The following is a 111826-nucleotide window of genomic DNA, read 5'->3' on the forward strand; positions in this document are numbered from 1 at the left end:
TTGCCGCTTGGGCCGCTGCCTATAATCAGTTGGCCGATATCCTGATTGGCGCCGAAACTGGCATGTATGAACAGAAAGCCGCAGCGCCGGGCGGTTGGCGGGGCGAGCGCGAGTTCATCCTGGTGGCCAAGGAACAGGAAAGCTCGGAGATCACCTCGTTCTATTTCGAACCTGCGGACAAAGGTCCGATTCTGGTGGCCGAGCCGGGCCAGTACATCGGCATGAAGTTGCTGCTCGATGGCGAGGAAGTGCGCCGCAACTATTCGCTGTCGGCCCTGGCGGATAACGGTCAATACCGCATCAGCGTCAAGCGCGAGGCCGGTGGGCGGGTGTCCAACTACCTGCATCATCATTTCCAGATCGGCAGTAGCATCCAGTTGTTCCCGCCGAGCGGGGATTTCTACCTGACGGCCAGCGACAAGCCGTTGGTGTTGATCAGTGGCGGTGTCGGCATCACCCCGACCCTGGCGATGTTGCAGGCGGCGCTGCAAACCGAGCGGCCGGTGCATTTCATCCACTGCGCGCGCAACGGCCGCGCCCATGCCTTCCGTGGCTGGATCGACGAGTTGGCCGAGCGGCATCCACAGCTCAAGCGTTTCTACTGCTACGACGAAGACGACGGCCTGAGCCCGGCGGCTGACAAGGTGGGGTTGTTGAGCCAAGAGCAACTGGCGCAATGGCTGCCGGAACAGCGCGACCTGGACGCCTATTTCCTCGGGCCGAAAGGCTTCATGGGGGCCGTCAAGCGTCACCTCAAGGCCCTGGGCGTACCGGACCAGCAGAGTCGTTACGAGTTCTTCGGGCCAGCGGCGGCGCTGGAATAAAAGCAGCGGTGAGCCTGGGAAACCGGGTCGCCTTCATCGCGAGCAAGCTCGCTCCCACAAGGGATTTGTGCGGGACGCCAATCTTCCAAGCGCCCCGGGACGAATGTGGGCGCGAGCTGCAGGCTCGATACCCCTCCAACTGCCTCCTCCCCTTGCGCGCAAAATTAATCCGCACTTAACCCTCCTGCGGTTTATTTCCAGCCAATGTTGCCGACCTCCGCTCGTTCACTGTCATGGTCAGCGTGTAGACTTCGGCTATCCGATAGCGCGCCGGGTGTCGCCAGGCTGCGCGTCAATCCATGCCTACAAAGGGAAACGCAATGAGTGAGGAAATGCTGCGCTTGGGCCGTGAGCGGCGCTATCTGGTGCTGCTGGGGCTGATCTGCCTGGCGCTGATCGGCGGCGCGCTGTACATGCAGGTGGTCCTCGGTGAGGCGCCGTGCCCGCTGTGCATCCTGCAGCGCTATGCGCTGTTGCTGATCGCGATTTTTGCCTTCATCGGCGCGGCCATGCGCACCCGCACCAGTCTGACGATTTTCGAGGGCCTTGTGGTGCTTTGCGCCCTGGCCGGCGCCGCCGTGGCGGGGCATCACGTGTACACCCAGTTCGTCCCGGCGGTCAGCTGCGGTGTCGACGTGTTGCAACCGATTGTCGACGGTCTGCCGCTGGCGAAGATCTTCCCGCTGGGTTTCCAGGTCGATGGCTTCTGCTCCACGCCGTATCCGCCGATCCTCGGTCTGTCCCTGGCGCAATGGGCACTGGTGGCTTTCGTACTGACCGTGGTGCTGGTGCCGTTGCTGGTGTCCCGTAACCGCAAACACCTTCGCTGAAACACCACAGGCAAGCGCCCCGGTTCTCTTCTGGAGAGCCGGGGCGTTTTGCGTTCAGTCCCGGGATCGATCGGCCTTGATCCGGAGCAAGAATGGCCTGCGACAATGTGCGACATGTTGTCACATATCTTGCGCCCCACGCCCATCCCAAGTGCGGATAAACGCCTCATCCTGTAACAAAAAAACAGCCGGGATCGTCCCGATTATCGAAAGCCGCTCCTCGTGGAACAGGCATTTTTAACAGCGAAGCGCCAGACGGCTCAGCCCCCGAAAAATGGGCCTTTGGCGGGAAAAAAAACCTCATCCTAATCCCCTCGGGCTGTCTAAAACGGGCGTAGTAGGCTTATATTTTTTGGGGTTCTTGTTGAGAATGAATTTCGATAAGATGCCGTCCGGTTGCACTAACGGCCAGGGATTGTTGCCGGATCGGATAAAAATTATTTCGGGATGAGTCATGGTCTACAGCGCCTCAGCTCACTACAATCGCCCGCACCGAATTTCCGACCCGGCTCAGGCTTGAGCACGAGGTGGTCGAAGGGCGCCAGCGCCCCATGCGACCCCAGGTGTCGGTGCCTCCAACTACCCGCACCAAATGGAATTGGGCTTGAACTAGGCCTTTGACCAACGAATAAGAACTCACTGCTGGCCCAGGATGTGTCGAGCGGCGTCTGACTGACGTTCGATGGGCAGCCCTTATTCAATCCAAGAAAATGCCAACCCTTGGCAGGGTGAAGTGTTGGCGATCAAAACCCAACTGCATTGCGCAAGCTGCTTTAGAGGTCGTGAGATGAGTAAAAACAGGTACCCCCGATTACTAGGCTTGTTGCCGCTGCTCGGCACGTTGCTGCTGGGAGGCTGCAACATGACCCTGCTCGATCCCAAGGGCCAGGTCGGCCTGGATGAACGAAACCTGATCATCACCGCCACGCTGCTGATGTTGCTGGTCGTTGTGCCGGTTATCGTCATGACCTTCCTGTTCGCCTGGAAGTACCGCGCGACCAACACCAATGCCCCGTACACGCCGAAGTGGTCGCACTCGACCAAGATCGAAGTCGCGGTGTGGACGATTCCGGTGCTGATCATCATTGCCCTGGGTTACATCACCTACAAGTCGACCCACGCCCTGGACCCGTATCGTCCGCTGGATTCCGACGTCAAGCCGATCACCATTGAAGTGGTTTCGATGGACTGGAAGTGGCTGTTCATCTATCCGGAACAAGGCATCGCCACCGTCAACAAGATCGTGTTCCCGGCCCACACGCCGATCAACTTCAAGGTCACCTCCGACACCGTGATGAACTCGTTCTTCATCCCGGGCCTGGGCGGCCAGATCTACGCGATGGCGGGCATGCAGACCAAGCTGCACCTGATCGCCAACCAGAACGCCGAACTCGACGGTATCTCCGCCAACTACAGTGGCGCGGGCTTTACCGGCATGAAGTTCAAAGCAATCGCCACGACCCAGGAAGATTTCGACGCCTGGGTCAACGATGTCAAGAAGGCACCTAAACAGCTTGAAAAAGCTGAATACGAAGCCCTTTCCAAACCGAGCCAGAACAACCCAGTCGAACTCTACTCGTCGGTCACGCCGAACCTGTTCCAGACCATCATCGACAAATATGAAGGGATGAATCCGGGCAAGCCGATGCACCACGAGGAGAAAGAGAAGGAAGTGGCCCACAACATGGAAGGGATGGACATGAGTTCGCATTCAGCTGCCGGGGCAGAGGAGTAAACGATGTTTGGTAAATTAAGTTGGGAAGCGATCCCGTTCCACGAGCCGATTGTCATGGTGACCCTCGCCATCATCGCGCTCGGTGGTCTGGCGTTGTTCGCGGGGATTACCTACTTCAAGAAGTGGACCTACCTGTGGACCGAGTGGCTGACTTCGGTCGACCACAAGAAGATTGGCGTGATGTACATCATCGTCGCCATGGTCATGCTGCTGCGTGGTTTTGCCGACGCCATCATGATGCGCACCCAGTTGGCCATGGCCACCGAGGGTTCGCCGGGCTACCTGCCGCCTGAACACTATGACCAGATCTTCACCGCCCACGGTGTGATCATGATCATCTTCATGGCGATGCCATTCTTCACCGGCCTGATGAACCTTGCAGTGCCGCTGCAGATCGGCGCGCGTGACGTTGCCTATCCGTTCCTGAACTCCCTGAGCTTCTGGCTGCTGGTTTCCGGCGTCGTGCTGATCAACCTGTCCCTGGGCGTTGGCGAATTCGCCAAGACCGGTTGGGTTGCCTATCCGCCGCTGTCGGGCCTGCAATACAGTCCGGGCGTGGGGATGGATTACTACATATGGGCGCTACAGCTCTCCGGGTTGGGTACGACGCTGACGGGGGTCAACTTCCTGGCCACCGTGCTGAAAATGCGTACCCCGGGCATGAAGCTGATGGACATGCCGATCTTCACCTGGACCTGCACCTGGGCCAACGTACTGATCGTCGCTTCCTTCCCGATCCTGACCGCTACCCTGGCGCTGCTGACGCTTGACCGTTACATGGATTTCCACATTTTCACCAATGAACTGGGTGGAAATCCGATGATGTACGTCAACCTGTTCTGGGCCTGGGGTCACCCCGAGGTGTACATCCTGATTCTGCCGGCGTTCGGGATTTTCTCCGAAGTCATCTCGACCTTCTCCGGCAAGAAACTGTTTGGCCACCACTCGATGATCTACGCTTCGGGCGCGATCTCGGTACTGGGCTTCATGGTCTGGCTGCACCACTTCTTCACCATGGGTTCGGGGGCCAGCGTCAACGCCTTCTTCGGCCTGGCGACAATGCTGATTTCGATCCCGACGGGGGTGAAGCTGTTCAACTGGCTGTTCACCATCTACCAGGGCCGTCTGCGTTTCACCAGCCATGTGCTGTGGACCCTGGGCTTCATGGTGACCTTCGCCATCGGCGGCATGACCGGCGTACTGCTGGCCATTCCGGGTGCTGACTTCGTGCTGCACAACAGCCTGTTCGTGATCGCGCACTTCCATAACGTGATCATCGGCGGCGCGGTGTTTGGCTACATCGCCGGTTTCGCCTTCTACTTCCCGAAAGCGTTCGGCTTCAAGCTGCACGAAGGTTGGGGCAAGGCAGCGTTCTGGTTCTGGATCTCGGGCTTCTTCGTCGCGTTCATGCCGCTCTATGCGCTGGGCTTCATGGGCATGACCCGTCGTCTGAACGCCACCACCAACCCTGAGTGGGTGCCGTACCTGTACGTCGCCATGTTCGGTGCGGTGATGATCGCCGTCGGTATCGCCTGCCAGTTGATCCAGCTGTACGTCAGCGTGCGTGACCGCAAGAAGCCAGAGAACATGTGCGAACACGGCGACCCGTGGAATGCCCATACCCTGGAATGGTCGACCTCGTCGCCTCCACCGTTCTACAACTTTGCCGTGCTGCCAAAAGCCGACGTCATCGACCCGTTCACCGAAGCCAAGGAAAACGGTACCGCGTACCAGGCTCCGGCCAAGTACGCGCCGATCCACATGCCCAACAACACCGCCACCGGTGTGGTCATGGGCGCTCTGCTGACTGTGTTCGGTTTCGCGATGATCTGGCACATCTGGTGGCTGGCCATCGCCAGCCTCGTCGGCACCGTGGTGTATTTCACCATCCATGCCGCCCGTGACGATCAGGGCTACATGGTGCCGGTGGATGTCATCGAGCGCATCGAAGCCGAGCAGCACAAACGTCTGGTCGCGGCCGGGAAAGTCCCCGCCAACGCCACCCGTGTTGAAACCTCGTTGGAACAGGCTTAAACCATGTCGAACTTAGTGACCACTGTTGGACACGCCCATGGTCATGACCATGGGCACGATGACCATCACCACGACTCGGGCGAGATGACCGTATTCGGTTTCTGGCTCTACCTGATGACCGACTGCATTCTGTTTGCGTCGATCTTCGCGGTGTACGCGGTGCTGGTAAACAACGTCGCCGGTGGCCCGTCGGGCCACGACATCTTCGAGCTGCCGTACGTGCTGGGCGAAACCGCCCTGCTGCTGTTCAGCTCGATCACCTACGGCTTCGCCATGCTGGCGTTGTTCAAAGGCAAGAAGAGCCAGGTGCTGGGCTGGTTGGGCATGACCTTCCTGCTGGGTGCCGGCTTTATCGGCATGGAGATCAACGAGTTCCACATCCTGATCGCCGAAGGCTACGGCCCTAGCCGCAGCGGCTTCCTGTCCGGGTTCTTCACCCTGGTCGGCACCCACGGTCTGCACGTGACCAGCGGTCTGATCTGGATGGCGATCATGATGTACCAGGTCCACAAAAACGGCCTGACCGCTACCAACAAGACGCGCCTGAGCTGCCTGAGCCTGTTCTGGCACTTCCTGGACGTGGTGTGGATCTGCGTATTCACCGTTGTTTATCTGATGGGGACCCTGTAAATGGCTAACGCTCATTCCCATGATGGTCACGACGCCGGCCACGGCAGCGTCAAGTCCTACGCCATCGGTTTCATCCTGTCGGTGATCCTGACCGTCATTCCGTTCGGCCTGGTGATGTACCCGACGCTGCCCAAAAGCCTGACCCTGTGGATCATCCTGATCTTCGCCGTGGTCCAGGTTCTGGTGCATCTGGTGTACTTCCTGCACCTGGACCGCTCCGCCGCCCAGCGTAACAACGTGGTCGCGTTTGTCTTTGCCGCGATCGTGATTGTCCTGCTGGTTGGCCTGTCGTTGTGGATCATGTTCAGCATCCACACCAACATGATGGCGCACTGAGGAAAGTCCGGATGTCCTTAAAGCACTTTATCCAAATCACCAAGCCGGGGATCATTTTCGGTAACGTGCTTTCTGTGGCGGGCGGATTTTTCCTGGCCTCGAAAGGGCATGTCGATCTGGCCATCTTCCTGGCGGCGATGATCGGCACTTCCCTGGTGGTAGCGTCCGGTTGCGTGTTCAACAACTGCATCGACCGCGACATTGACATCAAGATGGAGCGCACCAAGAACCGCGCGCTGGTCCAGGGCCTGATCCCGGTGCAACTGGCCCTGGCGTTCGCCACGGTGCTGGGCGTGGCCGGCGTGGCGCTGTTGTACCTGGTGGCCAACCCGTTGGCGGCGCTGTTCGCGGTGATTGGCTTTGTGATCTATGTCGGTCTCTACAGCCTGTACCTCAAGCGCAAGTCGGTTCACGGCACGCTGGTGGGCAGCTTGTCGGGGGCGATGCCGCCGGTGATCGGTTATGTCGCGGTGAGCAACAGTTTCGACATGGCTGCGCTGACGCTGCTGGTGATGTTCAGCCTGTGGCAGATGCCGCATTCCTATGCCATCGCGATCTTCCGCTTCAACGACTACCTGGCGGCCTCGATTCCGGTGCTGCCGGTCAAGCGTGGCATCCAGGTAGCCAAGAAGCACATCCTGCTCTACATCCTGGCCTTCCTGGTGGCGACCTTGATGCTGACCTTCAGCGGCTACGCCGGGATGAGCTACCTCGCCGTCGCCGCCGCCATGGGCATGTACTGGCTGTACATGGCCTGGACCGGCTACAAGGCGGTGGATGACACGGTCTGGGCGCGCAAGCTGTTCGTGTTCTCGATCTTCACCATCACCGCTCTTAGCGTCATGATGTCCCTGGACTTCAAAGTGCCGGGTGAGCTGCTGCTGACCTACGCACCTTAAGCTTCAGACGCTGCACAAAAAGCCCCGCCTTCGTGAGAAGAGCGGGGCTTTTTTTCTAGATGGGCATGGATGGACGGTCATTCGTCGCAATAGATTATGGTTTGTTGAACTATGCGCAATTTGCCTATAGTTTCTGCCATGCGTACCCTGTTTTTTGAAACGACTACGTTCACCGCCACGGTTGGCCATTACCTGACTGACGATGAATATCGCCTGCTTCAGTCCTATATGCTGCAGCATCCAGAGGTCGGTGACGTCATGCCACGTACTGGCGGCTTTCGTAAGCTGCGCTGGTTCGATGAACGTCGTGGTAAAGGGAAGCGCGGTGGGTTGCGAGTCATTTACTATTGGCTCATGAACGATCGTCAGTTTTGGATGTTCGCGATTTATGACAAGGACGAGTTGGAAAACCTGACCTCCGAGCAAGAGAAGACGCTCAAGCGCGCCATAGAAGCTGAGTTGAAAGTACGAGGTACCTTATGAAAAAGCGCGATCTGTTTGCCGAGATGATGCAAGGCGTCGAGGAGATGGCCGCTCACCGCGAGGGCAAGATTACCCTTCGCCAGACATCGATCGAAGACAAACCGGCTCCCGAGGTATCGGCCCAGGAAATCGTGGCTTTGCGCGACAAGCTCCACATGTCTCAAGCCGTTTTCGCCAAGAGCATCAGGACCAGTCCAGGTACCCTGAGAAATTGGGAACAGGAAAAATCCAAGCCTAACGCCCAGGCGGCTTTGTTGATCAAACTGGTCGAGAAGTTTCCAGACATGGTTGAACGGCTTGGTGCTGTTTGAACAGCTGACACCCATGAAAAAGCCCCGCCTTCGAGAGAAGCGCGGGGCTTTTTCATGGGCATCCGAAGATGTTGGATTTCTGTGGGCTCAACCTCCTGAAAAGAAGGCTTATTGCTGGGCGATGCTGTAGCCGTCGAAAGCTTTTTGCTGTTGCAGGGCGGTGACGATGCTTTTGCGGGTGACCTGTTGTTCGGTGCCGTCGTTGTCCAGGAAGGTTTCGTTTTCCAGCTCGGCCTCTTCGCCTTCGCCGACAAAATTGAAACCGAGGAACTCGAAGGCCTCGCGGTCGACGTTCGGCTTGGAGCGTGGCGTGCGCAATGGCAGCGTGACGCTGATGCCGTCCTTGCTGATGACAAACACTTCGGCTTCCTTCTTGGCCCGCGACGCCTTGCCCTTGCTGCCGCTTGGGTTGCTGATGGCCTGGTGGGTCTGGTTCAGCACTTTCAGGGCCAGGCCATACACCAGCTCCTGGAAGGCCGGGTCGTCCTTATAGCTGGAGAGGATGCGGTTGATGGAGAAGCGGCTGCTCAGGTCTTCCAGCGCGGCGAAATCGGCGGCTTCGGCGTCCTTGAGCTGCTTGAGCTGGCCCATCAGTTCGTAGGCCTTGTCATCGTCGAAGGCATCGTGAGCCTGGCGGATGGCGTTGCGCAGTTCGCGGATCTGGTCGCTTTCGCGGTTCGACTGGAACGCATCAAGAACCATCTCGCTGATGGTTTTGGCCTGGGGCAGATGCTGTGAAAGATTGATGGAGTTTTCGTATTCCGCTTTGGACGACAGGGTGACTACGGATTCAGCGGTGTTGGAATCGGACATTGAAATTTCACTACTTCTGTTAGCGGGATGAGGCGAGAAAGGCATTGAGCTTTTTTCCGGTCGCCTAATCTATTGGACGCGGGCGGTGTTGTCACGGTCGGACTCAAGCCAGGCGTCTTCGCAGGGGCAATAGTCGATCTGCGGTGAGCCGCGTCGGGCTCATTGGCAGATCACATTCTTGCCTGCTGTCTTGGAGCGATACAGCGCCTGGTCGGCACGGTCCAACAGCGCCGCCTGCTGTTCATCGTCGAAGCGTTGCACCACGCCAAAACTCATGGTGATCTGAAAGTCGCCCACCGGCAGCAAGTCAGACAATCCACGGCGAATGGTTTCGGCCATCAGGCAGGCGTCGGCCAGGTCGGTGTTGGGCAAGACCATGATGAATTCATCGCCGCCCCAGCGCACCAGTAAATCGCCGTCGCGTTCACAGCATTTGACCGACTGCACCACTTGCACCAGCGCCGCGTCGCCGAAAGCATGGCCGTAACGATCGTTGATGTCCTTGAAGTCGTCGACGTCCATGGCGATCAACGACAACGGCTCGCGAAAGCGCTGGGAGCGTTCGCAGGCCAGTGGCAGGGCCTGTTCCAGTCGATAGCGATTGGCGACCAGCGTCAGCGCATCGGTTTCGGCGAGCCGACGGTTTTCGTCAAGCTGGATCTGGAGTTGTCGGTTGACCCGGGACAGTTCACGGGTGCGTTCTTCGATGATGGCTTCCAGGGACTTGTTGCGCTGTTCCAGTTGTTCGAACAGGCGCTTCTTGTCATCAATGCTGCGATGGGCCCCGATCATGCGGGCCACCGTGCCGTCAGGATTGCGGGCGATCACGTAACCGCGATCTTCGATCCAGACATAGGAACCGTCGCGCGTGCGGCAGCGGTATTCGGCCTGGTAGGCGGGGGATCGGTGTTCCAGGTAGTCATCGAACAAGGCCATGACCCGTGGGTAATCATCGGGGTGGATCACGCTTTCCCAAGTCAGCACGGTGTTGCTCAATGAATGGGGCAAGTAGCCAAGCATCGTGTACCAGCCGGGGTTGCGGTAGACGAACCCGGTGTTGGCATTCCAGTCCCAGATGCCGTCGCTGACCAGTTCCAGAATGGTGTGTAGTACGTCTTCGTCCAGATCGGACAGGTCGAACCGCAGCATATCGATGTTTGAGGCGTCGCCCATCTTCGTTTCCCCAATCAACCTTGATATCAAAATGCTCGTCCAAGGCTCAAGAGTAGCCGATGGCGCGCGGGGTCACTAGCGGGCGGGCGTCCTACATCATCATTGGGCTTGGGTTTGGGGTTTGCCCCATCTCTGCAGTGCAAACTCGACGAAACTGCGCAACTTCGGCAAACGGTAGCGATCCTGGGCGTACATCAGGCTCATCGGACGATGAGGCAATTGATAGTCCTGCAGCAGTGCTACCAGTTGGCCGTCCTTTAGGTCCTGTTCCACCAGTGCATCGGGCAGCATCACCACGCCCATGCCGGCCAGGGCGGCGCGGTGCAGGCCCGAGGAACTGTTGATCAACATCGGTCCGTTCACCGGGATCTTGATTTCGCCGTCCGGGCCATTGATCGGCCAATGGTCCTGGGCGAAGCGCCACTCGTCGCCTGCGGAATAGGCGAACGACAGGCAATCATGTTGCTGCAGGTCGGCGGGTTTTTCCGGTGCGCCGCGCCGGGCCAGGTAAGCGGGGGAGGCGCAAATGGTCAGGGTGTAGTCCATCAACGGACGGGCGATCATTTTCGGGTCGGGATGACCGAGACGGATGGCGACATCGAAGCCGTGGTCGAGCAGGTCCAGGCGTTGGTTGGTCAGCACCACGTCGAGCTTGACCTGAGGGTGGCGCTGGCTGAACTCGGCCAGGGCCGGCGCCAGGCGTTCGGTGCCGAAGGTCAGCGGTGCGGTGATGCGCAAGGTGCCGGTGGGCTCGCCCTGGGTCTGTTCGGCCAGGCGTTCGGAGTCGGCCACCAACCCCAGGACTTCCAGGCAGCGCTGGTAGTAGGCCGAGCCGAACTCCGTCAGGCGCTGGCGCCGGGTCGTACGGTTGATCAGGCGCACGCCGAGGCGTTGCTCCAGGGCGCGAAGATGATTGCCCACCATGGTCGTGGACATTTCGCACGCCTGGGCGGCCGCCGTCAGGCTGCCGGTTTCCACCACCTTCACGTAAACGGTCATTGCCTGGAACAGGTCCATTATCAAGCTCAGCTTTTAAATGATTGAAGTAAAGCGGCGTTTATCCAGCAAGGGTGGCTAACCATACTGGAAAAAACCACCCGATGGAGCTTGATGCCATGACTGCTGCCTGCCTGATGTCCACTTACCAACCCCTGGCGCTGAATTTCACCCATGGCTTGGGGACGCGCCTGTGGGACCAGGACGGCCGCGAATACCTCGATGCGGTGGCGGGCGTGGCGGTGACCAATGTCGGCCACTCCCACCCCAAGCTGGTGGCAGCGATCAGTGAACAGGCTGGCTTGTTGCTGCACACCTCCAACCTGTACAGCATCGACTGGCAGCAACGGCTGGCGCAGAAACTCACACAGCTCTCAGGACTGGAGCGAGTGTTTTTCAACAACTCTGGTGCCGAAGCCAACGAAACCGCGCTGAAACTGGCGCGTCTTTATGGCTGGCACAAGGGTATCGAACAGCCTTTGGTGGTGGTCATGGAGAATGCGTTTCATGGGCGCACCTTGGGCACGTTGTCTGCCAGTGACGGTCCGGCGGTACGCTTGGGTTTCAATCGGTTGCCGGGGGATTTCATCAAGGTGCCGTTCGGTAATCTCGCGGCATTGGAAGATATCCAGCAGGCCCATGGTGAACGCATCGTCGCAGTGCTGGTGGAACCGATCCAGGGCGAAAGCGGTGTGCAACTCGCACCACCGGGCTATCTCAAGGCCTTGCGTGAACTGTGCAGCCGGCGCGCCTGGCTGCTGATGCTCGACGAGATCCAGACCGGTATCGGCCGCACCGGCCAATGGTTTGCGTTCCAGCACGAAGGCATCGTGCCGGACGTCATGACCCTCGCCAAAGGCCTGGGCAACGGTGTGCCCATCGGTGCCTGCCTGGCCCGGGGCAAGGCCGCCGAGCTGTTTACGCCCGGCAGTCATGGCAGCACCTTCGGCGGTAATCCGCTGGCCTGTCGCGTCGGTTGCACGGTGCTGGAGATCATCCAGGAGCAAGGCCTGGTGGACAACGCCAGGCAGCAGGGCGAACAGTTGCTCAGGCGGTTGCGGGCCGAACTGGCGGACAACCCGAACGTGCTGGCGATTCGCGGCCAGGGGTTGATGATCGGCATCGAGCTCAAACAACCGGTCCGCGACCTGACCCTTTGCGCCGCCCGGGACCACGCCTTGCTGATCAACGTCACCCGGGGCAATACCATCCGCCTGCTGCCGCCACTGACGATTGATGGGCGGGAAGTGGAGATGATCGTCAGGGGCGTGAGCCGGAGTCTGGCGCAGGGATGAAATCGGTCCAGGCCCAATACGCCAAGGCGCTCGCACTGATCAACGCACCCAGCAGGCACACCGCGCCCCAACCCCACTGTGCATAAACCTGGGTCGCGGCGGCGGCTCCCAAGGCGCTGCCGATGGAATAAAAGCACATATAGGCGCCCACTAGACGGCTTTGGGCATCGGGGCGAGCGGCGAAAATCAGGCTCTGGCTGGTGACATGGATGGCCTGTACCGCGAAATCCAGGACAATGACGCCGACCACCAGCGCCACTAACGAGGTTTGGGTGAACGCCGTGGGCAGCCATGACAGTGTCAACAACGTCAGGGCCACGCCCGTGGTGCGTCGGCCCAGGCCTCGGTCGGCCCAGCGCCCAGCCTTCGAGGCGGCCAGGGCGCCGGCTAGGCCCGCCAGGCCAAACAGGCCGATCTGGGTATGGGACAGCGAGAGGGGCGGTGCGCTCAGAGGCAGCACCATGGCGGTCCATAACACGCTAAACGCGGCGAAGATCAGCAAGGCCAGGACACCCCTGATCCTCAAGGTACGCTCCGTGGCGAACAATGTGAGCATGGACCATAGCAGCGCAGGGTATGAATGGTTGAACCGGGGTTGACGGGTCGAAGGGACTGTCCGGGCCAGCACCATAGCCAACGCCAGCATCAGCCCCGCTGATACAAAGTACACCGCCCTCCACCCGGCCAGATCTGCAATGAGCCCCGATGTGAACCGGGCCAGCAGGATGCCCAGCACCACGCCGCTGGTCACCGTGCCGACCGCTTGCCCGCGCTGCTGCGGCGAGGCAAGGGCGGCGGCGTAGGCCACAATGACCTGGACCAGCACGGCCATCAAACCCACCATGACCATTGCTCCCAGCAACATCGACCAGTGTGTGGCAAACCCCACGGCGGTGAGCGCCAGGGCCGACAGTAGCGTCTGGGTGATCATCAGGCCCTTGCGATTGATCAAGTCCCCCAGGGGAACGATGAACACCAGGCCCAGGGCATAACCGATCTGGGTCGCCGTCACTGCGATGCCGATGAGCCGCGGCGCAACGTGCAGGCTGTGGGCAATCGAATCGAGCAGTGGCTGGACGAAGTAGACATTCGCCACCGCCAATGCGCAGGTCAGGGAGAACAACAACGTCAGCGGCCGAGACAGCCTGGGTGGGTGGGCGGCTGACGCTTGCCGGACAGCTTTGTCGGATGGCGTCGCAATCGCTTGCGCTTCGCAGGTCATAGGGTATTTCCCTTGTTAAATCAGGTTTTGATTTGAAACCAGTAAATTGTTTTTTAGCCACTCTGGTTTTAATATGCAACCTGTTTTTCATCGCAAAGAGGGTGACACATGACTGAAAAAGCATCCCCGGTCAGTCACGAGTGCCCCGTGGCCCGGGCCGTTGAGGTGATCGGCGATCGCTGGTCGCTGTTGATCATTCGAGACGCGTTCGACGATGTGCGGCGGTTCAGCGAATTCCAGAAGAACCTCGGGTTGGCGAAGAACATCCTGGCTTCGCGCCTCAAGGCCCTGGTGGAGGTCGGTGTGCTTGAGACAAGACCTGCCTCCGATGGCAGCGCCTACAAGGAATACGCCTTGACGCAGAAGGGGCGCGAGGTATTCCCGATCGTGGTTTCCCTGCGTCAGTGGGGCGAGCGACACCTGTTCAGCGCGGGCGAAGCTCACTCGGTACTGCTGGACAATGAGCGTGATGAGCCGGTGGCGATGCTTGAGGTTCGTTCGGTAACGGGGAAAAAACTGGAGCCGGGGGACTGCCATCGTCGTACAGTGTTCAAACCCTGAACGCTGCGGGTTTTTGCTTTGTAAAGGTTGGGTAAACGCAGCGCAGCGGTACGGAATTTTTGCCCCTGGCCGCGTTCCAACGCCTGCCAGGGTCCATTGTCAGAAGGCCTTGCACCCAGAATTGAAAAACCAGGAGCATTCCATGTTCACCTCGCGTCGCTTGATCGTTGTTGCTACTGCAGTAGCCCTGTTGTCCGGCTGTGCGTCGCCTAACCCTTATGACAACCAGGGCCAGGCTTCCACGGAGTCTTCAGGCATGAGCAAGACCGCCAAGTACGGCGGCCTCGGTGCCCTGGCTGGTGCATTGGCCGGTGCGGCCATCGGTCATGATAATCGCGGCAAAGGCGCGTTGATCGGCGCCGCCGTAGTGGGGGCTTCCGCAGCCGGTTATGGCTATTACGCTGACCAACAGGAAAAGAAACTGCGGGCGAGCATGGCCAATACCGGCGTTGAAGTGCAGCGCCAGGGCGACCAGATCAAGCTGATCATGCCGGGCAACATCACCTTTGCCACCGATTCGGCGAACATCGCGTCCAGCTTCTACCAGCCGCTGAATAACCTGGCCAACTCCCTCAAGGAGTTCAACCAGAACCAGATCGAAATCGTCGGCTACACCGACAGCACCGGCAGCCGCCAGCACAACATGGACCTGTCCCAGCGTCGTGCCCAGAGCGTGGCGACCTACCTGACATCCCAAGGCGTGAGCGGCGCGAACCTGTCGGCCCGCGGCGCCGGCCCGGACAATCCGGTGGCCAGCAACGCCGACGTCAATGGCCGTGCGCAAAACCGTCGCGTCGAGGTCAACCTCAAGGCCATCCCCGGCCAGCAATACCAGGCCCCACAGCAGCAGGGCCAGACTTACCAGCAATACCCATAACGGCTGGGCGGCAAATGAAACGGGGGTCCTGGAAACAGGGCCCCCGTTTTTTTGTGGCTGCCAGTTCCAGTCACAACCAACAGTGTGGGAGCGGGCTTGCTCGCGATAGCGGTCTCAGGCCGGGGGCGATTTCGGTGGCAGCATGCGGGTCGGTGGTTTGCCGTCGGCGTTGTGCTGGTAGATCTTCGCGGGCTGCCCCTGCTCATTGAAGAACACTTGGCCAATCCCTGCTGAGTTCCACAGGCGCTCCCCGGCCTCGGCGTGTTCCGGGGTGTGGGGGACGATGCGCATGCTCCGGCGCTTGGTGAACCAGTTCAGGGGCGAGCGCGGCGAGTAGAGCCAGCGGTTCAGGCGGTCGAACCATTCCAGCAGCGCCGGTGGGAATTCATTCTTGATGCCACTGCTGGTGATCTGCCAGATGCGCGGACCGCCCTTGCGGTGTGGGATCAATACCTCGTAGACGAAGGAATAATGCACATCGCCTGACAGCACCACGTAATTACCCGGTGTACGCGAGTGTCGGAAAATGTTCAGGATCACCTGGGCCGAGCCGCGATGGGCCATCCAGTTTTCCGCGTCCACCAGCAGCGGATAACCGCACCAACTGAACACCCGCTGCACCGTCTCGATCAGCTTCACGCCGAAGATCGGCGCCGGCGAGACGATGATGGCCGAAGGATGATCCAGCAGTTCCTGTTGCAGTTCGCTCAAGGCTTCCCAATCCAGCAGGCCGGAAGGTTGCTTGAGGTTGTTTTCGCCGCGCCAACGGCGGGTACGTGTATCGAGCACCACCAGGGCTGGAGAGCTGGGCAGCACGTAATGCCATTGCTGGAAGCTCAACAGCGTGTCGATCAACTTGTCCTGGGGAGCGCTGTCGAGGTAGCGGTTCCGGGCGGTGTCGCTCAGGGCCACGGTTTGCCGGAGCACGTCATCGAACGCGTCCGGGTTGTTACCCCAGCCCTGGCAGAGCATGTAGGCGATCAACGCGTTGCCGATGATGCGTTTGGAAAACGGATGGCTGTAGGCCGTTTCCTCCCACTGCGCGGATAAATTCCAGTCATCGGTAATATCGTGATCGTCGAAAATCATCAGGCACGACAAGTGCGCAAACACCCGCGCCACACCGCCAAGCCCTGCCTTGAAAGCCTCGATACGTTGCAGTTCCAGGTCATAACGTTGACGTCGCTCGGCGGTCAGCTCGGGTGGTTGCGGGGCGATCAGCGTCCACGGGACCGGCGACCATACCAGCAGGTACATCGCCATGACCTCGGCGAACGTCACCAGGTGATTGTCAGCGCTGCTGCTGGTGAAAATCGGCTTACGCGCCCCGCCGAAAAATCGCTCGCGCAGGGTTTCGTTGCTCTCAAGCGCTGGTAACAAATCGGCGCGATGGTAATAGCTGGCCGGATGCTGATAGAGCTTGGCGCTGTCCTCCACTACGGCGCCGTCCAGGCATTCCTCGTACAACCCCAGGCGCTCGATCAACCCGTGAATCGCCCGCAACATCGGCCCGGCGACGTCATCGGCGTAGACCTGATCGCCGCTCATCATCAAGAGCGCGGGTCGTTGTTCCGGGTTTCCTGCCAGCAGCCGGTCGACGCAGAGTAGGCCGTCGTTGGCCGGGTAATGGGGTTTGCGGCAGGAGCCGTGGACCAACTGCTCGATGCGCGAGTGCAGCACGAAGTTCGGACACCGCGCTTGGCCGTACAACAGATGCGGCGCCCATTCAGCGATCGGGACGCCGTCCACCAGCAGGTCGTAGTCAATCACAACGTCCTGGGGCAGGGGAGTGTCCAGCTTTACATCGATCAGGTGTACGAAAGCCTGCTGCCCCACCGGCACCACGGTGCATTGCGTGGCATCCAGCGTCAGATCGCCCATGCCGTCCACCCGCAGCGTCAATCCCAACGGTCGCGTGCCCACCAGCCACATCACCAACCGCGTGGGCTCCAGCCGCCGCAACAGCGGACCGACCAGGACAGGGGGCAGGGTATGGGTGATGTCAGGGGTGGACGACAGCATCAGCGGATAAAGCTCTGTTCAGGGAGAGGCGGGGATCATAGCGCAATGTGCTTTGCAACTGGGCTTGGGAAGGCGCCGCGGCGAACTCGTTTTTATGGCGAGGGAGCAAGCCCCCTCTCCACTGGGTATTCCCTCACTGGACCTGGTTGGCCGCCTGCGCCGCCTGGATCAAATCCGGCCCAATCTCCTTTTCAAACTTCGCCCACACCGGCTTCATCTTGTCTCGCCATGCGCTGCGTTCCTCGGGTGTGAGGGCAATGATTTCGGTGGTCTTGGCATCGAGCACATGTTGCTTGTCCTGCTGGTTAAACCGCTCCGCTTCTTTGTTGGCATGGGCCGTGGACTCGACCACGATCTTGTCCAGTTCAGTGCGGATATCCGGCGGCAGGCCGTTCCAGAAGTCCGAGGTGGTGATCAGCATGTAGTCGAGGATGCCGTGGTTGGTCTCGGTGACGTACTTCTGCACTTCATGCAGTTTCTGGTTGTAGAAGTTGGAGTAGGTGTTTTCTGTGCCATTGACCAAACCGGTGCGTAAACCTTGGTACACCACCGAGAAAATCATCGGTTTCGGCTTGGCGCCCACCGCCTTGAACTGTTCTTCCAGCACCGTGGAGGTCTGTATCCGGAACGCCAGGTCGAGGGCATCTTCAGGCTTGCGCAGTGGCTTGTCGGCCGACAACTGCTTCATGCCGTTGTGCCAATAGGCCAAACCTGTAACGTTCTTGCTCTCCATGGACTTGAGCAGTTTCTGGCCGGCGGGGCTCTGCTGGAAGCGATCCACGGCGGCGATGTCGTCAAACAAAAACGGCAAGTCGAATAGCTGCACCGACTTGGTGTACTGGTCGAACTTGGCCAGCGACCGCGCAATGATTTGCACGTCCCCCAGCAGCAGCGCCTCCATCTCCTTGTCATCGCCATACAGTGTGGAGTTGGGATACACCTCGACCTTCACCTTGCCCGGCAGTCGTTCCTCTGCCAGTTGCTTGAACATCAATGCGCCCTGGCCCTTGGGCGTTTGCTCGCCTACCACGTGGGAGAACTTGATCACGATCGGTTCGGCCGCCATGGCCGTGCCCAACGCACCGAAAACCAGGGTGCAGGCGAGCGCTTTCCATATAGGTTTGAGCATTGCGAGTTTCCCTTTATTTGTCTTTATCCTGCGACCTCATTCAAAACCCGGCGCACAGCGGGCAACTGCTACTCCAGAAGACACCGCTGTGGCCACGGTACTCAACTCATTCCCAGCCAATTCGGTAGCGCCAGTGAAATCCACGGTACATAGGTAATCAGCACCAGGAACGCCAGCAAAATCATCAACCACGGCATGGCCGCGCGGATGGTGGCGGGCAGGGACATGCCGGTCACCGCCGAGGTGACGAACAGGTTCAGGCCCACCGGTGGCGTAATCAAACCGATCTCCAGGTTCACCACCATGATGATGCCCAGGTGGATTGGGTCGATGCCCAGTTTCATGGCGATAGGGAACAGGATCGGCGCCAGGATCAGGATGATCGCCGAGGGTTCCATGAACGCGCCGGCAATCAGCAGCACGATGTTCACCACCAGCAGGAACGTCACTGGCGTCAGTCCGGCATCGATCACCCATGCGGTGATTTGCTGCGGCAGTTGCTCGGTGGTCAGCACGTGAGCGAAAAGCATGGCGTTGGCGATGATGAACATCAGCATGATGCTCAGCTTCGCCGACTCCAGCAGCACCTTCGGCGTCTCGCGAAACGTGAGGTCCTTGTAGACGAACAGCGCGATGAAAGCCGAATACACAGCGGCCACCGCTGCGGCTTCGGTCGGGGTAAACATCCCGGAGTAAATCCCGCCGAGGATGATGACCATCAGCAGCAGACCCCAGAGGGCCTGGCGCGCCGTGGACAGCCATTCGCGGAACGTCGCCCGGGGCAGGGCTGGCAGGTTCTTCTTCACGGCTACGATGTAGATCGCCACCATCAAGGCAAACCCCAGCAGCAGGCCCGGGATAACCCCGGCCATGAATAACTTGCCCACCGACGTTTCTGTCGCCGCGGCGTACACCACCATTACGATCGAGGGCGGAATCAGGATCCCCAAGGTGCCGGCATTGCACACGATGCCCGCGCCAAACGCCTGTGGATAACCCGAGCGCACCATCCCGGCAATGGCAATGGAACCCACTGCCGCCACGGTCGCCGGGCTGGAGCCGGACAGCGCCGCAAACAACATGCAGGCCAGCACCGCCGCAATCGCCAGGCCGCCACGGATATGCCCGACACAGGCGTTGGCAAAGTCGATCAGCCGTCGTGCCACGCCGCCGGTGGTCATGAACGCACCGGCCAGCAGGAAGAACGGAATCGCCAGTAACGTGTAGTGCTCGGAAGTTTCGAACAGCTTGATCGCCAGCGAACGCACCGAGTCCGGGCTGAAGAAAATAATGGTCAGCGAACCGGCCAGCCCCAACGAAATAGCAATGGGCACGCCGATAAACATCAGCGCGAACAGCGCCACGAACAGGAAGGCAATGGTCATGGCTTGTCTTCCTCATGTTCGGTCAGCTTGATGGCTTCCGCCGCTTCATCAGCCAGGCCCAGGCCGGTCTGACGATTCATCAGGATGCGTACGAGAATTTCCGCGAAGCGGATAAACACCAAGGTAAAACCCACCGGCACGATCAACCCGATGTGCCATTGCATGATGCCGAAATGGCCAAGGTCTTCGGCGCCGATCTCGGCGATCATCAAGGTATTGATCCACTCGAAACTCGCCACCGCCAGCAGCCCGGCGTACGCCAGGCAACACAGGCAGGCGATCACGCCGATGAAGCGTTGCACCGGTTTGCTTGCCAGTTTCACCAGCGCATCGACACCGATATGCCCGGCCGTGCGCACGCCATACGCCAGTCCGAAAAAGATCAACCAGCCAAACAAGGCTTTGGTCAGTGACGTGCTCCAGGTCATGGCCTGGGCCATGCCCATGACGCTGTCGCCAATGGCAAACATTGGCTCGCTGGCGGCCGGCCAGCTGTCACCGAGGCTGTAGAAAACGGTATAGAGGTTGTTGAGCACGACATAGACGAATGTAACCAGCGTCATGGCGGCCAGGAGAAAGGCAATGAAACCTTCCTCGAAGTGTTCCCAAATGCGCCGAAGGGCGTTCATGGATGACATCTCCTGCTGGAGGGACGACAGGCCGGCGCCGTCATGGCGGCACCGGCCAACCCATTACTGAGCCTTGTTGGAGGCTTCGGCGGCTTTGATCAGGTCGGCGCCGATGTCACCTTCGAACTTCTTCCACACCGGTTTCATCTTGTCGCGCCATTCACTGCGTTCTTCAGGCGTGAGGGTAATGATTTCGGTGGTCTTGGCATCGAGGATGCGTTGCTTGTCGTGCTGGTTCAGCTGCGCCGCTTCCTTGTTCACATGCGCGGTCACTTCAACCAGGATCTTGTCCAGCTCGGTGCGGATGTCTGGAGACAGACCATTCCAGAACTTGGTATTGGTGATCAGCATGTAGTCGAGCACACCGTGATTGGATTCGGTGATGTACTTCTGCACTTCATGCATTTTCTGGCTGTAGATGTTCGAGTACGGGTTTTCCGCACCGTTGACCACGCCAGTCTGCAAGCCTTGATACACCTCGGCGAAACTCATCTTGCGTGGGTTGGCGTTCACCGCTTTGAATTGTTCTTCCAACACTGCCGATGCCTGCACCCGGAACTTCAAGCCACGGGCGTCCTTGGGTTCACGCAGTGGTTTGTTGGCTGACAACTGCTTCATGCCGTTGTGCCAATAAGCCAGGCCGGTGATGTTCTTGCTTTCCATGGACTTGAGCAGTTTCTGGCCTTCAGGGCTCAACTGGAAACGGTCCACCGCGGAAATGTCATCGAACAAAAACGGCAGGTCGAACAACTGCACGGTCTTGGTGTACTGCTCGAACTTGGCCAGCGACGGCGCAATCATCTGCACGTCACCCAACAGCAGGGCTTCCATCTCCTTGCCATCGCCGAACAGCGAGGAGTTAGGGTAGACCTCGACTCTCACCTTGCCTGGCAGCCGTTCTTCCACCAGTTTCTTGAACAGCAGTGCGCCTTGGCCTTTGGGCGTTTGTTCGGCGACCACATGGGAGAACTTGATGACCACCGGGTCCGCAGCCATGGCCGTACCCAATGCACTGAGGGCCAGGGTACAGGCGAGCGCTTTCAAAATAGGTTTGAACATTGCGGGGATTCCTCTTGTTTTTGTATTTATCGTGCGGGCTCATTCAAAACCCGGTGTACAGCGGACAACTGCAAGTCTAGGAGAAAAATTGATGGCTGCATGCTGGCGAAGTCAAACAGTGGCGTCGGTAGCCGGTGTTGTCTGGAACTGGCGACCCGCGCCACCGTGCGTGGTGGCTGTTTGTTATTTGCGCTTCCAGCACTCCGCAAACCGCGCGCACACCCCATAACGCTCATCCATCTGCGCCATCCGCTCCAGGTGATGATCCACGGCTTCGAGCGTAACGCCGTTCCCGATCCGGAAGTACTCCACCATCATCGCCACGTTCAGATCGGTTTCAGCCTTCTCCGGCTTGGCATTGGCCGCTTTTGGCAACGCCCACTGTTCCAGCTGCTCGTCCTTCAACTGCCGCAGGCGCGTCTGGTATTGCTCCTTGAAACGTTCCATTGAGCGCGCTTTGCTCTGCGCCATGTCATCGCCAAAGGTCTTCAGGTTTGCCCGGTACAGCGTCCAGTAGTCAGCCGGCAGCTCGAAGCCGAGCTTGGCCTTGCGTTCGCTGATCAAAGTGTCGAGTTTCTCTGGCGAATAACTCTCGATTTTTTCCTTGGCAGGATCAGTCTTTACGGTGACGACCAGGCTTTTATCGATAACCCGGTTCATCAGCTCCAGGCGATGTGGGGTATCTGCGTAGATCTTGGGAAACAGCGGACTGCGACCAGCGCAGGCGGGGAAGTCGTTTTTCAAGACTGGAATCGGTGTGCGCACATCCTTGCCGTCGACCCGTTGCAGGCGCTGCAACTGCGTCTGGCAAAAATTTCTCTCGGATTTGAACGTCACTTCATATTCGGTATTGGCCTCGGGCGTAAAGTTGAAGCCCTTGCCGCACACGGCATAACCGGTGTTCATGTTGGTGCGCAGGTAAATCTGCTCGCCGGGCTTGAGCTTGACCTCCAGGTAGCCCTTGGCGTCCTTGGGCGCGGGAACGCTCATTCCCACCCGCCGCGCGGTATCGCTCAACAGCAGGTTGTTGAGAATACCCGTGGTCTGCCCGTCGCAATGGGCTGCATCGAAATAATCCAGCGTGGCGTTGCTGGTATTGGCGACGAACCGCAACTTGGCGGCATCCGGTTCGGTGGCGTCGGGGTAACTGCCGTTGACGCTGCATCCGCCGAGCAATACAAACAACGCGGACAGTGCCAACAACGGGGAAGGGCGGCGGGGCAGGGTGAGCATGGGTCATCCTTGAGGGATAGAAAGTGGATGAATGCTACTGAAGTGCCACTACTGCGTCCATCATGTCCCGCTGAGCCGTAAGCAAACCCATCAGTTTTTTAACAAGGACTTACCGATGATCGATTTCAACAACAAAGGCTTCTTCAAACTCAAGCAAAACGACGAATACGCCGAACGCGTCACGGCCCTCCTGCTGGAGGGCGAACAGGTCATCGACGCCTATAAATCCATGCGCGACGGCGTGGTCTTCACCAACAAACGCATTATCGCGGTGAACGTGCAAGGCATCACCGGCAGCAAAAAAGACTTCACCTCCCTGCCGTACAAAAACATCGTCGCCTACTCGGTTGAAACCTCTGGCACCTTCGACCTGGACTCAGAGCTGGAGATCTACTTCTCATCCCTGGGCAAAGTGAAATTCGAATTCACCGGCAAGACAGGCATTGTTGAAATCTCCAAGCTGATCTCCAGACATCTTCTGGCCTGACCCGCTCCCTGGCGGGGCATCCACAAACTCCAAGTCCATCGCCAATCCCCTGTGGGAGCGGGCTTGCTCGCGAAGGCGGTGGCCCATCCCACATCACCGGCCCAGACCCACCGCTATCGCGAGCAAGCTCGCTCCCACAGTTCCTGCATTCAATGACTGCTCCCGTCCGGGGTAAGTGGTATCGCTTTTATGTCGCGTGGTATGACGACATTGTTGGTTGTCCTTCGAGAAAATAATAGCCTTTCCTCAGATGCACCCAAGATTACGCAAGTTTTATTGCGTATCCGGGGTTGACAGCTCGCCGCAAACGTCAGAATAATCCGGCACGTTGTATGACGACATACAAATTAATAACAAGATATGGTGCTCCTTCCTATGAGAATCACAGGCGTTCACGTCGAAGTTTTTGCCACCCCTTCGCGCCGTGCCCAGGACAGCGCCGGCCATGCTCATCCAGGCGATGAGGTCATGATCAAGATGGCTTTGCTGCGAATCGGTTGCGACGATGGCTCCGAGGGTTATGCCTTTGGCCCGCCTGAGTTGATTCGTCCGCACATCATTGAATCGTTCGTGCGCAAAGTGCTGATCGGTCGCGATCCGATGGACCGCGAAAGCATCTGGCAAGACCTGGCGCACTGGCAGCGCGGCAGTGCCGGGCAGTTCACCGACCGGGCGCTGGCGCTGGTGGAGCAGGCGTTGTGGGACTTGGCCGGACGCACGCTAAAATTGCCGGTGCACAAGTTGATTGGCGGTTATCGCGACAAGGTTCCGGCGTACGGCTCGACGATGTGCGGCGATGACCTGCCAGGCGGCTTGTCCACGCCGGACGAGTACGCTCAGTTCGCCGAGAAGCTGGTCCAGCGCGGTTACAAGGCCATCAAGCTGCACACCTGGATGCCGCCGATTTCCTTCGCGCCGAATCCGCAAATGGACATCCAGGCCTGCGCCGCCGTACGTGAGGCGGTCGGTCCCAACATCGCGTTGATGCTCGACGGCTACCACTGGTACAGCCGCATGGACGCGCTGACCATCGGCAAGGCCCTGGAGAAGCTGGATTTTGCTTGGTTCGAAGAGCCGATGATGGAAGACTCCGCAGAGTCCTATGCCTGGCTCGCGGCCAACCTGGACATCCCGGTGCTGGGCCCGGAAAGCATCGCCGGCAAGTTTCACAGCCGCGCCAGTTGGGTGACACAAAAATCCTGTGACATCCTGCGCGCGGGCGTGGCCGGGGTCGGCGGTATCGGGCCGTGCCTGAAGGTGGCGCACCTGGCCGAGTCGTTCGGCATGGATTGCGAAGTCCACGGTAATGGCGCGGCGAACCTGGCGGTGGTCGGGGCGATCAGCAACTGCCGCTGGTACGAGCGAGGCCTGCTGCACCCGTTCCTTGACTACGAAGAAGTCCCGGCGCACCTCAATAGCATCGTCGACCCGATGGACGCCGACGGTTTTGTGCACCTCTCGGATCGGCCAGGGTTGGGCGAGGACATCAACTTCGCGTATATCGAGGCCAATACCTTGTCTCGACATTGATCGCGCATCACGTCCGAGGCGGATAACTGCCCGGACGACCAAGTCTTTATAAATATAAGAAAGGACTGAACCATGAAACTCTGGCCCAAGCGCCTGACCAGGCTGCTGTGTGTCGCCGTGGCCCTGTGCACAGTGCAAGTGCCCATCAGCCTGGCTCGAGGCGAAACGCCCGCCGACCAATTGGTGGTGGGCATGAGCATGATCAACCTGCTGTCCCTGGACCCCGCTGCGGCGACGGGTCTGGAGGTCGCCGAAGTCAACGCCAACGTCTATGACATGCTCCTGGAGCAGGACGCGGCGCAGCCGGACAGGCTGATCCCCGCCCTGGCGAAAACCTGGGAAATCAGCCCCGACCGCATGCGCCTGACCTTCCAGTTGCGCGACGACGTGCGTTTTCACTCCGGCGCAGCGCTCACCGCCCAAGACGTCGCCTGGTCGCTGCAGCGGGTGGTCACCCTCAACCGCGCCCTGGCTTCGACCTGGAAAGCCTACGGTTTCACCGCCGACAACGTCGTCCAGCTGATGCGCGCCGAAGGGCCGCACACCTTTGTCATGGAGCTGCCGCGCAGCACCGATCCGATGCTGGTGCTCAACACCCTGGCGACCTCTCCCAGTGCCTTCATCATTGATCGCAGCGTCGCCTTGCAACATCAGGTCGGCGACGATCAGGGCGCGGCGTGGCTGGCGACCCACACGGCGGGCTCCGGCGCCTTCAAGCTCGACATCTGGCGGGCCAACGACGTGATTCTGATGAGTCGTCATGACGACTATTGGCGCGGTCCTGCGAAGTTGCGCCGGGTGATCATGCGCAACATGACCGAGTCCCAGGCGCTGCGTCTGATGGTCGAGCGCGGTGACCTGGACGTCGCCCGGGGCATGGCCGCCACCGACATCAAGGCTCTGGGCAAGGTCGATGAGGTGCGCATCCAGAGCATCGCCCGCGGCACGCTGTACTACGTGGCGATGAGCATGCAGCAACCGTTGTTCCAGGACATCCGCGTACGCCAGGCCATCCGCCTGCTGATCGACTACCAGGGCATCAATGATGTGGTGATGCCGCACTACGGCGTGATCAATCAGCGGCCCTTGCAACTGGGGCTGCCGGCGCGCCTGGACGATCCGGGTTATCGCCTGGACGTGGCCGAGGCCAAACGGCTGCTGGCAGCGGCGGGGCACGCCGAGGGCTTCAAGGTGAGCATCCGTTCGCTGACCGATCCGCCGTTCATCAACATCGCCACCAGCCTGCAAGCGACACTGGCCCAGGCGGGTATCGAGGCGACGATCATCACCGGCACCGGCAACCAGATCTACGGGGCGATGCGCGACCGCCAGTTCGACATCCTCGTCGGTCGTGGCGGTGGCGGGGCGGAGCGTCATCCGCATTCGAGCCTGCGGGCCCTGGTCTACAACCCGGACAACCGCACCGAAGCCAAGCTGAGCAACTTCCAGGGCTGGCGCACCTCGTTCTTCAACCCGCAGCTCAATCAACTGATCGAGCAGGCCGAGCGCGAGCGTGACCCTGAGCGCCAGCGCGAAATCTACGCGCAGATCCAGACCCTCTACGACCAACAGGCCGGGGCGATCATGCCGGTCTCACAGATGGTCGACGAAGTGGTGATCCATGCGGATGTGCGCAACTACATCGGCCACACCGCCGCCACCACGCGTCTTCGGGACGTCTATAAGCAGCGCTGAAATCGACGGCCCCAGGGCCAAGGCAGGAAAGAACATGTCGACTGCATCCTTTTCAATCTGGACCACCCGGGCCGCTTCGGCGACCCGGCGCGGCGGCTCGGTGGCGGTGACGCTGCTGGGGTTGCTGCTGCTGACCTTTTTCATCGGTCGCGTCATGCCCCTGGACCCGGTGCTGGCCATCGTCGGCCCGGACGCCGACGCCTCGGCCTATGCCCAGGTGTACAAAGAACTGGGCCTGGATAAACCGTTGTGGACCCAGTTCGCGATCTACTTAGGCGACCTGCTGCACGGTGACTTCGGCATGGCCCTGCTGACCGGCAACCCGGTCATCACCGACATCGCCCGGGTTTTCCCGGCCACTTTGGAACTGGCCACCCTGGCCATTCTGTTCGGTGTGCTGGCGGGCCTGCCGCTGGGTGTCTACGCCGCGACCCACCAAGGCCGCGCCGGGGACCATATCGCCCGACTGATCACCCTGTTCGGTTATTCCACGCCGATTTTCTGGATCGGCATGATGGCTTTCCTGGTGTTCTACGCCTGGCTGGGTTGGGCCGGTGGCGTCGGGCGCATCGGCCTGGCCTATGACGGGCTGATCCCGAAACACACCGGGCTGTTGTTGATCGACACCGCCTGGTCCGGCGACTGGGAGGCCTTTCGCAGTGCGTTGCGCCACATCCTGCTGCCGGCGGTGATCCTCAGTTTCAATTCGGTGGCCTACATCAGCCGCATGACCCGCAGCTTCATGCTCGAGCAACTGTCCCAGGAATACATCATCACCGCCCGGGTCAAGGGTTTGTCCCAGCGGCGCATTGTCTGGGGCCACGCCTTCGGCAACATCCGCGTGCAGCTGTTGACCATCGTCGCGCTGGCTTACGGCGGCCTGCTGGAGGGCGCGGTGTTGATCGAAACCGTGTTTGCCTGGCCGGGCTTCGGCCAATACCTGACCAGCAGTTTGCTGCTCGGTGACATGAACGCGGTGATGGCTTGCGTGCTGTTGATCGGCCTCATCTTCGTGACGCTGAACCTGATCAGCGACGCGCTGTACAAGATCTTCGACCCGAGGACTCGCTAATGAACCTGCCCCTGGCTTCCAGCGCATCCGGCGCCACCGCGCTGCCCGCTTCCAGTACCGCAGCGATGGCCGCCAGCGCTTTGCGCCTGCTGCGTTTTTTACTGCGTAACCCGATGACCTTCGCCGGCCTGGTCGTCGTCTCGACCCTGATGCTGGTGGCGGCTTTCGCGCCTTGGATCGCTGGTCACGATCCGCTGTTGCAGAACCTCGCCGGCGCGTTGCAGGCGCCGAGCAGCGCGCACTGGTTCGGCACTGACGAATACGGTCGCGATGTCTTCGCCCGGCTGGTGTATGGCTCGCGCATCACGCTGTACATCGTCTTGCTGGTGACGGTGATTGTCGGGCCTATCGGCCTGTTGGTCGGCACGGTGTCCGGCTACTTCGGCGGTTGGGTCGACAGCCTGTTCATGCGCATCACCGACATCTTCATCTCGTTCCCCAGCCTGGTCCTGGCATTGGCGTTCATCGCCGCCCTCGGCCCGGGACTGGAGCACGCGGTGATCGCCATCGCACTCACCGCATGGCCGCCGATTGCCCGGCTCGCCCGCGCCGAAACCCTGCCGTTGCGCAACGCTGACTTCGTCGTCGCGGTGCAGCTTCAGGGCGCGTCGAGTACCCGGGTCATCCTGCGGCACATCATTCCGATGTGCCTGTCGTCGGTGATTATCCGCCTGACCATGAACATGGCGAGCATCATCCTCACCGCCGCGGCCCTGGGTTTTCTCGGCCTCGGCGCCCAGGCACCGTTGCCGGAGTGGGGTGCGATGATCTCCACCGGGCGGCGCTACATGCTCGAAAGCTGGTGGCTGGTGGCGGCGCCCGGTGCGGCGATCATGCTGGTCAGCCTGGCCTTCAACCTGTTGGGCGACGGCTTGCGCGACGTCCTTGACCCGCGCAGCCAATCCTGAGGAGCAGCCCCATGACTGAGATAAAACTTGCCGTGCAGGACCTGTGTGTGGAGTTCCGCAACGCCGGCAAAACTTCCCTGGCCGTGCGTGACGTGTCGTTCACCCTGGGTCGGGAAAAACTCGCCATTGTCGGTGAATCCGGCTCGGGCAAATCCACCGTTGGCCGCAGCCTTTTGCGTCTGCATCCACCGACGACGCGGGTCACCGCCAAGACGTTGCGCTTCGCCGATATCGACCTGTTGGCCGCTAGCGAAAAGCAGATCCAGGCGATTCGCGGTGCGCGCATGTCGATGATCATGCAAGACCCCAAGTATTCGCTGAACCCGGTGGTGCGGGTCGGTGAACAAATCGCCGAGGCCTATCTGGCCCATCACAGAGTGCCCCATCGCGAAGCCCGCGAGCGCGCCCTGGACATGCTCGCCAAGGTGCACATTCGTGACCCCCGGCGGGTCTACGACCTGTACCCCCATGAAGTTTCGGGCGGCATGGGCCAGCGGATCATGATCGCCATGATGGTCATCACCGACCCCCAGGTGATCATCGCTGACGAACCGACCTCGGCCCTCGATGTTTCGGTGCGCCGCCAGGTGCTCAACGTGTTGGAGGAGTTGGTCAGCGAGCGCGACCTGGGGCTGATTTTCATCAGCCACGATTTGAACCTGGTGCGACATTTCTGTGACCGCGTGCTGGTGATGTACGCCGGCCGCGTGGTCGAGTCGATTGCCGCCGCCGACCTGGACCAAGCCAGTCATCCCTACACTCGTGGCCTGTTGGCCGCACTGCCCAGCCTGGATCATCGGCGCGCCACCTTGCCGGTGTTGCAGCGTGACCCACAGTGGTTGAATGCTTGAGGAGCCTGTCATGAGCATGATCGAAATCGCCGGCCTGAACCTCTGTTTTGGCACCGGCGCGGCACTGAACGCGGTACTGCACGACGTCGATTTGAGCGTTGCCGAAGGCCAGGCATTCGGCCTGGTGGGGGAGTCCGGTTCGGGCAAGACCACCGTCCTGCGCTGCCTGGCCGGGCAGTACCAGCATTGGACCGGGCAACTGCGGGTCGCCGGCCAAGCCGTGACCCGCAACTTGCCGCTGAACCACTACCGCACCGTGCAGATGGTGTTCCAGGACCCGTATGCCTCGTTGCATCCGCGCTACACCGTCGATGCCGCGTTGCAGGAGCCGCTGCGCATCCACGGCATCGAGGGGCGTGCGCAGAAGGTCAGCGAGATCCTGCGCAAGGTCGGCCTGAATGACAGCTTCCGCTTCCGATACCCGCACCAGTTATCCGGTGGCCAGCGCCAGCGTGTGGCGATCGCCCGTGCGCTGATCCTGCGTCCCCGGGTGCTGTTGCTGGACGAGCCGACCTCGGCGCTGGATGTCTCGGTGCAGGCGGAAATCCTCAACCTGCTGGCCGACTTGCGCCGCCAGGAAGGGCTGACCTACCTGATGGTGACCCACGATCTGGCGGTGGTGGCGCACTTGTGCGATCGGGTCGCGGTGATGCAGCAGGGCAGGGTGGTGGAGACGCTCGACAGTCAACTTCTGGCGAGCGACGGCGCCACGCACGCGTATACCCGTTTGCTGGTGCAGGCCAGCCGCGACATACAGCGAATACCTATTGCTGTCTGAAGTGATGAGTTTGTTGCACTTGTTTTAACCCGAAACAGACGTTGAACCGCAGGTTTCAATGCCGCGCACGCGCTCGCCTGTGATTTGGCGTTTAACCCAACTTACTATTCAACCAACAAGAATAAAAAACATGAAAAAGACACTCGTAGTAGTTTCTGTCGCTTCGTTGTTCACATCGGTTGTTGCCCAGGCCGATACCGGCTATATCAACGTTCGCCATCAATATGCGGAAAAAACCCGCATGCACGCCGACCGTGCCAAGTTTGGTATTCGGCTGGACAATGGCGTGGGCCTGGAAGGTGAACTCAAATACAAGACCGCCGGTGACCGGCAAGACGTCGCCTTCGACAATACCGTCGGCAGCGGCCATGAATTCACTGTCAACTACCAGCACAAGATCAATGACCGCTGGACGCTGACGCCTTCGCTGGCCCTGGACAGCGATGAGGAATCCACCACCTACAAACTGGGCCTGCGCCTGGGTTACCGCGTGACCAAAGAGCTGAGCATCGCCGGGCGCTACCGTTTTGATTCAGCCAAGCTTGACCGCGACCAGATCGACCGTGACGTGCCGCATAATGGGCAGGACGATCAGAAGGTCAACCGTTACGATGTTTATATCAACTATGGTCCTCAAGGACCGTGGGCCTATGAATATCAATTGACTTACTTCGATGCCGACTACATTCGCTATAACGGCGGTACCGACGACTATGAACAGAATGCCGTGGTCAAATACCAGTGGGACAAACGCTGGGCGCCGTTCTTTGAAGTGGGTGATATTAAAGTCAACTCGGTCGACAGTGATCGCCAGTTGCGGTTGCGTGTCGGTGTTAAGTACAGCTTCTTCTAAGTTGTGGGCATTTATTCGTTGTAAAAAGCCTGGCGTTGTTGGGTTTCACACAGGCGCATGCGGCTATTACTCAAATGCAAGTACATGGCCGCCCGCGCTGCATCGACATGACCACTGGCGATGGCGTCGAAGATCTGCTGATGTTCGGCGTTGATCCCTTGCAAGTAAGCGCTGCGATCACTTTGCCCGGAGTAGGCGGAGTTCATGCGCGTACGCGGGATCAGCTTCGTACCCAGGTGCTTCATGATGTCGATCAGGTAGTAATTGCCGGCCGCCTTGGCGATTTTCAGATGGAACTGGAAATCGGCATTGATGGTGGTACCGGACTTTTCCGGACCTTGCAGCAACGCCTCCAGCGCCTGGGCCAGTTCGGCCAGGGCTTCAGGCGTTGCGCGCTCGGCGGCCATGCCAGCGGCCTGGACTTCCAGGCTCAGGCGAAACTCCAGCAGGTTGAGTACATCCGACAAGGTGGCAATCGTCGCCGGCCCCAGGGTGAAACCCTCCGGTGCCGGCATGTCCAGGACAAAGGTGCCGACGCCATGCCGCGTCTCCACCAGCCCCGCCGCCTGCAAGCGCGACAGCGCCTCACGCACCACCGAACGACTGACGCCTTCGGCTTCCATGATGTGCACTTCGGTGGGGAGCTTTTCGCCGCGCTTGAGAACGCCTTCACGCATGCGCTGGGCAAAGCGGTCGACCAGTGTTTCGGCGAGGCGGCGCGGCTTGTTCAGTGGAGATAACGCTTGATCCGTCATCGGCTTGCTCTTGGGTGATCAGCGGGCATTATAGTGCGTTTCGGCGCAAGGTCGCGGCTATAATGCCGCGATCGTCTGGCTTTAATGGATAGGTGCAATGGACCGTGTCACAACCGATCGACGCCTGAGCATGACCCAGCAACTGGTGGTCGACCTGACGCAGCAGATACTGGCCGGCGAACTGCCCGCAGGCAGCAAACTGCCTACCGAACAGGTGATCATCAAGGAACGCGGCGTCAGTCGGACGGTGGTTCGCGAAGCCATGTCGCGGCTCCAGGCCGAAGGCTTGGTCGAAACCCGCCACGGCATCGGCACCTTCGTGGTCGACACCGCCCGCCCGGGGGATTTCCAGGGCAGCAAGCACGTTAAGGGCGGCGCGTACGATGCTCTAGCGGTGATCGAACTGCGCCTGAGCCTGGAAGTGGAAGCCGCCGGCATTGCTGCACAACGGTCCACGCCGGAACAGTTGCAGGCGATGCGTGAGGCGCTGGATGCGGCGAACGCTTTCGAGGCAACGGATGACGAAAGCGCCCGGGTGGATTTCGAATTTCATCTGCAGATTGCCCAGTGCACCGGCAACAGCTTCTTTATCGATGCCATGGCTCATGTGGGGAGTGCGTTGATCGCGGTTATCCAACAGGCCGGACCTGCTGTCACGGTTGAAAATCGGGCGTTGGTGATTCGCGAGCGCGAGCAGATCTATGCAGCGCTGGCGCGGCGTGATGCGGAAGCTGCACGGGCGTCGATGCGGTTGCACTTGATCAACATGCTACAGCGGATTCGGGGTGTGGTTGAGTTGACGGCGCAGTAACCTCCCACGGATCTTCCGCCTACCCCAGTCCCGGTGGGAGCGAGCTTGCTCGCGATGACACCGACACATCCAACCTCACCGGCACAGACAAACCGCTTTCGCGAGCAAGCCCGCTCCCACAGGGGCTCCAACTGCCGTGCCCGCCAGGTTAAAGCTCAGGGCTCCAGCGCCGGCCCCTTCAGCTCGATCTGATTACCATCCGGATCGAAGCAGTAGATCGACCAACCTTTACCCTCCGCGCCATACCGCATCTGCGCTTTCTCAACACTCAGGCCGGCGGAGGCCAAATGAGCGAGGAGGGCTTGTTCATCAAACGGCTCGATACGCAGGCAGAGGTGGTCGACGTTGTGCCCTTGCTTGCCAGCCGCCGGCCCACCCTGGCGACCAAGCGGCCCGTCGACAGCCACCAGATCGATCATCGAAACACCGGTGCTGAGGTGGATCATGCCCAGATCGTCCCGGCGCTTCTTGAGCTCGCAACCGAGCACGGACGTATAGAAAGCGAGACTGCGCTCGATGTCTTTTACGCGCAGGACGATGTGGTCGATGCGTTGGATCGTGAAGTTCTGCATGCAGGCCTCCTGTGTTCACTAGTGGCAGGGCCAAGGGGGTACTTCACCATAGTGGACAACGCTGATTGACGGTGGGTCCGGACGGCTGCGCTACATTTCTAGGCTAAAGGCGCGACAGTCACGTCCGCCTGGCCGCTGTCGATCAAAGCCGCACGCACGAAACCCTCCGCTTTCTTTCGCTCAATGAAATCCCTGACGTAGGCCGCGCCGGCTTCATGGGCCCTTGGAACCGCCATGGCTTGCCTGATGGAAGTGAAAGCGTCGGCGAGCACGCGGTATGCCGGGTTGTTGGCCGCCACTTTCTCCAGCGGCTGCCTCACACCGGCTGCCGCATCCAGGGATTTTTCGATGTACAGGTCTACCGCAGCTGCAGAGGTCGCAGCGCGTTCGAGTTGTGCATGTTCCAACGTGCGAGAAAGAAAAAGGTCGTACGCAGCGCCTTGGCCAACGGCGAGTTTTAGTCCTGGCTGGTCGAGATCCTGGACGTGCTGATAGCCCGAATCAGCTGCCACCAAATAAGTCCCTTCGATAATGACGTAAGGTTCGCTGAACGCAATCTGCTCTTCGCGCACAGGCTCAATGGCCAGGAACGCGACGTCCCACACATCCTGATCCAGCGCTGCAAACACTTTGCCGGCGGCATCGAAAGTAACCATCTCCAACTGGGCACCCAGCTCCTGGGCCAGTGCCTTGGCCAACGCTACCGACACCCCTTGGGGGGAGCCGTCCGGACCCTGTTGAGCCAACACGGGGTTACCGAAATTGATCGCGGCACGCAGCACTCCTTTTGGGGCCAGATCTTCAAGCACTGCACGGTCGAGAGACGTCATCCTTTTTGCTCCGGGTAGGGGGTTATTGGTTTTTATCAACTGGGCAAGGTGTGGAAACGACCAAGCTGTTACCGTCAATAATCAGGAATTTCACACGCTATCAACCTAACTGATAGCGTGCATAAAACCTGATTCAAGCCAGGCCAAAAGCCTCTTGAATGGTCTTGATCAAACGCTCGGCATCGACCTTTTTGTAAACACTTGGGTTAGTGGCCAGCTCAGCCGGCACCTGGCTGAGAAATGACCTCAAATCGTCAGCCATTCGATCAGGAAGCTGGGCCATTCCCTCAGTGAGACCGACCGCTAGAAAGATCACATCCCTGAAGTGTTTGTTGATGTCCCGACGATCCACGTGCACGCCGCTCTCCAGCAACGCCTTCTTGTTAAGCCAGGCATGGGCTTTGAGGGGAACGAGCCGATCAGCACCGATGTGGCTGATCTCCTGAGTATGATCGACGCCTTCCAAGAGAAAGGCGTAGTACTCATCATCAAGAATGATCGCAGACAGGCTGGCGGCTTGCTCCTCCACGGGGACCTTGGTCATTCTGGCCGCTTCTTCGTGCTCCAGGCCATCCGGGACACGGGAAAACAGCTCGACCTGAACGGGAAAGGATTTGTCCTCCGGATTCTGGAAGCGATAAAAAACCGGGGAGTCCCCATCGCTGTCACCATTCTGGCGAATGGCATAGCCACCGTCCTTGATGAACTTCCAGAACTGCCCGACGAACGCACGATCAAGCGCCTCGACGACCAGGACGATATCCAGATCCTTGGTCAGTCGAAATTCCTCACCCAGTTCCTCCATGGCAATCGAAGCAGCCACCCCGCCAATCAGAACGTAGCTGCCCTGGAAATCCCTGAAATACTCTCGAAACCGGTCGACACCCACTACCATTTCACGTTCTCCATCATTTCATCCATACACATTTGCACGCGTTCATCATGGTCATCCTTGAGGCTCAGATAGAGAGAAAAGGGGTCCACCGTTCCAGTGGCGATGTTGCTGCGCGGCGGCTCATAACTCCAAAACTGAATGCAACACGCGGCATGGTTTTGCGGCACTTCAAGGTAGGGCGCCGTGGTCTCGAGTTTCGACTTGGCCGTTTTCGAAGTTGAGCCCCAAGCGCCGAATTCCTCCCCGTAGGCCGCATTCTTTTCAGTTTGAGCATGCTCCCGAATATGCTCGAACTGCGCTGCCGTCATCGCATAGCAAGGGACTTTTGGGCCGGCGAGAAGACTCATTTCAGCCAGGGCCGTTTCTCCGGCCAGCAACATTGGGGTGTCGTCAAAAACCTGGGGAATTGCATTGAGCCAAAGTGCTTTTTTGACCGGCGTACGCATGGACTCCTTGGCCATCTCCCAAGTCTCCCTGGGGGACAAGTGAAACAGGATCGCGGCCTCACCCATTTCCTTTCCAGGCTTAACAATGTCCAAGTCGGTCAGTTCCTTGATCGCTCTGCTGACGGTCATTTTCGCGTAGGTAAAGGACTTCTCGAAGGTAGCGCGAGTGGTCAGGAGCTGGTGGTGCCATCCCTTGATCAGAAATTGAATCAGCATGGCTTGGGTGGCGGGGCTCAGGACCTGAGGTTTTTCCAGGCGCTGGCGGTAATACTCACGCAAGTCCATGCCAAAGGCCGGAAGGAAAAGCTGATTGCCCGGCACGATGAACTGGACGCCTTTCTCCACCAGCCGCTTGCGGTCATAACTCGGCAGCGTGTCGGTGACGAAAATCATCAGGTCACCGGTCTCGGGCAACTTGTTGTAGGCCTGAAAGTTGTGGATGGCTTGGATGTGTTTCGCGACATCCGCAACGCTGGCTTCACGCTGTGGACGCTCCTTGAGAATGAGGCAGCCGGCCCCGAATATCTCTGTGACAAAAAATTCGTAGCGGTCACGCAATGCATACGGAAGGATCTTGACGTGCTCCCACGGTTTCAAGCGCAGCTTCAGGCCTAGCACGTTCTCTACGTAGACTTTGAGCTCGATCAGATCACGCCTTTCGGAGAGCTCATGGTCTTGGCGGATAGCAGTCATGGTCATTCTTCCGTATCACGATTCCAGCACGGTATCAGAGGTTGTGATAGCGTGCAAAATTCTTGATATTTTATGGTGGATATTGACGCGTAGGGTGATGGAGAGGACGTTCCAATCCATTCTGCCGAACCCCAACCTTGTGGCGAGGGAGTTGCTCTCACCAGGCGGCAATGGCCTTTTCCATCAACCGCAAACGCAGCTCCGGCTTGTCTTGCCTGGCCCCGATATCAATCCAACCATGGTGCCTGTAAAACCGTGCCGCCCTGTGGTTCGTGTCGCTCACAGACAATCTCATCCGCTCGCACCCCAACCCTGCAAGAAAGTCGGTCGCGTAGGCCAGCAGCAACTTCCCTGCACCACGTGATCGCCACTCAGGGGTTAGGTAGAAAAAATGGATGTAGCCCACTGCGGGCTCAGCCTTCAGCAGCGACATTTCTATCTGGCCCACGATCTGTGTTTCATCCCAGGCATGGACAATGCTGCCGGGAATCTCGGTCGCTTTTTCTTGGAGAGATTGAAGGTAACGCTGCATGCCATCAGGGGCGTTAAGCTGTTGTGCGGAACCAAACGCGCAGAGCAGCATGTCCTCAAAGAAATGTACGCAAACGTCGCTGTCCCGGTCGAGGTTAATCGGACGAAAACTCAGCGGAGTGTCTAACGCATTTTCTATAACCATTTGGGCATGACTCTGCGTTTCTATTTGAGCGGGAGTATGTGCCGCTCGAATCTCAATGGGAGATTCCTTCTGTTCCCAATTCGATGGGATATAGTCCCGTCGGCCCGAGAGCCTCCCTTGCTCGAGCGGAAAAATCTTCGTAGCTTCGCGTAAAAAAGTGCCATTCGCGCTGGTGTTCATACGTGGTGGTGCATATCCACCTCGCCAACCCTTTGTCTTGCACGGCGGGCAGTAATAGTTTCTCCATTTCCTTCATACGAGCAGCGTCTGCAGGCGTCGGCATGACGGTCTTGGGGGAAAATTTCCAGTTGATTACAACCACGATGGGGAGGGCCTGCTCTTCGGCCCGCGATAAATGGGTACAAATCTGCTCGTCAATTTTGATATTTACGAGGTTTTTTTCGTGGGTGGGGCTATCGTCGAGAAGTGCTCGGAGCGCCTCTTGTTTGCGAGCTTCTCGCTTAGCCACGCAACTATCGAATGCCACACTGTTGACCGGTCCCGCATCCAGACATCGGTCCCGCTCGACCGGTTTGGGCAAGTCCGGTTTGGGACTGGCGCAGCCAACAATAAGTAGGCTCGCCAGCGCCAATAACCGGAGCCGGCTTTGCGCGCCCATCTGGCTGGGCACCAAGGGATGCTTGGGTTTTTCTATGACCATCGGTGTTATTCCTTCAACTAGCGACCTCGTCCTGAAGACCGGTCTTGCTCATATTCGCGGAGGCGATTCTGTCAGAGGACTTCAAGGACGGCGATAGAGGGAGCGGCCGTTTGGTGTTTCAACGCTCAGTGTCGAAGTAACTATCATTGAGCAACCGACCACCAGCGGACGTCAGAATCATGAAAAAACAAGAACAGGACACTCTTGTCCAAACCCTGAAAACCCGCTTCGACCAAAACCCCCAGCGCCACCCAGGCATCCCCTGGCCCAACGTCCAGGCCAAACTGGAAAGCAACCCTAACGCCCTGAAGTCGCTCCAGGCAATGGAAACCACCGGAGGCGAACCCGACGTGATCGGCTACGACCAGCAAACCGGCCTTATCAGCTTCTGCGATTGCGCCAAAGAAAGCCCAACCGGTCGCCGAAGCCTCTGCTACGACCGCGCCCCCCTGGATGCACGCAAGGAGAACAAACCCAAAGGCAGTGCAGTTGAAATGGCCGAAGAGATGGGCATCGCCCTGCTGACGGAAGACCAGTACCGAGCCTTGCAGCAGCTTGGTGAGTTTGATGCGAAGACCTCCAGTTGGCTGGCCACACCTGCTGATCTTCGCGCTCTGGGCGGTGCGCTGTTCGGTGACTACCGTTATGAGCGGGTGTTCGTTTACCACAATGGTGTGCAGTCGTATTACGCGGCGCGAGGGTTTCGCGGGTTGCTGTGTGTTTGAGCAGTAGCAATCCCTGTTGCTTGCCGAGCAATGCTTACCTGTTCATCACCCTCATACCAATCGCATGAGAGTGCTGATGCCTCATGGAGATGAGTTTAGGCTCGTAGTGCCGCATTCGTAGCAAAGCGCTTTTCTAGCTTGGCAGCTAGGAAGCTGATCATCGCCTACGCCGCACTGAGCGCGCCGATGCCGCAAGCCCATGATGCTGAACTTGCATGAGTGAAGAATCTAGCCATACTTGCCACTGTATTGCTATCACGGCATGCCTCAGCGGAATGATTACGACCTTGCCACTCCAAGGATGAAACCATGAATTCCCTCTCTTTTGCACTGCTCTCTTCCTGCATCCTGCTTTCTGGCTGCAACCAGTTCACCTACTACAAGGAGCTTGAGGCAGACAAACGCCTGGCAATAGTCACAGAGAAACCAGAGTTTGTAGGAGGCAAGGAACTCACGCGAAGAATTACTTGCTCTGAACCTAGCCCCGATGCTTTGACCGCTTTAGCAGCTAGTTTGAGCGGTGAGACTAAAGCAGGAGTCAACGTGGCCGGTGCCTATTCAGAGAGTGCGGCAAGCATCGGTTTGAGAACCCAATCGATACAACTTTTACGGGATCAGCTTTTCAGTATTTGCCAAGCATATGCAAATCAAGGTCTTTCCTCCTATACCTATCAAACTCTCCTGGCAAAGAATCAGCAAAATACGATTGCCTTGATGGCAATAGAACAGCTAACAGGAGTATTGAAGGCACCCAACGTTAAACTAACGACGACTGCTGAATCATATTCATCAAGCTTGGTAAAAAAACAGCAGCAGATAACGGAGGTGGAAGCGGATATTCTGGCCATAGAGGACAAAAACTCAGATAAGGCAAAAGAGCTGAAGGCGACTGTAGATGCTCTAAAGAAAGACTTGAAGGAGTCTCAGCGAGCAGGCGCGAAAGCTGCAGGTGATGTAGTGGTTGAGGAAGATCAGTCTTCGGATTCGTCGGGACTTACAGAAAAGAATGTTGAAACAATAACCGAGGCGATTCTCGAGCTTGTGCAGCTAACTACTGTCAATACCGAAAGTGTAAATACAATGTTCGTCTGCACCGATATTCTCCAAACATCGTCTTTTAGGGGTAAAGCCGAAGTTGTTGCCAGTGGGGCTTCAGCTCAGCAGACTTATACTCTGTTAGAGAAAGCATGCGAAAACTACGTTAGCCAGCGGCTAAAAACTGAGATATCAAAACTTGCGCTTGAGACCAAGGTTTTTTCAAGTACAAGTCCTGAACGTCTTTTAACTAGTCCGGGCGGCCGAGAGGATCTGTCAAAGGCTATCGAAGCGATCAACTTAGCTCCGCAGTAAGCTTATTTTCCAAGAGGTAGCGGGGGAAGGGCGGCGTGAGCATAGAGCGACGTTTAGGCGGTAACTAGAGGCGGTTTTCTGAGTGCAGAAACCGCCTCACTCAAAAACCAAAACCTCACACCCCTTAGCCTCAACCATCTGCGCAAACCCCGGCAACCGCGCCACAAACTCCGCCTCAAACGCCAGATACCGATCCTGCCCCGCCAGATACCGAATCTCCGGCTTGACCCGCGCAATATCCTTGGAAGACAGCTTCACCACCTCATTGCTGCGCTGATTCCAAAACCAGGCCAAGGTCTGCGTGCCGAACGTATTCGTCCGGTAATTCCACACCCACCAGTCCCCATGTCCCCGGGCAACATGCAACTGTCCATGAAATGTGCGCAACGTGATGACCTGCTTGGGCTGCGTAACCAGCAGGCGCGTGTCCTGGCGCAGCTCACTGCCAAAGCCGTCCAACAGCGCCTTCGTCGTAGCGCCAGTCACGAAGTTGAAGCGCCACGCCAGCAGCACCGTCTCCTGATAACCTGAGTGCTCAAGGTTCTGCCGCTCGCCTTCGCTGAACAGCAGGACCTCGTCACCCCCCAGGTACGCGGTCGCCGCCCGCAGTTTATAGGCGTCAGCTGGCATCGGCTTGGCGGCAGTGGCCGGGTGCGGAAGGTCTTGATTCCAGACCCAGCAGCGCGGGCCGTTGTGCTGCATGAACAGCAAACGGTGCGGGCCGATGGGCAGGATTGTCAGTTCATCCGAGTATTCGAAAATGACCTCGCTGGAGTCTGCCGTGATCCGCCAGATCCGGGTCAAATGCTCGGGTTCGTAAATACGCTGACGTTCGAATATCTCTGAATCGACCACCACGCAGGGATCTTCAAACTCCGACCACTCCATCCCGGCGGGTCCGAAACGTTGGATGTCATTGCCTTGGCGAATCTCGTATTGGTAGCGGTCATCCGAGCTGTAAGCGCCGCTTTTTACCCGACGCTTCCACAGGCTGCGCTGGACATTGGCATCGATGAGCTGCAGGTCTGCGCCGTCCACAGCATCGGTGCGGTGCTCGAGCATGTCCTGCTCAGCGGGCGGCCATGGGTTGTAATCGATCAGAAAGCACAGCCACCGGTCTTCGTCCTGCTCGGTGATGGCAGCCCAACCGTTGCGGTAGTTGTATTCATGCACATAAGTGGGCCCGGGATAGTCGTGGACTTCCTGCAACCAGTTCAACTTGCTGCGTTTGGCTTTGGTTTTTTTGCGCTCGACGGCGACAGGCTTCGGCGGCTCGATCAACGTCGGCGTGTAGCCTGGCTCTGGGTTCTGTACCCGCCAGTGTTGTGCAAACGCCTCGCGCTGATCGGCCGGGAAAATCACCGGCCGGTAATCATCGCCACCAGCGTCCAGGTTCCACAGGTCGAAGCCGTGACGCGCCAACACAGTCGCCAACGCCTCGAAACAGACCTCGGGCATTTCGTTGGAAAGCTCATCCAACAACGCCTCGAATTCCGGCCCGGAAAACACACCGGTATTGGGATAGTAATGCTGCAGCAGCCCAAGCAACTCGCCGCCGGGTGTTTTCCAATCGATATGAACCAACGGATCAAAACGGGATTGCATCACGCCAGCCTTCCTTGTGATTTCGCCTCTGCGCCATCTTAGCCGCACCCCACAAAAAAATACGCCACCCACGTTACAAGCCACCCACTTACCTCCGGCAACCCCAACCTGTTTGGACAGAGGACATGGTCGACCCTGTGGCGAGGGAGCTTGCTCCCGCTGGGCTGCGCAGCAGCCCCAAAACCATCCACCCAAATGTCCCAGGAAAATGGCGCCCAGCTTACCCCTCGTCTACCGTTGACAAGAACCATCACCCCCCAAAGGAGAAAGCCCCCATGTTCACCTTCCCCCGAGCACACCAGAACAGAAGATGGGAAGGACAAGGCACTCTATTCGGCGGCGGGATTCCCTGGTTTGGCGGGGATGGCCTGGGCGTATGCTTCGGCTTCAGCACACTCTGGGTCGAGATCGGTGCGCCCTATGACTGTTTCGCCGCGTTGCAGGCCAGAAAGGAGGAGATCGCCGACGCTCAGCAGGGGCTGACTGCCAATATGATTCTCGGCGTGCGCATGGCACTGGAGGACACTGCCGAGTCGATCATCCGGCGCGCTCCCACCAGAGTAATGAGCTATACCGACGGCGTCGCCAGCCACATCATCCTCGACATTCTCCAGCAGCCCGGGGCCCATCACTTCATTATTTCCTTCTACTACGTCGATGGTCCGCAGGGCGGTGGTGGCCATGCCATCGCCGCGTCCTTTGACGAGGGTCAGACGGGGAGACTCTTCGATCCCAACTACGGTGTCGGCGCCTATCAATCGCGGACCGACCTATGCAACGACCTGCACGCGCTGCTGGCGAGCTACGTCGCTCCCGGCGGACATGTAACCGAGAGCTATCTGTTGGAGTTTGATCACGAGGATGAATTCGGTGAGTTCCAAGGAGCAGCAGCCCACTGACCGGCATCGAATTCAGCCCACTTCAGTGGCCGGGGAATTCAGATCGATAGCAAACCGGCGAACTCCCCTCTGCGCGCTTTTCCACCTCGACCCATGATCAGCAAAGCCAGAATCAACCGTCTCAAGCCTGTCAACAAGCTCTCGCTGACGACTGCCGTGCAGGAACTGGGCTTTACCCGTTGCCAGAAAACCGCGGCAAACCATTTCCCCACAAGGCTCGATTCGGCTATCGAAGTCGGAGTGTCTTCACCACCGCCTCTCCTTGCGTGCCACCAGGCCAGCACAGGTCCACAGAGGCTGAAGCGCCACCCTTTACATGAAAAATCGCGAAATTCTTATCTTCCGAATGACTAAACAGATGTTCAAAATAAATAGAGTCGTGGCCGCTAATCTTTCCAGAGTTTGCAATACCGCCGCCTGCAAATTGGCCGGCTGGCATGCGAGAAATAGCGCTTGAGGTGATTTGATAAATACTGGTTTTACGATATTTGTTATGACTTAGCCGAAAGGCGGCGGCACAGTGGACATCGCCACTAATGAATACGAGCGTCTTACCGCTTTTGTCCAGCGCCTGGAAGATATAGTCAAGCAGACGATTTCGCTCTGTATGATTGCTGCTATGGTCCCATTCATCCATACAGTCATCTTTCGCTGAATCCATCCAAGAGCCTACGGTCAGTACGACGGATTTCCAGTGCACAAAGGGCACAGGGCTGACCACAAATAAGATAGGCGAGGAGGCGCGCTCGCTTTTTTTCAACCACGCTTCGAATCTTTCGACTTGTTTCGTGCCTAGGAGAAAATTTTTCTTTTCGGGGCTCTCAACGTCGTGATGCCCGCGCAGGTCAAGCATGTAGAAGGGAACGCCGCCCTTGTCAAAGCTGTAATCCCAAATGCATGAGTCAGGGGTCTTCAATGAGTTCTTAGAGGTGCCGGTTTTGGGGTTGTGACTGTGGGCGTATTCAAAGTAGGCCGTGCGTGCAGCTGTCCACATCGAATTGACTAGCTTTCTGTCCGTAGCTTTGTCATCACGTTTGAAATACCTGGAGATTATGGCCAGCCTCTCTGCGTCAGTACGAGACCCCCAGCCATCCATGATTTCATGGTCGTCCCAAATCATGTATTGCGGGAATTTCGAAAACGCTTCCTGCATGTGTGGAAACTTCCAGTACACCCGATAGTACCAGCGATATAAATCTAGTAAGTAGGCGTCCAGTTTTTTTGTGTCGAGCTTTCCATTGGTGGAACTCTCGGCTATCAGGTCGTCCTTGTTATCTTTTAACCACTCCCAGATGTCTGGGAAGTATTTACTCTTTTGGCAGTCCACATACACCTGATCACCGCCGCCTATAGAAAACCTGGCGGTTGCAGTGTTCATTCTTTCGAGAAAGAGAGGCCATGCACCATAGCTGCCATTTGCGTTGAATGGGTCATGGCAGCTGTAGAATCCAAAACTGAAATCAGGCATTGCGTCGGCCATGGTTTTGAAGCTAAGGGACTTGTGGCAGCCGATTTCGGTTCTACGAAAGTTATCCGAACCATCCGTCTCGTCGGTCATTAGATAATAGTAGTAGGCGGTATCTTGATCCAAACCTTCAAGATCAAATGTATGGGTCAGGTCGTCATCCCGGCTGAACAGGTGCGACTCATAAGCGCAGTCGAAAGCTTTTAGAAAGTCTACCAGGGGTTTTCCATCGAGCTTTACCAGATCCCCCTCGATAGTTTTTTTCGACCAGACCAGGTTCCATACCCCTGACTTATAGACACGAATCCAAATGCGCGCAGTGTTTGGCGTCACATGGCCAATAATGCTCGCGCTTTGAAGTTTGTTCACGTCGTAATCATTATTTCTAGGGTCGACCAGGGCCATGGGGAGTCCTTTGCCCGAGCTCATTTCTCTCAGACATGAGATGAACTGTTTGTAGGTTTATTCCCTCCAGCAGGATCCACAGCGTGGAAAATCGGATCCATTCAGAGCGATGGCACCCTGACTATAGCCGTGCCGCTTCGCTTGTCTAATCGGCTTTCGTAACGTTTGGCTATAAGCGGAGGCGCTGGGTGAAGCAGGTTGTGCAAGGCGTCATCCAGCAGGACTTCCATTCTGCATTCGATGATGGCTGTGCGCAGGGTGTCCTCGGACGTACCGGATGCTAGAAATTGATCAGGTGAGATAGGGCAGCAAGTTTTTTCGGCCTGAGGGAGACTCGTGGCTCCATTTAATTCGTGCCTTATAGCGGAATCATATAGTGGGGATACAGCACACGACGGGCGCTGACTACGACAACGGCAGACATGTCATGGGCAAAGCCAATCCCGGCATCCTATTTGACGGTAACAGCAGGGATCTCTTCAACTTTCCGAATCTGTACGGCTATAGGTTTATAAATTTTTATGTGCCAGCTCAAAAAACTTTGGCTCAGGGGGTTGGACAGAGTGCCGTCCATTATCTATTGTCGTTATGTCGCACCAGCATCATTCGATTTGCAAATGAATGGCGCAAAAATAGTTGATGTTTTCCGCTGTTTTTTCAGCCTCGTCAAAGTTTTCCTTAGCAGGAGGGTCGTATGAACCCAATTGTGCTTGACGTAATAAAAGTTGGATTTCACGGGGCGGCCATAGCCATGGCCTACTTGACGTATAGACTTATTCATAAAGCCTTGGATGCCAATGCGGTACCTGGTGTCAATTTGGGCGGAATTATGGGGTCCGTGAAATTGTTCATGTGTCTTTGCGTCGTCTTGTTCGCAATAGGCGTCGGTGCGCAGATCTTTACGTCCGCGCCGCACCAAACCGTGGCCAAGGTTATGGTGACACCTTCACCTTGGCCCGAACAGCTTAAGAACTATGAGAGTCTTGTACTTATCAGTCATGGAAAAAAGAAGGTGGATGTTGTCGAGGGTTTTGCTGAAATTGAAGGTTACGACAAGGACAACATCAGGGTTGGTATTGAGCGGCTTGTGAACGTATTGGCAGACTTGAGTGAAAAAAATAAGGCTCTTTTACAGCGCGTGTCCCCGGTTGGAGGGTTTGGTCAATGAGAGCTCTAGTCGCCGTGATAGGCGTTGTTTTTATCCCCATTCTTCATGCGGCTGATGCAGTGTCGGAACTGCCTGTTGAGATTAAAGCAACTATTTCTGAGAAGGGCTATTCCTCTGCAAAAGGAGAGCTAGAGGCGTATGTCAAATCAAACCCGGAAAGCTACTCTGGTTACTCTGCCCTGGGGAAGGCAACGGCTTTCGACGGGGATTATAAGCAATCAATAGACTATTTTGAGCAGGCCAAAGAAATCAAGGAGCATAGGAATATTCCAGATGCGTCAATTTATAATTCGATAGGCTGGGTGAAATTTTTAAATGGCGACACTCAAGGCGCTATTGTTGATATTGAGACCGCTATCAAGAAGAAGGATGAACTAGACCCCAAAGTAGCGGAGGCGGCGCTTAATAACTTAGGGTTGATTTATATGTATAGCAATCAGGGTGATAAGGCAAAAGAAAATTTTGATAAGGCAGTTTCAGATTATGGTAGTGAGTATGCCCGGGATAATCTAGTGCTGATGAATAATCTGGAAAAGAACCGTGAGTGGCAGGCCAACGATACTGGAGTGGATGATCCCAAATAGGTGGGTGATAAAGACTGGCGCAGAAATTTATAACATGCGACTTGTTCGGCGCTGCGGGGCTGAAAGGGGCGGACTTTTTTGTCCGAAAATAAACCTGTCCCTTTTCCCCATATGGCAATCCAGCCCGGGGCCCCGGCGCTTACGGTCAATTCACTTTGTGCAATCGTGCTTAAACAACACGTGCAACGTTGTTGCTATCGATAAGGCTGCGGGCGGCCAACGCTCGGAGTCGCTCCGCAAGTTCGGCTCGCTCGGCCTTGGGCGTGACGGGATCGACCATCAGATATTGACGTTCGCACCACGTGTTCAATCGACGAAGCCAAAATGCTTGCGCAGCAGGCTCTGCGTCCAGCCGAGCGAGCAGGTACGCAACCTGCTGCCATAGCGGCTGCAGCTTGAGTATCGAGCTTCGGCGCATTTCCGAAAGCTCATGCCAATCCCGATCTAGTTTGGCGTCTAACCCAGCTTTCACCAACGCCCACGGTTGCTTGTTCAGGCGAGCGATTGCTGCAGTAAAAACTTTGTCTGATGAATCATCAAGCGCTCCTAGCAGCTCTGACAGTTGGCTATCGGACACCACGCTAATAGCAGCATGCCTCACAGTTGAAAAAGGAGAAGACAGCGCTTCTTTTTGCCACTGCGGTTCCAGCTCGATGTCGAGATCCGCTGCAAGGCCAAGCACACCTAGCCAATCCCGCTTTCTGGTAGGCAAATCCTGCTTCAATCGGTCAGCTAGGACCGTAGGTGCATCGACGTTGCTGCTTGGCGCAGCCCAACGCGCCAGGTTACGGATTGAGGGCGATGCATCAAGCAATGCCTCACATAAAACAGACCGCTGATCGTCAATCAAAGGGAGCAACGCACGTAGCACGCAAACGCGGAACTTGGCGCTGGGTTGCGACAGGGCTTCGAGCAGCAACAGCCGAGCTTGGGCGACCGGCAACGCCTGACACGCAGGCACGGCTATCAACCGTACCGTCACTTCACGATGGGCAAGGGCGCTGCGTAGAAGCGCCTCTGGGGCGGGATCACTCTCAAGCAAAAGCTCGAACAAATAGCGGGCAGCCTTACCTTTTCGCGTCAGGAAGTTCGCGTGGACCGTTTCTCGGATAACGGACGATTGCAAAACAGCACGAGCAGCTTGCAGAGTCTTGCCATGGTCGGCTCGTCGACGCGCAGCCAAAGCGATGAGGGGCTCAACCGCGAACAGCAATGCTTCGACGTGGGAGGGGGACAGGTAATGCTCCAGGCCTGCCGTGGCTAAATCACGGATTTGCGGGACCCAATCATTCAACCGGTCCATCAAAGCGACTAACGCTTCAGGAGAGGGATGGCTGCATAGTTCTCTGACAGCGACTTCCCGAACGAAACCGTTGTAGTGGTTACTGAGTTCTATCCAAGTCGCGTCAGTCCCCGCGTGCGCGAGCAGTTCCAGCGCCTCGTTGCGCCGATGCTCGGCCCAGGAGGACTGGGGTATCTGCTTGTTCTTCAGCCTATCCAACCATGATTGAATTGCGCTCACATTTCAGTCCTTTGTACGCGTTCATGCGGGCTCTTCTTATACCTTATCCACGAGTTGAGATACGTATCGACTTAGGCCGAATTCGGCGCAAGACGTGAGGGCAGACACTCCGGGGCTTATATCACTCGTTTGGAAAATCAGCTAAATAGCACGCAGGCGAACTCCCTTCCGCGCGCTTCTCCACCTCATCCTCCAACCATTCAGCCAACACCACGGCATTGTTCTCGACTGTGGATTTGGCGGCGTACACCAAGGTGAGGTTGCCGCCCTGGGCAACATCCACCAGCTTCCACCAATACTGCGGTTGCGCAGCCAACTCCTTGCGATAGGCCACTTTGAACTGCTCGAACGAAACCGCCCCGGCCTTGAACGCCTTGCGCAACTCATGGGACGGCGCAACCTCCGGCAGCCACTGCGCGATGGGGAGTTTGTCCTTGCGACAGTTGCGCGGCCATAGACGGTCCACCAAAACCCGCACGCCATCCTCAGCGCTCGCTGCTTCATAGGCTCGTTTGCATTGGATCATGGGGGCATGCCTGCGGAAGAGGGGGCAGCGTCAGAATAGGCCGACGTCCACGGCGCGGCCAGGTCCCACATGGCAATTGCGACCGAACAGGTTGAGGTCCAGGTCCGGTCGCAAGGGGCGCCGTGGGCGGATCAGCGCAGTTGCTTCAACATCGTCTGCAGTTGGCTATTGCGCGCCTCGTCGAGTGGGAAGATCGGTAGGCGCGGGTCGCCGACCTCCAGGCCGAGGGTGCGCAAACCGGCCTTGATGGTGGCGGGCAAGCCTCCCTTGAGGATGAAATCCAGCAGTGGCAATTGACGATAGAACAACGCCCGGGCCTGGTTCAGGTCGTTGGCCAACACGGCTGCGTACAGGTCGAGGTTGAGCTGCGGGATGAGGTTCGGCGCGGCGGTGCACCAGCCCTTGGCCCCAGCCGCGAAAGCTTCCAGCGCCAGTGGGTTGCAGCCGTTGTAGAACGGCACCTGACCTTCGCCGAGCAGTTGCAGCTTGTGCATGCGCTGAATGTCGCCGGTGCTTTCCTTGACCATGGTGACGTTCTCCACGGCGTTGAAAATCCGCAGGATCAGCTCCACCGACATGTCGATGCCGCTGGTGGCGGGGTTGTTGTAAAGCATGATGGGCAGGTCGATGCTGGCGCCGATGGCCTGGTAGTGCGCAAGGATTTCCGCCTCGCTCAGCTTCCAGTAAGAGGCCGGCAACACCATCACCGCATCGGCGCCCTGGGCCTGGGCGAAACGCGCGCGGCGTACCGCCTTGGCGGTGGTCAGGTCAGACACGCTGACCACCGTCGGCACGCGGCCGGCGACGCGGGCAATGCTGAACGCGCTGACCTGGTCCCACTCCGCATCGCTCAGGTAGGCGCCTTCGCCGGTGCTGCCCAAGGGCGCGATGGCGTGGACGCCGCTGTCGATCAAGCGGTCGATGGACTGGCCCAGTGCATCCAGGTCCAAGCTTTGGCCGTCGGCGGAAAAGGGCGTGATGGTGTAACCGATGATGCCGTGGATGTTGGGGGTAGACATGGCTTCGCTCCTAATGGGTTCAGTTCAGGCAATCGGCGTGTTGGCGCAGGTTCTGCCGGGCGTAGTAGTTGAAGGCGGCGGCGTGACGCTTGGGGCGGGCGATCCAGTCGTGGGCTTCGCGGCCCAGGTGCGGCAGGATCGGTTTCACCTCGCCGGCGGCCATCGCCAGCAATTGCAGCTTGGCGGCGCGTTCGATCAGTTGGGCGATGTTGCAGGCTTCTTCCACGGTGGCGCCGGTGGACAACTGGCCGTGGTGGGAAAGCAGGATGGCGCGCTTGTCACCCAGGGCGCCGGCGATCAATTCGCCTTCCTCGTTGCCCACCGGCACGCCCGGCCAGCCCTCCAGGAACGCGCAGTCCTCGTAGAGCGGGCAGAGGTCCATGTGGGAAATCTGCAACGGCACTTCCAGCATCGACAGCGCGGCGATGTGGGTAGGGTGGGTGTGGATGATGCAATTCACATCCGGCCGGGCGCGGTAGACCCAGGTGTGAAAGCGGTTGGCCGGGTTGGGGATGCCGTGGCCCTCCAGCACCTCCAGGTCCTCGTTGATCAACAACAGATTGCCGGCGGTGATCTCGTCGAAACCCAGACCCAGTTGCTGGGTGTAGTAAGTGCCGGGCTGCGGCCCGCGCGCGGTAATCTGCCCGGCCAGGCCGGAGTCGTGGCCGTTTTCGAACAGGATGCGGCAGGTCAGGGCCAGCTTTTGTCGTACAGTCCACGTATTATCCGGCAGGGTCTTCTGCATCTGGTTAACGGCATGCTGGACCAGCTGGTCCTTGGGTGTCGTCAGGGTCTTGCTCATATCAGCTCTCCCGATTCGTTCTTTGGTTGATCTTGATCCGCGTCATGGAAGCCCGAGAAAAGGTGTGCTCGTGACACAAAAAATACTATATGACACAAAGTGTCATTTGCAATCGAAGATTGTCCGTTTCTTTGGAAATGATGGTTCCCTATGTCCATTCGTTTGAAATTGCTCAGGAAAAAACTCGGGGTGACACTGGATGTCTTGGCCGAGAAAACCGGGATGACCAAGAGCTACCTGTCCAAGGTGGAGCGGGGCTTGAGCACGCCCTCCATTGCCACGGCGCTCAAGCTCGCCAAGGCGTTGCACGTGAAAGTCGAGGAATTGTTTTCCGAAGAAAACGTCGCCCTCGACAGCTACAGCCTGGTGCGCAGCGAAGACCGTCAATCGCTGGCGGCGAGCAGCGGCAGCTCCGAATACGCGGTCCTGGCCCACCAGGTGTCCGAGCGCAGCCTGCTGCCCTTCATCCTCTATCCGGCGAGCGAATTCACCGCCCACCACGCATTCAAGGAACACACCGGGGAGGAATTCCTGTTCGTGCACGAGGGCCAGGTGGAAGTGGACTTCATGAACGAGCGGGTGCTGCTGAACCGTGGCGACGCCTTGCACTTCAATGCGCAGAAGCCCCATCGCCTGCGGTCGGTGGGCGAGGTTCAGGCGCAGTTGTTGGTGGTGGTGCACAGTGATGACGCGGCGGAGAAGGGCGAGGGGGCTTAGCGGCATCTGAGCACGATGCATTCGCGTAAAAACGACGAACCCGTGGCGAGGGAGCTTGCTCCCGCTGGGCTGTGCAGCAGCCCTTTTCTGTGGGCACCTCGCACTGGAGCGTCAGCCCGGTCAGCGGGATGCCTTCTCCATGAACCTTCCGGTGGCTTCAAGTGAACACCATTGAGCATCTGCTTGGGCCAGTCGAATTGGCGTCCCGTCAGTAACGACTGACAGACGCTGGCAACGAAGGCTCGCCCGCCCACAGCGCCTTGCGCCGTTGCCTACAACTACGCCAGAATCCGCCGGCTTGTTCGCCTTGGGTTGCGTCGGTAGTTTGGGGCCTATCACTGCTCATCAGTGATCGGGTTTAGCAGCTCGCGGTGAAACAGGTTGTGCAAGGCGTCATCCAGTCGGGATTCCCATCCTGCACTTGATGGTGGCTGTGCGCAGGGCGTCCTCGGACGCGCCGGTTTCTTGTTTCCCCGGTCTGCTAACCTGCGTACAGCTGCCTCCCATCGTTTAGCAGCGAGCGGGTGATGGCTCCAACTACAGGAAGCAAGACGATGGCAAAAGATAGTCCGAATCCCCCTGATACGAATGAACACGTCTCCCGTGCTCAGTCTGCCCGCAACAAGAAAATCGATGACGCTGCTACGCGAGCGTTGGATTACTACCTGAAGCCTAAGAGCGAAACGTCTGACAAGTCGGACTCCATTCTTCGGATTGATCCAGGGGTTGATTCTGAGTGTTTGCTTGCGAACCTCAGTGAGAATCTGGCTTCGGCGAATGCCATGATCAGTGATTTGGCGTTTGATCTGGAAGGCTCGCGACGGCATGTGGCGTTGGGGATTTTGCAGGTGATTGAGGTGAGTGAGTTATTGGCGAATCGGGCTTTGGATATTGTTGAGGTGAGGTAGCGAATCAGCTACAGCGGTATAAGAAAAAGATCTTGTCTAACAAGGCCTTTTTCAAAAATGCCCGCGTTCGTCATTCGAGGCAGACGATTTGAATGATGCGGTTATCACCATGAATGGTTGTGTGAGTCCACTCTTCTATGGTTTTTATCTGCTGTGGTGACAGGTCGTAGACAAAGCAAAAATCTTCAGGCTTTGTCCAACCCATAAGTGCGGCCAATGGGTCCATGTATACGCTTGGGACTTCCACGGTCTGTATTAGCTCTTCGGTAGTCTGGTCAAAAATTTCAACGATGGGCTTCATTCTCTACTTTTTTGTCATCACGGATGTGTTTTCATTAGGCGCCAGATACAAAAAGTTCAAATGATCTCAATGGAAATTGCATATGGACTGCCTTTGGCGATGCATGCAAATCAGTTAGTGTCTTGTTTGTAATTAGTTACTGCTTGTTAAAAAGAGCAACAGGTTCCGGGGTAGTTCTATTGAGCACGCGTCTTCCAATTCTGTAATTTGAGAAATGTTCAGTTCGTAATCGTAAAAGTAGTTTTCTTCTTCGGTCCAATTCATTATTTTTGCCAGGGCCTGAGTATCAATACAGAGCGTTTTCTCGTACGAGGCGACATCGTCTCCGTCAACCACGCCCATTATTTTGTGTTTCATGGTTCTATCCACCTCGCTGGATTGGCTGGTTTGGTCTGGGCCCCCGTAATATGGTCGAATTCGCCCAAGTGCTTTCCCCGCTTGTTATATTTTTCTACTGCACCATGCTGAAAATCCCATTCATATATTATTTTCTCATTATCCTTCCAGCGAGGACGCAACCCTCCACCTTTCACACGGGTTTTGGGTGGAGCCCATTTCGCGCCTGGAAAAGCAGGTAAAAAATCGGGTTTCGGGTGGTAGTCATGATGAGCCGTACTCAACACAACATAAACCGGCCGAACCCCCGATTCCGCCGGAAACACCAGAATGAAATCCCTGTACTCCGGCGGATAGATCGGATCGACGATAATGCTGTCGACCATCGGCGTAGGCGGATAGATCCAGATAGGAGGTGCCTGGGGCGCCGCTTCCAGGACAGGAATGCCGAGGGTGTCGGCTGGATTGGTTGCCGGCGTCCAGATCAGTTCGATGCCATCCCCCAAGTCGGCGATGAACTGGTCGGCTCGTGGGGTGAACTGGACAACGTCGACCATTTCCCAATCACGATTCTGGCCGGTGTAAAAGCCGTAGCCCTTGAGGCTGCCGTCGGCCTGTTGCTCGATGCTCAGGCGCATGCGGCTGCGGGCCTGTTTTAGGTTGCGTAACTGGTCTTCGCTATAGAGCGCGCTGTCACCCAGGCTGCTGGGCCAGAGCAAGGCGACGACGCCTGTCAGCAGGGCTGCGCCGATGGTGCCGCCGGCAGCTGCAGCCGTGGAAGTTGCCGAACCGCCCAGCGCGAGCCTGCCCAAGGTAGCGGGAACCGTACCAGCGCCGATCCGCTTGAGGGGGATGGTGCCGGATGAGTCGACGCTCCTGCCGCCGAGCCACATGAGATCGCCGTACTGCTTGACCAGATCTGCCGGGACGTAGCCGTTGGGGTTGCTGTAATTGATGAGGCCGTTGGGCAGCTTGCAGCTTTTGGCAAACACGCTTCCGGTCACGATGGGCAAAGGCTTCTTATCCACCGTGGCCCAGCGTTCTTGCTCATAGGTCGCCTGCCGGGCAAGCATGGCTTGATACGCCTGCTGTCGGGCTTCGTGCTCGGCCAGTTCGGTGGCCGTCATGTCCCGATAGGTGACGTAATGCCCGTCGCCGCCGGGCGGGTTTCGAACCTGGGGGATGTCCTTTTTGCGTGTCGCCACGTAGTGAGTCTCGTCCGGTAAAGGCAGGACAGACGCTAACGCGGGAAGAGAGGGGCGCGATGTAGGAGGTTTCTTGAAGTGGTTGTTCTGGTTTCCTCAAAACAGGTAAGGCTGGCTATTGAGGGGCGGAACAATCTGAAGCGTCAGCCGGGGCTGTCAGTCGTTGGGCAACCGCAACTCGCCAGCCGACGTCGCCTTGCGCCTTTGCCTACAACTACGCCAGAATCCGCCGGCTTGTTCGCCTTGGGTTGCGTCGGTAGTTTGGGACCTGTCACTGCTCATCAGTGATCGGGTTTAGTCGCCCAGGGTGAAACAGGTTGTGCAAGGCGTCATCCAGTCAGGATTCCCATCCTGCACTTGATGGTGGCTGTGCGCAGGGCGTCCTCGGACGCGCCGGTTTCTTGTTTCCCCGGTCGACTAACCTGCGTACAGCTGCCTCCCATCGTTTAGTCGCGAGCGGGTGATGGCTCCAACTACAGGAAACAAGGTAATGGCAAAAGTTACTCCAAATCCTCCTCCGGCAGACGAACCCGTATCCCGCGCCCAATCCGCCCGCAACAAGAAAATCGACGACGCTGCCACGCGAGCGTTGGATTTTTATCTGAAGCCCAAGCCTAAGGGCGAAAAGTCTGAGAAGTCCGACTCCATTTTACGGATTGATCCGGGGGTTGATTCTGAATGTTTGCTTGCGAACCTGAGTGAGAATCTGGCTTCAGCGAACGCGATGATCAGTGATTTGGCGTTTGATCTGGATGGATCGCGAAGGCGTGTTGCGATGGGGATTTTGCAGGTGATTGAGGTGAGTGAGTTGTTGGCGAATCGGGCGTTGGATATTGTTGAGGTGAGGTAGGGCGGCAGTGCTACTTGTCGCCTGTATTGAAAAAAGGTCTTGCCTAGCAAGGCCTTTTTTGCGCCCGAGGGAGACTGTAGGGTTCCATATAATTCAAGGCTTGCAGCAAGATTGTGGTGCTAGGGATACACGTAGGGATACACGCTGATCACTGCTAACGCCTACGGCGATACATTGCTGGCTAGAGGTTACCGCACTATCTTCGTTCGAGTACCTAAAATTTGGGGTGGGGGCGGAAGGATGAAGTGGGGAAATTCAAAGAGGGATCACGATCTTATTTTGGCTGTATGGCCACGCTTCGAGCCAAATTACGATTATTGGCAGATGCACGAGCTTGCCTACCGAGAAGGAGACGCACCTACCTGGAGGGCGAGGCGTGTTCCCACCGAGCAGGGGCACGTTCGGGGTGACGTATACCGTGATGAAGGTACCGCGAAGAGCACCGCGGAAAGCGTTAACATCGAACTACTGAGTCAAATTGAAATGGTTGCCGATCCGGAGATGCGGCAGTCGTTAAGACTCAGAGCGGTAAAGTCAATCCAAGCTAAGCAGCGCTTGGCCAACGAAGAGAAGCTCATGTTGGCGGAAGCAAAGCAGCGATCCTCCAGACATCCTCGGGTGTCGAAGAGTGAATTAGTCTTGCATCCGAGTGCTGAGATATTCCGCGAGTCACTATTTCAGAAGTTGCAAGAAATGCCTTATCTGAGCCTCTGCCAAGTCGCGCCGCGAGTCCATATGGAACACTTGGGGGATAACAGATGGACGGTAGCTTTTAATGGATCAACGAAGGGCGCTGAGTTCGCCCTGCGTGCTCAGATTGCTAACGGCTTCGGCCTCAGTTACAGGGACCATTGGGGAAAGGTAAAAGGACAAATAAGAAAGATTCTTCTACCGAGAGCTAACCAGTTACTTCAACTGGCGAGCGTAAAGCGTTTGTTGGACGACGCACTCCGGGCCGGAGACAGGATGCTTGTTTGTAATGGTGTGGTCTTTTGGTATGAACCCGACGGGGACGTAGGCTGGCAGGTGAAGCAGACCTCCCAAGTCGAGAGCGCGGATGGTGAAGCAATATGGCGTGAAGGCACCATTCTCTCGACCAATCACGGGCGACTTGTAGTTTTGCCTTATATCAAAGAGAGCGGGGAACACGTTAAGGGTCATACCAAAAATGGTCCAGGGGATGGGCCAGCAAAACCTAGGCATGCGAAAGACTATGTAGAGATTCCCTTCAAGAGTTTGAAGGACGATTTGATGATTGGTTTATTTGGCGAGCTTCCTTACGAGTAGCTGGGGACCCTGACGCTTTCTCGTAAGCACGGGGTCGGAAACCCGCGAGATCTTGGTAGCGACAGTTCTCCCAGCTTACTGAAATTTCAACGTTGAAATTGAAGGAATATTGAAGAGAAAAGAGCATCGTTACCGCGATGGTAAACGAGAAAAGGGGACGGATTTATTTACTTTGGCCTTGGCCGGCAATAATCCGTCCCTCTTTTACGCTTGCATCCCGAATCGATAGCCGTAGCTATCCAGCACCGCCCACACTAGCCACAACCCCAATTCACGCTTACCATCTCTCTAACTCGTATTACCGCGGCTGCTGAACCCGGTACTCACGAGGAAGTGACCATGGAAAGAACCCGTAGCTGGAGACGTGCGCAGTCCCGCAAGCACAAAGGGCATGACGCGATTGGCCCACAGGACTTCAAACCAGAAAAGAACTGGAAGCTGATGTACACCCGTGCCGACAAGCTGCACCGGGCGAGTCAGCTCGGTATGAGTTATCCCATCCGCACCACCCGTCAACTGTTGGATCAAGAGTGACCAATCTCCTGTTCGTTTGCAGTCGTAACCAATGGCGTAGTCCAACCGGAGAGGCGATCTGGCGTCGGCGTCCCGGTTTCGACGCTCGTTCAGCGGGTACCAGCCCCAATGCACGCAAGACTATCGGCCCGGCAGATATCCGTTGGGCCGATGTCATTTTTGTAATGGAGCACAAGCACGAGCATCGGCTACGGGCAGAGTACGCTCGGCTGCTTGAGCACAAGCGGCTGCATGTTCTGGATATTCCCGATGACTATCGCTTCATGGATCCCGAGCTAGTGGACATGCTTGAGCTGGCGGTGACGCCGTACCTGTGTATTTGAGCATTTAGGGCAATCTTCACGAGCCGCCCTTTCCTCAATGGCTAGGCGAAACGATCAGGCTCACAGGGAGCTCACCCGCAATCTCCGATAATTCCGTTCGCAATGCCATGGTGTTCTTAACAAGGCCGCGAGGGTCGTAAACGAAGAAAATGATTGCATGGCATTCGGGATGGGCACGATAGCGTGCGATATCCAGGATCAGCTCGTCGGCTAGCGATCTTGCGGTCATACCGTCGCGCGTCATCTTGAGTTCAATAAAGAGCCCATGTTCAGGCAGGAGGAAGTCTGCGCGGGTGCCGCCTGCTGCCATGCTCGGGGACGGCTCTTCAGGCTTTACGTTATCGAACTGCAATCTTAGCAACGCGTTGACCAGAAACTGGACGTCGTATTCATCGTCGAGCTGAACTCCCTTTCGGCCGCGCGGGCGGTGTTCCAGGTCTTTCGCAAAACGGTGAAAACGCTGCAGCATGCGCTCGATGATCTGGTCGGCTCGCTCTTGGGGGGCGGGGAGCACGGGCATATCAAAGGAGAAATGCTCTTGTAGTATCTGTTCCTCAAACCTGCGCTGCGCTTTTGGTGGTCTTTGGAAAATGACGCAGGTTGCTATCCCAACCAGAAACAATTCGATGGTCAGAAACATAACCAGATAGCCTATGACGACTGTCACTTTGTACTGGCCATCAAGCTTGTATTTGTTGCCTCCTCCTTGCCTGGGCTCGTCTCGTGGAACCAGTTGCAGGTTGAAAGTGACCGTCACCCCGCCAATTCGGTGAACCCCCTGTATACCATGCAGCGAATCCAGGCCAATCTCCCCTCGGTTATAGAGGTCGAGCAGAGCAACGGCCTCCCGGGTTGCCTGTCGATACTCTTCGCTATTGATCACCTCAAGCACTGCGGGATTGGTAAGTCCCGCGTCCTCAAACCTCGGGGCTATCCATGAGCAGTAGGTGAGGATGGGCATGAAGATCAGTACCGTGAAGCCGACCTTGGCGAACATGCGCAAGCGCCGGTTCTCCATCACTAACTCGCCCAGCGTGTCGTTTTCGCGACTTCTAAGAAAAAATGCAGAGATCCATTTCAGCAAAACGTATTTCTCCAAGATGTTCGGTTGCGCCAGGTCCCGCAGGTTTACTGGATATCTTTCAGATAGTCCCTAAGAATTAGAAGCGGATCCTGAAGCTCCTCTACCGTTCGGGAAGCGCCGAAGTCAGTCGCTAACCGTCCGAGTTCCCGCCCCAAAGCTGTGTTACTTCCCCCAATTGCCTCCAGTGCCAAGTCCAGGCAGTGCTGTACTTTCGCCTGGATAGCTTGGATGTCTTCTCTGCGCACCAACAACCCAAAAACCTCCCGATCACACCCGCCCATCAACGGATCATCCCGCAGAATCGGGCTGTGGCCTTCTGTCTCATAAGCCAGCTTGAGGGAGTAGAGAGCGACCGTTTCCAGCAGCAATTCCATGGGGTGAAATCCTTTGTCAGCGGGTGAGGAGGGGCGGTGAATCAACAGGGCGTCGCAAGGCGGAGCATCGGTGGGGGCTGTGACATTTTTGTGAGCGCTTTGCGCTCAAGCGGGAGCAAGCTCCCTCGCCACGGGTTCTTACTGGCCACAGATTCTTCCTTGCCACAGGTTTGGTATTTGGGGCCGCTTCGCGGCCCCGCGGGGATAACTCCCCTCGCCACAAAGGAGTGATTAGCCATGACCAATCACTTTCCTACAGACGAAAAAAAAGACCTTGAATTTCAAGGTCTTTTTTTAAGATGGTGCCCCGAGGGAGACTCGAACTCCCACTCCTTTCGAAAACGGATTTTGAATCCGCCGCGTCTACCAATTCCGCCATCAGGGCTCAATGGCGGCGAAGTATAGAGAGGTGACTACCGTTGGTCAATCACGTTTCATGGTGAATTTTTGATATTTCCGCTAGACTTTCCGGCCCTGCTAGACGAACCCCATCATGCGTGTTGCTGACTTTACCTTCGAACTCCCTGATTCGCTGATCGCTCGCCACCCTCTGGCCGAGCGTCGCGCCAGTCGACTGTTGACCCTGGATGGGGTCAGCGGTGCCATGGCTCACCGTCAATTCACTGATTTGCTTGAGCATTTGCGCCCGGGCGATTTGATGGTGTTCAACAATACCCGGGTGATTCCGGCGCGGTTGTTTGGCCAGAAAGCCTCCGGCGGCAAGCTGGAGATTCTGGTGGAGCGGGTGCTGGACAGTCATCGCGTGCTGGCCCATGTGCGGTCGAGCAAGTCGCCCAAGCCCGGTTCGTCGATTTTGATCGACGGCGGTGGCGAGGCGGTGATGGTGGCGCGGCATGACGCGTTGTTCGAGCTGGCATTTGCCGAAGAGGTGTTGCCGCTGCTCGACCGTGTCGGGCACATGCCGTTGCCTCCTTATATAGACCGCCCGGACGAAGGTTCGGACCGCGAGCGTTATCAGACCGTGTACGCCGAGCGCTTGGGGGCGGTGGCGGCGCCGACGGCGGGGCTGCATTTTGATCAGCCGTTGCTGGAGGCGATTGCCGCCAAGGGCGTGGAGACCGCATTCGTGACGTTGCACGTCGGCGCCGGTACGTTCCAGCCGGTGCGTGTGGAGCGTATCGAAGACCATCACATGCACAACGAATGGCTGGAAGTGAGCCAGGACGTGGTCGATGCCGTGGCGGCCTGTCGTGCTCGCGGTGGGCGGGTGGTGGCGGTGGGGACCACCAGCGTGCGGTCCCTGGAAAGCGCTGCCCGCGATGGCGTGCTCAAGCCGTTCAGTGGCGACACCGACATCTTTATCTACCCGGGTCGGCCGTTTCATGTGGTCGATGCCCTGGTCACCAACTTTCATTTGCCTGAATCCACGCTGTTGATGCTGGTTTCGGCGTTCGCCGGTTATCCCGAAGCCATGGCCGCCTACAAGGCCGCCGTCGAGCATGGATACCGCTTTTTCAGCTACGGTGATGCGATGTTCATCACCCGTAACCCCGCGCCACGCGGACCCGAGGAAACAGTATGAGTCGCACCTGTCGCATGTCCTTCGAGTTGCTCGCCACCGATGGCAAGGCTCGTCGCGGTCGTCTGATCTTCCCCCGCGGTACCGTGGAAACCCCCGCGTTCATGCCGGTGGGCACCTACGGCACGGTCAAGGGCATGCTGCCACGGGACATCGTCGCCACGGGCGCGGAGATCATCCTCGGCAACACGTTCCACCTGTGGCTGCGCCCGGGCATGGAAGTGATCAAGGCCCACGGTGACTTGCACGATTTCATGCAGTGGAAAGGGCCGATTCTGACCGACTCCGGTGGTTTCCAGGTGTTCAGCCTCGGCGCCATGCGCAAGATCAAGGAGGAGGGCGTGACCTTCGCCTCGCCGGTGGACGGTTCCAAGGTGTTCATGGGGCCGGAAGAGTCGATGCAGGTCCAACGCGACCTGGGCTCGGACATCGTGATGATCTTCGACGAATGCACGCCGTACCCGGCCGATGAAGATGTGGCGCGGGTGTCCATGGAGCTGTCGTTGCGCTGGGCCCAGCGCTCGAAGAATGCCCATGCCGATAACACGGCGGCACTGTTCGGCATCGTGCAGGGCGGCATGCACCAGGATTTGCGCATGCGCTCCCTCGAAGGCCTCGACAAGATCGGCTTCGACGGCCTGGCCATTGGCGGTCTGTCGGTGGGCGAGCCCAAGCACGAAATGATCAAGGTGCTCGATTACCTGCCGGGCCAGATGCCTGCTGACAAACCTCGTTACCTTATGGGCGTTGGCAAACCGGAAGATCTGGTTGAGGGTGTGCGCCGCGGGGTGGACATGTTCGATTGCGTGATGCCAACCCGTAATGCCCGCAATGGGCATCTGTTCATCGACACGGGCGTGCTGAAGATCCGTAACGCGTTCCATCGCCATGATGATTCGCCGCTGGATCCGACCTGCGACTGCTACACGTGCCAGAACTTCTCCCGCGCTTATCTGCATCATTTGGACAAGTGCGGCGAAATGCTGGGTAGCATGTTGAATACCATCCACAATTTGCGCCATTACCAGGTGCTTATGGCTGGTTTGCGCGAGGCTATTCAACAAGGTACATTGGCCGCCTTCGTCGAGGCCTTCTATGCCAAGCGCGGGTTGCCTGTACCGCCCTTGGACTGAGTTTTCCGATCCTAAGATTCAATACTTGCAACTGGAGTGCTAAATGAGCTTTTTTATCTCTAATGCCATGGCTGACGCGGCTGCACCTGCTGCTGCCGGCCCTATGGGTGGCGGTTTCGAGTGGATTTTCCTGGTCGGCTTCCTGGTGATTTTCTACCTGATGATCTGGCGTCCACAGGCCAAGCGCGCCAAAGAGCAGAAAAACCTGCTCAGCAGCCTGCAAAAGGGCGATGAAGTGGTCACCACCGGCGGCATCGCTGGCAAGATCACCAAAGTGGCTGATGACTTCGTGGTACTGGAAGTGTCCGACACTGTTGAAATGAAGTTCCAGAAGGGCGCAATCGCGGCCACGCTGCCAAAAGGCACGCTGAAAGCGATCTAAGTAACAACTTCTATTCAATCGACGGGGCGCGCAAGGCGCCCCGCGTCATAAGCGGGCGGCGTGATGCTGAACAAATACCCTCTGTGGAAATATGTACTGATCCTGGCGGTGCTGGTGGTCGGTGTGATTTATTCCGCTCCCAATCTCTACCCGGATGACCCGGCCATTCAGGTCAGTGGCGCAAGCACTGCCTTGCAGGTCACTCAGGCCGATCTGGACCGTGCGAGCGCAGCGCTCAAGGCTTCCGGTATCGACGTCAAGGCTGCGACCGTTGCCGAAGGTGGCAAGGGCGGTCTGTTGCGTCTGACCAAGGCTGAAGACCAGCTGCCGGCCAAGGACGTGGTACGCAAGGCGATGGGCGATGATTACGTCGTGGCCCTGAACTTGGCCCAGACTACCCCGCAATGGCTGCGCAACCTCGGCGCGCATCCGATGAAGCTGGGTCTGGACTTGTCCGGTGGTGTGCACTTCCTGCTGGAAGTGGACATGGAAAAAGCCCTCGACGCACGCCTGAAAGTCTACGAAGGCGACGTCAAGAGCTTGCTGCGCAAAGAGCGTCTGCGCTATCGCAGCCTGCCGCAGCTCGACGGTGCCATTCAGCTGGGCTTCAGCGATGAAGATACCCGCGAGCAGGCCCGTGCGCTGATCCGCAAGAACTTCAACGATTTCGACATTGTGCCGGCCGACCTCAATGGTCAGGCGGTGCTGCGTCTGGCGATGACCCCGGCCAAGCTGGCGGAAATCCGCGAATACTCCATCAAGCAGAACTTGACCACGGTGCGTAACCGCGTCAACGAGCTGGGTGTGGCCGAGCCGATCGTGCAGCGCCAGGGCGCCAACCGCATCGTGGTTGAGCTGCCGGGCGTGCAGGACACCGCTGAAGCCAAGCGTATCCTCGGCAAGACCGCCAACCTGGAATTCCGCCTCGCGGCTGAGCCGGGTGCTTCCAAGGCCACTTCCGAGAGCTTCGAGTTCCGTGAAGGCGGTCGTCCGGCGGCGCAGATCGAGCGTGGCCTGATCATCACTGGTGACCAGGTGACCGATGCCCAGGCGGGCTTCGATGAGCAGGGTCGTCCGCAGGTGAACATTCGCCTCGACGGCCACGGCGGCGAACTGATGAGCCGCGCCACGCGCAGCAACGTCGGTCGCAGCATGGCGGTGATCTTCATCGAGCAGAAGCCGACCACCACTTACACCAAGCAAGTGGTCAACGGCGTCGAGAAAGACGTCGCGGTGCAGACCTTCAAGGAAGAGAAAAAGATCATCAGCCTGGCGACCATTCAGTCGCCACTGGGCAGCCAGTTCCGCATCACCGGCCTGAACGGCCAGGGTGAATCTTCGGAACTGGCCCTGTTGCTGCGTGCCGGTGGTCTGGCCGCGCCGATGTACTTCGCCGAAGAGCGCACCATTGGCCCGAGCCTGGGTGCCGACAACATCACCAAGGGTATCGATGCATCGCTGTGGGGCATGTTGTTTGTCTCGCTGTTCATCATCGCCATCTACCGCTTCTTCGGCATCATCGCCACCGTCGCGCTGGCGGTGAACATGGTGATGCTGCTGGCCCTGATGTCGCTGCTGGGTGCCACGCTGACCCTGCCGGGTATCGCCGGTATCGTGTTGACCATGGGTATGGCGGTGGACGCCAACGTGCTGATCTTCTCGCGGATACGTGAAGAGATCGCCGCGGGCATGTCGATTCAACGGGCAATCAACGAAGGCTTCGGCCGGGCATTCACCGCGATTCTCGACGCCAACCTGACCACGTTGCTGGTGGGCGGGATTCTCTTCGCCATGGGCACCGGCCCGGTCAAGGGCTTCGCAGTGACCATGTCCCTCGGGATCTTTACCTCGATGTTCACAGCCATCATGGTGACCCGCGCAATGGTCAACCTGATCTTTGGTGGTCGTGACTTCAAGAAGTTGTGGATTTAAGGGGCTGCCATGTTACGTACTATCAACTTCATGGGCGTTCGCAACGTTGCGTTCGGCGTCACATTGTTCCTTACCCTTCTGGCGTTGTTCAGCTGGGGCACCAAGGGCCTGAACTACGGCCTGGACTTCACCGGCGGTACGCTCATCGAGCTGACCTACGAGCGTCCGGCCGACGTTACCAAGGTGCGCGAGCAACTGGCGAGTGCGGGCTACAGCGATGCCATTGTGCAGAGCTTTGGCGCGACCACCGACCTGCTGGTGCGCATGCCGGGTGAAGACCCGCAGCTGGGCCATCAGGTGGCCGAAGCCTTGCAGAAGGCTGGCGGCGACAACCCGGCCCAGGTCAAGCGCGTCGAGTTCGTCGGCCCGCAAGTGGGTGAAGAGCTGCGCGACCAGGGCGGCCTCGGCATGTTGATGGCGCTGGGCGGGATCCTGATCTACCTGGCCTTCCGCTTTCAGTGGAAGTTCGCGGTGGGCGCGATTGTCTCGCTGATCCACGACGTGATCGTGACCGTGGGCATCCTGTCGTTCTTCCAGATCACCTTCGACTTGACGGTGCTGGCGGCGGTGTTGGCGATCATCGGTTACTCGCTCAACGACACCATCGTGGTGTTCGACCGGGTGCGTGAGAACTTCCGTGTGCTGCGCAAGGCGTCCTTGATCGAGAACATCAACATCTCGACCACCCAGACGCTGCTGCGGACCATGGCGACGTCGATCTCCACCTTGCTGGCGATTGCCGCGCTGCTGATCTTTGGTGGCGACAACCTGTTCGGTTTCTCCATCGCGCTGTTCATTGGTGTGTTGGCGGGTACTTACTCGTCGATCTACATCGCCAACGTGGTGCTGATCTGGCTGAACCTGAGCACCGAGGATCTGATTCCTCCGGCGGCCACTGAGACGGAAGTCGACGACCGCCCGTAAGGCTCGTTGCTCCATCCGTCACGGCTGAAAAGGCGCGAGTTGAACTCGCGCCTTTTTTTATGCTCCAAGGCTGGGAGAAGCGCGGATTAATCCGCTTGTGATGGTCAGGAGGTTCAAGTGAACAAATCGATGCTGGTTGGTGCGGTGTTGGGTGCTGTCGGTGTAACTGCCGGTGGTGCGGTAGCCACCTACAGCTTGGTAAAAAGTGGCCCTGAGTATGCGCAAGTGTTGGCCGTGGATCCGGTCAAGACACAGATCAAGACCCCGCGTGAAGTGTGCAAGGACGTCACCGTGACCCGGCAGAAGCCGGTCCAGGATCAACACCAGATCGCTGGTACCGTGCTCGGCGCCGTAGCCGGTGGCCTGTTGGGCAACCAGATCGGCGGCGGCACCGGCAAGAAAATCGCCACCGTGGCAGGTGCGGCCGGCGGCGGTTATGCCGGTAACAAGATTCAGGAAGGCATGCAGGAACGCGACACCTACACCACCACCCAAACTCGCTGCAACACGGTCAATGACATCAGCGACAAGGTGGTAGGCTACGACGTTCGCTACATGCTCGACGGCAAAGAAGGCAAAGTCCGCATGGACCGCGACCCGGGCAACCAGATCCCGGTGAACAAGGAAGGCCAACTGATCCTGGGGCAGAACGAACCGGCTCAGTGATCCAACCGCTATAAAAAAAGCACCCTTCGGGGTGCTTTTTTTATGCCCGCATTTCATGGCCCGCTACCAATCCCCTGTGGGAGCGAGCTTGCTCGCGATAGCGGTGGGTCAGCTTCCATCAATGTTCAGGGTGTCATCCATTGTGGCGAGGGAGCTGAGTGGTGTGGGGCAGGCATAAAAAAAGCACCCCGAAGGGTGCTTTTTCTGTAGCCGAGCTGCTTAACGCTTCAGCGAAGCCGGCAAATGCGGCTGGATGGCGGTGAGCACAGCCTTGAAGCATTTGGTGTTGCCGGCAACGATATGGCCTTTTTCAAGGAAATCATGGCCGCCGGTGAAGTCGCTCACCAAACCGCCGGCTTCCTGGATCAACAGGGCGCCTGCAGCCATGTCCCATTCGGACAGGCCCGACTCCCAGAACGCATCGAAACGGCCAGCAGCCACATAGGCCAGGTCCAGGCTCGCGGCACCGGCGCGGCGGATGCCGGCGGTCTGGCCAACCAGCGCGCGGAACATGCCCAGGTAGTTGTCCAGGTTGTCCATCTGGTCGTCACGGAACGGGAAGCCGGTACCCAGCAGGGCGCCGTCCAGGCTGGTGCGGCCGCTGACGCGCAGGCGGCGACCGTTCAGTTGGGCGCCACGGCCGCGGCTGGCGGTGAATTCTTCCTGGCGAACCGGGTCCAGCACAACGGCGTGTTCCAGGCGGCCACGGTATTTGCAAGCGATGCTGACAGCGAAATGAGGAATGCCGCGCAGGAAGTTGGTGGTGCCGTCCAGCGGATCGATGATCCACAGGTACTCTTCACCTTCGATGCCGGTGCCGGCGTGCATGCCGGTCTCTTCACCCAGGATCGAGTGGTTCGGGTAAGCCTTGCGCAGGGCGTCGACGATTTTTTGCTCGGCGGCGCGATCAACCTCGGACACGTAGTCCTTGGCGTCTTTTTCATCGACCTTGATGGTATCCAGGCGCTCGATGGAGCGGAAGATCAGTTCACTGGCGCTGCGGGCGGCGCGCAGCGCGATATTCAGCATGGGCTGCATGGAGGTGTCACCTAAGGTTGTTAAAGAAAGCCGCGCATTCTATCAGAAAGTTTTCTCAGGAGAAGGTTGGTGTTCGCTTTCATAGCTTAACGGTAGGTGCTTATGTAAGATTTGCTCCCTTTATCGTGTTCGAGAGCGCCTCCCTTGTTGCAGAACATTCGTGTCGTCCTGGTCAATACCAGCCATCCGGGTAACATCGGCGGAGCTGCGCGGGCCATGAAGAACATGGGCCTGTCGCGGCTGGTGCTGGTCGAGCCGCGCCTGTTTCCCCATCACGAAGCCGATGCCCGGGCCTCCGGTGCCGGTGACATCCTTGCCAATGCTCAGGTGGTCGCCACCCTCGAAGATGCCCTGGTGGGTTGCAACCTGGTGCTCGGCACCAGCGCCCGCGACCGTCGCATCCCCTGGCCGTTGCTCGACCCCCGCGAATGCGGCACCAAAGTGGTCGAGGAGGCCGCGCAAGGCTTTGAAATCGCCCTGGTGTTCGGCCGTGAAGACTCCGGCCTGACCAACGACGAGCTGCAGCGATGTCACTTTCACGTGCATATCCCTTCCGACCCCGAGTTCAGTTCCTTGAACCTGGGGGCGGCGGTGCAGGTGTTGAGTTATGAAGTGCGCATGGCCTGGCTCGCCGCTGAAGGCAAGCCAAGCAAGGTCGAAAAAACCGAGGTGACGTCGCCACGCAGTGAGACACTGGCGACCATGGACGAGCTGGAGCGATTCTATGAGCACCTGGAGCAATCCTTGGTGGACATCGAGTTCCTCGACCCGGAGAAGCCGCGGCACTTGATGGCGCGCCTGCGTCGGTTGTACGGACGAAGCTCGGTTAGCCGGGCGGAGATGAATATATTGCGCGGCATCCTCACGGAAACCCAGAAAGCGGCCCGTGGCGAGCTGATTAAGCGGAAGAAATAAAATGTTCGAACGTTTGCGTGAAGATATCCAAAGTGTTTTCCATCGTGACCCGGCGGCGCGCAATGCCTTTGAAGTGCTGACCTGCTACCCGGGGATGCACGCGATCTGGATCCACCGCCTGTCCGGCGCCTTGTGGAACATGGGCTGGAAATGGCTGGCGCGGCTGGTCTCGAACTTCGGCCGATGGCTGACCGGGATCGAGATCCATCCGGGGGCCAAGGTCGGTCGCCGGTTCTTCATTGACCACGGTATGGGCATCGTCATCGGCGAAACCGCCGAGATCGGTGACGACGTGACGCTGTACCAGGGCGTGACCCTCGGCGGCACCAGCTGGAACAAGGGCAAGCGCCACCCGACCCTGGAAGACGGTGTGGTGGTGGGTGCGGGCGCCAAGGTGCTCGGGCCGTTCACGGTAGGGGCGGGGGCGAAAGTCGGCTCCAACGCCGTGGTCACCAAGGCCGTGCCGCCCGGCGCGACCGTGGTGGGTATTCCTGGGCGGATCATCGTCAAGTCCGACGACGAACAGGATGCCCGGCGCAAAGCCATGGCCGAGAAGATCGGCTTCGACGCTTACGGTGTCGGTGAAGACATGCCCGACCCGGTCGCCCGTGCGATCAACCAGTTGCTCGATCACCTGCAGGCCGTCGATGGGCGCCTGGAGGGGATGTGCGGGGCTCTGAAGGAACTGGGCAGTAATTACTGCGCCAAGGACCTGCCTGAACTGCGCGAGGAAGATTTTGCGTGTGTGAAGGATAAGGATGAGACCCGGGCCAGTTGAACCGAGGCGCCTGCATCGCGGGCAAGTCTTGCTCCCACAAAAACCTTTCCCCACAGGAGTCCTGTTTCGCAGGCTTCCTGTGGGAGCAAAGCTTGCTCGCGATGAACGATAACGCGGTATAGCTGGTCGCCACTGGCCAGCCTTTGCTATCATGCGCGCGCTCTTTCGCGGGTAAACCTGAGTAAAGCACTAGGTCTTATACTTGACTTAAATACTCGGGAATTGCATACTCGCCCCCATTCCGAACTCCGTGGTAATTGTCCATGCGACTGACTACAAAAGGCCGATACGCCGTGACCGCGATGCTGGATCTGGCATTGCACGCGCAGCACGGGCCGGTGTCCCTGGCCGATATCTCCGAGCGCCAGGGCATTTCTCTGTCTTACCTTGAGCAGCTGTTCGCCAAGCTGCGCCGCAGCAACCTGGTCTCCAGTGTTCGCGGCCCGGGCGGCGGCTACCAGCTGTCGCGCGACATGCAAGGCATCCAGGTCGCCCAGGTGATCGATGCAGTGAACGAATCGGTCGATGCGACCAAATGCCAGGGCCTTGGCGACTGCCATGGCGGCGATACTTGCCTGACCCACCACTTGTGGTGTGACCTCAGCCTGCAGATCCACGAATTTCTGAGCGGTATCAGCTTGGCTGACCTTGTAACTCGCCGTGAGGTGCAAGAAGTAGCCCAGCGTCAGGACCAGCGCCGTTGCAACAGCAAGGCGCCGCACCTGGACAAGATTGAAGCGTCCGCCGTCGAATGACTGCCGCAGAGCACGCGGAACGCCAGCCAGCCTGATTTAGGAGAAAGTCCATGAAATTGCCGATTTACCTTGATTACTCTGCGACCACCCCGGTTGATCCGCGTGTCGCACAAAAAATGAGTGAATGCCTGCTGGTCGACGGAAACTTCGGTAACCCGGCGTCCCGCTCCCACGTGTTTGGCTGGAAAGCCGAAGAGTCGGTCGAAAACGCCCGCCGCCAGGTCGCTGACCTGGTCAACGCCGACCCGCGTGAAATCGTCTGGACCTCCGGTGCCACCGAGTCCGACAACCTGGCAATCAAGGGTGTCGCGCACTTCTATCACACCAAGGGCAAGCACCTGATCACCTCCAAGATCGAGCACAAGGCTGTCCTGGACACCATGCGCCAACTGGAGCGTGAAGGTTTCGAGGTCACCTACATCGAACCGGGTGAAGACGGCATCATCACCCCAGCCATGGTGGAAGCCGCACTGCGCGACGACACCATCCTGGTTTCGATCATGCATGTGAACAACGAAATCGGCACCGTCAACGACATCGCGGCCATCGGCGAACTGACCCGCTCCAAGGGCATCCTGTTCCACGTCGACGCGGCCCAGTCCACCGGCAAGGTCGACATCGACCTGTCGAAGCTGAAAGTCGACCTGATGTCGTTCTCCGCCCACAAGACCTACGGCCCTAAAGGCATCGGCGCGCTGTACGTGAGCCGCAAGCCGCGTGTTCGCCTCGAAGCGACCATGCACGGCGGCGGTCACGAGCGCGGCATGCGTTCCGGCACCCTGGCGACCCACCAGATCGTCGGCATGGGTGAAGCCTTCCGCGTGGCCAAGGAAGACATGGCTGCCGAGAACGTGCGCATCAAGGCCCTGAGCGACCGCTTCTTCAAGCAGGTCGAGCACCTGGAAGAGCTTTACGTCAACGGCAGCATGATCGCCCGCGTACCGCACAACCTGAACCTGAGCTTCAACTATGTTGAAGGTGAGTCGCTGATCATGGCGCTCAAGGATCTGGCCGTGTCGTCCGGTTCGGCGTGCACCTCGGCATCGCTTGAGCCTTCGTACGTCCTGCGCGCCCTGGGCCGCAACGACGAACTGGCCCACAGCTCGATCCGCTTCACCTTCGGCCGCTTCACCACCGAAGAAGAAATCGATTACGCCGCGCAGAAAGTCTGCGAGGCCGTTACCAAGCTGCGCGCTCTTTCGCCGCTGTGGGACATGTACAAAGACGGTGTCGACATCTCGAAAATCGAGTGGGCGGCGCACTGAAGAAGTCGCCACCAGAGCGGCTCACTGATGAGGATTGAAGCAAATGGCATATAGCGAAAAGGTCATCGACCACTACGAGAACCCGCGCAACGTCGGCAAGATGGACGCGCAGGATCCTGATGTCGGCACCGGCATGGTCGGCGCCCCGGCGTGCGGCGACGTGATGCGCCTGCAGATCAAGGTCAACGAGCAAGGCATCATCGAAGATGCCAAGTTCAAGACCTATGGCTGCGGTTCCGCCATCGCGTCCAGCTCCCTGGCGACCGAGTGGATGAAGGGCAAGACCCTTGATGAAGCCGAAACCATCAAGAACACCCAGCTGGCTGAAGAGCTGGCCCTGCCGCCGGTGAAGATCCACTGCTCGGTACTCGCCGAAGACGCCATCAAGGCCGCCGTTCGCGATTACAAGCAGAAGAAAGGCTTGATCTGATCTGTGCACAGGTAAGGAGTTTTCATGGCTATCCAGATGACAGAAGCGGCAGCTAAGCATATCCAGCGCTCCCTCGCGGGGCGCGGCAAGGGCGAGGGTATCCGCCTGGGTGTTCGCACCACGGGCTGTTCTGGTCTTGCCTATGTGCTGGAATTCGTCGACGAAGTGGGCGAAGAGGATCAGGTGTTCGAGAGTCATGGTCAGAAAGTGATCATCGACCCGAAGAGCCTGACTTACCTGGACGGCACTGAACTGGATTTCGTCAAGGAAGGGTTGAACGAAGGCTTCAAGTTCAACAACCCCAACGTGCGCGGTGAATGTGGCTGCGGCGAAAGCTTCAACATCTGAGGCGGCTTGTGGGAACTCCTTGTCATTTTGCTTTGTTCCAGATGCAGCCGGCGTTCCAGCTGGATCTCGACCAGTTGTCCGCGCGTTATCTGGAATTGGCCCGTGGTGTCCATCCGGACCGCTTTGCCGATGCCTCGGAAACCGAGCAGCGGCGGGCGCTGGAGCAGTCCGCGAACCTCAACGAGGCCTACCAGACGCTCAAGAGTCCTGCCAAGCGCGCGCGTTACCTGCTCGCTATCAGCGGTCATGAGCTGCCCCTGGAAGTCACGGTCCACGATCCCGAGTTTCTTTTGCAGCAGATGCAATGGCGCGAAGAGCTCGAAGACCTGCAGGACAGCGCCGACCTGGCCGGTGTCGCGGTATTCAAGCGCCGCTTGAAAGACGCCCAGCACACCTTGAACGAAAGCTTCGCAGCCTGCTGGAACGATGCCGCGCAACGCGAACAGGCCGAACGCCTGATGCGGCGCATGCAGTTCCTCGACAAGCTCACCTACGAAGTGCGCCAGCTCGAAGAGCGCCTCGACGATTAACCCAGTGCCGCTCCGGTCGCACGCCTGATTACAGATAAGTCCTGATTACGATGGCCCTACTGCAGATCGCCGAACCCGGCCAAAGTCCACAACCGCACCAGCGTCGCCTGGCTGTGGGAATCGACTTGGGTACTACCAACTCCTTGGTCGCTGCCTTGCGCAGCGGTCTTTCCGAACCGCTGGCCGACGAGCAAGGGCAGGTGATCTTGCCATCCGCCGTGCGCTATCACGCCGATCGCGTCGAAGTCGGCGAGTCGGCCAAGCTGGCCGCCGCCACCGATCCGCTGAACACCATTGTCTCGGTCAAGCGCTTGATGGGTCGTGGTCTGTCCGACGTCAAGCAACTGGGCGACCAACTGCCGTACCGCTTCGTTGGCGGCGAATCCCACATGCCGTTCATCGAAACCGTGCAGGGCCCGAAAAGCCCGGTGGAAGTCTCGGCCGACATCCTCAAGGTGCTGCGCCAGCGTGCAGAAGCGGCATTGGGTGGTGAATTGGTCGGTGCGGTCATCACCGTCCCGGCCTATTTCGACGACGCTCAGCGCCAAGCTACCAAGGATGCGGCCAAGCTGGCCGGCCTGAACGTGCTGCGCCTGCTCAACGAACCGACCGCCGCTGCCGTGGCGTATGGCCTGGACCAGCACGCCGAAGGCCTCGTCGCTATCTACGATCTGGGCGGCGGTACCTTCGATATCTCTATTCTGCGCCTGACCGGCGGCGTCTTCGAAGTCCTGGCCACCGGCGGCGACAGCGCCCTGGGCGGCGATGACTTCGACCACGCCATTGCCGGCTGGATCATCGAGCAAGCGGGCCTGTCCGCCGACCTCGATCCGGGGGCGCAGCGCCATCTGCTGCAAACCGCCTGCGCCGCCAAAGAAGCCTTGACCGACGCTGCCACCGTTGAAGTCGCTTATGGCGACTGGAAAGCCGCCCTGAGCCGCGAAGCCTTCGATGCGCTGATCGAGCCCATGGTTGCCCGCAGCCTCAAGGCCTGTCGCCGTGCCGTGCGTGATTCGGGCATCGAGTTCGAAGACGTCAAGGCCGTGGTCATGGTCGGCGGTTCGACCCGCGTGCCTCGGGTCCGCGAAGCCGTTGCCGAGGCCTTTGGCCGCCAGCCGCTGACCGAAATCGACCCGGACCAGGTGGTCGCCATTGGCGCCGCGATCCAGGCCGATACCCTGGCCGGCAACAAGCGCGACGGTGGCGAGCTGCTGTTGCTCGACGTGATTCCGTTGTCCCTGGGCCTGGAAACCATGGGCGGCCTGATGGAGAAGGTGATTCCGCGCAACACCACCATCCCCGTCGCCCGCGCCCAGGATTTCACCACTTATAAAGACGGCCAGTCGGCGATGATGGTCCACGTGCTGCAAGGCGAGCGTGAACTGATCAGCGACTGCCGTTCCCTGGCCCGCTTCGAATTGCGCGGCATCCCGCCGATGGTGGCCGGTGCGGCGAAGATTCGCGTGACCTTCCAGGTCGATGCCGACGGCTTGCTCAATGTCTCCGCTCGCGAGCTGGGTTCGGGCGTCGAGGCGAGCATCCAGGTCAAGCCGTCCTACGGCCTGACCGACGGCGAAATCGCCAAGATGCTCAAGGATTCGTTCCAGCACGCCAGCGACGACAAGGTGGCCCGCGTATTGCGCGAGCAACAGGTCGACGCCCAGCGCCTGATCGAAGCTGTGCAAGGTGCCCTTGAAGCCGACGGCGAGCGCTTGCTCGACGCTGAAGAGCGCATGGTCATCGAGTTGCAAATGCAGGAACTGTCCGAATTGATCAAAGGCACCGATGGTTATGCCATCGAGTTGCAGACCAAGCGTCTGTCGCAAGTCACCGATACCTTTGCTGCCCGCCGCCTGGACTCGACGGTCAAAGCCGCCCTGGCGGGGCGCAACCTGAATGAAATCGAGGAATAACTGATGCCGCAGATCATTTTTCTGCCACACGCCGAGCATTGCCCGGACGGTATGGTGGTAGAGGCCGAAACCGGCAAATCCATTCTTGAAGTGGCCCATGACAACCACATCGAGATCGAGAGCGCCTGCGGCGGCGTTTGTGCCTGCACCACGTGCCATTGCATCATTCGCGAAGGTTTCGACTCGCTGAATGAGGCCGATGAGCTGGAAGAGGACTATCTTGATCGGGCCTGGGGCCTGGAACCGACGTCGCGGTTGACGTGCCAGGCCAAGGTCGGGACAGAAGACCTGGTGGTGGAAATACCGAAATACTCGCTCAACCACGCCGCCGAAGCGCCGCACTGATTCAGGGAGTTACAATGAGTCTGAAATGGGTTGATGTACTGGAAATCGCAATCCAGTTGGCTGAGTCCAAGCCAGATGTAGATCCCCGTTACGTGAACTTCGTCGATCTGCACAAATGGGTGCTGGCATTGCCGGAGTTCAGCGATGATCCGACCCGTGGTGGTGAGAAGGTGCTTGAAGCGATTCAAGCGGCCTGGATCGAAGAGGCAGACTGAGTCTGCACTGTACGCAGTTAGGCAATACCCAAGAACCCGCGTATAATTCGCGGGTTTAATTTTTCGCAAATTACCGTTTCTGGAGTTACACCATGGCTGTTCAACGTACTTTCTCCATCATCAAGCCTGACGCCGTTGCTAAAAACGTGATCGGCAAGATCGTTACCCGTTTCGAAGACGCTGGCCTGCGCGTTGTAGCTTCGAAAATGAAGCAACTGTCCAAAGCCGAAGCCGAAGGCTTCTACGCTGAGCACAGCGAGCGCGGTTTCTTCGGTGAACTGGTTGCCTTCATGACTTCCGGTCCGGTTGTCGTTCAGGTGCTGGAAGGCGAAAACGCTATCGCTCGCAACCGTGAGCTGATGGGCGCTACCAACCCTAAAGAAGCCGCTGCCGGTACCATCCGCGCTGACTTCGCCGAGTCGATCGACGCCAACGCCGTTCACGGTTCGGACTCCGAAGCCGCTGCCGCTCGCGAAATCGCTTACTTTTTCTCCGCTACTGAAGTAACCACTCGCTAAGCCCAGGCTTTTGAGTGAAGGTGAATCCATGACTACATCGAACGGCAAAACCAACCTGTTGGGCCTGACCCAGCCGGAAATGGAGAAATTCTTCGACTCGATCGGGGAGAAGCGTTTCCGTGCCGGCCAAGTGATGAAGTGGATTCACCACTTTGGCGTCGACGATTTCGACGCCATGACGAATGTCAGCAAGGCCTTGCGCGAAAAGCTCAAGGCAGTTGCTGAGATTCGCGGTCCGGAAGTGGTCAGCGAGGACATCTCCAGCGACGGCACCCGTAAGTGGGTGGTGCGCGTGGCGTCCGGCAGCTGCGTCGAGACCGTCTACATTCCCCAGGGCAAACGCGGCACCTTGTGCGTTTCGTCCCAGGCAGGCTGTGCCCTGGATTGCAGTTTCTGCTCCACCGGCAAGCAAGGCTTCAATAGCAACCTCACCGCCGCCGAAGTGATCGGCCAGGTGTGGATTGCCAACAAATCCTTTGGCAGCGTCCCGGCGACCGTCGACCGTGCCATCACCAACGTGGTGATGATGGGCATGGGTGAGCCGCTGCTGAACTTCGACAACGTCATCGCCGCCATGCATCTGATGATGGATGACCTGGGCTACGGCATCTCCAAGCGCCGGGTGACCTTGTCCACCTCGGGCGTGGTGCCGATGATCGATGAGCTGGCCAAGCACATCGACGTCTCCCTGGCGTTGTCGCTGCACGCACCCAATGACGCATTGCGTAACCAATTGGTGCCGATCAACAAGAAGTATCCGCTTAAGATGCTGCTGGAGTCGTGCCAGCGCTACATGTCGTCCCTGGGCGAAAAGCGCGTGCTGACCATCGAGTACACCTTGCTCAAGGACGTGAACGACAAGGTTGAACACGCGGTCGAGATGATCGAGTTGCTCAAGAACATCCCGTGCAAGATCAACCTGATCCCGTTCAACCCGTTCCCGCATTCCGGTTACGAGCGTCCGAGCAACAACGCGATTCGTCGCTTCCAGGATCAGCTTCACCACGCTGGCTTCAACGTCACCGTGCGCACCACCCGCGGCGAAGACATCGATGCCGCCTGTGGCCAATTGGTAGGACAGGTGCTGGATCGCACCCGTCGCAGCGAACGCTACATTGCCGTGCGCGAATTGAACGCCGCTGACGATGTCGCGCAAAACGCTGCGAACAGTCACTAAGAGAGGAACTCTATGTCCCTGCGCTTCGCGCTCATCTTGCTGTTGGCCGGGCTCTGCTCCGGTTGTGTTCTGTCGGGTGACTACAACCCGATGAAAACCAGCAAGGGGCGCGACGAGGCACGTGTGGCCTATGTGCAACTGGGCATCGGGTACTTGCAGCAGGGCATGACCGAACGGGCCAAGGTTCCGCTCAAGAAAGCCCTGGAGCTGGACAGTTCCGACCCGGATGCCAACGCGGCCCTGGCCCTGGTGTTCCAGGCCGAGATGGAACCTGAGCTGGCCGATGAGCATTTTCGCAAGGCGCTGTCCGGCCGGCCGCAGGATGCGCGGATCCTGAACAACTACGGCAGCTTTCTTTTCGAGCAGAAACGCTACAAGCAAGCCTACGAGCGCTTCGAGCAGGCTGCCGCGGACACCCTTTATCCCGAGCGTTCGCGGGTTTTCGAGAACCTCGGCATGACGGCATCGAAACTCGGCCAGCGTGATCTGGCCCGCCAGCAGCTTGAAAAGGCGCTGCGGCTCAACCATCAGCAACCGCGTGCACTGCTGGAAATGGCTGAGTTGTCTTACGAAGACAGGCAATATGTGCCCGCCCGCGACTATTACGAACGTTTTAGCCTGCTGAGCGAGCAAAATGCACGTAGTCTATTGCTCGGCGTTCGGCTGGCCCATGTGTTTGAAGATCGCGACAAGGCTGCCAGTTATGGCCTGCAACTCAAAAGACTCTATCCCGGTACGCCGGAATATCAGCAATACCTGTCGGAGCAATGATGAAAGCGGCGCATCCTGAAGTTGTAGCAGCGACTCGCGTAAATCCCGGTGAGACCCTGCGTCAAGCCCGCGAAAGCAATGGTTGGTCGCTGGCCGAAGTGGCCCTCAAGCTCAATCTCACCGTGACTTCCCTGGGCAACCTGGAAACCGGCGCGTTCGACAAGCTGCCGGGGCACACCTTCGCCCGTGGGTACATCCGCGCCTATGCCAAATTGCTCGGCATGGACCAGACCGTGCTGGTCCAGCAATTCGACCAGTACACCGGTTCCGATGCCCAGGGCAGCAACGTGCACAGCCTGGGTCGCATCGAAGAGCCTGTACGCGTTTCCCACACCATCTTGCGTATCGTCAGCCTGTTGCTGCTGATCGCGGTGATAGGTGGCGGTTTTGTCTGGTGGCAGGATCAGGCTTCCTTGCGCAACAAGGAGCCGGTTGCCATGAACCCCGAGCATGTCGAAGTCGAAGGCGCCGACGGCACCACTCAGATCCATCCGCTGGACGAGCCGGAAGACCAGGCCGTCGTGGAAGGCCAGGCTGAAGGCGAAACCACCTTGGCGCTGCCTCAAGGCCAGGACGGCGCCGATGCCGAAGCGGGGGCCGAGCCGGCTGTTCCGGCGCCTGCCGCGCCTGCTGCGCCGACCACTGGCGCACCGATTGCCGCTGCTCCAGTCGTACCAAGCACGCCTGCGCCGACCGTGGCTGCACCTGCGACCCCAACGGCTCCAGCCGCAGCCCCGGCAGCGCCAGTGGCTCCGGCGGCCGGTGAAGGCCAGGTCCAGATTCAATTCGTCGCCGACTGCTGGACGCAAGTCACCGATGGCAATGGCAAGGTGCTGTTCAGTGGCCTCAAGCGCAAGGGCGATAGCACTGCCATCAACGGCAAGCCGCCATTTGCCGTGCGCCTGGGTTATGCCCGTGGCGCGCAGGTCAGCTACAACGGCCAGCCAGTCGACATCGCTCCGTTCACCAGTGGCGAGACCGCTCGCCTGAAGTTGGGTCAATAAGTCATGCACGGCGAATCTCCAATCAAACGTCGCGAATCCCGCAAGATCTGGGTGGGTAAGGTGCCCGTGGGCGGCGATGCGCCCATCGCTGTGCAGAGCATGACCAACAGCGATACCAACGACGTGGCCGCCACAGTCGCGCAGATCAATCGCCTGGAAGCCGCCGGCGTCGATATCGTGCGGGTGTCCGTGCCGGACATGGACGCCGCCGAGGCGTTCGGCAAGATCAAGCAGTTGGTCAAGGTGCCGCTGGTGGCCGATATCCATTTCGACTACCGCATCGCCCTGCGCGTGGCCGAGCTGGGTGTGGACTGCCTGCGCATCAACCCGGGCAACATCGGTCGCGAAGACCGCGTGCGTGCCGTGGTGGATGCTGCCCGCGACCGTGGCATTCCGATCCGTATCGGTGTGAACGCCGGTTCCCTGGAAAAAGACCTGCAAAAGAAATACGGCGAACCGACCCCGGCTGCGCTGGTGGAGTCGGCCCTGCGCCATGTCGAGCACCTTGAACGCCTGAATTTCCAGGACTTCAAGGTCAGCGTGAAGGCTTCCGACGTGTTCATGGCCGTCGAAGCCTACCGCCTGCTGGCCAAGGAAATCGTCCAGCCACTGCACCTGGGTATCACTGAAGCCGGTGGGTTGCGTTCGGGCACGGTGAAATCCGCCGTCGGCCTCGGTATGCTGCTCGCCGAAGGGATTGGCGATACCATCCGCATCTCGTTGGCGGCGGATCCGGTCGAGGAAGTGAAAGTCGGCTACGACATTCTCAAGTCCCTGCACCTGCGTTCCCGCGGTATCAACTTCATCGCCTGCCCGAGCTGCTCACGGCAGAACTTCGATGTGGTCAAGACCATGAACGAGCTGGAAGGGCGCCTTGAAGACCTGCTGGTGCCGCTGGATGTCGCGGTGATCGGTTGCGTGGTCAACGGGCCGGGCGAAGCCAAGGAGGCCCATATCGGCCTGACTGGCGGCACACCGAACCTGATTTACATCGACGGCAAGCCGTCGCAGAAACTGACGAATGACAATCTGGTGGATGAGCTGGAAAGGCTGATCCGCCAGAAAGCGGCCGAAAAGGTCGAAGCCGACGCAGCGGTCATCGCACGCGGCTGAGCAAACGAATTTTTAAGGATTACCTGTGAGCAAGTCTCTGCAAGCCATTCGTGGCATGAACGATATCCTGCCCGAGCAGACGCCCCTGTGGCGCTATTTCGAGGGCACCGTGGCGCGTTTGCTGGATAACTACGGTTACCGGCAGATCCGCATGCCGATCGTCGAATTCACCGAGCTGTTCAAGCGCTCCATCGGTGAAGTGACCGACATCGTCGAAAAAGAGATGTACACCTTCGACGACCGCAACGGCGATTCGCTGACCCTGCGCCCGGAAGGCACAGCAGCGTGCGTGCGTGCGGTGCTCGAGCACGGCATCACCGGCGGCGGCCAGGTGCAGAAACTCTGGTACATCGGCCCGATGTTCCGTCACGAGCGCCCGCAGAAAGGCCGCTATCGCCAGTTTCATCAGATCGGTTGCGAGGTGTTCAACCTCGACGGCCCGGACATCGACGCCGAACTGATCGTGCTGACCTGGCGCCTGTGGGGCGAGCTGGGCATTCGTGATGCAGTCAAGCTTGAGCTCAACAGCCTCGGCACCGCCCAAGCCCGCGCTCGCTACCGTGATGCACTGGTGGAATTCCTCTCGGCCCGCCTCGAGCACCTGGACGAAGACAGCCAGCGCCGGTTGAAGACCAACCCGCTGCGAGTGCTGGACACCAAGAACCCGGACACCCAGGCCGTACTGGTGGATGCGCCAAAAATGGCCGACTACCTCGACGAAGAGTCCCGCGTGCACTTCGAGGGGCTCAAGGCCCGCCTGGACGCCGCCGGCATTCCTTACGTGATCAACCCCAAGTTGGTTCGCGGCCTCGATTACTACAGCAAGACCGTTTTCGAATGGGTCACCGACAAGCTCGGCGCCCAGGGCACTGTGTGTGCCGGCGGTCGTTACGACGGCCTGGTGGAGCAGATGGGCGGCAAGCCGACGTCAGGTGTGGGTTTCGCCATGGGCATCGAGCGCCTGGTGCTGATGCTTGAGGCCCTGGACAAGGTGCCAGAGGAACTGGCCCGTCAGGTCGACGTTTACCTGTGCGCCTTCGGCGAGGCAGCCGAGCTGGCGGCCCTGACCTTGAGCGAACGGGTCCGCGACCAGTTGCCCAACCTGCGCCTGCAGATCAACGCCGGCGCCGGCAGTTTCAAGAGCCAATTCAAGAAGGCCGACAAGAGCGGTGCGCTGTATGCACTGATCCTCGGTGACGACGAACTGGCCCAACAAGTGGTAGGTTTCAAACCCCTGCGTGGCCAGGGCGAACAACAAAGTATTGCCTGGGATGCGCTTGCTGCACACCTGGCCACCTGCGTCGTGCAGGGTTGAAGCTGTCAAACAGCCGATTTAGCGATTAAGGAGTATTGGGGTGTCGAGTACCGAAGATGAACAGCTGGCGGATTTGAAGGACTGGTGGACGCGCAATGGCAAGCCGCTGGTCACTGGCGGCCTGTTGGCGCTGGTCATCGTGTTCGGCTGGCAGGCCTACCAGAAATACCAGAGCAACCAGTCGCAAGGCGCCTCGGTGCTCTACCAGCAATTGCTGGAAACCACCCTGACCCCGGACGGCAAGCCTGACCCTGCCCGTGTGGCGGACCTGGCCGGCAAGCTCAACAGCGAATTCGGCGGCACTGCCTACGCGCAATACGGTCGCCTGTTCGTGGCCAAGGTTGCCGTGGACAGCGGCAAGCTGGACGACGCGGCCACAGAGCTCAAAGGTATCGTCGACAAACCGGCCAACCCGACCCTGGGCGAAGTGGCCCGTCAGCGCCTGGCGCAGGTGCTGGCGGCACAGAACAAGGCCGAAGACGCGTTGAAGCTGCTCGACGGCGATGCCGACAAGGCATTCCTGGCGACCCGCGAAGAGCTCAAGGGCGACCTGCTGGTACAGCTGGGTCGTGCTGATGAGGCCCATGCGGCCTACCAAAAAGCCAAGGCTGCGCTGTCGGATGAAGCCGCAGTCGGTGGCCTGCAAATCAAGCTGGACGACCTGGCCAAAGGGGATGCGTGACGTGATCCGTTGGAAACATGCAGCATTGCTGGCTCTGGCCATTCTGGCCGCGGGTTGCAGCAGCAACAGCAAGAAAGAACTGCCTCCGGCCGAGTTGACCGACTTCAAAGAAGAAGTCGTGCTGCAGAAGCAGTGGAGCCGCTCCATCGGTGACGGCCAGGGTGAAACCTACAACATGCTGGTGCCGGCCATCGACGGCGACACCATCTATGCGGGTGACGTCACTGGCGTGGTCATGGCAATGGATCGCAGCAACGGCGACGTCAAATGGGAGAAAGATCTCGAACTGCCTGTCTCCGGCGCCGTTGGCGTGGGTTACGGGCTGGTCATGATCGGCACGCTCAAGGGTGAAATCGTCGCCCTAGACGCGAGCAGCGGTGAAGAGAAGTGGCGCGCTCGCGTGACCAGTGAAGTGCTCGCACCGCCAGCGACCAACGGTGATGTGGTCGTGGTCCAGACCCAGGATGACCGTCTGATCGGCCTGGATGCCGCTACCGGCAACCAGCGCTGGTTGTACGACAGCACCCCGGCGGTGCTGACCCTGCGTGGCACCAGCGCGCCGATCGTCACCAACCGCCTCGCGGTGGCTGGCTTGTCGACCGGTAAAGTGGTCGCCCTGGATATTTCCAACGGCGTGCCGGTTTGGGAGCAGCGTGTAGCCATCCCGCAAGGTCGTTCCGAGCTGGAGCGTGTGGTCGACATCGACGGCGGCCTGCTGCTGTCCGGCGGTACGCTGTACGTCGCCAGCTACCAGGGTCGCGTTGCGGCGCTGGACCTGGAAAGCGGTCGTCCGCTGTGGCAGCGCGATGCGTCCAGCTACGCCGGTGTCGCCCAGGGTTTCGGCAACGTCTACGTCAGCCTGTCCTCGGGCACGGTTGAAGGCGTCGACGAGCGTTCCACCACCGCGTTGTGGAGCAACGATTCCCTGGCCCGTCGTCAACTGTCGGCCCCGGAAGTGTTCTCCAGCTACGTTGCAGTGGGTGACCTGGAAGGTTACCTGCACCTGCTCAGCCAGGTGGACGGTCGTTTCGTCGGCCGCGAGCGCATCGACAGCGACGGCCTGCGTGCCCGTCCGCTGGTGGCTGGCAACATGATTTATGTGTATGGCAACAGCGGCAAACTGGAAGCCCTGACCATCAAGTAAGACTATGCTTGGGGCTAATCCCCCCAAGCGGCCTTGTTCGCAAGGTTTGCAGCGATCTCGCTGCCCCGAGCACCAGCCGCTGCCTAGCAGCGGCTTTTGTATTTTCTGAAATAACGAAGTGGAGAGCCGCATGGTTCCCGTAATCGCCCTGGTGGGCCGACCGAACGTCGGCAAGTCCACCTTGTTCAACCGCCTGACCAGGACTCGCGACGCCATTGTCGGCGACTTGTCCGGTCTGACCCGTGATCGCCAATACGGTGAGGCCAAGTGGCAAGGGCGTACCTATATTCTGGTCGACACCGGCGGCATCTCCGGTGATGAACACGGCATGGATGAAAAAATGGCCGAGCAGTCGCTGCTCGCCATCGAAGAAGCCGATGTGGTGCTGTTCCTGGTAGACGCCAAGGCCGGTTTTACCGCCGCCGACCAGATGATCGCCGAGCATTTGCGCAAACGTAACAAGCGTTCCTACGTGGTTGCCAACAAGGTCGACAACATCGACCCGGACATGGCCCGCGCTGAATTCGCTCCGTTGGGCATGGGCCAGGCGATCCCGATCGCCGGTGCCCACGGCCGTGGCATCACCCAGATGCTGGAAATCGCCCTGGCTGATTTCCCGAAAGACGACGAAGACGAGCCTGAAGACGGCGAAGAAGAAATCGTTGCCGAAGGCGAGGAAGCCAAGCGCATCCCCGGCCCAAGCGAAAAAGACGGGATCAAGATCGCCATCATCGGCCGCCCGAACGTGGGCAAGTCGACGCTGGTCAACCGTATGCTCGGCGAAGACCGGGTGATCGTGTACGACCAACCCGGCACCACCCGTGACAGCATCTACATCCCGTTCGAGCGTAACGAAGAGAAGTACACGCTGATCGACACCGCAGGTGTGCGCAAGCGCGGCAAGATCCACGAAGAAGTCGAAAAATTCTCCGTGGTCAAAACCCTGCAAGCGATCAAGGACGCCAACGTGGTGATCTTCGTGATGGACGCCCGCGAAGGCGTGGTCGATCACGACCTCAACCTGTTGGGCTTCGCCCTGGAAGCCGGTCGTGCGTTGGTCATCGCGATCAACAAGTGGGACGGCATGACGCCGAGCGAGCGCGATTTCGTGAAGGTCGAATTGCAGCGTCGGCTGTTCTTCGTCGACTTCGCCGACATCCACTTCATCTCGGCCTTGCACGGCACGGGCGTGGGTAACCTCTACGCATCGGTGCAGAACTCGTTCAAGTCGGCGGTCACCCGCTGGCCGACCAACCGCCTGACCCAGATCCTCGAAGACGCCGTGGGCGAGCACGCGCCACCGATGGTCAACAACCGTCGGATCAAGCTGCGTTACGCCCACTTGGGTGGTGCCAACCCGCCGATTATCGTGATTCACGGTAACCAGATCGAGAAGGTGCCCAAGTCGTACGTCCGTTACCTGGAAAACACCTATCGTCGCGTCCTGAAGCTGGTCGGCACGCCGATCCGCATCGAGTTCAAGGGCGGCGAGAACCCGTACGAAGGCAACAAGAACACGCTCACCGACCGCCAGGTCAACAAGAAGCGCCGCTTGATGTCGCACCATAAGAAGGCTGACAAGAAGCGTCGCGATAAGCGCTGATCGGTAGTCACCGCAGTTCCACTGTGGGAGCGAGTTGTGTCAGCGTAAGAAGGGTGCCCTGTGTGGCACCCTTTTTCATGCCCGGCGATTGGGCTATCCTCGACCTCTCCCGCGCCGCACCTGAGCCGGGTGCAGACCCAGGGAACCCTCGATGATCACCAGCAAGTTGCCGAATGTCGGCATCACTATTTTCACCCAGATGTCCCAGCTCGCGGCGCAGACCGGCGCGCTCAATCTGTCCCAGGGGTTTCCCGATTTCGATGGTCCGCAGGCCCTGCGCGATGCAGTCGGCCGGCACATCGCCCAAGGCCACAACCAATATTCACCCATGACCGGTTTGCCGGCCCTGCGCCAGCAGATTGCGGCGAAGATCGCCCGCAGTTATGGCGTCAGCGTCGATGCCGATCAGGAAGTGACGGTGACCCCCGGCGCGACCCAGGCAATTTTCTGTGCCATTGCCGCTGTGGTGCACAGCGGTGACGAAGTGATCGTGTTCGACCCTTGTTATGACAGCTACGAGCCGGCGGTGCAGCTGGCCGGTGGGCGCTGTGTGCATGTGCAGTTGGGCCTGGATGACTTCGCCATCGACTTCCAGAAGCTCGGCGAAGCCCTGAGCCCGCGCACGCGGATGATCATCCTCAACAGCCCGCACAACCCCAGTGGCGCCCTGATCAGTCGCGCCGAACTGGATCAATTGGCAGCGCTGATTCGTGACCGCGACATCTACCTGATCAGCGACGAGGTCTACGAGCACCTGGTGTTCGATGGCGTCGCCCACGCCAGCGTCCTGGCCCATGAAGAGCTTTACCAGCGGGCCTTCGTGGTCAGTTCGTTCGGCAAGACCTACCACGTCACCGGCTGGAAAACCGGCTACGTGGTGGCGCCAGCGGCCCTGACGGCGGAACTGCGCAAGGTGCATCAATACGTCAGCTTCTGCGGCGTGACGCCGTTGCAGTACGCCCTGGCCGACTACATGGCCGATCATCCGGAGCACGTCGAAGAGCTACCGGACTTCTACCAGGCCAAGCGCGATCTGTTCTGCGATCTGCTGGCGCCGTCACGGTTCAGCTTCAAGCGGGTGGCCGGCACCTATTTCCAGTTGGTGGATTACTCCCAGATTCGCCCGGATCTGAATGACGTCGACATGGCGGTCTGGATGACCCGCGAGCACGGCGTGGCGACGATTCCGGTCTCGGTGTTCTACCAGAACCCACCCGAAGGCCAGCGCCTGGTGCGCCTGTGCTTTGCCAAACGCGAGGAGACGCTGCGCGAAGCGGCGGAAAAACTATGCGTGATCTGAGTGCGTTGCCCAACCTCAATGTGGCGCTGATCCAGACCACCCTGGCCTGGCACGATCGCCAGGCCAACCTGGAGCATTTCGACGGTTTGCTTGCACAGGCACGTGGCGCGGACCTGGTCATCCTGCCGGAAATGTTCACCACGGGCTTCTCCATGGAGTCCGAGACCCTGGCGGAGCCGGAGTGCGGCCCGGCGCACAAGTGGCTCAAGGCCCAGGCGGCGAAGCTGAATGCGGTCATCACGGGTAGTGTGATCATCCAGGCGGCGGACGGCAGCCATCGCAATCGTCTGCTCTGGGCGCGCCCGGACGGGGAGGTGCTGCATTACGACAAGCGCCATCTGTTCCGCATGGCGGGGGAGCACAACCACTACACGCCGGGCGAGCGCCAGGTGCTGTTCGAACTCAAGGGCTGGCGCATTCGTCCGCTGATTTGCTACGACCTGCGCTTCCCGGTCTGGAGTCGCGATGCCGAGGACACCGACCTTTTGCTGTACACCGCCAACTGGCCCGGCGCCCGACGTCAGCACTGGAACCGGCTGCTGCCGGCCCGGGCGATCGAGAACCTGTGCTACGTGGCGGCGGTGAACCGCATCGGCACCGACGGCAAGGGGTTTGCCTACACCGGTGACAGCCAGGTGTTGGACTTCCAGGGCGAAACCTTGCTCAGCGCTGGCGAGGCCGATGGTGTGTTCACGGTGTGTTTGAGCGCGGCAGACCTGGCGGCTTATCGCACGCGGTTTCCGGCGAACCTGGATGCCGATACGTTCGAATTCATCTGATTGAAACGTTTCAGCCCTTTAGAAATGTTCGGGAGTGCCGATAACCGGTCAGCCAAGGAGGAGTCCCTATGACCAGTATCAGCGCTTCCACCCTCAACCCTTATCTGCAATCGGCCCCTAAAATTTCGATCAAGGGGGCTGCCGAGGAGACTGCGACCAGTCCTGCGGTAGTATCGATTGGTGACAGCGACGATAAAGCCCCTGCCAGCGGCGGCGCGCAAGGTGCCAGCGGTAGCGGCAGTGCCGGCAGCCCTAACCAACAGGTCATCGAACAGTTGAAGAAGCAGATCGAGCAGACCGAAAAGCTGTTGGCCCAACAGCAAGCCCAATTGGCCCAGATCCAGAACAGCAAGGCCAATGAAGAGCAAAAGGCCCAGCAGGCCATGGCTCTTCAAGCCCAGATCATGGGCACCCAGGCGACTTTGATGAGCCTGCGCGGGTCGCTGTTGCAGGCTATGACTGTTTCTGTTGATACCCATGCCTGACATTTTTGTCGGCTGATAGGGCCCTTTCGCGAGCAAGCCCGCTCCCACACAGCACCGATCCAGTGTGGGAGCGGGCTTGCTCGCGAAGAGGCCAGGGCAGTCGGCACAAAATCCCAAGCCAAACAAAAAGGCCCCAGGGTTCACACCCCAGGGCCTTTTGCATTTCGGCTGAACGATCGATCAGGCCGCTTTGGCTTCCGGCTGGCTCAGCGAGCGATTCAGCGCGCTGAACAGGGCCTTGAAGCTGGCGGTGGTGATGTTTTCATCGATGCCCACGCCGTGCACCGCACGCTCACCGTTGACCCGCAGTTCGATGTACGCGGCAGCCTTGGCATTGGTGCCGGCGCCGATGGCGTGTTCGTTGTAGTCCATGATCTCCACCGGAATCGGCAGGCCGGCCACCAGCGCTTCCAGCGCGCCGTTGCCTTTGCCGCGCCAGTGCAGGTTGGTCTCGCCCTGGCCCTTGCTGGCCACTTCCACTTCCACGGCGCTGTTGCCGTTTTCTTCCTGCAGGCGATGGCTGACCAGCGCATACGGGGTGTTGGCTTGCAGGTATTCGCGTTGCAGCAAGCTGTGGATCTGCTGGGCAGTCATTTCCAGGCCCAGGCGATCGGTTTCACGCTGTACCACTTGGCTGAACTCGATCTGCATGCGACGCGGCAGGCTGATGCCGTATTCCTGCTCCAGCAGGTAGGCGATGCCGCCCTTGCCCGACTGGCTGTTTACACGAATCACCGCTTCGTAGCTGCGGCCGATGTCGGCCGGGTCGATCGGCAGGTACGGTACTTCCCACAGCCCGTCGGATTTCTGCTGGGCAAAGCCTTTGCGGATCGCGTCCTGGTGTGAGCCGGAGAACGCGGTGTGAACCAGGTCGCCCACGTACGGATGACGCGGGTGCACCGGGATCTGGTTGCACTCTTCGACCACTTTGCGCACGCCGTCGATGTCGGAGAAATCCAGCTCAGGGTTGATACCCTGGGTGTAGAGGTTCAGTGCCACGGTCACCAGGTCGACGTTCCCGGTGCGCTCGCCATTGCCGAACAGGCAGCCTTCGACACGGTCGGCGCCGGCCATCAGGCCCAGCTCGGTAGCGGCCACGCCGGTGCCACGGTCGTTGTGGGTGTGCAGGCTGATGAGCACGCTGTCGCGACGGCTGATGTTGCGGTGGAACCACTCGATCTGGTCGGCGTAGATGTTCGGGGTGGCGACTTCCACGGTAGCGGGCAGGTTGAGGATTACCTTGCGCTCAGGCGTCGGGTTCCACACTTCGATCACTGCGTCGCAGACTTCCTTGGCGAACTCCAGCTCGGTGGCGCTGAAGGTTTCTGGCGAGTACTCGAACTGCCATTGGGTTTCTGGCTGCTGCGCTGCGTATTTGACGAACAGCTTGGCCGCGTTCACCGCGATTTCCTTCACGCCTTCCTTGTCCTGGTTGAACACGATGCGGCGGAACGATGGGCTGGTGGCGTTGTACAGGTGGACGATGGCTTTTTTCGCGCCGCGCAGGGATTCGAAGGTGCGGGCGATCAGGTCTTCACGGGCCTGGGTCAGCACCTGGATGGTGGTGTCGTCCGGGATGTGGCCTTCTTCAATGAGGGTGCGCACAAAGTCGAAATCGGTCTGCGAAGCCGCCGGGAACGAGGCTTCGATTTCCTTGACGCCCACGGCCACCAGGGTTTTCCAGAAGCGCAGCTTCTTCACCGCGTCCATCGGCTCGATCAGCGACTGGTTGCCGTCGCGCAGGTCGGAACTGCACCAGATCGGAGCGGCGGTGATGGTCTTCGACGGCCAGGTGCGATCCGGCAGGTTGATAGTCGGGAAGGCGCGGTACTTGGAAGACGGGTCTTTGAGCATGCTCATCGGGGAATCCTTATTGTCGTGGCCGGAAAGAGGCGGCCTGCCGGTGTTCTGATGGGGGTGGCTTCACAGCCGGATCGAGGTGTCGCGATTCAGCCCGGCAGTCGTGCGCTGACGAGGCACAGGCTGCGGTGCTGGCGAAGCTGGATGAGGGTGTGAGAGGTTTTCATGCCCTCAACCCTAACCGCGTGAGGGGCGGATCGCAAGCAGTCGGGAAAAATTGAGAGAAGTTCTGTTTTTGGAAGGGTTTGCGAGATTTAATCGCGTGTTCTTGGGGAAATTGTAGTTTTATTGCGTCGATGTTTGGAGCTCGGCAATCCATGGGGAGGTGGTGATGCTGTTGCCGTCATCGCGAGCAAGCTCGCTCCCACAAGTAAAGCGGCGTTTTTCAGAACGCCGAAATACCCATGTGGGAGCAAGCTTGCTCGCGAAGAGGCCATTAGCCTTGCACAAGGCTCAGGGCTGGAACGCCCCAATAAAAATCGCCGGATCCACCCGCGCATCGTTCAGGCTGATGTTCCAATGCATGTGCGGCCCGGTCGCCCGGCCGGTGGCGCCGACCTTGCCCACCACCGTGCCCCGGGCCAATTGCTGGCCGACCTTCACGTCGATCTTCGACATGTGGCAGAACATGCTGATGAAGCCCTGGCCATGGTCGACGAACACGGTGTTGCCATTGAAGAAGTAATTGCCGGTGAGGATTACTTTGCCGGCGGCCGGGGTCTTGATCGGCGTGCCGGCGGGCACGGCGAAGTCCAGGCCGGCGTGGGGGTTGCGCTCTTCGCCGTTGAAGAACCGGCGCACGCCAAACTTGCTCGACAGCGGGCCGTTGACCGGTTTGTCCAGCAACAGGTTGCTGGGGATGTTCGGGCTGAAGCTGCGGTAGGCCTTCAGTTGCACGGCCAGTTCTGCGTCGATGCGCTTGAGATCCGCCGGGTTCGGGTTGACCTGGCGTTTGTTCTTCAGGGTGATGTGTTGCTCGGGGTACTTTTTATAGCCGACCACGAACGGCTGGGTGCTGCCGCCACTGCTGATTTGCTGGGTGCCGGGCTGGACCGTCAGCGGGATGCCGACAATCGCCAGCCAGTTGTCCTGTTCCTTGACCACCAGCACCGGCTTGCCCTGGTAACTGGCTTTCGGTGCCTTGGCCGCGCTGCCCAGATCGACCACGGCCACGCCGCCGGGCACCGGTTTGTTCAACAGGCGGCTGATGTAACTGTCGGCGTGGGCGTTGAGGGTCAGGCACAGCAAGAGCAATGGAGCGAGATATCGCGGCATGAATCAATCCAGTAAAGAAAGGGTGACCGGCGTCAGGTGATTGTCTTCGACCCGCACCAGCAGTTCGCCTTCGCCGAGCTTGGCGGTCAGGCGTTGGCCGGTCTGGGTTTGTCCGGCGCTGCGGATCGCCTGGCCGCGCTCGTCGAGCAAAATGCTGTAGCCCCGGCCAAGGGTCGCCAGGGGGCTGACGATGTGCAAGGTCTGCATCTGGTTGTGCAATTGCACCCGTCGCGCTTTCAAGCCTTCACGCATGGCCCTGGGTAGACGTTCGGCCAGGCTGTCCAGGCGCTGGCGCAGCATCGCCAGTTGCCGGCCCGGATGTTGCCCGGCCAAGCGGGTTTCCAGGCGGATCAGCCGTTCGCGGCGGGTGTTGAGGCTGCGCTCGAAGGCCCGGCGCATGCGCATGTCCAGGTCGTCGAGGCGTTGGGCTTGCTGGCGCAGGCGTTCGCCGGGATGGCGCAGGCGCCGGGTCAGGCCCTCGAGGCGCAGTTGATCGCGCATCAGGCGGTCGCGCATGCGCATCACCAGCCGGCGATGCAGGCTTTCGACCCGGCGCACCAGATCCCCTGCATCCGGGGCCAGCAGTTCGGCGGCGGCGGACGGGGTAGGGGCGCGCACGTCGGCGACGAAATCGCTGATGGACACGTCGGTCTCATGGCCGACGGCGCTGACGATCGGCGTGACGCAGGCATCCACCGCCCGCGCCACGGCTTCTTCGTTGAAGCACCACAAGTCCTCCAGCGAACCGCCGCCCCGGGCCAGGATCAGCGCATCGAAACCCCGGGCATCGGCCAGTTTCAGGGCGCGGACGATTTGTGCGGTGGCTTCGCGGCCTTGCACGGCGGTGGGAATCAGGGTCAGGGCAATTTGCGGCGCCCGGCGGCGGAAGACGCTGATGATGTCGCGGATCACCGCACCGGTGGGCGAGCTGATGATGCCGATGCGTTGCGGGTGGGCCGGTAGCGGCACCTTGCGCTCGGCGCTGAACAGGCCTTCGGCGCTGAGCTTTTCCTTCAGGGCATCGAAGGCCAGGCGCAGGGCACCGTCGCCAGCCGGCTCCACGGTGTCGAGGATCAGTTGGTAGTCGCCACGGCCCTCGAACAGCGAGACCTTGCCGCGCACCTTCACCGCCAGCCCGTCTTTCAAGGCCTGGCGCACCCGCGCGGCGTTCTGCCGGAACAGCGCGCAACGCACCTGGGCGCCGCTGTCCTTGAGGGTGAAATACACGTGGCCGGAGGCCGGGCGAGCAAGGTTGGAGATCTCGCCCTCGACCCAGATGTTGCTGAACACGTCTTCGAGCAACACCCGCGCACGGCCGTTGAGCTGGCTGACAGTCAGGACCTCGCGGTCCAGGCCCAGTCGGGCAAAGGGATCTTTAATCATGGGCGGCATGATAAGGGCATTCGCCGGTGAATCTCCATGTGTGCAAACAATTCAGACCGAGTCGCCCGTATCGCGAGCAAGCTCGCTCCCACGTTTGATCTTCAGTGCGACATAGATCCAGTGTGGGAGCGAGCTTGCTCGCGATAGCGGTGTATCAGCCGCCATAAATACTGGATATGCCACCGTACATCTGGCTAAAGTCGCCCGCTTCGTCATCAAGGAAGTCGGCAATGGATCTTCTGTCATGGCTAGGCCAATGGGCATTCGCGCCAACGCAATGGCTGGTGATCGGCCTGGCCATCGCCCTGGCCTACATCGTATTCGGCATCGCCGGGTTCGGCACGGCGTTGGTGGCCGCCCCCATCCTACTGTTGTTCATGCCACTGTCGAAAATCATTCCGTTGCTGGTCTTGCTCGATTTTGTCGCGGCCTTCGGCAACCTGTTGCCATCGCGCCGGGACGTCTCCCGACCGGAGCTGCTGCGGTTGCTGCCCTGCATGGCGGTGGGCTGCACCCTGGGGGTGATTTTCCTGCTCAACCTCAAATCCGACCTGTTGTTGCTGTTGATGGGGCTGTTCATCTGCAGCTATGCGATCTACAGCCTGTCGATAAAAAGACGGCCGGCGCAGTTGTCGGCGTTGTGGGCGTTCCCGATGGGCACGGTGGGCGGGATGTTCGGCGCATTGTTTGGCAGTGGCGGCTTTTTATATGCCATCTACCTGAACAGCCGCTTGTCCAAGGAAGCGGCCCGCGCCACCCAAAGCGCGCTGATCAGTTGCAGTACCGTGGTGCGCCTGGGCTTGTTCGCTGTCGCGGGGGTGTATGCCGAGCTACCCTTATTGATACTGGCGCTGTGTTTGTTGCCGGCCATGGCGCTGGGGCTGTGGGTGGGCCGTCGCCTGACCCTGCGAATGTCACACGAGACGTTCGTGCGCCTGGTGACCTGGCTGGTGCTCGCCAGCGGCATCGCATTGATCGGCCGGTACCTGAGTGCTTGACCTGGCTTGGCCAGGGATTAAGCTGCCGCCCCCTACCAATAGCCCCAGCCAGAGAAACCGCCAGGCCCCGCCATGAATTCGCAAAGCATCATCGTCCCGAAAATTTCCACCCTGCCGGTCCACGAGCCTCGGGCCCGGGCGATTGTGCGCTGGCTGGTGCGCAAGAATATCGTCGAAGAACAACTGACCACCTGCGGGCGCACCGGCAATCGCATGGCCCACGCCATCGCCCCTGGCGCCCGCGACGTGGTCATGCGCCCTGAAGCCTTGCCGTTCGGCGAGGCGATCAATGGCCTGGAAATCATCACCAAGCGTTGCATCTACACCCCGGCCAAGGGGTTTCTGGAAGAGGCCGGCTGCGCCGAGTGCCGCAAGGAAATCGGCGAGGCGTTGTTCGAAAGCCTGGAAGACTGGATGCCGGCGCGCACCGACAACTTCACCTGCCCCGAATGTGGACACGAAGACGACATCAATGGCTTTCTGTTCCTGCAGCCCTGTGGGTTCTCGAACCTGGGGTTCATTTTCAATAACTGGCTGGAGGCGGGGTTCAAGCAGGCGTTTCTGGATGAGTTCGCCGATTGGCTGGATCAGCCGGTGAGTTGGGTGAAGGTGCAATTGTAGGGGCGCCGTAATAACCCCTGTGGGAGCGGGCAGCCAGGCATTGATTTAGCCCATCGATCACCCCGGCAATAATAGACAGAGTTTTACATTGAGCCAGACAGGGTCCATGAGTATAATGGCGCGCTTCCATTTTCCCGCTCGGGAGCCCCCGCGATGCTGCGTATCAGCCAAGAAGCTCTGACCTTCGACGACATTCTCCTAGTGCCCGGTTATTCCGAAGTACTGCCTAACGAAGTCAGTCTCAAAACCCGTCTCACCCGTGGCATCGAACTGAATATCCCGTTGGTTTCCGCCGCCATGGACACCGTGACCGAAGCCCGTCTGGCCATTGCCATGGCCCAGGAAGGCGGTATCGGGATCATCCACAAGAACATGACCATCGAACAGCAGGCCGCCGAAGTGCGCAAGGTCAAGCGGTTCGAGGCTGGCGTGGTCAAGGATCCGATCACCATCGAGGCTGACGCCACGGTTCGCGATCTGTTCGAACTGACCCGCATGCACAACATCTCCGGCGTTCCGGTGCTGCACGATGGCGACCTGGTCGGCATCGTCACTTCCCGCGACGTGCGTTTCGAGAACCGCCTGGATGCCACCGTCCGCCAAGTGATGACGCCTAAAGAGCGCCTGGTCACGGTCAAGGAAGGCATCAGCAAGGACGCCGTTCGTGAGTTGTTGCACAAGCACCGCATCGAGCGCGTGCTGATCGTCGATGACAAATTCGCCCTCAAGGGCATGATGACCGTCAACGACATCGAAAAAGCCAAGGCTTACCCGCTGGCCAGCAAGGACGACCAGGGTCGCCTGCGCGTCGGCGCTGCGGTCGGTACCGGCAAGGACACCGGTGACCGTGTCGCCGCCCTGGTCAATGCTGGCGTAGACGTGGTGGTGGTCGACACTGCCCACGGCCATTCCAAAGGCGTTATCGATCGCGTTCGTTGGGTCAAGCAGAACTTCCCTGAAGTGCAGGTGATCGGCGGCAACATCGCCACCGGCGCTGCCGCCAAGGCCCTGGCCGAAGCTGGCGCCGACGCGGTCAAGGTCGGTATCGGCCCGGGTTCGATCTGCACCACCCGCATCGTCGCCGGTGTCGGCGTGCCGCAAATCAGCGCCATCGCCAACGTCGCCGCGGCCCTTGAAGGCACGGGCGTACCGTTGATCGCCGACGGCGGCATCCGTTTCTCCGGTGACCTGTCCAAGGCCATCGTTGCCGGTGCTTCCTGTGTGATGATGGGTTCGATGTTCGCCGGTACTGAAGAAGCACCAGGCGAGATCGAGCTGTTCCAGGGCCGTAGCTACAAGGCGTACCGTGGCATGGGTTCGCTGGGCGCCATGTCCCAGGCCCAGGGCTCTTCCGACCGTTACTTCCAGGACTCCTCCGCGGGTGCCGAGAAGCTGGTGCCGGAAGGCATCGAAGGTCGCGTGCCGTACAAAGGCACCCTGAGCGCCATCATCCATCAACTGATGGGCGGCCTGCGTTCTTCCATGGGCTACACCGGCAGCGCCGACATCGAAGAGATGCGCACCAAGCCGGAATTCGTGCGCATCACCGGTGCTGGCATGGCCGAGTCCCATGTCCACGACGTACAGATCACCAAGGAAGCGCCGAACTACCGCGTAGGTTAAGGCCTTCAGTAAAACGTTAATCACCGGGGCTGTTCATTCAGCCCCGAGTTGTTTCTGATTCACTACATGAGAATGAGTCATGGCCCTCGACATTCACGCTCACCGCATCCTGATCCTCGACTTCGGTTCCCAGTACACCCAGCTGATTGCCCGCCGCGTGCGTGAAATCGGCGTGTACTGCGAATTGCATCCGTTCGACATGGATGACGAAGCGATTCGCGAATTCGCGCCTAAAGGCGTCATCCTCGCCGGCGGCCCCGAGTCCGTGCACGAAGCCAACAGCCCGCGCTGCCCGCAAGCGGTGTTCGACCTGGGCGTGCCGGTCTTCGGCATCTGCTACGGCATGCAGACCATGGCTGAACAACTGGGCGGCAAGGTAGAAGGTTCCGACCTGCGTGAGTTCGGTTATGCCCGCGTTGACGTGGTCGGCAAGAGCCGCCTGCTGGACGGCATCGAAGACCATATCGACGCCGACGGCCTGTTCGGTCTCGACGTGTGGATGAGCCACGGTGACAAGGTCACCAGGATGCCGGAAGACTTCCACATCCTGGCCAGCACCCCGAGCTGCCCGATTGCCGGCATGTTCAACGATGACCGCCGTTACTACGGCGTGCAGTTCCACCCGGAAGTGACCCACACCAAGCAGGGCGGCCGCATCCTGTCGCGCTTCATCCTCGACATCTGCGAGTGTGAAGCCCTGTGGACCCCGTCGAAGATCGCTGAAGACGCCATCGCCCAGGTGCGTGCCCAGGTCGGTACCGACAACGTGCTGCTCGGCCTGTCCGGCGGTGTGGACTCCTCGGTGGTCGCCGCGCTGCTGCACAAGGCCATCGGCGACCAGCTGACCTGCGTCTTCGTCGACAACGGCCTGCTGCGCCTGCACGAAGGCGAGCAAGTGATGGCCATGTTCGCCGAGAACATGGGCGTCAAGGTGATCCGCGCCAACGCCGAAGAGCAGTTCCTGAACAACCTGGCCGGCGAGTCCGACCCGGAGAAGAAGCGCAAGATCATCGGCCGCACCTTCATCGACGTGTTCGATGCCGAATCCTGCAAGCTGGACAACATCAAGTACTTGGCCCAGGGCACCATCTACCCCGACGTGATCGAGTCGGCCGGCGCCAAGAGCGGCAAGGCCCACGTGATCAAGTCCCACCACAACGTCGGTGGCTTGCCGGAAGAGATGAACCTCAAGCTGGTCGAACCGCTGCGCGAACTGTTCAAGGATGAGGTGCGTCGCCTCGGCCTGGAATTGGGCCTGCCGTACGACATGGTCTACCGCCACCCATTCCCAGGCCCGGGCCTGGGCGTGCGGATCCTCGGTGAAGTGAAGAAGGAATACGCCGACCTGCTGCGTCGCGCCGACCACATCTTCATCGAAGAACTGCGTAAGGCCGACTGGTACCACAAGGTCAGCCAGGCGTTCGTGGTGTTCCAACCGGTGAAATCCGTTGGCGTGGTTGGTGATGGCCGTCGCTACGCCTGGGTCGTGGCCCTGCGTGCCGTGGAAACCATCGACTTCATGACCGCTCGCTGGGCGCACCTGCCATACGAGCTGCTGGAAACCGTTTCCGGGCGCATCATCAACGAAATCGAAGGTATTTCTCGCGTGACGTATGACGTGTCGAGCAAGCCGCCGGCGACGATTGAGTGGGAATGAGTCAGGCGTAAATAAATATAGGTACCGCTGACGGTCCTTATATTGCCTCCGGCACCTGCCTTGATCAAAAGCCCTGTGGATAACTTCCACAGGGCTTTTTTCATTTTCGCTGGCCAATTCCAAGCTTCTTCCCGCCTCCAACCGCAATGACATACTGGGACAGTGTAGGGAGGGCAGTGCCGTCACCTTTCGCGACGATTACCCGCCTTAGAGCGCAGCGGGAAACGCTATCATCGGGCAGCCGGGACGACTGGCGCTGGAGTTCACTCGTGATGCTCCTGATGCGGTCAAGGCCGTGCTTAGCGCTCTGGCCGACGTAGCGCAGATCGTAGGTGTATCTCGGCAGAACATGCACAAGTTGATGTTGGCTTATCCAGGCAGCTTCCCGACGCCCGTGCACGAGGGGAGTACATCTATCCGGCATTTGGCAGACGTTCTGAGCTGGCTGCAGGCCAGGGGCAACTATTCGCTTACCAAGGACGTGTTGGATGTGGCCCAGGTGGCCTTGCAGGTCAACGTTGCGAAAGAAGGCCGACGGTTACCGAACCAGGCTTTCAAGGAGTTGGAAGCTTTGGTTGGGTGACAGCCATCGTTGTTCGAGCGAGATGGCGCGACAATCCTTCACTTAATATTTCTCAATTGCAGGTGTATCGTATTCGCCTTTTGCGGGCCTACGGTTCGCAGCAATTGCAGAGGTGCTTGCGTTCATGTCCTTTACCCGTCGCCAAATACTCGGTGGCCTGGCCGGTCTTGTTGTCGTTGGCGTGGGTGCGGGAGGTGCTTCGCGGTATTGGCTGGGCAAGATGGCCAATGCCGAGGCCGGTCACGACTATGAATTGATCGCGGCGCCCCTGGATGTCGAGCTGGTGGCCGGGCACAAGACCCAGGCCTGGGCCTTCGGGCCGTCGGCGCCGGGTACTGAATTGCGGGTGCGCCAGGGCGAATGGTTGCGGGTGCGCTTCATCAATCACCTGCCGGTCGCCACCACCATTCACTGGCACGGGATCCGCTTGCCGCTGGAGATGGACGGCGTGCCGTATGTCTCGCAACTGCCGGTGTTGCCGGGTGAGTACTTCGATTACAAATTCCGCGTGCCGGACGCCGGCAGCTATTGGTATCACCCCCACGTCAACAGCAGCGAAGAGCTCGGGCGTGGGTTGGTGGGGCCGCTGATCATCGAAGAACGCGAGCCCACCGGGTTCAAATACGAACAGACCTTGAGCCTCAAGAGCTGGCATGTGGATGAACAAGGCGAGTTCGTCGCCTTCAGCATTCCCCGCGAGGCAGCGCGCGGCGGCACGGCCGGGCGGCTGGCGACCATCAACGGCGTGCCGGAGGCGGTGATTGAGCTGCCGGCCGGGCAGATCACCCGGGTACGTTTGCTCAACCTGGATAACACCCTGACCTACCGGATCAATATTCCGGGCGTTGAAGCGCAGATCTATGCGCTGGACGGCAACCCGATCGAACCGCGCCCGTTGGGCAAGGAATACTGGCTTGGCCCGGGCATGCGCATTTGCCTGGCGATCAAGGCGCCGCCGGCCGGGGAAGAGCTTTCGTTGCGCAATGGCCCGGTGCGCCTGGGAACCTTGCGTTCGGTGCCCAACAGTGACGCGCCGACCCAGTGGCCGCCGGCACTGCCCGCCAACCCGGTGTCCGAGCCGGACCTGGCCAATGCCGAGAAACTCAACTTCAATTTCGAATGGGTTGGCTCGGTGTCGGTCAACGTCGACAATGGCAAGCCGCCGAGCCTGTGGCAGATCAACGGCAAGGCCTGGGACATCACCGACAAGACCTGCGCCGACCGGCCAATCGCCACGTTGAAGAAAGGCCAGAGCTACATTTTCGAATTGAAGAACATGACTCAGTACCAGCACCCGATTCATTTGCACGGCATGAGCTTCAAGGTGATTGCGTCTAACCGGCACAAGGTCATCCCGTATTTCACCGACACCTACCTGCTGGGCAAGAACGAGCGGGCGCAGGTGGCGCTGGTGGCGGATAACCCAGGGGTGTGGATGTTCCATTGCCATGTGATCGACCACATGGAAACCGGCCTGATGGCCGCCATCGAGGTGGCGTGATGCGCCAGATTCGCCCGGCCAAAATCATCGACCGCAGCCGTGACCAGGACTTCATGCGCGAAGCCCTGGCCCTTGCTGCCCAAGGCGCGGCCCTGGGCGAAGTGCCGGTGGGTGCGGTGCTGGTGCAGGACGGCGAGATCATTGGGCGCGGCTTCAACTGCCCGATCAGCGGCCACGACCCCAGCGCCCATGCGGAAATGGTCGCCATCCGCGCCGCCGCCCAGGCCGTAAGCAACTATCGCCTGCCCGGCAGCACCCTCTACGTGACGCTGGAGCCCTGCAGCATGTGCGCCGGTCTGATCGTCCACTCACGCATCGCGCGGGTCGTCTACGGCGCCCTGGAACCCAAGGCCGGCATCGTCCAGAGCCAGGGGCAGTTTTTCAACCAGGGATTCCTGAATCATCGAGTGATGTTCGAGGGCGGGGTGCTCGCTGAAGAGTGCAGCACGGTGTTGAGTGAGTTCTTCAAGGCCCGTAGAGCCAAGCCTTCAGACTGAACCTGTTGTGGGAGCGAGCTTGCTCGCGATGATGGCCTGACATTCAAGAAAGATGTTGCCTGACAGACCGCTATCGCGAGCAAGCTCGCTCCCACAATGATTTTCAGTGCCTGGAACGCTGGGGCTATTTCCGCGCCACAATCACCGCCCGCATCGGCGCCGGCAGTCCTTCGATGGTTTTGCTGTGGTCGGCGGGGTCGAGGAAGTCGCTCAGCGACTGATATTTCATCCACTCGGTGCTGCGCTGTTCTTCCACGGTGGTCAAGCTCACGTCCACACAGCGCACGTCGCTGAATCCGGCGCGGCGCAGCCAGCGTTCCAGGGCCGGTACCGAGGGCAGGAACCACACGTTGCGCATCTGTGCGTAGCGGTCCTCGGGGACCAGCACCTGATGTTCGTCACCTTCGATCACCAGGGTTTCCAACACCAGTTCGCCACCCTTGACCAGGCAGTCCTTGAGGGCCAGCAGATGTTCGATCGGCGAGCGGCGATGGTAGAACACGCCCATGGAAAACACCGTGTCGAAGCCTTCCAGTTCCGGCGGCAAGGCCTCGAACGGGAATGGCAGGTGCCAGGCGTTCGGCTGCGAAAGGTAACGCTGCACCGCCTGGAACTGGCAGAAGAACAGCCAGTTGGGGTCGACGCCGATCACCGTGTCGGCTCCGGCGCCGAGCATCCGCCACATGTAATAACCGTTGCCGCAGCCCACGTCGAGGATGCGCTTGCCTTTGAGATCAAGGTGCGGCGCCACCCGTGACCACTTCCAGTCCGAGCGCCATTCAGTGTCCACGTGCACGCCAAACAGGTCGAACGGCCCTTTGCGCCATGGCGACAGGCCCATCAGTGCGGTACGCATCTGGGCACGGGTTTCGTCAGAACAGTCGGTGTCGAGGGTCAGGCTGTTCAGCAGGTCGATTTCGCTGGGTTGCAGCACCGGCAAGGCGTCGAGGGCGCTCTGCCAGCGCTCCAGGTCGCCATGGCCCTTTTCCATTTTGCTGTCGAGTTGCGTCTGCAGCGTCGCGGCCCAATCGGCCAGGGGCGTGCCGGCCAGATGGCGGGCGAGGGGGGACAGATCAATCATGGCAGGGCAATCAACGAGGCGAAGTTAAGACACTGGAACCACGGCACGACTTTCGAGAACCCGGCCGCCAGCAGGCGTTCGCGGTGTTCTTCGAGGCTGTCGGGCTTCATGACGTTTTCGATGGCGCTGCGTTTCTGGGCAATTTCCAGCTCGCTGTAGCCGTTGGCGCGCTTGAACGCCACATGCAGGTCGGTGAGCAGGGCATGTTCCTCGGCGTCGTTGAAGCGCAACTTTTCCGAAAGGATCAGGGCGCCGCCAGGCAGCAGCGACTGGCGAATGCGGCTCAACAGCGCGGTGCGCTGGTCCGGCGCGATGAATTGCAGGGTGAAGTTCAGCGCCACCACCGAGGCTGGCTGGAACGTCAGGGCCAGGATGTCACCTTCGATCACTTCAACGGGCAGCAGCTCCTGGAACATCGAGTCCTGGCCGTTGAGGTATTCGCGGCAACGCTCGACCATCGCCGCCGAGTTATCCACAGCGATCACACGGCAACCGTCGGTGCGCACATGGCGGCGCAGCGCCTGGGTCACCGCACCCAGGGACGAACCCAGGTCATAGAGCACGCTGCCCGGCTGGGCGAATTGCGCGGCGAGCACGCCGAGGTTTTCGACAATGGTCGGGTAACCCGGCACCGAACGCTTGATCATGTCCGGAAACACCCGCACCACGTCCTCGTTGAAGGCGAAGTCAGGCACCTGGGCCAGGGGTTGGGCGAATAGACGATCGGGTTCTTTGCTCACGGCGGTTCCAGCGGCATGGGGGGTGAAAAGGCCGGCATTTTAACTAAAAAACCTGTGGGCGCGAGCTTGCTCCCACTTTGATCTCTGTTCAGTGCCGCTTTTGAGGGAACGCCGATGCCGTAATCCCCCACTGGCCCAGCCAATAACTGACGATGATCAAATAAGGCGCGGCATGGAAGGGCGACACGAACCGGTTGATGCCGATCAGGCTGTCGGAGAAAACAAACGCCAGCGCCCCGGCGGCGGCCAGCCAGGCCGAACGCTTGGGCACCGTGGTGCCCAGTCGCGCCAGTGCTCGCCAGAGCATGGCGCTGATGGCCAGGCCATAGACAATCACCGGGACCAACAGCGGCCCGAGGCCGTTCGACATCAGGATCCCTAACAGGACTGCGCCGATAGCCAAAGCCAGGACCAGCGCCAGCAGCGCCGGGCGGCGGCAGTCGCTGAGGTAGGCTTTCAGGTAGGCCAGGTGCGCCAGCAGAAACGCGCCCAGGCCGAACACGAACAGATCCCCTGGCCAGGCCAGCAACACATCGCCCACCACCGAGAACATCAGCCCGAGGCTGATCCAGCGCCGATATTCGCCGGGCGGCGCATCGTGCAGCCAGCCGAGCAGGGCCAGGACTGGCATCGGCTTGACCAGCAGGCACAGCAGCGACGCATGCACGGTCAGGCCGTACAGGTAGGTGGTCGCGCCCATCAGTGCCAGGATCAGCCAGCCCACGGTCAATTCACCGAAATGGCGCAGTCGAAGGTTTCCACCGGCGGCACTTCCGGCGCCCAGGGCTGTTGATAAGTCAGGCGCAAGCGACCGGTGCCGGTGGCAAACGCCTGGAAACGCCAGGTCGATACCCCGGCGGCGCCGACGATGCCGGCGTCTTCCGGGTTGCGGTAAACCTCCGGCCCCAGGCTTTTCAACACGCCACCGGCCGAATCCTGGATTGCCCAGCGATAACCGGTAGTGGGGTTGCTGGGCAAGCTCAGGATCAGGTTTTGCCCGCTGTTGAGCCGCACCGGGCACTGGCTCAGTTTTTCCACGGTCACGTTGTGTTTCGGTTGCGTGGCGCAGGCGCTCAGCAGAGCGAGGCTGAGGGGGACGAACAGGCGGGTGAGGGACATAAGGGCGATGGCTCCGGCATTCACGACGAACGGCGAGCATACCCGAAGATGCTACTGGGTGTGTCAGGTGGGGATGGGGTGGTGCTGATGACGCCTTCGCGGGCAAGCCTTGCTCCCACAATGGATCTTTGTCGCACACCCAATCTGTGAGCGACATTGACCCTGTGGGAGCAAGGCTTGCCCGCGATGGGGCCCGCACAGGCGCTACAGCACTATCAGAACAACACCTTGGCCACATCCGCAAACCGCTTGGCAAAGTGCACCGTGACACCTTCCTTGAGGTAATCCGGCAGTTCTTCGAAATTGCCCCGGTTGGCTTCCGGCAGGATCAGCTCATTGATTTTCTGCCGCCGCGCCGCGATCACTTTCTCGCGCACCCCGCCAATCGGCAGGACATGCCCGGTAAGGGTCAGCTCGCCGGTCATGGCCACGCCTTTTTTCGGTGCCTGGTTACGGGCCAGGGACAGTAAGGCACTGGCCATGGTCACGCCGGCACTCGGGCCGTCCTTGGGTGTGGCGCCTTCCGGTACGTGCAGGTGGACGAACGCTTCGTCGAAGAACTTCGGATCGCCGCCAAATTGCTTCAAGTGCGAACTGACGTAGCTGTGGGCGATTTCCGCCGACTCTTTCATCACGTCCCCCAGTTGCCCGGTCAGCTTGAAGCCGCGATTGAGGGTGTGGATACGCGTCGCCTCTATCGGCAAGGTCGCGCCGCCCATACTGGTCCAGGCCAGGCCGGTAATCACACCGATGCCGGATAGCACCTGCTCGTTGCGGAACACCGGTTTGCCCAGGGAGGCTTCGAGGTCTTTGGGCCCGAGCTTGATTACCGCTTTCGGATCGTCGATCAGTTTCATCACGGCTTTGCGCACCAGTTTGCCCAGCTGTTTCTCCAGCTGCCGTACCCCGGCTTCCCGGGCATAACCATCGATCAGGGCCTTGAGGGCGCTGTCGTTGATGCTCAGGCTGCCCTTGGACACGCCGGCCTTGGCCAGTTGCTTGGGCCACAGGTGGCGCTTGGCGATGGCGACTTTTTCCTCGGTGATGTAACCCGACAGGCGGATCACTTCCATCCGGTCCAGCAGCGGGCCGGGAATCGAGTCCAGGGTGTTGGCGGTGCAGACAAAGAGCACTTTCGACAGGTCCAGGCGCAAGTCCAGGTAATGATCGAGGAATTCGACGTTCTGTTCCGGGTCGAGGGTTTCCAGCAGTGCCGAGGCTGGGTCGCCCTGGTAGCTCTGGCCCATCTTGTCGATTTCGTCGAGCATGATCACCGGGTTCATCACTTCGACATCTTTAAGCGCCTGCACCAGCTTGCCCGGCTGGGCACCGATGTAGGTACGCCGATGGCCCTTGATTTCGGCTTCGTCGCGCATCCCGCCGAGGCTGAAGCGGTAGAACGGTCGGCCCAGGGATTCGGCGATGGACTTGCCGACGCTGGTCTTGCCCACGCCTGGCGGGCCCACCAGCAGCACGATGGAGCCGCTGATCTCGCCTTTGTAGGCGCCGACGGCGAGGAACTCCAGGATTCGGTCCTTGATGTCGCCCAGGCCCGAATGGTGCTGGTCGAGCACCTTGCGCGCATGTTTGAGGTCGAGCTTGTCCTGGCCGTACACGCCCCACGGCACTGAGGTGGCCCAATCGAGGTAGTTGCGGGTGACGGCGTATTCCGGCGAGCCGGTTTCCAGGATCGAGAGTTTGTTCATTTCCTCGTCGATGCGTTTCTGCGCCTGGGCCGACAGGGTTTTGCCTTCCAGCCGTTGTTTGAACTGTTCGAGATCGGCGCTGCGGTCGTCCTTGGTCAGGCCCAGCTCCTGCTGGATGACCTTGAGCTGCTCCTTGAGGAAGAACTCGCGCTGATGTTCGCCGATCTTGTTGTTGACCTCAGCGGAGATCTCTTTCTGCAACCGCGCCACTTCGACTTCCTTGCGCAGCATCGGCAACACTTTCTCCATGCGCTTGAGCATGGGTACGCAGTCGAGCACTTCCTGCAGTTCGCTGCCGGTAGCGGAGGTCAGGGCGGCGGCGAAGTCGGTCAGCGGCGAAGGGTCGTTGGGGCTGAAGCGGTTGAGGTAGTTCTTCAGCTCTTCGCTGTATAGCGGATTGAGCGGCAGCAGTTCCTTGATCGCATTGATCAGCGCCATACCGTAGGCCTTGACCTCGTCGGTCGGCTCGCTCGGCTGGTGCGGGTATTCGACTTCCACCAGGTAGGGCGGGCGATGGTGCTTGAGCCAGGTGCGGATGCGCACGCGGGTCAGGCCCTGGGCAACGAACTGCAGTTTGCCGCCCTCGCGACTGGCGTGATGCACTTTGACCAGCGTGCCGTACAGCGGCAGCGCCGAGGTGTCGAAATGGCGTGGGTCTTCCTGGGGCGTGTCCATGAAAAACAGCGCCAGGGAGTGATGTTCGGACTTGGCCACCAGCTCCAGGGTTTCGGCCCACGGTTCTTCATTGACGATGACCGGCAACACCTGGGCCGGGAAGAACGGACGATTGTGGATGGGAATGATGTAGACCTTGTCCGGCAGGTTCTGGCCAGGCAGCGCCAGGCCGGTGCCGGAGGAGGTGTGCTCGATGTGTTCGGGATCAGCGTAATCGTTCGCGGCTTCAGTAGAGTGCTGGTCGCTCATGGGGCACCTGCGCAATGGAGTATGGGTCTTAGATGGGGCAGGTGGGGGGTGGTTTCAATGGTGGGCGTTTGTTAGCTGTTATTTCATTGGCGGTTGTTCAGGCGCGTGACAGGTTGGGGCCGGGCCCGTTGCAGGGCCCGGACCGATGTTCAGGCGACCCGGTTCAAATCGTTATGACGTGTCTCTTTCAGGCACAGCACGGCGATCACGCTGAGCACCGCAGCCCCCGAGACATAACCGCCGACGTAGCTCAAACCACCCATCGCCACCAGTTTCTGGGCGAAGAACGGGGCCGCCGAGGCGCCGACGATGCCACCCAGGTTGTAGGCTGCCGACGCGCCGGTGTAGCGCACATGGGTTGGAAACAGCTCCGGCAGCAAGGCGCCCATGGGCGCGAAGGTCACGCCCATCAGGAACAACTCGATGCACAGGAACAGCGCCACGCCGCCGGTGGAGCCGTGGGTCAACAAGGGTTCCATGAGGAAACCCGAGGCAGTTGCCAGCACGCCACCGATGATCAATATCGGTTTGCGGCCGTAACGGTCGCTGGCCCAGGCGGATAACGGCGTAGCGGCGGCCATGAACAGCACGGCAAAGCACAACAGGCCCAGGAAGGTTTCACGGCTGTAGCCGAGAGTGGACACGCCGTAGCTCAGGGAAAATACCGTCGAGATGTAGAACAGCGCGTAGCACACCACCATCGCCGCCGCGCCCAGCAGCGTCGGTGCCCAGTACTGGCTGAACAGCTCGACCAACGGCACCTTCACCCGCTCCTGGCGGGCCATGGCGTTGGCAAATACCGGGGTTTCGTGGAGCTTGAGCCGCACATAGAGGCCGACGATCACCAGCACGGCACTGAGCAGGAACGGAATCCGCCAGCCCCAGGAGCGGAACTGCTCGTCGTCCAGGGTCATGGCCAGGGTCAGGAACAAGCCGTTGGCCGCCAGGAAGCCGATGGATGGCCCCAATTGCGGGAACATGCCGAACCAGGCGCGTTTGCCTTTGGGCGCGTTCTCGGTGGCGAGCAGTGCCGCGCCGCCCCATTCACCACCCAGCCCCAGGCCCTGGCCGAACCGCAGCAGGCACAGCAGGATCGGTGCCCACGCGCCAATGCTGGCGTAACCCGGCAGCACGCCGATGAGGGTGGTGCACACGCCCATCAGCAACAGGGAGGCCACCAGCGTGGACTTGCGCCCGATCCGGTCGCCGAAGTGGCCGAACAACAAAGAACCCAGTGGGCGGGCGAGGAAGGCGATGCCGAAGGTCAGGAAGGACGACAGCATCTGTGCCGTGCCTGAGGTTTGAGGAAAGAACACCGGCCCGATCACCAGGGCCGCGGCCGTGGCGTATACATAGAAGTCGTAGAACTCGATGGCGGTGCCGATGAAACTCGCGGTCGCCACGCGGGTGGCGGAGTTCGTCGGCTGGGCCGACACAGCGTCATTGCAGGTGGTGGTCGTCATGCGCTTATCCCTGACAGTCATGTGCTCCGTTGGAGCGAATTATTATGGTCGAACACCCAGGGATGTGGGTTAGGCCGCTTTCGCTGTTTCAGGTAGGAACAGTCGCAGGGCTGATGCGGATTTTGCCGATGGTCTGGCCGGAACCGGCTGAGTGCGGGGTAAGCACAGGATTCGGGCGGGGCTGGGTAAGCGGGTTGAGTATAGGAAGGGGGCTAACGATTCGACAAGTGAGCCACAAAATAGTGAAGCTTGCGAAGAACCCCGTGGCGAGGGAGCAAGTTCCCTCGCCACGGGTTTAGAGAGCAGCGGGCACCGAACTGTTATGCCACACCAGCACCTGGCTGACGCGGTTGTCCACGGTTTCGATGATTTCCAGCCGATAACGGCCGATCTTCAGGCATACCGGGCTTTCGGGAATGGTTTCCAGGGCTTCGGTCACCAGCCCGTTGAGGGTCTTGGGGCCATCGCAAGGCAAGTGCCAGCCCAGGGTCCGGTTCAGTTCACGGATCGACGCCGCGCCATCGATGATCAGGCGGCCATCGGGCTGGGGATGAACGTGGGGATTATCGAGGCTGTGCTCACTTTCGAATTCGCCGACGATTTCTTCGAGGATGTCTTCCAGGGTGACGATGCCCAATACTTCGCCGTATTCGTCCACCACCATGCCCAGGCGCCGCTGCTGCTTGTGGAAGTTCAACAATTGCAGCTGCAGCGGGGTGCTCTCAGGCACGAAGTAAGGTTCGTGGCAGGCAGCCAGCAGCGCTTCCTTGGTCAGGCTCGCGTCTGCCAGCAGATGGCGGATCTGGCGGGTGTTGAGTACTGCCTCGACCTGGTTGATGTCGCTGTGGAACACCGGCAGACGGGTACGACGATTCAGGCGCAACTGTTCAATGATCTCACCAATCGGGTCATCAAGGTTGATGCCATCGACCTCACTGCGCGGCAGGAGGATGTCGTTGACGGTAATGTTGTCCAGGGCGTGGATGCCGGAAAGGGTGTGCAGGCGGCTGCCGTGGTGTTCGGGTTCGTGCTCGTTGCGCGGTGCAAGGGATGTTTCGTCATCGCTTTGCTGGACCGCGCTGGCCTTGCGGGCAAACGGACGCAGCAGCAACTGACTGACGCCATTCAGCAGCCAGGCCAATGGATAAAGAATCTTCAATGGCACGCCAAGCAGGGCATTGCCCAGTGCCAGCACCGCATCGGGTTGGCGGATGGCCAGGGTGCGCGGCAGGTAATCGGCGAAGACCAGCAGGGCCACACTGGTGCCGAGCCAGGCCGCCCACGGGCCGTTTTCCAGCCAGGTAAAAATCGCCAGCAAGGTGCCGAGCACCACGGCCAGGGTACGGCAGAGGGTATTGCACAGAATCAGGCTGTCCCGGGGGAAGTTCAGCGTCACGGGCGGTTTGTCGTTGGCGCGCGATGCCTTGCGCTGGGCCAGCAGGTGTAGCTGGGCGGCTTCGATCGCGGTGAACAGGGCTGACCAGAGGATCAGCACGACCAGCACAGCAAGCAGTGGCCCCACGGGCAACGTATCCATCAGGGCCGTCCGTCAGATATGCAGAATGTATTCACGGACCAGCTTGCTGCCGAAGTAAGCCAGCATCAGCAGGCAGAAACCGGCCAGGGTCCAGCGAATCGCTTTATGGCCGCGCCAGCCGAGCCGGTTGCGCCCCCACAGCAACACGCTGAACACCACCCACGCCAGGCAGGCCAGCAGGGTCTTGTGCACCAGGTGCTGGGCGAACAGGTTCTCGACAAACAGCCAGCCGGAGATCAGCGACAGCGACAGCAGGGTCCAGCCGGCCCAGAGGAAGCCAAACAACAGGCTTTCCATGGTTTGCAGCGGCGGGAAGTTGCGGATCAGTCCGGACGGGTGCTTGTGCTTGAGTTGGTGGTCTTGCACCAGCAGCAGCAGCGCCTGGAACACCGCAATGGTGAACAGGCCGTAGGCGAGGATCGACAGCAGGATGTGCGCCAGGATGCCTGGCTCCTCGTCGATGATTTGCACCGTGCCCGACGGCGCGAACTGCGCCAGCAGCACCGTGGCCAGCCCCAGCGGGAAGAGCAGTACCAGCAGGTTTTCCACCGGGATGCGCGAGCAGGCGATCAGCGTCAGGGCGATCACGGCCACGGCGATCAGGCTGGCAGCGTTGAAAAAGTCCAGGCCCAGGCCGATTGGCGTCATCAAGTGGGTATAAAGGCTGGCCGCGTGGCCGAGCACCGCCAGCACGCCAAGCATGACCAGCAGGCGTTTGTTCGCCTTGGCGCCGGTGGCCAGGCGGGTGCCTTGATAGAGGGTCGCAGCGGCATAAAGGCAGGCGGCGGCGAGGGTAGCAAGCAAGCTGGGTGACAAGGGGAGCATAAATCCTGTTAGGCAGGCCCGAAAGTCGCTGAGTTTGGCATAGAACCCCCATCGCACGAAAGACCACCGCAACTGACAGTAAGCTGTACGTCGCACGCATCTTCGCTATAATCCGCGACCTGCCCACGCCGCAGGCTCGCCGAGCACATTTTTCACGGTCTGGGCCGCCATTATCCCGGTCTCATCTGGGCCTGAAAGGATCGCGCATGTTTGAAAACCTAACCGACCGTCTCTCGCAGACGCTGCGCCATGTCACCGGCAAGGCGAAACTGACCGAGGACAACATCAAAGACACCCTGCGCGAAGTGCGCATGGCGTTGCTCGAAGCCGACGTCGCCCTGCCGGTGGTCAAGGACTTCGTCAATTCGGTCAAGGAACGCGCCGTCGGCACTGAAGTGTCGCGCAGCCTGACGCCAGGCCAGGCGTTCGTGAAGATCGTCCAGGCCGAACTCGAAAGCCTGATGGGCGCCGCCAACGAAGACTTGAACCTGAGCGCGGTGCCACCTGCCGTGGTCCTGATGGCAGGCCTGCAGGGCGCGGGCAAGACCACCACGGCCGGCAAGCTTGCGCGCTTCCTCAAGGAGCGCAAGAAGAAGTCGGTGATGGTGGTGTCCGCGGACATCTACCGCCCGGCGGCGATCAAGCAGCTGGAAACCCTGGCCAATGACATCGGCGTGACGTTCTTCCCGTCCGACCTGAGCCAGAAGCCGGTGGACATCGCCCAGGCGGCTATTAAAGAAGCCAAGCTGAAATTCATCGACGTGGTCATCGTCGATACCGCCGGTCGCCTGCACATCGATGAAGAGATGATGGGCGAGATCAAGGCGCTGCATGCCGCGATCAACCCGGTGGAAACCCTGTTCGTGGTCGACGCCATGACCGGCCAGGACGCGGCCAACACCGCCAAGGCGTTCGGTGATGCACTGCCGCTGACCGGTGTGATCCTGACCAAGGTCGACGGCGATGCCCGTGGCGGTGCCGCGCTGTCGGTGCGCGCCATCACCGGCAAGCCGATCAAGTTCATCGGTATGGGCGAGAAGAGCGAAGCGCTCGAGCCGTTCCACCCTGAGCGTATCGCTTCGCGCATCCTCGGCATGGGCGACGTGCTCAGCCTGATCGAGCAGGCCGAGCAGACCCTCGACAAGGACAAGGCCGACAAACTGGCCAAGAAGCTGAAGAAGGGCAAGGGCTTCGACCTCGAAGATTTCCGCGACCAGCTGCAACAAATGAAGAACATGGGCGGCCTTGGCGGGCTCATGGACAAACTGCCGAACATCGGTGGCGTGAACCTGGCGCAGATGGGCAATGCCCAGGGCGCGGCTGAAAAGCAGTTCAAGCAGATGGAGGCCATCATCAATTCCATGACCCCGGCCGAGCGCCGCGACCCTGACCTGATCAGCGGTTCGCGCAAGCGCCGTATCGCCATGGGTTCCGGCACCCAGGTGCAGGACATCGGTCGCTTGATCAAGCAGCACAAGCAGATGCAGAAGATGATGAAGAAATTCTCCGCCAAGGGCGGGATGGCCAAGATGATGCGCGGCATGGGCGGTATGTTGCCCGGCGGTGGCATGCCCAAGATGTAAAGAATCCAGGCACCGGCAGTCATGCCGGTGCTGCCCACGGGGACGTGGGATCTCCAGCCAACCCGCCATCGGCGGGCGCTGACCGGCCGTTTTCAACGACGGCTTCATGGCAGATCTGAATGGCATGCCGATAGACGCCGGAAAAAGACATTTGCAAAAGTCCGGATATTCCTTAGAATATGCGGCCTTTCGGGCACCTATGCCCGCTGTGCATTTAGATTTGCAGCACCGACTACAGGAACGATGTTCACATGCTAACAATCCGTCTTGCCCTTGGCGGCTCCAAAAAGCGCCCGTTTTACCACCTGACCGTAACCGACAGCCGCAACCCGCGTGACGGTTCCCACAAGGAACAGGTTGGTTTCTTCAACCCTGTTGCCCGTGGTCAGGAAGTTCGTCTGTCCGTGAACCAAGAGCGCGTAGCCTACTGGCTGAGCGTTGGTGCACAACCTTCTGAGCGTGTTGCTCAGTTGTTGAAGGAATCGGCTAAGGCTGCGGCCTGAGCAATATGAACGCGACGCCAAAAGACGCTGATGATTTGATCGTTGTCGGCAAGATTTACTCTGTTCATGGCGTTCGCGGCGAAGTGAAGGTGTATTCCTTTACTGATCCGATCAAAAACCTGTTGGACTACAAAACCTGGACGCTCAAGCGCGAAGGTAGCGTGAAACAGGTTGAGCTGGTCAGCGGACGTGGGAACGACAAGTTCCTGGTCGCAAAGCTCAAGGATCTCGATGATCGTGAAGAAGCGCGTCTTCTGGCCGGTTATGAGATCTGCGTGCCACGCAACCTGTTCCCTGAACTGACCGACGGCGAGTACTACTGGTACCAGCTGGTGGGTCTGAAGGTCATCGACCACCTCGGGCAATTGCTCGGGAAAATCGATCACCTGCTCGAGACCGGTTCGAACGATGTCATGGTGGTCAAGCCTTGCGTCGGCAGCCTGGATGATCGCGAACGCCTGTTGCCCTATACCGAGCAATGCGTGTTGGCCGTTGACCTTGCAGCTGGCGAGATGAAGGTGGAATGGGATGCGGATTTCTAAACGTGGCTAATTTGCGCGTTGAAGTCATCACGCTGTTTCCCGAGATGTTTTCCGCCATCAGCGAGTACGGCATAACCAGCCGCGCGGTGAAACAGGAGCTGTTGCAGCTCACTTGTTGGAATCCGCGGGACTACACCACGGATCGGCATCACACTGTGGACGATCGCCCGTTTGGCGGTGGTCCGGGCATGGTGATGAAGATCAAGCCCCTGGAAGACGCTCTGGTTCAGGCCAGAAACGCAGCCGGGGAGGGTGCGAAGGTGATTTACCTGTCGCCCCAAGGCCGCCAGCTGACTCAGTCGGCGGTACGCGAGTTGGCGAATTCGGATGCATTGATCCTGATTGCCGGCCGTTATGAAGGCATTGACGAGCGTTTCATTGAAGCTCATGTCGATGAAGAGTGGTCGATTGGCGACTATGTACTGTCTGGCGGCGAGCTGCCGGCGATGGTCCTGATCGACGCGGTTACACGACTGCTGCCTGGAGCTTTAGGGCATGCAGATTCCGCTGAGGAAGATTCCTTTACGGATGGTCTGCTGGATTGCCCGCACTACACCCGACCGGAGGTGTATGCGGATCAGCGTGTTCCCGACGTGTTGCTAAGTGGCAACCACGCGCACATCCGGCGTTGGCGTTTACAGCAGTCCCTTGGTCGGACCTATGAACGACGCGCCGATCTTCTGGAAAGCCGCTCGCTTTCTGGAGAAGAGAAGAAGCTGCTCGAGGAATACATCCGCGAGCGGGACGATAGTTAACAACGTATCGATGGTAAGTCCGACGACTTGCCTTAGGAGCACAGCATGACTAACAAAATCATCCTTGCACTCGAAGCAGAGCAGATGACCAAAGAAATCCCTACCTTTGCCCCGGGCGACACCATTGTCGTTCAGGTGAAAGTGAAGGAAGGCGACCGTTCGCGTCTGCAAGCGTTCGAAGGCGTCGTTATCGCCAAGCGTAACCGTGGTGTGAACAGTGCTTTCACTGTTCGTAAAATCTCCAACGGTGTTGGCGTAGAGCGTACTTTCCAGACCTACAGCCCGCAAATCGACAGCATGGCTGTGAAACGTCGCGGTGACGTGCGTAAAGCCAAGCTGTACTACCTGCGTGACCTGTCCGGTAAAGCAGCTCGCATCAAGGAAAAACTGGCTTAAGTCCAGCTTCCGATGCAAAAAAAGCAGCCTGCGGGCTGCTTTTTTGTTGCCTGGGATTTGGTCTTTGAGCACCCTGCATACCTTGATTTTTCATTTCGATGCAGTGTGTGCCCGCATCCTTCATGAGTTTTTATGCCAGCCATCGATCATCCCCTGATAGACCAGTTTCTCGACGCCTTGTGGCTGGAGAAGGGCCTGTCCGATAACACCCGTGATGCCTATCGCAGCGATCTGGCACTGTTCAATGGTTGGTTGCAGGAAAAAGGCCTGGAGCTGGCCAATGCCGGGCGGGAGTTGATCCTCGATCACCTGGCCTGGCGCCTTGAGCAGAACTACAAACCGCGCTCCACGGCACGTTTTCTCTCCGGTCTGCGCGGTTTTTATCGCTATTTGTTGCGGGAAAAGCTGATTGCCGTCGATCCGACCTTGCGTGTGGAAATGCCGCAGCTGGGGCGTCCGCTGCCCAAGTCCTTGTCAGAAGCGGATGTGGAGGCGTTGCTGGCGGCGCCGGACCTCAGCGAGGCTATCGGTCAACGCGACCGGGCCATGCTGGAGGTCTTGTACGCCTGCGGCCTGCGGGTCACCGAATTGATCAGCCTCACGCTGGAGCAGGTCAACTTGCGCCAGGGCGTGCTGCGGGTGATGGGCAAGGGCAGCAAGGAGCGTCTGGTGCCGATGGGCGAGGAAGCGATCGTCTGGGTCGAGCGTTACATGCGCGACGCCCGTCATGAGCTGCTGGGCGGGCGGCCCAGCGACGTGCTGTTTCCAAGCCTGCGTGGCGAGCAGATGACCCGCCAGACCTTCTGGCACCGCATCAAGCACCAGGCCAAGGTGGCCGGGATCGGCAAGTCCCTCTCGCCCCACACCTTACGCCATGCCTTCGCCACGCACCTGCTCAACCACGGCGCCGACTTGCGAGTGGTGCAGATGCTGCTGGGCCACAGCGACCTGTCCACCACCCAGATCTACACGCACGTAGCCCGGGCGCGATTGCAGGACCTGCATGCCAAGCATCATCCTCGGGGCTGAATGAAGCCCCCACAGAACAGCCTCCACCAACGTCGTGCGTCACCGGCATTCGGCCACTCAGCCCTTATGTGGTAGGCTTTGCCGGTTTGCACAGTGGGCGGCTGGAACCCGAATCTGCGGGTCGGCGTTTCCCCGTCCCATTTGTTCGCCTCAGGAGTCCCCATGCGTTTGATCCAGTTGTTCACCGCCGCCGCCATCGCGCTGGCCAGTACCTTTGCCATCGCTGACGACGCGGCCGACAAGGCTATCCGCAAGAGCCTGGAAAACCTTCAGCTCGAAGTGCCGATCGAAGCCATCTCCGCCAGCCCCATGGCCGGCCTGTATGAGGTCAAGCTCAAGGGCAGCCGGGTCTTGTACGCCAGCGCTGACGGCCAGTACATCGTCCAGGGCAACCTGTTCGAGCTCAAGGACGGCAAGCCGGTCAATCTCACCGAGATCACCGAGCGCCAGGGCATTTCCAAACTGATCAACGGCATCCCGGTTGCCGAAACCGTGGTTTACCCTGCGATCGGTGAAACCAAATCCCATATCACGGTATTCACCGACACCACTTGCCCGTATTGCCACAAGCTGCACGCCGAAGTGCCGGAGCTGAACAAGCGCGGTATCGAAGTGCGCTACGTTGCCTTCCCGCGCCAGGGCCTGGGTTCGCCGGGTGACGAACAGTTGCAGGCGGTCTGGTGCTCCAAGGACAAGAAAGCGGCCATGGACAAGATGGTCGATGGCAAGGAAATCAAGGCCGCCAAGTGCGAGAACCCGGTTTCCAAGCAGTTTGCCCTTGGGCAGTCAATAGGTGTGAACGGTACGCCAGCGATTGTTTTGGCGGACGGTCAGGTAATTCCGGGCTACCAGCCGGCGCCACAAGTCGCCAAACTGGCCCTTGGTGCGAAATGATCATGCGTGGTCTGTTTCTGAAGATCTCGGCTCGGCGAAACCTTCGCCGGGCCGTTAAACACTAAGTCGCGTTACTGCGTGGCTGTATTTCACGGCCGACCTTGCGTCGGCCGTTTCATGGGGAGTCAAGAGTGAATCCGGTCAAAGTAGGCATCTGTGGGTTAGGTACCGTCGGTGGCGGCACCTTCAACGTACTTCAGCGTAACGCCGAGGAAATTTCCCGGCGTGCCGGGCGTGGAATCGAAGTGGCACAAATTGCCATGCGCACGCCAAAGCCTCAGTTCCAGACGACCGGTATTGCGATTACCAACGATGTCTTCGAAGTGGCCACGAACCCTGAGATCGACATCGTCATAGAGCTGATGGGCGGCTATACCGTTGCCCGCGAGCTGGTACTCAAAGCCATCGAGAATGGCAAGCATGTGGTCACCGCGAACAAGGCGCTTATCGCTGTTCACGGTAATGAGATTTTCGCCAAGGCTCGCGAGAAGGGCGTGATCGTTGCGTTCGAAGCCGCCGTGGCCGGTGGCATTCCGGTGATCAAGGCGATTCGTGAAGGCTTGTCGGCCAACCGCATCAACTGGGTGGCCGGGATCATCAACGGCACCGGCAACTTCATCCTTACCGAGATGCGCGAGAAGGGTCGCACCTTCGAGGACGTGCTCGCCGAAGCCCAGGCCCTGGGTTATGCCGAGGCCGATCCGACCTTCGACGTGGAAGGCATCGACGCGGCGCACAAGCTGACGATCCTGG

General features: G+C 59.4%; 114 protein-coding genes, 1 tRNA gene and 1 pseudogene (2 of these 116 cut by a window edge). 75 read left to right on the forward strand and 41 right to left on the reverse strand.

The annotated features are described in order from the left end of the window. The 9 genes from hmpA to ACWNZ1_RS19395 form a co-directional block, all read left to right on the forward strand. Nucleotides 1-824, forward strand: partial view of an NO-inducible flavohemoprotein gene (gene hmpA / locus ACWNZ1_RS19355; RefSeq protein WP_135843771.1) — the 3' portion only. Its footprint begins 358 nt before the window's first position; 824 of the gene's 1182 nt are visible here — the last part of the coding sequence; its start codon lies off the left edge, out of view; the stop codon is at nt 822-824. Between the two features lie 320 nt (nt 825-1144). Then, nucleotides 1145-1654 (forward strand): disulfide bond formation protein B, encoded by a 510-nt coding sequence (locus tag ACWNZ1_RS19360; protein ID WP_135843772.1) that lies wholly within the window; start codon nt 1145-1147, stop codon nt 1652-1654. A gap of 787 nt (nt 1655-2441) precedes the next feature. Further along, complete coding sequence (cyoA, locus tag ACWNZ1_RS19365) at nt 2442-3389, forward strand: ubiquinol oxidase subunit II (RefSeq protein WP_256454288.1); 948 nt, start codon at nt 2442-2444, stop codon at nt 3387-3389. Between the two features lie 3 nt (nt 3390-3392). After that, nucleotides 3393-5423: a cytochrome o ubiquinol oxidase subunit I gene (gene cyoB / locus ACWNZ1_RS19370; RefSeq protein WP_135843774.1), complete on the forward strand. Its 2031-nt coding sequence runs from the start codon at nt 3393-3395 to the stop codon at nt 5421-5423. 3 nt (nt 5424-5426) lie between these two features. Then, on the forward strand, nt 5427-6053 hold the full coding sequence (locus tag ACWNZ1_RS19375; protein ID WP_135843775.1) for a cytochrome o ubiquinol oxidase subunit III: 627 nt from the start codon (nt 5427-5429) through the stop codon (nt 6051-6053). Further along, the gene (gene cyoD, locus ACWNZ1_RS19380) at nt 6054-6389 is read left to right on the forward strand and encodes a cytochrome o ubiquinol oxidase subunit IV (protein ID WP_025211927.1); all 336 of its coding nucleotides are present in this window, start codon (nt 6054-6056) and stop codon (nt 6387-6389) included. An 11-nt stretch (nt 6390-6400) separates the two neighbouring features. Further along, nucleotides 6401-7288, forward strand: coding sequence for a heme o synthase (gene cyoE / locus ACWNZ1_RS19385; protein ID WP_135843776.1), 888 nt, complete (start codon nt 6401-6403; stop codon nt 7286-7288). Between the two features lie 138 nt (nt 7289-7426). Beyond that, entirely contained in the window at nt 7427-7771 is a 345-nt protein-coding gene (locus ACWNZ1_RS19390; RefSeq protein WP_092223719.1) for a toxin, read from the forward strand. Then, nucleotides 7768-8082, forward strand: a complete 315-nt coding sequence (locus tag ACWNZ1_RS19395; protein WP_135843777.1) for a helix-turn-helix domain-containing protein — start codon at nt 7768-7770, stop codon at nt 8080-8082. Before ACWNZ1_RS19390 ends, ACWNZ1_RS19395 begins: the two co-directional genes overlap by 4 nt. 108 nt (nt 8083-8190) lie before the next feature. Here ACWNZ1_RS19395 and ACWNZ1_RS19400 read toward each other — a convergent pair whose 3' ends face one another. The 3 genes from ACWNZ1_RS19400 to ACWNZ1_RS19410 all read right to left on the reverse strand — a co-directional run bounded on the left by ACWNZ1_RS19400 (nt 8191) and on the right by ACWNZ1_RS19410 (nt 11085). After that, nucleotides 8191-8895 carry a hypothetical protein gene (locus ACWNZ1_RS19400; protein ID WP_135843778.1) on the reverse strand — a complete coding sequence of 235 codons (705 nt, stop codon included), beginning with the start codon at nt 8893-8895 and terminating at the stop codon, nt 8191-8193. Between the two features lie 159 nt (nt 8896-9054). Next, nucleotides 9055-10068, reverse strand: a complete 1014-nt coding sequence (locus ACWNZ1_RS19405) for a sensor domain-containing diguanylate cyclase (protein WP_135843779.1) — start codon at nt 10066-10068, stop codon at nt 9055-9057. Nucleotides 10069-10167: 99 nt separating this feature from the next. After that, nucleotides 10168-11085 (reverse strand): LysR family transcriptional regulator, encoded by a 918-nt coding sequence (locus ACWNZ1_RS19410; RefSeq protein ID WP_256454289.1) that lies wholly within the window; start codon nt 11083-11085, stop codon nt 10168-10170. 98 nt (nt 11086-11183) lie between these two features. On the opposite strand from ACWNZ1_RS19410, the gene ACWNZ1_RS19415 reads away from it, so the two are divergent. Beyond that, nucleotides 11184-12359: an aspartate aminotransferase family protein gene (locus ACWNZ1_RS19415; RefSeq protein ID WP_265072718.1), complete on the forward strand. Its 1176-nt coding sequence runs from the start codon at nt 11184-11186 to the stop codon at nt 12357-12359. On the opposite strand, the gene ACWNZ1_RS19420 is transcribed toward ACWNZ1_RS19415, so the two are convergent. Next, on the reverse strand, nt 12325-13581 hold the full coding sequence (locus tag ACWNZ1_RS19420) for an MFS transporter (RefSeq protein WP_135843782.1): 1257 nt from the start codon (nt 13579-13581) through the stop codon (nt 12325-12327). The genes ACWNZ1_RS19415 and ACWNZ1_RS19420 overlap by 35 nt on opposite strands. Nucleotides 13582-13689: 108 nt before the next feature. Between ACWNZ1_RS19420 and ACWNZ1_RS19425 the strand changes: the two genes are divergently transcribed. Both ACWNZ1_RS19425 and ACWNZ1_RS19430 read left to right on the forward strand, forming a co-directional pair. Further along, nucleotides 13690-14142, forward strand: a complete 453-nt coding sequence (locus ACWNZ1_RS19425) for a winged helix-turn-helix transcriptional regulator (protein ID WP_135843783.1) — start codon at nt 13690-13692, stop codon at nt 14140-14142. A gap of 142 nt (nt 14143-14284) precedes the next feature. Further along, the gene (locus tag ACWNZ1_RS19430) at nt 14285-15019 is read left to right on the forward strand and encodes an OmpA family lipoprotein (protein WP_018604257.1); all 735 of its coding nucleotides are present in this window, start codon (nt 14285-14287) and stop codon (nt 15017-15019) included. Nucleotides 15020-15133: 114 nt separating this feature from the next. On the opposite strand, the gene ACWNZ1_RS19435 is transcribed toward ACWNZ1_RS19430, so the two are convergent. The 6 genes from ACWNZ1_RS19435 to ACWNZ1_RS19460 form a co-directional block, all read right to left on the reverse strand. After that, nucleotides 15134-17041, reverse strand: coding sequence for an alkaline phosphatase D family protein (locus ACWNZ1_RS19435; RefSeq protein WP_265072720.1), 1908 nt, complete (start codon nt 17039-17041; stop codon nt 15134-15136). Nucleotides 17042-17174: 133 nt separating this feature from the next. Continuing rightward, nucleotides 17175-18170: a TRAP transporter substrate-binding protein gene (locus tag ACWNZ1_RS19440; protein WP_256454291.1), complete on the reverse strand. Its 996-nt coding sequence runs from the start codon at nt 18168-18170 to the stop codon at nt 17175-17177. Between the two features lie 101 nt (nt 18171-18271). Then, nucleotides 18272-19555 carry a C4-dicarboxylate TRAP transporter large permease protein DctM gene (dctM, locus tag ACWNZ1_RS19445; RefSeq protein WP_256454292.1) on the reverse strand — a complete coding sequence of 428 codons (1284 nt, stop codon included), beginning with the start codon at nt 19553-19555 and terminating at the stop codon, nt 18272-18274. Further along, nucleotides 19552-20184 (reverse strand): TRAP transporter small permease, encoded by a 633-nt coding sequence (locus ACWNZ1_RS19450; RefSeq protein WP_256454293.1) that lies wholly within the window; start codon nt 20182-20184, stop codon nt 19552-19554. The genes dctM and ACWNZ1_RS19450 overlap by 4 nt, the downstream gene beginning before the upstream one ends. Nucleotides 20185-20247: 63 nt before the next feature. Further along, the gene (gene dctP / locus ACWNZ1_RS19455; RefSeq protein ID WP_406550156.1) at nt 20248-21243 is read right to left on the reverse strand and encodes a C4-dicarboxylate TRAP substrate-binding protein DctP; all 996 of its coding nucleotides are present in this window, start codon (nt 21241-21243) and stop codon (nt 20248-20250) included. Nucleotides 21244-21426: 183 nt separating this feature from the next. After that, complete coding sequence (locus ACWNZ1_RS19460) at nt 21427-22476, reverse strand: hypothetical protein (protein ID WP_135843789.1); 1050 nt, start codon at nt 22474-22476, stop codon at nt 21427-21429. Nucleotides 22477-22591: 115 nt separating this feature from the next. On the opposite strand from ACWNZ1_RS19460, the gene ACWNZ1_RS19465 reads away from it, so the two are divergent. The 8 genes from ACWNZ1_RS19465 to ACWNZ1_RS19500 all read left to right on the forward strand — a co-directional run bounded on the left by ACWNZ1_RS19465 (nt 22592) and on the right by ACWNZ1_RS19500 (nt 30650). Then, nucleotides 22592-22963, forward strand: a complete 372-nt coding sequence (locus tag ACWNZ1_RS19465; protein ID WP_135843790.1) for a PH domain-containing protein — start codon at nt 22592-22594, stop codon at nt 22961-22963. A 375-nt stretch (nt 22964-23338) separates the two neighbouring features. After that, nucleotides 23339-24493, forward strand: coding sequence for a mandelate racemase family protein (locus ACWNZ1_RS19470; RefSeq protein ID WP_256454294.1), 1155 nt, complete (start codon nt 23339-23341; stop codon nt 24491-24493). A 72-nt stretch (nt 24494-24565) separates the two neighbouring features. Then, nucleotides 24566-26188, forward strand: a complete 1623-nt coding sequence (locus ACWNZ1_RS19475) for an ABC transporter substrate-binding protein (RefSeq protein WP_256454295.1) — start codon at nt 24566-24568, stop codon at nt 26186-26188. 34 nt (nt 26189-26222) lie between these two features. Next, the gene (locus tag ACWNZ1_RS19480; protein WP_135843792.1) at nt 26223-27260 is read left to right on the forward strand and encodes an ABC transporter permease; all 1038 of its coding nucleotides are present in this window, start codon (nt 26223-26225) and stop codon (nt 27258-27260) included. Beyond that, nucleotides 27260-28168 carry an ABC transporter permease gene (locus ACWNZ1_RS19485; RefSeq protein WP_135843793.1) on the forward strand — a complete coding sequence of 303 codons (909 nt, stop codon included), beginning with the start codon at nt 27260-27262 and terminating at the stop codon, nt 28166-28168. Before ACWNZ1_RS19480 ends, ACWNZ1_RS19485 begins: the two co-directional genes overlap by 1 nt. Nucleotides 28169-28179: 11 nt before the next feature. Continuing rightward, entirely contained in the window at nt 28180-29019 is an 840-nt protein-coding gene (locus tag ACWNZ1_RS19490) for an ABC transporter ATP-binding protein (RefSeq protein WP_456027808.1), read from the forward strand. A 10-nt stretch (nt 29020-29029) separates the two neighbouring features. Continuing rightward, complete coding sequence (locus tag ACWNZ1_RS19495; RefSeq protein ID WP_135843795.1) at nt 29030-29797, forward strand: ABC transporter ATP-binding protein; 768 nt, start codon at nt 29030-29032, stop codon at nt 29795-29797. Nucleotides 29798-29927: 130 nt separating this feature from the next. Beyond that, the gene (locus tag ACWNZ1_RS19500; protein WP_135843796.1) at nt 29928-30650 is read left to right on the forward strand and encodes an oligogalacturonate-specific porin KdgM family protein; all 723 of its coding nucleotides are present in this window, start codon (nt 29928-29930) and stop codon (nt 30648-30650) included. Between the two features lie 11 nt (nt 30651-30661). Here the strand turns inward: ACWNZ1_RS19500 and ACWNZ1_RS19505 are convergent, their stop codons facing one another. After that, complete coding sequence (locus tag ACWNZ1_RS19505; protein ID WP_135843797.1) at nt 30662-31405, reverse strand: FadR/GntR family transcriptional regulator; 744 nt, start codon at nt 31403-31405, stop codon at nt 30662-30664. 97 nt (nt 31406-31502) lie between these two features. On the opposite strand from ACWNZ1_RS19505, the gene ACWNZ1_RS19510 reads away from it, so the two are divergent. After that, entirely contained in the window at nt 31503-32216 is a 714-nt protein-coding gene (locus tag ACWNZ1_RS19510) for a FadR/GntR family transcriptional regulator (protein ID WP_135843798.1), read from the forward strand. A 155-nt stretch (nt 32217-32371) separates the two neighbouring features. On the opposite strand, the gene ACWNZ1_RS19515 is transcribed toward ACWNZ1_RS19510, so the two are convergent. The 6 genes from ACWNZ1_RS19515 to ACWNZ1_RS19540 all read right to left on the reverse strand — a co-directional run bounded on the left by ACWNZ1_RS19515 (nt 32372) and on the right by ACWNZ1_RS19540 (nt 36989). Next, nucleotides 32372-32788, reverse strand: coding sequence for a VOC family protein (locus tag ACWNZ1_RS19515; RefSeq protein WP_256454297.1), 417 nt, complete (start codon nt 32786-32788; stop codon nt 32372-32374). 98 nt (nt 32789-32886) lie between these two features. Then, nucleotides 32887-33618, reverse strand: a complete 732-nt coding sequence (locus ACWNZ1_RS19520; RefSeq protein ID WP_256454298.1) for a transporter substrate-binding domain-containing protein — start codon at nt 33616-33618, stop codon at nt 32887-32889. A gap of 133 nt (nt 33619-33751) precedes the next feature. Continuing rightward, a complete protein-coding gene (locus ACWNZ1_RS19525; protein WP_256454299.1) occupies nt 33752-34513 on the reverse strand; it encodes a hypothetical protein in 762 nt (253 codons plus the stop codon). Continuing rightward, nucleotides 34507-35652 carry a hypothetical protein gene (locus ACWNZ1_RS19530; RefSeq protein ID WP_256454300.1) on the reverse strand — a complete coding sequence of 382 codons (1146 nt, stop codon included), beginning with the start codon at nt 35650-35652 and terminating at the stop codon, nt 34507-34509. The genes ACWNZ1_RS19525 and ACWNZ1_RS19530 overlap by 7 nt, the downstream gene beginning before the upstream one ends. Before the next feature lie 157 nt (nt 35653-35809). Next, the gene (locus ACWNZ1_RS19535; RefSeq protein ID WP_256454301.1) at nt 35810-36328 is read right to left on the reverse strand and encodes a GNAT family N-acetyltransferase; all 519 of its coding nucleotides are present in this window, start codon (nt 36326-36328) and stop codon (nt 35810-35812) included. Between the two features lie 52 nt (nt 36329-36380). Next, nucleotides 36381-36989 carry a DUF695 domain-containing protein gene (locus ACWNZ1_RS19540; RefSeq protein WP_256454302.1) on the reverse strand — a complete coding sequence of 203 codons (609 nt, stop codon included), beginning with the start codon at nt 36987-36989 and terminating at the stop codon, nt 36381-36383. Between the two features lie 179 nt (nt 36990-37168). On the opposite strand from ACWNZ1_RS19540, the gene ACWNZ1_RS19545 reads away from it, so the two are divergent. Next, entirely contained in the window at nt 37169-37714 is a 546-nt protein-coding gene (locus ACWNZ1_RS19545; RefSeq protein ID WP_256454303.1) for a DUF4256 domain-containing protein, read from the forward strand. Nucleotides 37715-38023: 309 nt separating this feature from the next. After that, on the forward strand, nt 38024-39064 hold the full coding sequence (locus tag ACWNZ1_RS19550) for a hypothetical protein (protein WP_256454304.1): 1041 nt from the start codon (nt 38024-38026) through the stop codon (nt 39062-39064). Nucleotides 39065-39160: 96 nt separating this feature from the next. Here the strand turns inward: ACWNZ1_RS19550 and ACWNZ1_RS19555 are convergent, their stop codons facing one another. Continuing rightward, complete coding sequence (locus tag ACWNZ1_RS19555) at nt 39161-40669, reverse strand: DUF6630 family protein (RefSeq protein ID WP_456027826.1); 1509 nt, start codon at nt 40667-40669, stop codon at nt 39161-39163. 275 nt (nt 40670-40944) lie between these two features. On the opposite strand from ACWNZ1_RS19555, the gene ACWNZ1_RS19560 reads away from it, so the two are divergent. Next, nucleotides 40945-41568, forward strand: a complete 624-nt coding sequence (locus ACWNZ1_RS19560) for a YopT-type cysteine protease domain-containing protein (protein ID WP_135843804.1) — start codon at nt 40945-40947, stop codon at nt 41566-41568. 226 nt (nt 41569-41794) lie between these two features. On the opposite strand, the gene ACWNZ1_RS19565 is transcribed toward ACWNZ1_RS19560, so the two are convergent. Next, on the reverse strand, nt 41795-43438 hold the full coding sequence (locus ACWNZ1_RS19565) for an alkaline phosphatase D family protein (protein ID WP_256454305.1): 1644 nt from the start codon (nt 43436-43438) through the stop codon (nt 41795-41797). A gap of 694 nt (nt 43439-44132) precedes the next feature. On the opposite strand from ACWNZ1_RS19565, the gene ACWNZ1_RS19570 reads away from it, so the two are divergent. Both ACWNZ1_RS19570 and ACWNZ1_RS19575 read left to right on the forward strand, forming a co-directional pair. After that, nucleotides 44133-44606 (forward strand): hypothetical protein, encoded by a 474-nt coding sequence (locus tag ACWNZ1_RS19570; protein ID WP_256454306.1) that lies wholly within the window; start codon nt 44133-44135, stop codon nt 44604-44606. Next, nucleotides 44603-45190, forward strand: coding sequence for a tetratricopeptide repeat protein (locus ACWNZ1_RS19575; protein WP_256454307.1), 588 nt, complete (start codon nt 44603-44605; stop codon nt 45188-45190). Before ACWNZ1_RS19570 ends, ACWNZ1_RS19575 begins: the two co-directional genes overlap by 4 nt. Nucleotides 45191-45359: 169 nt before the next feature. On the opposite strand, the gene ACWNZ1_RS19580 is transcribed toward ACWNZ1_RS19575, so the two are convergent. From ACWNZ1_RS19580 to ACWNZ1_RS19595, 4 genes are all read right to left on the reverse strand, one after another. Then, a complete protein-coding gene (locus tag ACWNZ1_RS19580) occupies nt 45360-46712 on the reverse strand; it encodes a HEAT repeat domain-containing protein (protein WP_256454308.1) in 1353 nt (450 codons plus the stop codon). Between the two features lie 121 nt (nt 46713-46833). Beyond that, on the reverse strand, nt 46834-47238 hold the full coding sequence (locus ACWNZ1_RS19585; RefSeq protein ID WP_265072730.1) for a DUF488 domain-containing protein: 405 nt from the start codon (nt 47236-47238) through the stop codon (nt 46834-46836). A gap of 131 nt (nt 47239-47369) precedes the next feature. Next, nucleotides 47370-48257: a dihydrodipicolinate synthase family protein gene (locus ACWNZ1_RS19590; protein ID WP_456027809.1), complete on the reverse strand. Its 888-nt coding sequence runs from the start codon at nt 48255-48257 to the stop codon at nt 47370-47372. A gap of 19 nt (nt 48258-48276) precedes the next feature. Beyond that, a complete protein-coding gene (locus tag ACWNZ1_RS19595; protein WP_456027810.1) occupies nt 48277-49059 on the reverse strand; it encodes an aldolase in 783 nt (260 codons plus the stop codon). A gap of 150 nt (nt 49060-49209) precedes the next feature. Between ACWNZ1_RS19595 and ACWNZ1_RS19600 the strand changes: the two genes are divergently transcribed. Together ACWNZ1_RS19600 and ACWNZ1_RS19605 are read left to right on the forward strand one after the other, a co-directional pair. Next, nucleotides 49210-49776, forward strand: coding sequence for a helix-turn-helix domain-containing protein (locus ACWNZ1_RS19600; RefSeq protein ID WP_456027811.1), 567 nt, complete (start codon nt 49210-49212; stop codon nt 49774-49776). Between the two features lie 554 nt (nt 49777-50330). After that, entirely contained in the window at nt 50331-50684 is a 354-nt protein-coding gene (locus ACWNZ1_RS19605) for a DUF6124 family protein (protein ID WP_456027812.1), read from the forward strand. 70 nt (nt 50685-50754) lie between these two features. On the opposite strand, the gene ACWNZ1_RS19610 is transcribed toward ACWNZ1_RS19605, so the two are convergent. The 3 genes from ACWNZ1_RS19610 to ACWNZ1_RS19620 form a co-directional block, all read right to left on the reverse strand. Continuing rightward, complete coding sequence (locus ACWNZ1_RS19610) at nt 50755-50985, reverse strand: DUF7683 domain-containing protein (protein WP_280944706.1); 231 nt, start codon at nt 50983-50985, stop codon at nt 50755-50757. Between the two features lie 132 nt (nt 50986-51117). Next, a complete protein-coding gene (locus ACWNZ1_RS19615; RefSeq protein WP_280944707.1) occupies nt 51118-51342 on the reverse strand; it encodes a hypothetical protein in 225 nt (74 codons plus the stop codon). Continuing rightward, nucleotides 51339-52526, reverse strand: coding sequence for a colicin E3/pyocin S6 family cytotoxin (locus tag ACWNZ1_RS19620; RefSeq protein WP_456027813.1), 1188 nt, complete (start codon nt 52524-52526; stop codon nt 51339-51341). The genes ACWNZ1_RS19615 and ACWNZ1_RS19620 overlap by 4 nt, the downstream gene beginning before the upstream one ends. A gap of 490 nt (nt 52527-53016) precedes the next feature. On the opposite strand from ACWNZ1_RS19620, the gene ACWNZ1_RS19625 reads away from it, so the two are divergent. The 4 genes from ACWNZ1_RS19625 (at nt 53017) to ACWNZ1_RS19640 (ending at nt 55520) form a co-directional block, all read left to right on the forward strand. Next, nucleotides 53017-53376, forward strand: coding sequence for a DUF6124 family protein (locus tag ACWNZ1_RS19625; RefSeq protein ID WP_456027814.1), 360 nt, complete (start codon nt 53017-53019; stop codon nt 53374-53376). 240 nt (nt 53377-53616) lie between these two features. Further along, complete coding sequence (locus tag ACWNZ1_RS19630; protein ID WP_456027815.1) at nt 53617-54663, forward strand: hypothetical protein; 1047 nt, start codon at nt 53617-53619, stop codon at nt 54661-54663. 339 nt (nt 54664-55002) lie between these two features. Next, nucleotides 55003-55197 carry a hypothetical protein gene (locus ACWNZ1_RS19635; protein ID WP_456027816.1) on the forward strand — a complete coding sequence of 65 codons (195 nt, stop codon included), beginning with the start codon at nt 55003-55005 and terminating at the stop codon, nt 55195-55197. Further along, nucleotides 55194-55520, forward strand: a complete 327-nt coding sequence (locus ACWNZ1_RS19640; protein WP_265072741.1) for a low molecular weight protein tyrosine phosphatase family protein — start codon at nt 55194-55196, stop codon at nt 55518-55520. Before ACWNZ1_RS19635 ends, ACWNZ1_RS19640 begins: the two co-directional genes overlap by 4 nt. Before the next feature lie 34 nt (nt 55521-55554). Here the strand turns inward: ACWNZ1_RS19640 and ACWNZ1_RS19645 are convergent, their stop codons facing one another. From ACWNZ1_RS19645 to ACWNZ1_RS19655, 3 genes are all read right to left on the reverse strand, one after another. After that, complete coding sequence (locus ACWNZ1_RS19645; protein WP_265072742.1) at nt 55555-56604, reverse strand: PD-(D/E)XK nuclease domain-containing protein; 1050 nt, start codon at nt 56602-56604, stop codon at nt 55555-55557. Between the two features lie 44 nt (nt 56605-56648). After that, nucleotides 56649-56978: a hypothetical protein gene (locus tag ACWNZ1_RS19650; protein WP_265072743.1), complete on the reverse strand. Its 330-nt coding sequence runs from the start codon at nt 56976-56978 to the stop codon at nt 56649-56651. 300 nt (nt 56979-57278) lie between these two features. Then, nucleotides 57279-57363: transfer RNA gene (locus tag ACWNZ1_RS19655), tRNA-Leu, on the reverse strand. A gap of 108 nt (nt 57364-57471) precedes the next feature. Here ACWNZ1_RS19655 and queA point away from each other — a divergent pair. The 6 genes from queA (at nt 57472) to ACWNZ1_RS19685 (ending at nt 63555) form a co-directional block, all read left to right on the forward strand. After that, the gene (gene queA / locus ACWNZ1_RS19660) at nt 57472-58521 is read left to right on the forward strand and encodes a tRNA preQ1(34) S-adenosylmethionine ribosyltransferase-isomerase QueA (RefSeq protein ID WP_135843821.1); all 1050 of its coding nucleotides are present in this window, start codon (nt 57472-57474) and stop codon (nt 58519-58521) included. 14 nt (nt 58522-58535) lie between these two features. Then, nucleotides 58536-59651, forward strand: coding sequence for a tRNA guanosine(34) transglycosylase Tgt (tgt, locus tag ACWNZ1_RS19665; protein WP_256454371.1), 1116 nt, complete (start codon nt 58536-58538; stop codon nt 59649-59651). A gap of 43 nt (nt 59652-59694) precedes the next feature. After that, nucleotides 59695-60033 carry a preprotein translocase subunit YajC gene (yajC, locus tag ACWNZ1_RS19670; protein ID WP_007916913.1) on the forward strand — a complete coding sequence of 113 codons (339 nt, stop codon included), beginning with the start codon at nt 59695-59697 and terminating at the stop codon, nt 60031-60033. A gap of 63 nt (nt 60034-60096) precedes the next feature. Beyond that, nucleotides 60097-61965: a protein translocase subunit SecD gene (gene secD / locus ACWNZ1_RS19675; protein ID WP_256452208.1), complete on the forward strand. Its 1869-nt coding sequence runs from the start codon at nt 60097-60099 to the stop codon at nt 61963-61965. A gap of 9 nt (nt 61966-61974) precedes the next feature. Further along, nucleotides 61975-62889 carry a protein translocase subunit SecF gene (gene secF, locus ACWNZ1_RS19680; protein WP_256452209.1) on the forward strand — a complete coding sequence of 305 codons (915 nt, stop codon included), beginning with the start codon at nt 61975-61977 and terminating at the stop codon, nt 62887-62889. Nucleotides 62890-63006: 117 nt separating this feature from the next. Further along, a complete protein-coding gene (locus ACWNZ1_RS19685; RefSeq protein WP_047227466.1) occupies nt 63007-63555 on the forward strand; it encodes a glycine zipper 2TM domain-containing protein in 549 nt (182 codons plus the stop codon). Nucleotides 63556-63774: 219 nt separating this feature from the next. Here ACWNZ1_RS19685 and suhB read toward each other — a convergent pair whose 3' ends face one another. After that, nucleotides 63775-64593: a type III secretion system regulator SuhB gene (gene suhB / locus ACWNZ1_RS19690; RefSeq protein ID WP_003185165.1), complete on the reverse strand. Its 819-nt coding sequence runs from the start codon at nt 64591-64593 to the stop codon at nt 63775-63777. 144 nt (nt 64594-64737) lie between these two features. On the opposite strand from suhB, the gene trmJ reads away from it, so the two are divergent. From trmJ to ACWNZ1_RS19800, 22 genes are all read left to right on the forward strand, one after another. Further along, the gene (gene trmJ, locus ACWNZ1_RS19695; RefSeq protein ID WP_135843825.1) at nt 64738-65508 is read left to right on the forward strand and encodes a tRNA (cytosine(32)/uridine(32)-2'-O)-methyltransferase TrmJ; all 771 of its coding nucleotides are present in this window, start codon (nt 64738-64740) and stop codon (nt 65506-65508) included. A gap of 1 nt (nt 65509) precedes the next feature. After that, on the forward strand, nt 65510-66286 hold the full coding sequence (cysE, locus tag ACWNZ1_RS19700; RefSeq protein WP_135843826.1) for a serine O-acetyltransferase: 777 nt from the start codon (nt 65510-65512) through the stop codon (nt 66284-66286). Nucleotides 66287-66549: 263 nt separating this feature from the next. Further along, nucleotides 66550-67041 (forward strand): Fe-S cluster assembly transcriptional regulator IscR, encoded by a 492-nt coding sequence (gene iscR / locus ACWNZ1_RS19705; protein WP_003185160.1) that lies wholly within the window; start codon nt 66550-66552, stop codon nt 67039-67041. 50 nt (nt 67042-67091) lie between these two features. Beyond that, nucleotides 67092-68306 (forward strand): IscS subfamily cysteine desulfurase, encoded by a 1215-nt coding sequence (locus ACWNZ1_RS19710; RefSeq protein ID WP_063322856.1) that lies wholly within the window; start codon nt 67092-67094, stop codon nt 68304-68306. Between the two features lie 43 nt (nt 68307-68349). After that, nucleotides 68350-68736: a Fe-S cluster assembly scaffold IscU gene (iscU, locus tag ACWNZ1_RS19715; protein WP_003185157.1), complete on the forward strand. Its 387-nt coding sequence runs from the start codon at nt 68350-68352 to the stop codon at nt 68734-68736. Between the two features lie 24 nt (nt 68737-68760). Continuing rightward, nucleotides 68761-69084, forward strand: a complete 324-nt coding sequence (iscA, locus tag ACWNZ1_RS19720) for an iron-sulfur cluster assembly protein IscA (protein WP_135843827.1) — start codon at nt 68761-68763, stop codon at nt 69082-69084. Between the two features lie 8 nt (nt 69085-69092). After that, nucleotides 69093-69614: a co-chaperone HscB gene (gene hscB, locus ACWNZ1_RS19725; RefSeq protein WP_256452210.1), complete on the forward strand. Its 522-nt coding sequence runs from the start codon at nt 69093-69095 to the stop codon at nt 69612-69614. 50 nt (nt 69615-69664) lie between these two features. Continuing rightward, entirely contained in the window at nt 69665-71527 is a 1863-nt protein-coding gene (hscA, locus tag ACWNZ1_RS19730) for a Fe-S protein assembly chaperone HscA (protein WP_456027817.1), read from the forward strand. A 3-nt stretch (nt 71528-71530) separates the two neighbouring features. Then, nucleotides 71531-71872: an ISC system 2Fe-2S type ferredoxin gene (gene fdx / locus ACWNZ1_RS19735; protein WP_003198002.1), complete on the forward strand. Its 342-nt coding sequence runs from the start codon at nt 71531-71533 to the stop codon at nt 71870-71872. A gap of 14 nt (nt 71873-71886) precedes the next feature. Next, nucleotides 71887-72087: a Fe-S cluster assembly protein IscX gene (gene iscX, locus ACWNZ1_RS19740; RefSeq protein ID WP_008147746.1), complete on the forward strand. Its 201-nt coding sequence runs from the start codon at nt 71887-71889 to the stop codon at nt 72085-72087. A gap of 92 nt (nt 72088-72179) precedes the next feature. Then, the gene (ndk, locus tag ACWNZ1_RS19745) at nt 72180-72605 is read left to right on the forward strand and encodes a nucleoside-diphosphate kinase (RefSeq protein WP_042727994.1); all 426 of its coding nucleotides are present in this window, start codon (nt 72180-72182) and stop codon (nt 72603-72605) included. A 28-nt stretch (nt 72606-72633) separates the two neighbouring features. Further along, nucleotides 72634-73782: a 23S rRNA (adenine(2503)-C(2))-methyltransferase RlmN gene (rlmN, locus tag ACWNZ1_RS19750; RefSeq protein ID WP_047227475.1), complete on the forward strand. Its 1149-nt coding sequence runs from the start codon at nt 72634-72636 to the stop codon at nt 73780-73782. A gap of 12 nt (nt 73783-73794) precedes the next feature. Then, complete coding sequence (gene pilW / locus ACWNZ1_RS19755) at nt 73795-74553, forward strand: type IV pilus biogenesis/stability protein PilW (protein ID WP_135843830.1); 759 nt, start codon at nt 73795-73797, stop codon at nt 74551-74553. Further along, nucleotides 74553-75557, forward strand: coding sequence for a RodZ domain-containing protein (locus tag ACWNZ1_RS19760; RefSeq protein ID WP_135843831.1), 1005 nt, complete (start codon nt 74553-74555; stop codon nt 75555-75557). The genes pilW and ACWNZ1_RS19760 overlap by 1 nt, the downstream gene beginning before the upstream one ends. Nucleotides 75558-75560: 3 nt before the next feature. Beyond that, nucleotides 75561-76670 carry a flavodoxin-dependent (E)-4-hydroxy-3-methylbut-2-enyl-diphosphate synthase gene (ispG, locus tag ACWNZ1_RS19765; RefSeq protein WP_456027818.1) on the forward strand — a complete coding sequence of 370 codons (1110 nt, stop codon included), beginning with the start codon at nt 75561-75563 and terminating at the stop codon, nt 76668-76670. Between the two features lie 25 nt (nt 76671-76695). Then, nucleotides 76696-77985: a histidine--tRNA ligase gene (gene hisS / locus ACWNZ1_RS19770; protein WP_135843832.1), complete on the forward strand. Its 1290-nt coding sequence runs from the start codon at nt 76696-76698 to the stop codon at nt 77983-77985. A gap of 40 nt (nt 77986-78025) precedes the next feature. Further along, the gene (locus tag ACWNZ1_RS19775; RefSeq protein ID WP_135843833.1) at nt 78026-78667 is read left to right on the forward strand and encodes a YfgM family protein; all 642 of its coding nucleotides are present in this window, start codon (nt 78026-78028) and stop codon (nt 78665-78667) included. Next, the gene (gene bamB, locus ACWNZ1_RS19780; protein WP_135843834.1) at nt 78660-79811 is read left to right on the forward strand and encodes an outer membrane protein assembly factor BamB; all 1152 of its coding nucleotides are present in this window, start codon (nt 78660-78662) and stop codon (nt 79809-79811) included. Before ACWNZ1_RS19775 ends, bamB begins: the two co-directional genes overlap by 8 nt. Before the next feature lie 130 nt (nt 79812-79941). Next, nucleotides 79942-81414, forward strand: coding sequence for a ribosome biogenesis GTPase Der (gene der / locus ACWNZ1_RS19785; RefSeq protein ID WP_076386232.1), 1473 nt, complete (start codon nt 79942-79944; stop codon nt 81412-81414). Between the two features lie 151 nt (nt 81415-81565). Further along, nucleotides 81566-82714, forward strand: a complete 1149-nt coding sequence (locus tag ACWNZ1_RS19790; protein ID WP_135843835.1) for a pyridoxal phosphate-dependent aminotransferase — start codon at nt 81566-81568, stop codon at nt 82712-82714. Next, nucleotides 82702-83493 (forward strand): amidohydrolase, encoded by a 792-nt coding sequence (locus ACWNZ1_RS19795; protein WP_256452211.1) that lies wholly within the window; start codon nt 82702-82704, stop codon nt 83491-83493. The genes ACWNZ1_RS19790 and ACWNZ1_RS19795 overlap by 13 nt, the downstream gene beginning before the upstream one ends. A gap of 68 nt (nt 83494-83561) precedes the next feature. Beyond that, nucleotides 83562-83978 carry a hypothetical protein gene (locus tag ACWNZ1_RS19800; RefSeq protein WP_135843837.1) on the forward strand — a complete coding sequence of 139 codons (417 nt, stop codon included), beginning with the start codon at nt 83562-83564 and terminating at the stop codon, nt 83976-83978. Between the two features lie 180 nt (nt 83979-84158). Here ACWNZ1_RS19800 and leuA read toward each other — a convergent pair whose 3' ends face one another. From leuA to xseA, 3 genes are all read right to left on the reverse strand, one after another. Next, nucleotides 84159-85838 (reverse strand): 2-isopropylmalate synthase, encoded by a 1680-nt coding sequence (gene leuA / locus ACWNZ1_RS19805; protein ID WP_256452212.1) that lies wholly within the window; start codon nt 85836-85838, stop codon nt 84159-84161. Nucleotides 85839-86291: 453 nt separating this feature from the next. Next, entirely contained in the window at nt 86292-87113 is an 822-nt protein-coding gene (locus tag ACWNZ1_RS19810) for a peptidoglycan DD-metalloendopeptidase family protein (RefSeq protein WP_135843839.1), read from the reverse strand. 3 nt (nt 87114-87116) lie between these two features. Next, nucleotides 87117-88496 carry an exodeoxyribonuclease VII large subunit gene (xseA, locus tag ACWNZ1_RS19815; RefSeq protein ID WP_135843840.1) on the reverse strand — a complete coding sequence of 460 codons (1380 nt, stop codon included), beginning with the start codon at nt 88494-88496 and terminating at the stop codon, nt 87117-87119. Between the two features lie 230 nt (nt 88497-88726). On the opposite strand from xseA, the gene ACWNZ1_RS19820 reads away from it, so the two are divergent. The 7 genes and pseudogenes from ACWNZ1_RS19820 to tadA all read left to right on the forward strand — a co-directional run bounded on the left by ACWNZ1_RS19820 (nt 88727) and on the right by tadA (nt 95976). After that, entirely contained in the window at nt 88727-89494 is a 768-nt protein-coding gene (locus tag ACWNZ1_RS19820) for a sulfite exporter TauE/SafE family protein (RefSeq protein WP_135843841.1), read from the forward strand. 72 nt (nt 89495-89566) lie between these two features. Continuing rightward, nucleotides 89567-90115, forward strand: a complete 549-nt coding sequence (locus tag ACWNZ1_RS19825; RefSeq protein WP_135843842.1) for a sugar ABC transporter ATPase — start codon at nt 89567-89569, stop codon at nt 90113-90115. 153 nt (nt 90116-90268) lie between these two features. Beyond that, nucleotides 90269-91738, forward strand: coding sequence for an IMP dehydrogenase (gene guaB, locus ACWNZ1_RS19830; protein ID WP_135843843.1), 1470 nt, complete (start codon nt 90269-90271; stop codon nt 91736-91738). A 79-nt stretch (nt 91739-91817) separates the two neighbouring features. Then, a complete protein-coding gene (guaA, locus tag ACWNZ1_RS19835; RefSeq protein ID WP_135843844.1) occupies nt 91818-93395 on the forward strand; it encodes a glutamine-hydrolyzing GMP synthase in 1578 nt (525 codons plus the stop codon). Nucleotides 93396-93627: 232 nt separating this feature from the next. Then, nucleotides 93628-93978, forward strand: a pseudogene (locus ACWNZ1_RS19840) (helix-turn-helix transcriptional regulator); the annotation flags it as partial. Nucleotides 93979-94102: 124 nt separating this feature from the next. Further along, nucleotides 94103-95479 (forward strand): multicopper oxidase family protein, encoded by a 1377-nt coding sequence (locus ACWNZ1_RS19845; RefSeq protein ID WP_256452215.1) that lies wholly within the window; start codon nt 94103-94105, stop codon nt 95477-95479. Further along, entirely contained in the window at nt 95479-95976 is a 498-nt protein-coding gene (tadA, locus tag ACWNZ1_RS19850) for a tRNA adenosine(34) deaminase TadA (protein ID WP_256452216.1), read from the forward strand. Before ACWNZ1_RS19845 ends, tadA begins: the two co-directional genes overlap by 1 nt. 124 nt (nt 95977-96100) lie before the next feature. Here tadA and cmoB read toward each other — a convergent pair whose 3' ends face one another. From cmoB to ACWNZ1_RS19890, 8 genes are all read right to left on the reverse strand, one after another. After that, complete coding sequence (gene cmoB / locus ACWNZ1_RS19855; protein WP_256452217.1) at nt 96101-97057, reverse strand: tRNA 5-methoxyuridine(34)/uridine 5-oxyacetic acid(34) synthase CmoB; 957 nt, start codon at nt 97055-97057, stop codon at nt 96101-96103. Continuing rightward, nucleotides 97054-97797 carry a carboxy-S-adenosyl-L-methionine synthase CmoA gene (cmoA, locus tag ACWNZ1_RS19860; protein WP_256452218.1) on the reverse strand — a complete coding sequence of 248 codons (744 nt, stop codon included), beginning with the start codon at nt 97795-97797 and terminating at the stop codon, nt 97054-97056. The genes cmoB and cmoA overlap by 4 nt, the downstream gene beginning before the upstream one ends. A gap of 88 nt (nt 97798-97885) precedes the next feature. Further along, entirely contained in the window at nt 97886-98521 is a 636-nt protein-coding gene (locus tag ACWNZ1_RS19865; RefSeq protein ID WP_256452219.1) for a lysoplasmalogenase, read from the reverse strand. Nucleotides 98522-98523: 2 nt separating this feature from the next. Then, on the reverse strand, nt 98524-98916 hold the full coding sequence (locus tag ACWNZ1_RS19870) for a protease inhibitor I42 family protein (protein WP_135843850.1): 393 nt from the start codon (nt 98914-98916) through the stop codon (nt 98524-98526). A 215-nt stretch (nt 98917-99131) separates the two neighbouring features. Beyond that, complete coding sequence (gene lon / locus ACWNZ1_RS19875; protein ID WP_135843851.1) at nt 99132-101546, reverse strand: endopeptidase La; 2415 nt, start codon at nt 101544-101546, stop codon at nt 99132-99134. 149 nt (nt 101547-101695) lie between these two features. Next, nucleotides 101696-103009: an MFS transporter gene (locus ACWNZ1_RS19880; protein ID WP_135843852.1), complete on the reverse strand. Its 1314-nt coding sequence runs from the start codon at nt 103007-103009 to the stop codon at nt 101696-101698. A 295-nt stretch (nt 103010-103304) separates the two neighbouring features. After that, nucleotides 103305-104546 carry an HlyC/CorC family transporter gene (locus ACWNZ1_RS19885; protein WP_256452220.1) on the reverse strand — a complete coding sequence of 414 codons (1242 nt, stop codon included), beginning with the start codon at nt 104544-104546 and terminating at the stop codon, nt 103305-103307. Between the two features lie 12 nt (nt 104547-104558). Continuing rightward, nucleotides 104559-105371, reverse strand: a complete 813-nt coding sequence (locus tag ACWNZ1_RS19890; RefSeq protein WP_135843855.1) for a cytochrome C assembly family protein — start codon at nt 105369-105371, stop codon at nt 104559-104561. A 206-nt stretch (nt 105372-105577) separates the two neighbouring features. On the opposite strand from ACWNZ1_RS19890, the gene ffh reads away from it, so the two are divergent. The 8 genes from ffh to ACWNZ1_RS19930 form a co-directional block, all read left to right on the forward strand. Further along, nucleotides 105578-106954, forward strand: coding sequence for a signal recognition particle protein (gene ffh / locus ACWNZ1_RS19895; RefSeq protein ID WP_135843856.1), 1377 nt, complete (start codon nt 105578-105580; stop codon nt 106952-106954). Nucleotides 106955-107205: 251 nt separating this feature from the next. After that, nucleotides 107206-107457, forward strand: a complete 252-nt coding sequence (rpsP, locus tag ACWNZ1_RS19900) for a 30S ribosomal protein S16 (RefSeq protein WP_003198088.1) — start codon at nt 107206-107208, stop codon at nt 107455-107457. 5 nt (nt 107458-107462) lie between these two features. Further along, complete coding sequence (gene rimM, locus ACWNZ1_RS19905; RefSeq protein ID WP_003198090.1) at nt 107463-107999, forward strand: ribosome maturation factor RimM; 537 nt, start codon at nt 107463-107465, stop codon at nt 107997-107999. Beyond that, complete coding sequence (gene trmD / locus ACWNZ1_RS19910; RefSeq protein ID WP_178084236.1) at nt 107981-108754, forward strand: tRNA (guanosine(37)-N1)-methyltransferase TrmD; 774 nt, start codon at nt 107981-107983, stop codon at nt 108752-108754. Before rimM ends, trmD begins: the two co-directional genes overlap by 19 nt. A gap of 45 nt (nt 108755-108799) precedes the next feature. Beyond that, a complete protein-coding gene (gene rplS, locus ACWNZ1_RS19915) occupies nt 108800-109150 on the forward strand; it encodes a 50S ribosomal protein L19 (RefSeq protein ID WP_003175895.1) in 351 nt (116 codons plus the stop codon). 132 nt (nt 109151-109282) lie between these two features. Continuing rightward, nucleotides 109283-110179, forward strand: a complete 897-nt coding sequence (gene xerD / locus ACWNZ1_RS19920; protein WP_135843858.1) for a site-specific tyrosine recombinase XerD — start codon at nt 109283-109285, stop codon at nt 110177-110179. Between the two features lie 162 nt (nt 110180-110341). Beyond that, nucleotides 110342-111073, forward strand: a complete 732-nt coding sequence (locus tag ACWNZ1_RS19925) for a DsbC family protein (RefSeq protein ID WP_135843859.1) — start codon at nt 110342-110344, stop codon at nt 111071-111073. Between the two features lie 131 nt (nt 111074-111204). Continuing rightward, nucleotides 111205-111826, forward strand: partial view of a homoserine dehydrogenase gene (locus ACWNZ1_RS19930; protein WP_025212046.1) — the start only. 683 nt of this gene lie beyond the right edge of the window; only the first 622 of its 1305 coding nucleotides appear in the window; it begins with the start codon at nt 111205-111207; the stop codon falls past the right edge of the window.

This window comes from Pseudomonas sp. CFBP 5748, assembly GCF_053850495.1.

Coding starts and splice junctions, on each gene's coding strand:
- ACWNZ1_RS19360 (WP_135843772.1), top strand. CDS start 1,145: ATGAGTGAGGAAATGCTGCGCTTGGGCCGTGAGCGGCGCTATCTGGTG.
- cyoA (WP_256454288.1), top strand. CDS start 2,442: ATGAGTAAAAACAGGTACCCCCGATTACTAGGCTTGTTGCCGCTGCTC.
- cyoB (WP_135843774.1), top strand. CDS start 3,393: ATGTTTGGTAAATTAAGTTGGGAAGCGATCCCGTTCCACGAGCCGATT.
- ACWNZ1_RS19375 (WP_135843775.1), top strand. CDS start 5,427: ATGTCGAACTTAGTGACCACTGTTGGACACGCCCATGGTCATGACCAT.
- cyoD (WP_025211927.1), top strand. CDS start 6,054: ATGGCTAACGCTCATTCCCATGATGGTCACGACGCCGGCCACGGCAGC.
- cyoE (WP_135843776.1), top strand. CDS start 6,401: ATGTCCTTAAAGCACTTTATCCAAATCACCAAGCCGGGGATCATTTTC.
- ACWNZ1_RS19390 (WP_092223719.1), top strand. CDS start 7,427: ATGCGTACCCTGTTTTTTGAAACGACTACGTTCACCGCCACGGTTGGC.
- ACWNZ1_RS19395 (WP_135843777.1), top strand. CDS start 7,768: ATGAAAAAGCGCGATCTGTTTGCCGAGATGATGCAAGGCGTCGAGGAG.
- ACWNZ1_RS19400 (WP_135843778.1), bottom strand. CDS start 8,895: ATGTCCGATTCCAACACCGCTGAATCCGTAGTCACCCTGTCGTCCAAA.
- ACWNZ1_RS19405 (WP_135843779.1), bottom strand. CDS start 10,068: ATGGGCGACGCCTCAAACATCGATATGCTGCGGTTCGACCTGTCCGAT.
- ACWNZ1_RS19410 (WP_256454289.1), bottom strand. CDS start 11,085: ATGGACCTGTTCCAGGCAATGACCGTTTACGTGAAGGTGGTGGAAACC.
- ACWNZ1_RS19415 (WP_265072718.1), top strand. CDS start 11,184: ATGACTGCTGCCTGCCTGATGTCCACTTACCAACCCCTGGCGCTGAAT.
- ACWNZ1_RS19420 (WP_135843782.1), bottom strand. CDS start 13,581: ATGACCTGCGAAGCGCAAGCGATTGCGACGCCATCCGACAAAGCTGTC.
- ACWNZ1_RS19425 (WP_135843783.1), top strand. CDS start 13,690: ATGACTGAAAAAGCATCCCCGGTCAGTCACGAGTGCCCCGTGGCCCGG.
- ACWNZ1_RS19430 (WP_018604257.1), top strand. CDS start 14,285: ATGTTCACCTCGCGTCGCTTGATCGTTGTTGCTACTGCAGTAGCCCTG.
- ACWNZ1_RS19435 (WP_265072720.1), bottom strand. CDS start 17,041: ATGCTGTCGTCCACCCCTGACATCACCCATACCCTGCCCCCTGTCCTG.
- ACWNZ1_RS19440 (WP_256454291.1), bottom strand. CDS start 18,170: ATGCTCAAACCTATATGGAAAGCGCTCGCCTGCACCCTGGTTTTCGGT.
- dctM (WP_256454292.1), bottom strand. CDS start 19,555: ATGACCATTGCCTTCCTGTTCGTGGCGCTGTTCGCGCTGATGTTTATC.
- ACWNZ1_RS19450 (WP_256454293.1), bottom strand. CDS start 20,184: ATGAACGCCCTTCGGCGCATTTGGGAACACTTCGAGGAAGGTTTCATT.
- dctP (WP_406550156.1), bottom strand. CDS start 21,243: ATGTTCAAACCTATTTTGAAAGCGCTCGCCTGTACCCTGGCCCTCAGT.
- ACWNZ1_RS19460 (WP_135843789.1), bottom strand. CDS start 22,476: ATGCTCACCCTGCCCCGCCGCCCTTCCCCGTTGTTGGCACTGTCCGCG.
- ACWNZ1_RS19465 (WP_135843790.1), top strand. CDS start 22,592: ATGATCGATTTCAACAACAAAGGCTTCTTCAAACTCAAGCAAAACGAC.
- ACWNZ1_RS19470 (WP_256454294.1), top strand. CDS start 23,339: ATGAGAATCACAGGCGTTCACGTCGAAGTTTTTGCCACCCCTTCGCGC.
- ACWNZ1_RS19475 (WP_256454295.1), top strand. CDS start 24,566: ATGAAACTCTGGCCCAAGCGCCTGACCAGGCTGCTGTGTGTCGCCGTG.
- ACWNZ1_RS19480 (WP_135843792.1), top strand. CDS start 26,223: ATGTCGACTGCATCCTTTTCAATCTGGACCACCCGGGCCGCTTCGGCG.
- ACWNZ1_RS19485 (WP_135843793.1), top strand. CDS start 27,260: ATGAACCTGCCCCTGGCTTCCAGCGCATCCGGCGCCACCGCGCTGCCC.
- ACWNZ1_RS19490 (WP_456027808.1), top strand. CDS start 28,180: ATGACTGAGATAAAACTTGCCGTGCAGGACCTGTGTGTGGAGTTCCGC.
- ACWNZ1_RS19495 (WP_135843795.1), top strand. CDS start 29,030: ATGAGCATGATCGAAATCGCCGGCCTGAACCTCTGTTTTGGCACCGGC.
- ACWNZ1_RS19500 (WP_135843796.1), top strand. CDS start 29,928: ATGAAAAAGACACTCGTAGTAGTTTCTGTCGCTTCGTTGTTCACATCG.
- ACWNZ1_RS19505 (WP_135843797.1), bottom strand. CDS start 31,405: ATGACGGATCAAGCGTTATCTCCACTGAACAAGCCGCGCCGCCTCGCC.
- ACWNZ1_RS19510 (WP_135843798.1), top strand. CDS start 31,503: ATGGACCGTGTCACAACCGATCGACGCCTGAGCATGACCCAGCAACTG.
- ACWNZ1_RS19515 (WP_256454297.1), bottom strand. CDS start 32,788: ATGCAGAACTTCACGATCCAACGCATCGACCACATCGTCCTGCGCGTA.
- ACWNZ1_RS19520 (WP_256454298.1), bottom strand. CDS start 33,618: ATGACGTCTCTCGACCGTGCAGTGCTTGAAGATCTGGCCCCAAAAGGA.
- ACWNZ1_RS19525 (WP_256454299.1), bottom strand. CDS start 34,513: ATGGTAGTGGGTGTCGACCGGTTTCGAGAGTATTTCAGGGATTTCCAG.
- ACWNZ1_RS19530 (WP_256454300.1), bottom strand. CDS start 35,652: ATGACTGCTATCCGCCAAGACCATGAGCTCTCCGAAAGGCGTGATCTG.
- ACWNZ1_RS19535 (WP_256454301.1), bottom strand. CDS start 36,328: ATGGTTATAGAAAATGCGTTAGACACTCCGCTGAGTTTTCGTCCGATT.
- ACWNZ1_RS19540 (WP_256454302.1), bottom strand. CDS start 36,989: ATGGTCATAGAAAAACCCAAGCATCCCTTGGTGCCCAGCCAGATGGGC.
- ACWNZ1_RS19545 (WP_256454303.1), top strand. CDS start 37,169: ATGAAAAAACAAGAACAGGACACTCTTGTCCAAACCCTGAAAACCCGC.
- ACWNZ1_RS19550 (WP_256454304.1), top strand. CDS start 38,024: ATGAATTCCCTCTCTTTTGCACTGCTCTCTTCCTGCATCCTGCTTTCT.
- ACWNZ1_RS19555 (WP_456027826.1), bottom strand. CDS start 40,669: ATGCAATCCCGTTTTGATCCGTTGGTTCATATCGATTGGAAAACACCC.
- ACWNZ1_RS19560 (WP_135843804.1), top strand. CDS start 40,945: ATGTTCACCTTCCCCCGAGCACACCAGAACAGAAGATGGGAAGGACAA.
- ACWNZ1_RS19565 (WP_256454305.1), bottom strand. CDS start 43,438: ATGGCCCTGGTCGACCCTAGAAATAATGATTACGACGTGAACAAACTT.
- ACWNZ1_RS19570 (WP_256454306.1), top strand. CDS start 44,133: ATGAACCCAATTGTGCTTGACGTAATAAAAGTTGGATTTCACGGGGCG.
- ACWNZ1_RS19575 (WP_256454307.1), top strand. CDS start 44,603: ATGAGAGCTCTAGTCGCCGTGATAGGCGTTGTTTTTATCCCCATTCTT.
- ACWNZ1_RS19585 (WP_265072730.1), bottom strand. CDS start 47,238: ATGATCCAATGCAAACGAGCCTATGAAGCAGCGAGCGCTGAGGATGGC.
- ACWNZ1_RS19590 (WP_456027809.1), bottom strand. CDS start 48,257: ATGTCTACCCCCAACATCCACGGCATCATCGGTTACACCATCACGCCC.
- ACWNZ1_RS19595 (WP_456027810.1), bottom strand. CDS start 49,059: ATGAGCAAGACCCTGACGACACCCAAGGACCAGCTGGTCCAGCATGCC.
- ACWNZ1_RS19600 (WP_456027811.1), top strand. CDS start 49,210: ATGTCCATTCGTTTGAAATTGCTCAGGAAAAAACTCGGGGTGACACTG.
- ACWNZ1_RS19605 (WP_456027812.1), top strand. CDS start 50,331: ATGGCAAAAGATAGTCCGAATCCCCCTGATACGAATGAACACGTCTCC.
- ACWNZ1_RS19610 (WP_280944706.1), bottom strand. CDS start 50,985: ATGAAGCCCATCGTTGAAATTTTTGACCAGACTACCGAAGAGCTAATA.
- ACWNZ1_RS19615 (WP_280944707.1), bottom strand. CDS start 51,342: ATGAAACACAAAATAATGGGCGTGGTTGACGGAGACGATGTCGCCTCG.
- ACWNZ1_RS19625 (WP_456027814.1), top strand. CDS start 53,017: ATGGCAAAAGTTACTCCAAATCCTCCTCCGGCAGACGAACCCGTATCC.
- ACWNZ1_RS19630 (WP_456027815.1), top strand. CDS start 53,617: ATGAAGTGGGGAAATTCAAAGAGGGATCACGATCTTATTTTGGCTGTA.
- ACWNZ1_RS19635 (WP_456027816.1), top strand. CDS start 55,003: ATGGAAAGAACCCGTAGCTGGAGACGTGCGCAGTCCCGCAAGCACAAA.
- ACWNZ1_RS19650 (WP_265072743.1), bottom strand. CDS start 56,978: ATGGAATTGCTGCTGGAAACGGTCGCTCTCTACTCCCTCAAGCTGGCT.
- queA (WP_135843821.1), top strand. CDS start 57,472: ATGCGTGTTGCTGACTTTACCTTCGAACTCCCTGATTCGCTGATCGCT.
- tgt (WP_256454371.1), top strand. CDS start 58,536: ATGTCCTTCGAGTTGCTCGCCACCGATGGCAAGGCTCGTCGCGGTCGT.
- yajC (WP_007916913.1), top strand. CDS start 59,695: ATGAGCTTTTTTATCTCTAATGCCATGGCTGACGCGGCTGCACCTGCT.
- secD (WP_256452208.1), top strand. CDS start 60,097: ATGCTGAACAAATACCCTCTGTGGAAATATGTACTGATCCTGGCGGTG.
- secF (WP_256452209.1), top strand. CDS start 61,975: ATGTTACGTACTATCAACTTCATGGGCGTTCGCAACGTTGCGTTCGGC.
- suhB (WP_003185165.1), bottom strand. CDS start 64,593: ATGCAGCCCATGCTGAATATCGCGCTGCGCGCCGCCCGCAGCGCCAGT.
- cysE (WP_135843826.1), top strand. CDS start 65,510: ATGTTCGAACGTTTGCGTGAAGATATCCAAAGTGTTTTCCATCGTGAC.
- iscR (WP_003185160.1), top strand. CDS start 66,550: ATGCGACTGACTACAAAAGGCCGATACGCCGTGACCGCGATGCTGGAT.
- ACWNZ1_RS19710 (WP_063322856.1), top strand. CDS start 67,092: ATGAAATTGCCGATTTACCTTGATTACTCTGCGACCACCCCGGTTGAT.
- iscU (WP_003185157.1), top strand. CDS start 68,350: ATGGCATATAGCGAAAAGGTCATCGACCACTACGAGAACCCGCGCAAC.
- iscA (WP_135843827.1), top strand. CDS start 68,761: ATGGCTATCCAGATGACAGAAGCGGCAGCTAAGCATATCCAGCGCTCC.
- hscA (WP_456027817.1), top strand. CDS start 69,665: ATGGCCCTACTGCAGATCGCCGAACCCGGCCAAAGTCCACAACCGCAC.
- fdx (WP_003198002.1), top strand. CDS start 71,531: ATGCCGCAGATCATTTTTCTGCCACACGCCGAGCATTGCCCGGACGGT.
- iscX (WP_008147746.1), top strand. CDS start 71,887: ATGAGTCTGAAATGGGTTGATGTACTGGAAATCGCAATCCAGTTGGCT.
- ndk (WP_042727994.1), top strand. CDS start 72,180: ATGGCTGTTCAACGTACTTTCTCCATCATCAAGCCTGACGCCGTTGCT.
- rlmN (WP_047227475.1), top strand. CDS start 72,634: ATGACTACATCGAACGGCAAAACCAACCTGTTGGGCCTGACCCAGCCG.
- pilW (WP_135843830.1), top strand. CDS start 73,795: ATGTCCCTGCGCTTCGCGCTCATCTTGCTGTTGGCCGGGCTCTGCTCC.
- ACWNZ1_RS19760 (WP_135843831.1), top strand. CDS start 74,553: ATGAAAGCGGCGCATCCTGAAGTTGTAGCAGCGACTCGCGTAAATCCC.
- ispG (WP_456027818.1), top strand. CDS start 75,561: ATGCACGGCGAATCTCCAATCAAACGTCGCGAATCCCGCAAGATCTGG.
- bamB (WP_135843834.1), top strand. CDS start 78,660: ATGCGTGACGTGATCCGTTGGAAACATGCAGCATTGCTGGCTCTGGCC.
- der (WP_076386232.1), top strand. CDS start 79,942: ATGGTTCCCGTAATCGCCCTGGTGGGCCGACCGAACGTCGGCAAGTCC.
- ACWNZ1_RS19790 (WP_135843835.1), top strand. CDS start 81,566: ATGATCACCAGCAAGTTGCCGAATGTCGGCATCACTATTTTCACCCAG.
- ACWNZ1_RS19795 (WP_256452211.1), top strand. CDS start 82,702: ATGCGTGATCTGAGTGCGTTGCCCAACCTCAATGTGGCGCTGATCCAG.
- ACWNZ1_RS19800 (WP_135843837.1), top strand. CDS start 83,562: ATGACCAGTATCAGCGCTTCCACCCTCAACCCTTATCTGCAATCGGCC.
- leuA (WP_256452212.1), bottom strand. CDS start 85,838: ATGAGCATGCTCAAAGACCCGTCTTCCAAGTACCGCGCCTTCCCGACT.
- ACWNZ1_RS19810 (WP_135843839.1), bottom strand. CDS start 87,113: ATGCCGCGATATCTCGCTCCATTGCTCTTGCTGTGCCTGACCCTCAAC.
- xseA (WP_135843840.1), bottom strand. CDS start 88,496: ATGATTAAAGATCCCTTTGCCCGACTGGGCCTGGACCGCGAGGTCCTG.
- ACWNZ1_RS19820 (WP_135843841.1), top strand. CDS start 88,727: ATGGATCTTCTGTCATGGCTAGGCCAATGGGCATTCGCGCCAACGCAA.
- ACWNZ1_RS19825 (WP_135843842.1), top strand. CDS start 89,567: ATGAATTCGCAAAGCATCATCGTCCCGAAAATTTCCACCCTGCCGGTC.
- guaB (WP_135843843.1), top strand. CDS start 90,269: ATGCTGCGTATCAGCCAAGAAGCTCTGACCTTCGACGACATTCTCCTA.
- guaA (WP_135843844.1), top strand. CDS start 91,818: ATGGCCCTCGACATTCACGCTCACCGCATCCTGATCCTCGACTTCGGT.
- ACWNZ1_RS19845 (WP_256452215.1), top strand. CDS start 94,103: ATGTCCTTTACCCGTCGCCAAATACTCGGTGGCCTGGCCGGTCTTGTT.
- tadA (WP_256452216.1), top strand. CDS start 95,479: ATGCGCCAGATTCGCCCGGCCAAAATCATCGACCGCAGCCGTGACCAG.
- cmoB (WP_256452217.1), bottom strand. CDS start 97,057: ATGATTGATCTGTCCCCCCTCGCCCGCCATCTGGCCGGCACGCCCCTG.
- ACWNZ1_RS19870 (WP_135843850.1), bottom strand. CDS start 98,916: ATGTCCCTCACCCGCCTGTTCGTCCCCCTCAGCCTCGCTCTGCTGAGC.
- lon (WP_135843851.1), bottom strand. CDS start 101,546: ATGAGCGACCAGCACTCTACTGAAGCCGCGAACGATTACGCTGATCCC.
- ACWNZ1_RS19880 (WP_135843852.1), bottom strand. CDS start 103,009: ATGACGACCACCACCTGCAATGACGCTGTGTCGGCCCAGCCGACGAAC.
- ACWNZ1_RS19885 (WP_256452220.1), bottom strand. CDS start 104,546: ATGGATACGTTGCCCGTGGGGCCACTGCTTGCTGTGCTGGTCGTGCTG.
- ACWNZ1_RS19890 (WP_135843855.1), bottom strand. CDS start 105,371: ATGCTCCCCTTGTCACCCAGCTTGCTTGCTACCCTCGCCGCCGCCTGC.
- ffh (WP_135843856.1), top strand. CDS start 105,578: ATGTTTGAAAACCTAACCGACCGTCTCTCGCAGACGCTGCGCCATGTC.
- rpsP (WP_003198088.1), top strand. CDS start 107,206: ATGCTAACAATCCGTCTTGCCCTTGGCGGCTCCAAAAAGCGCCCGTTT.
- rimM (WP_003198090.1), top strand. CDS start 107,463: ATGAACGCGACGCCAAAAGACGCTGATGATTTGATCGTTGTCGGCAAG.
- trmD (WP_178084236.1), top strand. CDS start 107,981: ATGGGATGCGGATTTCTAAACGTGGCTAATTTGCGCGTTGAAGTCATC.
- rplS (WP_003175895.1), top strand. CDS start 108,800: ATGACTAACAAAATCATCCTTGCACTCGAAGCAGAGCAGATGACCAAA.
- xerD (WP_135843858.1), top strand. CDS start 109,283: ATGCCAGCCATCGATCATCCCCTGATAGACCAGTTTCTCGACGCCTTG.
- ACWNZ1_RS19925 (WP_135843859.1), top strand. CDS start 110,342: ATGCGTTTGATCCAGTTGTTCACCGCCGCCGCCATCGCGCTGGCCAGT.